97 protein-coding genes and 1 pseudogene (2 of these 98 cut by a window edge) are annotated in these 115343 nt (G+C 71.0%); 37 read left to right on the plus strand and 61 right to left on the minus strand.

The window, feature by feature from the left end; genetic code table 11:
- Positions 1-654, minus strand: the 5' portion of a protein-coding gene (locus OG574_RS07270) for an SCO0930 family lipoprotein (protein WP_326772423.1). It extends 300 nt beyond the left edge of the window; only the first 654 of its 954 coding nucleotides appear in the window; the start codon lies at positions 652-654; its stop codon lies beyond the left edge, outside the window.
- 261 nt (positions 655-915) lie between these two features.
- Here OG574_RS07270 and OG574_RS07275 point away from each other — a divergent pair, with 261 nt between their 5' ends.
- The 6 genes from OG574_RS07275 to OG574_RS07300 all read left to right on the plus strand — a co-directional run bounded on the left by OG574_RS07275 (position 916) and on the right by OG574_RS07300 (position 5681).
- Entirely contained in the window at positions 916-1422 is a 507-nt protein-coding gene (locus OG574_RS07275) for a hypothetical protein (RefSeq protein WP_326772424.1), read from the plus strand.
- A 16-nt stretch (positions 1423-1438) separates the two neighbouring features.
- A complete protein-coding gene (locus OG574_RS07280; protein WP_326772425.1) occupies positions 1439-2203 on the plus strand; it encodes a bestrophin-like domain in 765 nt (254 codons plus the stop codon).
- 77 nt (positions 2204-2280) lie between these two features.
- The gene (locus tag OG574_RS07285; RefSeq protein WP_100592985.1) at positions 2281-2535 is read left to right on the plus strand and encodes a hypothetical protein; all 255 of its coding nucleotides are present in this window, start codon (positions 2281-2283) and stop codon (positions 2533-2535) included.
- Between the two features lie 313 nt (positions 2536-2848).
- Positions 2849-3505: a class F sortase gene (locus OG574_RS07290; protein ID WP_326772426.1), complete on the plus strand. Its 657-nt coding sequence runs from the start codon at positions 2849-2851 to the stop codon at positions 3503-3505.
- Positions 3506-3649: 144 nt separating this feature from the next.
- Positions 3650-4111, plus strand: a complete 462-nt coding sequence (locus tag OG574_RS07295; RefSeq protein ID WP_100592983.1) for a universal stress protein — start codon at positions 3650-3652, stop codon at positions 4109-4111.
- Between the two features lie 130 nt (positions 4112-4241).
- On the plus strand, positions 4242-5681 hold the full coding sequence (locus OG574_RS07300; RefSeq protein WP_326772427.1) for an amino acid permease: 1440 nt from the start codon (positions 4242-4244) through the stop codon (positions 5679-5681).
- Positions 5682-5684: 3 nt separating this feature from the next.
- Here OG574_RS07300 and OG574_RS07305 read toward each other — a convergent pair whose 3' ends face one another.
- The gene (locus OG574_RS07305; protein WP_326772428.1) at positions 5685-6950 is read right to left on the minus strand and encodes a CapA family protein; all 1266 of its coding nucleotides are present in this window, start codon (positions 6948-6950) and stop codon (positions 5685-5687) included.
- 226 nt (positions 6951-7176) lie between these two features.
- Here OG574_RS07305 and OG574_RS07310 point away from each other — a divergent pair, with 226 nt between their 5' ends.
- Both OG574_RS07310 and OG574_RS07315 read left to right on the plus strand, forming a co-directional pair.
- On the plus strand, positions 7177-7731 hold the full coding sequence (locus tag OG574_RS07310; protein WP_100592980.1) for a sigma-70 family RNA polymerase sigma factor: 555 nt from the start codon (positions 7177-7179) through the stop codon (positions 7729-7731).
- Positions 7732-7876: 145 nt separating this feature from the next.
- Positions 7877-8395 carry a hypothetical protein gene (locus OG574_RS07315; RefSeq protein WP_326772429.1) on the plus strand — a complete coding sequence of 173 codons (519 nt, stop codon included), beginning with the start codon at positions 7877-7879 and terminating at the stop codon, positions 8393-8395.
- Between the two features lie 37 nt (positions 8396-8432).
- On the opposite strand, the gene OG574_RS07320 is transcribed toward OG574_RS07315, so the two are convergent.
- From OG574_RS07320 to OG574_RS07335, 4 genes are all read right to left on the minus strand, one after another.
- Complete coding sequence (locus OG574_RS07320) at positions 8433-9632, minus strand: sensor histidine kinase (RefSeq protein WP_326772430.1); 1200 nt, start codon at positions 9630-9632, stop codon at positions 8433-8435.
- Positions 9629-11164 carry a sodium/solute symporter gene (locus tag OG574_RS07325; RefSeq protein ID WP_326772431.1) on the minus strand — a complete coding sequence of 512 codons (1536 nt, stop codon included), beginning with the start codon at positions 11162-11164 and terminating at the stop codon, positions 9629-9631. Before OG574_RS07325 ends, OG574_RS07320 begins: the two co-directional genes overlap by 4 nt.
- Positions 11161-11508: a hypothetical protein gene (locus tag OG574_RS07330; RefSeq protein ID WP_100592976.1), complete on the minus strand. Its 348-nt coding sequence runs from the start codon at positions 11506-11508 to the stop codon at positions 11161-11163. Before OG574_RS07330 ends, OG574_RS07325 begins: the two co-directional genes overlap by 4 nt.
- Before the next feature lie 114 nt (positions 11509-11622).
- A complete protein-coding gene (locus OG574_RS07335) occupies positions 11623-12372 on the minus strand; it encodes a LytR/AlgR family response regulator transcription factor (protein WP_100592975.1) in 750 nt (249 codons plus the stop codon).
- A gap of 139 nt (positions 12373-12511) precedes the next feature.
- On the opposite strand from OG574_RS07335, the gene OG574_RS07340 reads away from it, so the two are divergent.
- A complete protein-coding gene (locus OG574_RS07340; protein WP_326772432.1) occupies positions 12512-13162 on the plus strand; it encodes a zf-HC2 domain-containing protein in 651 nt (216 codons plus the stop codon).
- A gap of 7 nt (positions 13163-13169) precedes the next feature.
- On the opposite strand, the pseudogene OG574_RS07345 reads toward OG574_RS07340, so the two are convergent.
- The 4 genes and pseudogenes from OG574_RS07345 to OG574_RS07360 form a co-directional block, all read right to left on the minus strand.
- Positions 13170-14816: pseudogene (locus tag OG574_RS07345) on the minus strand (IS200/IS605 family accessory protein TnpB-related protein).
- A 234-nt stretch (positions 14817-15050) separates the two neighbouring features.
- Positions 15051-15911: an Fpg/Nei family DNA glycosylase gene (locus tag OG574_RS07350; protein ID WP_326772434.1), complete on the minus strand. Its 861-nt coding sequence runs from the start codon at positions 15909-15911 to the stop codon at positions 15051-15053.
- A 58-nt stretch (positions 15912-15969) separates the two neighbouring features.
- The gene (locus tag OG574_RS07355; RefSeq protein WP_326772435.1) at positions 15970-18063 is read right to left on the minus strand and encodes a SpoIIE family protein phosphatase; all 2094 of its coding nucleotides are present in this window, start codon (positions 18061-18063) and stop codon (positions 15970-15972) included.
- A gap of 137 nt (positions 18064-18200) precedes the next feature.
- On the minus strand, positions 18201-19355 hold the full coding sequence (locus OG574_RS07360) for a DUF6777 domain-containing protein (protein ID WP_326772436.1): 1155 nt from the start codon (positions 19353-19355) through the stop codon (positions 18201-18203).
- Positions 19356-19474: 119 nt separating this feature from the next.
- Here OG574_RS07360 and OG574_RS07365 point away from each other — a divergent pair, with 119 nt between their 5' ends.
- Positions 19475-20905: a lipase maturation factor family protein gene (locus OG574_RS07365; protein ID WP_326772437.1), complete on the plus strand. Its 1431-nt coding sequence runs from the start codon at positions 19475-19477 to the stop codon at positions 20903-20905.
- A 13-nt stretch (positions 20906-20918) separates the two neighbouring features.
- Here OG574_RS07365 and OG574_RS07370 read toward each other — a convergent pair whose 3' ends face one another.
- Genes OG574_RS07370 through OG574_RS07405 form a run of 8 tightly spaced genes read right to left on the minus strand, consistent with a single transcriptional unit; the run spans position 20919 to position 28855 of the window.
- Positions 20919-21764, minus strand: coding sequence for an amidohydrolase family protein (locus OG574_RS07370; RefSeq protein WP_326772438.1), 846 nt, complete (start codon positions 21762-21764; stop codon positions 20919-20921).
- Positions 21764-22075: an L-rhamnose mutarotase gene (locus OG574_RS07375; protein ID WP_326772439.1), complete on the minus strand. Its 312-nt coding sequence runs from the start codon at positions 22073-22075 to the stop codon at positions 21764-21766. The genes OG574_RS07370 and OG574_RS07375 overlap by 1 nt, the downstream gene beginning before the upstream one ends.
- Positions 22072-23067 (minus strand): aldo/keto reductase, encoded by a 996-nt coding sequence (locus OG574_RS07380; RefSeq protein ID WP_326772440.1) that lies wholly within the window; start codon positions 23065-23067, stop codon positions 22072-22074. The genes OG574_RS07375 and OG574_RS07380 overlap by 4 nt, the downstream gene beginning before the upstream one ends.
- A gap of 5 nt (positions 23068-23072) precedes the next feature.
- Positions 23073-23828, minus strand: a complete 756-nt coding sequence (locus OG574_RS07385) for an SDR family NAD(P)-dependent oxidoreductase (protein ID WP_326778394.1) — start codon at positions 23826-23828, stop codon at positions 23073-23075.
- Between the two features lie 14 nt (positions 23829-23842).
- On the minus strand, positions 23843-25198 hold the full coding sequence (locus tag OG574_RS07390) for an L-fuconate dehydratase (protein WP_326772441.1): 1356 nt from the start codon (positions 25196-25198) through the stop codon (positions 23843-23845).
- A 27-nt stretch (positions 25199-25225) separates the two neighbouring features.
- A complete protein-coding gene (locus tag OG574_RS07395; protein WP_326772442.1) occupies positions 25226-26260 on the minus strand; it encodes an ABC transporter permease in 1035 nt (344 codons plus the stop codon).
- Complete coding sequence (locus tag OG574_RS07400) at positions 26253-27782, minus strand: sugar ABC transporter ATP-binding protein (protein WP_326772443.1); 1530 nt, start codon at positions 27780-27782, stop codon at positions 26253-26255. Before OG574_RS07400 ends, OG574_RS07395 begins: the two co-directional genes overlap by 8 nt.
- Positions 27779-28855 (minus strand): sugar ABC transporter substrate-binding protein, encoded by a 1077-nt coding sequence (locus OG574_RS07405; RefSeq protein WP_100592964.1) that lies wholly within the window; start codon positions 28853-28855, stop codon positions 27779-27781. The genes OG574_RS07400 and OG574_RS07405 overlap by 4 nt, the downstream gene beginning before the upstream one ends.
- A gap of 179 nt (positions 28856-29034) precedes the next feature.
- Between OG574_RS07405 and OG574_RS07410 the strand changes: the two genes are divergently transcribed.
- The gene (locus OG574_RS07410) at positions 29035-29745 is read left to right on the plus strand and encodes a FadR/GntR family transcriptional regulator (RefSeq protein ID WP_326772444.1); all 711 of its coding nucleotides are present in this window, start codon (positions 29035-29037) and stop codon (positions 29743-29745) included.
- Between the two features lie 22 nt (positions 29746-29767).
- Here the strand turns inward: OG574_RS07410 and OG574_RS07415 are convergent, their stop codons facing one another.
- Positions 29768-30460, minus strand: a complete 693-nt coding sequence (locus OG574_RS07415; RefSeq protein WP_326772445.1) for a TetR/AcrR family transcriptional regulator — start codon at positions 30458-30460, stop codon at positions 29768-29770.
- 119 nt (positions 30461-30579) lie between these two features.
- On the opposite strand from OG574_RS07415, the gene OG574_RS07420 reads away from it, so the two are divergent.
- Positions 30580-32058 (plus strand): APC family permease, encoded by a 1479-nt coding sequence (locus OG574_RS07420; RefSeq protein ID WP_326772446.1) that lies wholly within the window; start codon positions 30580-30582, stop codon positions 32056-32058.
- Positions 32059-32103: 45 nt separating this feature from the next.
- Positions 32104-33756, plus strand: coding sequence for an amidohydrolase (locus tag OG574_RS07425; protein ID WP_326772447.1), 1653 nt, complete (start codon positions 32104-32106; stop codon positions 33754-33756).
- A gap of 7 nt (positions 33757-33763) precedes the next feature.
- On the opposite strand, the gene OG574_RS07430 is transcribed toward OG574_RS07425, so the two are convergent.
- From OG574_RS07430 to crcB (OG574_RS07475), 10 genes are all read right to left on the minus strand, one after another.
- Positions 33764-34717 (minus strand): formylglycine-generating enzyme family protein, encoded by a 954-nt coding sequence (locus OG574_RS07430; protein ID WP_442816796.1) that lies wholly within the window; start codon positions 34715-34717, stop codon positions 33764-33766.
- A gap of 98 nt (positions 34718-34815) precedes the next feature.
- Complete coding sequence (locus OG574_RS07435; protein WP_326772448.1) at positions 34816-36381, minus strand: alpha-L-fucosidase; 1566 nt, start codon at positions 36379-36381, stop codon at positions 34816-34818.
- Positions 36382-36414: 33 nt separating this feature from the next.
- Positions 36415-38301, minus strand: a complete 1887-nt coding sequence (locus tag OG574_RS07440; RefSeq protein WP_326772449.1) for a family 20 glycosylhydrolase — start codon at positions 38299-38301, stop codon at positions 36415-36417.
- A 181-nt stretch (positions 38302-38482) separates the two neighbouring features.
- On the minus strand, positions 38483-40846 hold the full coding sequence (locus tag OG574_RS07445) for an alpha-L-fucosidase (protein WP_326772450.1): 2364 nt from the start codon (positions 40844-40846) through the stop codon (positions 38483-38485).
- Positions 40847-41093: 247 nt separating this feature from the next.
- Positions 41094-41573 (minus strand): GNAT family N-acetyltransferase, encoded by a 480-nt coding sequence (locus tag OG574_RS07450; protein WP_326772451.1) that lies wholly within the window; start codon positions 41571-41573, stop codon positions 41094-41096.
- Between the two features lie 53 nt (positions 41574-41626).
- Positions 41627-41800, minus strand: coding sequence for a hypothetical protein (locus OG574_RS07455; RefSeq protein WP_100592955.1), 174 nt, complete (start codon positions 41798-41800; stop codon positions 41627-41629).
- A gap of 320 nt (positions 41801-42120) precedes the next feature.
- Positions 42121-42897: a DUF4142 domain-containing protein gene (locus tag OG574_RS07460; RefSeq protein ID WP_100592954.1), complete on the minus strand. Its 777-nt coding sequence runs from the start codon at positions 42895-42897 to the stop codon at positions 42121-42123.
- A gap of 109 nt (positions 42898-43006) precedes the next feature.
- Positions 43007-43387 carry a fluoride efflux transporter CrcB gene (gene crcB / locus OG574_RS07465; RefSeq protein ID WP_326772452.1) on the minus strand — a complete coding sequence of 127 codons (381 nt, stop codon included), beginning with the start codon at positions 43385-43387 and terminating at the stop codon, positions 43007-43009.
- The gene (locus OG574_RS07470; RefSeq protein WP_326772453.1) at positions 43384-43740 is read right to left on the minus strand and encodes a DUF190 domain-containing protein; all 357 of its coding nucleotides are present in this window, start codon (positions 43738-43740) and stop codon (positions 43384-43386) included. The genes crcB (OG574_RS07465) and OG574_RS07470 overlap by 4 nt, the downstream gene beginning before the upstream one ends.
- Positions 43737-44222 (minus strand): fluoride efflux transporter CrcB, encoded by a 486-nt coding sequence (gene crcB / locus OG574_RS07475; RefSeq protein ID WP_326772454.1) that lies wholly within the window; start codon positions 44220-44222, stop codon positions 43737-43739. The genes OG574_RS07470 and crcB (OG574_RS07475) overlap by 4 nt, the downstream gene beginning before the upstream one ends.
- Positions 44223-44394: 172 nt before the next feature.
- On the opposite strand from crcB (OG574_RS07475), the gene OG574_RS07480 reads away from it, so the two are divergent.
- A complete protein-coding gene (locus OG574_RS07480; RefSeq protein ID WP_326772455.1) occupies positions 44395-44976 on the plus strand; it encodes an inositol oxygenase family protein in 582 nt (193 codons plus the stop codon).
- Positions 44977-45015: 39 nt separating this feature from the next.
- Positions 45016-45837: an SDR family oxidoreductase gene (locus tag OG574_RS07485; RefSeq protein ID WP_326772456.1), complete on the plus strand. Its 822-nt coding sequence runs from the start codon at positions 45016-45018 to the stop codon at positions 45835-45837.
- Positions 45838-45841: 4 nt separating this feature from the next.
- Here the strand turns inward: OG574_RS07485 and OG574_RS07490 are convergent, their stop codons facing one another.
- The 6 genes from OG574_RS07490 to OG574_RS07515 form a co-directional block, all read right to left on the minus strand.
- Positions 45842-47353, minus strand: a complete 1512-nt coding sequence (locus OG574_RS07490; protein WP_326772457.1) for an SDR family NAD(P)-dependent oxidoreductase — start codon at positions 47351-47353, stop codon at positions 45842-45844.
- A 218-nt stretch (positions 47354-47571) separates the two neighbouring features.
- Complete coding sequence (locus tag OG574_RS07495; RefSeq protein WP_326772458.1) at positions 47572-48978, minus strand: wax ester/triacylglycerol synthase family O-acyltransferase; 1407 nt, start codon at positions 48976-48978, stop codon at positions 47572-47574.
- A 158-nt stretch (positions 48979-49136) separates the two neighbouring features.
- Positions 49137-51479, minus strand: a complete 2343-nt coding sequence (locus OG574_RS07500; protein WP_326772459.1) for a GH92 family glycosyl hydrolase — start codon at positions 51477-51479, stop codon at positions 49137-49139.
- A 152-nt stretch (positions 51480-51631) separates the two neighbouring features.
- Positions 51632-52852: a glucose-1-phosphate adenylyltransferase gene (gene glgC, locus OG574_RS07505; RefSeq protein ID WP_100592945.1), complete on the minus strand. Its 1221-nt coding sequence runs from the start codon at positions 52850-52852 to the stop codon at positions 51632-51634.
- Between the two features lie 66 nt (positions 52853-52918).
- The gene (glgA, locus tag OG574_RS07510; protein WP_326772460.1) at positions 52919-54100 is read right to left on the minus strand and encodes a glycogen synthase; all 1182 of its coding nucleotides are present in this window, start codon (positions 54098-54100) and stop codon (positions 52919-52921) included.
- 47 nt (positions 54101-54147) lie between these two features.
- Complete coding sequence (locus OG574_RS07515; protein WP_398376636.1) at positions 54148-54882, minus strand: (2Fe-2S)-binding protein; 735 nt, start codon at positions 54880-54882, stop codon at positions 54148-54150.
- Between the two features lie 221 nt (positions 54883-55103).
- On the opposite strand from OG574_RS07515, the gene OG574_RS07520 reads away from it, so the two are divergent.
- Complete coding sequence (locus OG574_RS07520) at positions 55104-56138, plus strand: DMT family transporter (protein ID WP_326772461.1); 1035 nt, start codon at positions 55104-55106, stop codon at positions 56136-56138.
- On the opposite strand, the gene OG574_RS07525 is transcribed toward OG574_RS07520, so the two are convergent.
- Both OG574_RS07525 and OG574_RS07530 read right to left on the minus strand, forming a co-directional pair.
- Complete coding sequence (locus OG574_RS07525) at positions 56128-57339, minus strand: transglycosylase family protein (protein WP_326772462.1); 1212 nt, start codon at positions 57337-57339, stop codon at positions 56128-56130. The genes OG574_RS07520 and OG574_RS07525 overlap by 11 nt on opposite strands.
- A 131-nt stretch (positions 57340-57470) precedes the next feature.
- Positions 57471-58442: an acetylxylan esterase gene (locus tag OG574_RS07530; protein ID WP_326772463.1), complete on the minus strand. Its 972-nt coding sequence runs from the start codon at positions 58440-58442 to the stop codon at positions 57471-57473.
- 146 nt (positions 58443-58588) lie between these two features.
- On the opposite strand from OG574_RS07530, the gene gndA reads away from it, so the two are divergent.
- Entirely contained in the window at positions 58589-60028 is a 1440-nt protein-coding gene (gene gndA, locus OG574_RS07535) for an NADP-dependent phosphogluconate dehydrogenase (RefSeq protein ID WP_326772464.1), read from the plus strand.
- A gap of 687 nt (positions 60029-60715) precedes the next feature.
- Here gndA and OG574_RS07540 read toward each other — a convergent pair.
- From OG574_RS07540 to panD, 4 genes are read right to left on the minus strand one after another with little or no spacing between them, the layout of a single operon-like run.
- Positions 60716-61174, minus strand: a complete 459-nt coding sequence (locus tag OG574_RS07540) for a nitroreductase family deazaflavin-dependent oxidoreductase (protein ID WP_326772465.1) — start codon at positions 61172-61174, stop codon at positions 60716-60718.
- Positions 61175-61229: 55 nt separating this feature from the next.
- A complete protein-coding gene (locus tag OG574_RS07545; protein WP_326772466.1) occupies positions 61230-61865 on the minus strand; it encodes an aspartate/glutamate racemase family protein in 636 nt (211 codons plus the stop codon).
- Between the two features lie 4 nt (positions 61866-61869).
- Positions 61870-62226: a GNAT family N-acetyltransferase gene (locus OG574_RS07550; protein ID WP_326772467.1), complete on the minus strand. Its 357-nt coding sequence runs from the start codon at positions 62224-62226 to the stop codon at positions 61870-61872.
- A 30-nt stretch (positions 62227-62256) separates the two neighbouring features.
- Positions 62257-62685, minus strand: a complete 429-nt coding sequence (gene panD / locus OG574_RS07555; protein ID WP_116506146.1) for an aspartate 1-decarboxylase — start codon at positions 62683-62685, stop codon at positions 62257-62259.
- Positions 62686-63021: 336 nt separating this feature from the next.
- Between panD and OG574_RS07560 the strand changes: the two genes are divergently transcribed.
- The gene (locus OG574_RS07560; RefSeq protein WP_326772468.1) at positions 63022-66729 is read left to right on the plus strand and encodes a choice-of-anchor D domain-containing protein; all 3708 of its coding nucleotides are present in this window, start codon (positions 63022-63024) and stop codon (positions 66727-66729) included.
- Positions 66730-66864: 135 nt separating this feature from the next.
- Here the strand turns inward: OG574_RS07560 and OG574_RS07565 are convergent, their stop codons facing one another.
- From OG574_RS07565 to OG574_RS07600, 8 genes are all read right to left on the minus strand, one after another.
- The gene (locus OG574_RS07565; protein WP_326772469.1) at positions 66865-67278 is read right to left on the minus strand and encodes a hypothetical protein; all 414 of its coding nucleotides are present in this window, start codon (positions 67276-67278) and stop codon (positions 66865-66867) included.
- A gap of 46 nt (positions 67279-67324) precedes the next feature.
- Complete coding sequence (locus OG574_RS07570; RefSeq protein ID WP_326772470.1) at positions 67325-67867, minus strand: protease inhibitor I42 family protein; 543 nt, start codon at positions 67865-67867, stop codon at positions 67325-67327.
- On the minus strand, positions 67827-69410 hold the full coding sequence (locus OG574_RS07575) for a peptidoglycan-binding protein (protein ID WP_326772471.1): 1584 nt from the start codon (positions 69408-69410) through the stop codon (positions 67827-67829). Before OG574_RS07575 ends, OG574_RS07570 begins: the two co-directional genes overlap by 41 nt.
- Before the next feature lie 11 nt (positions 69411-69421).
- Positions 69422-69793, minus strand: a complete 372-nt coding sequence (locus OG574_RS07580) for a hypothetical protein (protein ID WP_100592931.1) — start codon at positions 69791-69793, stop codon at positions 69422-69424.
- A 237-nt stretch (positions 69794-70030) separates the two neighbouring features.
- On the minus strand, positions 70031-71254 hold the full coding sequence (locus OG574_RS07585; RefSeq protein WP_326772472.1) for a cytochrome P450: 1224 nt from the start codon (positions 71252-71254) through the stop codon (positions 70031-70033).
- Positions 71255-71343: 89 nt separating this feature from the next.
- Positions 71344-71646 (minus strand): ferredoxin, encoded by a 303-nt coding sequence (locus OG574_RS07590; protein ID WP_398376633.1) that lies wholly within the window; start codon positions 71644-71646, stop codon positions 71344-71346.
- Between the two features lie 342 nt (positions 71647-71988).
- Positions 71989-74379 carry an ATP-binding SpoIIE family protein phosphatase gene (locus OG574_RS07595; RefSeq protein ID WP_326772473.1) on the minus strand — a complete coding sequence of 797 codons (2391 nt, stop codon included), beginning with the start codon at positions 74377-74379 and terminating at the stop codon, positions 71989-71991.
- Positions 74380-74629: 250 nt separating this feature from the next.
- Positions 74630-75595: an antibiotic biosynthesis monooxygenase gene (locus tag OG574_RS07600; protein WP_326772474.1), complete on the minus strand. Its 966-nt coding sequence runs from the start codon at positions 75593-75595 to the stop codon at positions 74630-74632.
- Between the two features lie 120 nt (positions 75596-75715).
- Between OG574_RS07600 and OG574_RS07605 the strand changes: the two genes are divergently transcribed.
- Complete coding sequence (locus OG574_RS07605) at positions 75716-76543, plus strand: FAD binding domain-containing protein (RefSeq protein ID WP_326772475.1); 828 nt, start codon at positions 75716-75718, stop codon at positions 76541-76543.
- Positions 76540-79257, plus strand: coding sequence for a molybdopterin-dependent oxidoreductase (locus OG574_RS07610; RefSeq protein ID WP_326772476.1), 2718 nt, complete (start codon positions 76540-76542; stop codon positions 79255-79257). The genes OG574_RS07605 and OG574_RS07610 overlap by 4 nt, the downstream gene beginning before the upstream one ends.
- Before the next feature lie 59 nt (positions 79258-79316).
- Here OG574_RS07610 and OG574_RS07615 read toward each other — a convergent pair whose 3' ends face one another.
- Complete coding sequence (locus OG574_RS07615; protein WP_326778397.1) at positions 79317-80603, minus strand: MFS transporter; 1287 nt, start codon at positions 80601-80603, stop codon at positions 79317-79319.
- A gap of 332 nt (positions 80604-80935) precedes the next feature.
- Between OG574_RS07615 and OG574_RS07620 the strand changes: the two genes are divergently transcribed.
- Positions 80936-81541 (plus strand): dihydrofolate reductase family protein, encoded by a 606-nt coding sequence (locus OG574_RS07620; protein ID WP_326772477.1) that lies wholly within the window; start codon positions 80936-80938, stop codon positions 81539-81541.
- A gap of 79 nt (positions 81542-81620) precedes the next feature.
- Entirely contained in the window at positions 81621-83069 is a 1449-nt protein-coding gene (gene argG / locus OG574_RS07625; RefSeq protein ID WP_326772478.1) for an argininosuccinate synthase, read from the plus strand.
- Positions 83070-83152: 83 nt separating this feature from the next.
- Here the strand turns inward: argG and OG574_RS07630 are convergent, their stop codons facing one another.
- Positions 83153-85030, minus strand: coding sequence for an ABC transporter ATP-binding protein (locus OG574_RS07630; RefSeq protein WP_326778398.1), 1878 nt, complete (start codon positions 85028-85030; stop codon positions 83153-83155).
- A gap of 141 nt (positions 85031-85171) precedes the next feature.
- On the opposite strand from OG574_RS07630, the gene OG574_RS07635 reads away from it, so the two are divergent.
- Positions 85172-85936: a crotonase/enoyl-CoA hydratase family protein gene (locus OG574_RS07635; protein WP_326772479.1), complete on the plus strand. Its 765-nt coding sequence runs from the start codon at positions 85172-85174 to the stop codon at positions 85934-85936.
- A gap of 30 nt (positions 85937-85966) precedes the next feature.
- Here OG574_RS07635 and OG574_RS07640 read toward each other — a convergent pair whose 3' ends face one another.
- Together OG574_RS07640 and OG574_RS07645 are read right to left on the minus strand one after the other, a co-directional pair.
- Positions 85967-87022: a metallophosphoesterase family protein gene (locus OG574_RS07640; RefSeq protein WP_326772480.1), complete on the minus strand. Its 1056-nt coding sequence runs from the start codon at positions 87020-87022 to the stop codon at positions 85967-85969.
- Positions 87023-87190: 168 nt separating this feature from the next.
- Positions 87191-88111, minus strand: coding sequence for a GNAT family N-acetyltransferase (locus OG574_RS07645; protein WP_326778399.1), 921 nt, complete (start codon positions 88109-88111; stop codon positions 87191-87193).
- 153 nt (positions 88112-88264) lie between these two features.
- On the opposite strand from OG574_RS07645, the gene OG574_RS07650 reads away from it, so the two are divergent.
- The 3 genes from OG574_RS07650 (at position 88265) to OG574_RS07660 (ending at position 91104) form a co-directional block, all read left to right on the plus strand.
- Positions 88265-89077 carry an SAM-dependent methyltransferase gene (locus tag OG574_RS07650; RefSeq protein WP_326772481.1) on the plus strand — a complete coding sequence of 271 codons (813 nt, stop codon included), beginning with the start codon at positions 88265-88267 and terminating at the stop codon, positions 89075-89077.
- A gap of 120 nt (positions 89078-89197) precedes the next feature.
- Positions 89198-90208, plus strand: a complete 1011-nt coding sequence (locus tag OG574_RS07655; protein ID WP_326772482.1) for an SPFH domain-containing protein — start codon at positions 89198-89200, stop codon at positions 90206-90208.
- Positions 90205-91104 (plus strand): hypothetical protein, encoded by a 900-nt coding sequence (locus OG574_RS07660; protein WP_326772483.1) that lies wholly within the window; start codon positions 90205-90207, stop codon positions 91102-91104. The genes OG574_RS07655 and OG574_RS07660 overlap by 4 nt, the downstream gene beginning before the upstream one ends.
- Positions 91105-91120: 16 nt before the next feature.
- On the opposite strand, the gene OG574_RS07665 is transcribed toward OG574_RS07660, so the two are convergent.
- A complete protein-coding gene (locus OG574_RS07665) occupies positions 91121-92032 on the minus strand; it encodes a YceI family protein (RefSeq protein ID WP_100592915.1) in 912 nt (303 codons plus the stop codon).
- Positions 92033-92392: 360 nt separating this feature from the next.
- Between OG574_RS07665 and OG574_RS07670 the strand changes: the two genes are divergently transcribed.
- Positions 92393-93583: a hypothetical protein gene (locus tag OG574_RS07670; RefSeq protein WP_326772484.1), complete on the plus strand. Its 1191-nt coding sequence runs from the start codon at positions 92393-92395 to the stop codon at positions 93581-93583.
- Positions 93580-94941: a hypothetical protein gene (locus OG574_RS07675; protein WP_326772485.1), complete on the plus strand. Its 1362-nt coding sequence runs from the start codon at positions 93580-93582 to the stop codon at positions 94939-94941. Before OG574_RS07670 ends, OG574_RS07675 begins: the two co-directional genes overlap by 4 nt.
- Here OG574_RS07675 and OG574_RS07680 read toward each other — a convergent pair.
- Both OG574_RS07680 and OG574_RS07685 read right to left on the minus strand, forming a co-directional pair.
- Complete coding sequence (locus OG574_RS07680) at positions 94847-96322, minus strand: NAD-dependent succinate-semialdehyde dehydrogenase (RefSeq protein WP_326772486.1); 1476 nt, start codon at positions 96320-96322, stop codon at positions 94847-94849. The genes OG574_RS07675 and OG574_RS07680 overlap by 95 nt on opposite strands.
- Before the next feature lie 20 nt (positions 96323-96342).
- On the minus strand, positions 96343-97602 hold the full coding sequence (locus OG574_RS07685) for an aspartate aminotransferase family protein (protein ID WP_326772487.1): 1260 nt from the start codon (positions 97600-97602) through the stop codon (positions 96343-96345).
- A gap of 234 nt (positions 97603-97836) precedes the next feature.
- Here OG574_RS07685 and OG574_RS07690 point away from each other — a divergent pair, with 234 nt between their 5' ends.
- The 8 genes from OG574_RS07690 to OG574_RS07725 all read left to right on the plus strand — a co-directional run bounded on the left by OG574_RS07690 (position 97837) and on the right by OG574_RS07725 (position 106001).
- Positions 97837-98988 carry an ROK family transcriptional regulator gene (locus OG574_RS07690; RefSeq protein WP_326772488.1) on the plus strand — a complete coding sequence of 384 codons (1152 nt, stop codon included), beginning with the start codon at positions 97837-97839 and terminating at the stop codon, positions 98986-98988.
- 37 nt (positions 98989-99025) lie between these two features.
- Entirely contained in the window at positions 99026-100297 is a 1272-nt protein-coding gene (locus OG574_RS07695) for an ABC transporter substrate-binding protein (RefSeq protein ID WP_326772489.1), read from the plus strand.
- The gene (locus OG574_RS07700; RefSeq protein WP_326772490.1) at positions 100297-101265 is read left to right on the plus strand and encodes a carbohydrate ABC transporter permease; all 969 of its coding nucleotides are present in this window, start codon (positions 100297-100299) and stop codon (positions 101263-101265) included. Before OG574_RS07695 ends, OG574_RS07700 begins: the two co-directional genes overlap by 1 nt.
- On the plus strand, positions 101258-102091 hold the full coding sequence (locus OG574_RS07705; protein WP_100592908.1) for a carbohydrate ABC transporter permease: 834 nt from the start codon (positions 101258-101260) through the stop codon (positions 102089-102091). The genes OG574_RS07700 and OG574_RS07705 overlap by 8 nt, the downstream gene beginning before the upstream one ends.
- A 42-nt stretch (positions 102092-102133) precedes the next feature.
- Positions 102134-103150, plus strand: a complete 1017-nt coding sequence (locus OG574_RS07710) for a Gfo/Idh/MocA family protein (protein WP_326772491.1) — start codon at positions 102134-102136, stop codon at positions 103148-103150.
- Complete coding sequence (locus OG574_RS07715) at positions 103147-104157, plus strand: Gfo/Idh/MocA family protein (RefSeq protein ID WP_326772492.1); 1011 nt, start codon at positions 103147-103149, stop codon at positions 104155-104157. The genes OG574_RS07710 and OG574_RS07715 overlap by 4 nt, the downstream gene beginning before the upstream one ends.
- Positions 104158-104186: 29 nt before the next feature.
- Complete coding sequence (locus tag OG574_RS07720) at positions 104187-104702, plus strand: NUDIX hydrolase (protein ID WP_326772493.1); 516 nt, start codon at positions 104187-104189, stop codon at positions 104700-104702.
- Between the two features lie 225 nt (positions 104703-104927).
- Positions 104928-106001 (plus strand): mechanosensitive ion channel family protein, encoded by a 1074-nt coding sequence (locus OG574_RS07725; protein ID WP_100592905.1) that lies wholly within the window; start codon positions 104928-104930, stop codon positions 105999-106001.
- Between the two features lie 77 nt (positions 106002-106078).
- On the opposite strand, the gene OG574_RS07730 is transcribed toward OG574_RS07725, so the two are convergent.
- From OG574_RS07730 to OG574_RS07750, 5 genes are all read right to left on the minus strand, one after another.
- Positions 106079-108202 carry a PQQ-dependent sugar dehydrogenase gene (locus OG574_RS07730; RefSeq protein WP_326772494.1) on the minus strand — a complete coding sequence of 708 codons (2124 nt, stop codon included), beginning with the start codon at positions 108200-108202 and terminating at the stop codon, positions 106079-106081.
- A 53-nt stretch (positions 108203-108255) separates the two neighbouring features.
- Entirely contained in the window at positions 108256-109329 is a 1074-nt protein-coding gene (locus OG574_RS07735) for a LamG-like jellyroll fold domain-containing protein (protein ID WP_326772495.1), read from the minus strand.
- A 601-nt stretch (positions 109330-109930) separates the two neighbouring features.
- Positions 109931-111190 carry an NAD(P)/FAD-dependent oxidoreductase gene (locus OG574_RS07740; protein WP_326772496.1) on the minus strand — a complete coding sequence of 420 codons (1260 nt, stop codon included), beginning with the start codon at positions 111188-111190 and terminating at the stop codon, positions 109931-109933.
- Entirely contained in the window at positions 111187-112587 is a 1401-nt protein-coding gene (locus OG574_RS07745; protein WP_326778400.1) for an FAD-dependent oxidoreductase, read from the minus strand. The genes OG574_RS07740 and OG574_RS07745 overlap by 4 nt, the downstream gene beginning before the upstream one ends.
- 38 nt (positions 112588-112625) lie before the next feature.
- Positions 112626-114098 (minus strand): FGGY family carbohydrate kinase, encoded by a 1473-nt coding sequence (locus OG574_RS07750; protein ID WP_326772497.1) that lies wholly within the window; start codon positions 114096-114098, stop codon positions 112626-112628.
- Between the two features lie 132 nt (positions 114099-114230).
- Here OG574_RS07750 and OG574_RS07755 point away from each other — a divergent pair, with 132 nt between their 5' ends.
- Positions 114231-115343: the 5' portion of an amino acid permease gene (locus OG574_RS07755; protein ID WP_326772498.1), read on the plus strand. The gene runs 408 nt beyond the window's last position; the window shows 1113 of its 1521 coding nt (coding positions 1-1113); its start codon is at positions 114231-114233; the stop codon falls past the right edge of the window.

The following is a 115343-nucleotide window of genomic DNA, read 5'->3' on the forward strand; positions in this document are numbered from 1 at the left end:
TCCGTTCTTGTCGACGACGATCTCGCCGAGTTTCGGGTCCTTGCGCGTGGACAGACCGGCGAGGTCGGCGGGCTGCGCGGCGGCCGGGCTCGCCTTCTTGCCGTCGGGCCCGGCGGCGTACCAGACTCCTCCGACGCCCTGCCCCTTCGCGTCGCCCGGCTTGGTGTCCATCGCGTACCGGTACATGGGCCAGCCGTCGATCGTCAGCTGCTTGGTGCCGTCGGCCGCGGTGACCTCGCCGAGAAGCGACTGGTCGACGCCGGGCGCCGCCTTGGCGCCGTCCGCGGGCACTACGGGCCACGCCTTGAGGCAGGCGTCGTCACAGTTCGACTTGGGCGGCTGTGCGGTGTCCTTGTCGAAGCGGTACATCGTGAAGCCCTCGCTGTCCGTGAGGACCTGGCCGAGCTTCTTGCTGTCCCAGGTGGCGAGCTGTCCGGCCGGCTTCGCCTTGGCCGCTCCCGCGTCCTTCGCGTCTCCGTAGCCATCGCCACTGCCGTACGCGTCCCCGTTGCCGTAACCGCCCTGCGCCGGGGCGGCGTTGCCCACGGACTGGCCGTTGGGCGACTGGTCGCCCTGGTCCTGACCGCACGCCGTCGTCAGCGCCAGCAGGGCCGCAGCTGTCGCTACGAGTGAGGCGCTCCGCCAGGTGTTCATTGCCAACTCCCGCTGATTGCTTGGGTGTTGTGCGATCCCGGAAGGGGCCGCACATGGCCCTAGGTACGCGCGGCGACGGCGGATGTGTTCAACGGGGCCGGAAATTTCTTTTTGATGAGGGGGCGCGGGACACATCCGGGGCGGGCCACGCGTGCGCTCCGGTGGCCGTGGGCAAACCTGGCGCCCCCCATCTCCCCACCTTCGGACCAATCCTCGGCGGCCGGGGCGTGGCGACGCCTCCCGCCGCCCATGATCTCCGTCGTGTACGGATCCAGAGGGGCCAGGTCGACCCTGGTCACACGGGTGGTGGCGGTGCTCGCGCTGGCCTGGCTGCTGGGCTCGCCCGCGGCCGGCGCCACGGCGGCCGCGCTGACCCCGGCCGACAACTGCGCGTACGCCTCGATCGGCAAGGGCGGCGACGCAATAGCCCGAGCCGGTGACGGCGTCGTCTGCCGGGCGGGACCCGTCAAGCCACCGCCGCGGAAGCCCGCGCCGCCCCCGGCCCCAAAACCACCGCCACCGCCACCGCCGCCTCCCCCACCGCCACCTCCTCCACCGCCTCCTCCGCCGCCGCCCGTGAAGGCACCGCCGCCGCCCGCCCCGAAGCCGACGGTGCGCCCCAAGCCCTCGCCGACTCCGGTGAGTTACCCCGAATACCGCCCCGCGCCCCGCAAGGCGCCGCCGAGCGGCGGGCCTTCCCTGGTCTCGCTCACCCTGCTCATCACCGCGCCCGCGGTGCTCGCCGTAGCCGCGCTGCGACCGCGCTGACCGCCCGGAGGTCCTGATGTCGGAATGGCTTGTTCTCACCCTCGCGATGGTGGCCGCGTGCGCGGTCGTGCTCGTCGTGACCGTTCTTCAGCAGCGCAGGATCGGCGACGACGACGACCCGAGCGAGACCCCTGACGTCATCGAGTACATGACGATGATGATCGGCGTGGTGTACGCGATCGTCCTGGGCCTCGCCATCGCGGGCGTCTGGGAGGGCCGCAGCGCCGCCCAGGACCATGTACGCAACGAGGCGCAGGCGCTGCACGAGGTCCATGAACGCGTCCGCGTCTATCCGACGGAGGTCAGAACCCGTATCCGCTCGGATGTCGACACCTATGTCAGCCATGTCGTCACCACCGAGTGGCGCACGATGAAGAACAAGGGTCATCTCACCGCCGAGGGCACCCGGCTCCTCGACAAGGTGCGCCACGACGTCACCGACTACCAGCCGAAGACGGACTTCGAGGCGCAGGCCTACCAGCCGCTGCTCGACCAGATCACCGCCGCGGACGACGCCCGCAACGCGCGCGCGGACTCCACCGGTGCCACGATGCCGGGCGTGGTCTGGTTCGGCCTCATCGCGGGAGGCCTCGTCACGATCGGGATGGTCTTCGCACTCCAGATCCGCAGAACGGCACGCGAGCTGGTCCTCGCCGGGCTCTTCTCGGCACTGATCGCGTTCCTGCTCTTCCTGGTCTGGGACCTCGACGCGCCCTACAGCCGCGGGGTCGCGGCCACCGTGGAACCCTTCCTCATGCTGTTCCCGCACGCCGGGGGGTAAGACCGTCGGGCCGCGCTCATCTCCGGGTCGGCGCGGCCCGCCCTGCACCCTGCGCCCCGACGACGCACTCTGGTCCCATGACTGCCTGGCACGCCCCCATCGTCGTACACCCTCCTGCACCCGAAGGCGGGCGGCATGTCACCGTGCGGGGACGGGCCGTCGGGCTCGCGCACAGCGATCAGGACCTCATCCGGCTGCTGCGTTCGGCCGGGCTCGGGGAGTCCGACATGACGCTCGACGATCCCCATCTGGTCGAATGGCGCGGCGCGGGCGCGCACGTATGGCACACGACGGGTCCCGACGAGCCGTCCCCGCACCACCCTGTCGCCTGACCGGCGGACAGCGTCGCCCCGGTTGGCCATGTCGGTCGGGGGTGGCGCGTCGTCCGGAACGCGGGTGACGCGACGGTGCGGCGGCCTCTGGCAAGCGCTGCCGTCGACAGTCACGGCGATCCGGCCACTCCACGCGATGAGGCTGGGCCCGGCGACGATGTTGCTTTGTCGGCGATGCGGACTCGTATGGCACACCGCACGCCTGGCCGCCACCCATTCGCTCCTGGGCTGTCGCCCCCCGCGTGCGCCGCGCTTAGTTTTTCAGTAAGCGCAAGTGACGCGGACTCGCCGCCGCGTCGAGAGGGGTGAACGAATGTCTTCGTCCCAGCCGGCCGACGAGGAAGGTCAGCAGAAGAAGCGCGCGCCGTGGGGCGTGATGGCGCTGGTTCTGCTCACCGGACTCGCGCTGATCCGCAATGGATCGGGGGAATTCGACATCGGTCCCCCGCAGCCCGCGTCGGCGGCGGCAGCGGATCCCCGCTCCGCCTCCGGTGCGGCGGCGCCGAAGCCGCTGCCGTTCTCCGTGGCGGACCGGGTGCAGATCCCGGCGATCCACGTGGACGCCCCGGTCATGCCCGTAGGGGTCGCCGCGGACGGATGGGTGGACGCCCCGCCGCCGGAGGACCCGAATCTCGCGGGCTGGTTCACCGGTGGCGTGACTCCGGGCGAGAAGGGCACCGCTGTCGTCGTCGGCCATGTCGACAACCAGCAGGGGCCCGCGGTCTTCTACGGACTCGGCTCGCTCAAAAAGGGAAACCACGTCCAGGTCATGCGCAAGGACCGGAAGACCGCCGTGTTCGAGATCTACGGCATCGAGGTCTTCAGCAAGGCGAATTTCCCGGGGAAACGCGTCTACGGCAGCACCGGAGTGCCCGAACTGAGGGTGATCACGTGCGGTGGCGGCTTCTCCAAACAGAACGGCTACGACGGGAATGTCGTCGTCTTCGCCCGCCTGGTCGAGGTGCGTTGACCCGGCGGGCGGAAACCGGCTCGGACTCGCCGGCGCCTGGGCACCAGGATGCGGTAGCCCGAGTGCAGCGCCCGCGGCGGGCCCGTACGGCACGTGCCGCCCCCAGCACCTGTGGGACCTGGGGTTTCCGCTAGCCTCACCGCTGTGAACGCAGAGCAGCCACACCAGTTCGAACGCGGTACGGACGGCCCCAAGGTGATCGTGGTCGGGGTGGACGGCTCCGACTCGTCGCTGCGCGCCGCGTCCTACGCCGGAGGCCTCGCGCGGCGCCAGCGCGCCCTCCTCGCCGTCGTCTACGTCCAGCCCATCATGGCCACCGGCGCCGCGCTCGGCGTCCCCGTGGCCGACACCACGGACGAGATCGCCGAGGGTCTGATCACCGAGATCAGGGACGCGGCGGAGCGGGTGAAGGGCATATACGAGGTGCGCTGGGAGTTCCACACCTTCCGCGGCGACCCGTACAACGGCCTGGTCACCGCCGCCGACGAACTGAAGGCGGACGCCGTGGTCGTCGGCGCGTCCGAACAGGCGGGACACCGCATCGTCGGGTCGGTGGCGATCCGGCTGGTGAAGGCCGGGCGCTGGCCCGTCACCGTGGTCCCGTAACCACCGGAACCCGGAACCAACCCCATACGAACCCCCGTACCCCATAGAGCGTGCCTTCTTCCGTAGCCGCCGCGGCTGGGCCATCATGATCGCCCGTCAGCCGACTGCCGTCCGCGAAGAGGTGGAGCCCATGGCCGGTCTCAGAGGACTTCGGATGGGGCAGGGCGTACTGCGCCGCAAGCCCATCGAACAGATCGAGGAGACCGAGGGGGGCGGCGCGCAGCAGCTCACCCGCTCCCTCGGCCTGTGGCAGCTCACCGCGATCGGCGTCGGCGGCATCATCGGCGCCGGCATCTTCACCCTCGCGGGCACGGTCGCCAACGGCACGGCGGGGCCCGCGGTCCTGATCTCGTTCCTCATCGCGGGCGTCGCGAGCGCGTGCGCCGCGCTGTCGTACGCGGAGTTCGCCGGCCTCATCCCGAAGGCCGGGTCCGCCTACACGTACGGGTACGCGGTCCTCGGCGAGCTGGTCGGCTGGTTCATCGGCTGGGACCTGCTCCTGGAGTACACGGCGATCGTCGCGGTCGTCGCCATCGGTATCTCGGGCTACTTCAGCTTCCTGCTCGGCGAGATGGGGCTCGACCTGCCGCACTGGATGCTGGGCGCGCCGGGCACGGGCGACGGCCACAAGATCGACCTGTTCGCCGCGCTGCTGTGCCTGCTCATCGCGTACCTGCTGACGCTCGGTATCAAGAACGCGGCGCGCTTCGAGACCGTCGTGGTGGTACTGAAGGTCCTCGTGGTGCTGCTGGTCATCGGCGTGGGCTTCTTCCACATCGACACGGGCAACTACACGCCGTTCTTCCCGTTCGGCGTCAGTGGCGCGTTCACGGGCGCGGCCACCGTCTTCTTCGCGGTGTTCGGGTACGACGCCATGTCGACGGCGGCCGAGGAGTCCAAGGACGCGCAGCACCACATGCCGAAGGCGATCCTCTACTCGCTCGCGATCTCGATGGTCCTGTACGTGCTGGCGTGCCTGGTCCTGACCGGCATGCAGAACTACAAGGACATCGACCCGGAGAGCGGATTCTCGACGGCGTTCAAGTCGGTGGGCCTGAGCGGTCTCGCGAGTGTCATCGCGGTGGGCGCGATCATCGGCATCCTCACGGTGATGTTCACCTTCATGCTGGGCGTCACCCGTGTGTGGTTCGCGATGAGCCGTGACGGGCTGCTGCCCAAGTGGTTCGCGAAGACCCATCCGACCCGGCACGTGCCGACGCGCGTGACGTGGATCGTCGGGTGCGCGTCGGCCGTCATCGCCGGGTTCCTGCCGATCGGGGAGGCGGCCGAGCTGACCAACATCGGCATCCTGCTGGCGTTCGTCGTGGTGTGCATCGCGGTGATCGTGCTGCGCTACAAGCGGCCCGACCTGCCCCGCACGTTCCGCACGCCCGGTATGCCGGTGGTGCCCGCGCTCGGCGTCGTCTTCTCGATCTGGCTGATCACGTTCCTGCAGTGGCAGACATGGGTGCGGTTCGCGGTGTGGTTCGCCATCGGGCTCGTCATCTACTTCAGCTACTCGTACAAGAGGTCGGAGCTGGCGCAGACGGACCCGTTGGCGAAGTCCTGACCGCTATCTGCCCATGGTCAGGCCGTCCTCGGCCGCGCCGCGGCTGAGGACAGCCTGACTGATCCGGTCGCGGACGTCGTTGAGGCCGAGGCCGTCGTGGATGGCCTGGTTGACGTTGATGACGCGGCCCGAGCCGACGTTGAACCACTGGGGGAGGAACTCGGCCTTGCGCACCTCCCAGCGGCCGCCGTCCCGCTCCGGCGGCGCGAAGGTGAAGCGGCCGATGGTGCCCTCGTTGCCGCGCGGGTCCTGGGCGCCGTCGTAGTTGTACATCTCGCCGGCGATCTGGTCGCCCATGCCGTAGACCACCCAGGTGCCGTTGACCTTCTCGTACGCCTGCGGGACGTGCGCGTGCGTGCCGAGGATCAGGTCGATGTCGGGGCGGCCGTCCGTGCGGGACGCGGTGAGCTCGTCGCCGAGCCGCAGCTGGCTCTCGTCCGGCTCGTCCTGCCATTCGGTGCCCCAGTGCAGCGAGAGGACCACCACGTCCGCGCCCGCCTTCCGGGCCGCCCGCGCGTCTTCGACGATCCGCTGACTGTCGATCATATTCACGGCCCACGGCCGCCCCTTGGGCATCGAGGCGCCGTTCGTGTCGTACGTGTACGCGAGGTGGGCGACCTTGGCGTCACCGGCGCGCAGCCACGCGGGGCTGCCGGCCTCGGCGGCGGTTCGGGCCGAGCCCGTGTGGCGGATGCCCGCGCGGTCCATGGCATCGAGGGTGCGGTCGATGCCGGCGGCGCCGTCGTCGAGGGCGTGGTCCGAGGCCGTGGAGCAGGAGTCGTAGCCCGTGTCGCGCAGCCCTTTGGCGACCTCGGGCGGGGACTTGAATTTCGGGTCGCCGGTGTACTGGCCCGCGGTGCCGTAGACCGTCTCCATGTGACAGATCGCCAGATCCGCTTTGGAGACGGCCGGCTGCACGCCGGACAGCATCGGCGCGAAGTCGTACCCGTCGCCGCTCGAATCGGTTTTCGCCTTTTTGATGATCGAGGCGTGCGGCAGTACGTCACCGGAGGCGACGAGCGTGAAGCCGCGGTGCCCGCCGGTGGCGCCGCCGGCGGCCGACGGCGCCGGGTTGTCGCTGCCGTGGGGCGCCGGGGTGCCGCTCCCCTGGGACGCCGGACGATGTGTGCGGTCCGCGGGCGCGGAGCAGCCCGCGCCCGCCGCGATCAGCGCGGCGGCGAGGACCGCCGCGCCCTGCCGTGTGCGCCGTGCGTGTGGCGTGTGTCTGGTGCGTCCCGTGCGGCTTGTGGCCTGTGTGCGTTGCGTCATCGGCCAAGCTCCATGATTCGGTGGATAAGGTGATTTTTGACATACGCATAGACGTACGGCCATCGGGCCGAGTCAAGGCTCCATACCGCCGCAGTCCCCACAACGGCGTCACGTTCCGGCGCAGTCGGCCCCGTTCGCCGCACCGCTCGCCGACGGCATCGACCGCCCGTCGCAGACCGCTGCCCGTGCTCTGGGCGTGAGCGGCGAGCTGCGCTGCCATACGGCCATGACGACCGCCACGAAGACCGAAGGACCCGACCGCACGGCAGCACATGTGCTGGCCGAGCTCCAGCGCGAGCACGGCAGGCCGCTTCTCTCCTTCCTCCTGCGGCTGTGCGACGGCGACCGGCAGCGGGCGGAAGACCTGGTCCAGGAGACGTTCGTCCGCGCCTGGCAGCATCCGGAGGCGCTGCGCGCCGACTACGAGTCCGTGCGGCCCTGGCTGTTCACCGTCGGCCGCAGGCTCGCCATAGACGCCCGGCGCGCGCGGCTCGCCCGCCCCCCGGAGATCGGCGGCACGGTCCTGGAGAGCGCGCGGGTCTGCGCCGACCACGCGGAGCGCTCGGCGGCCGCGCTCGATGTGCGGGAGGCCGTGGCGACGCTCAGCCCGGAGCACCGGGCGGTGCTCCTCCAGGTGTACTTCCGTGGCGCCTCCGTGGCCGAGGCCGCCGCGGCGCTCGGCATCCCTCCCGGTACCGTGAAGTCCCGCGCGTACTACGCGCTGCGCGCACTGCGCAGGGTGCTCCCGGGCTATGAGGCGAACACGGTCGGCCCGCATTGAAACCGGACAACAGGTCAAGCCTCCGTAAAGCGCCTTGCCCGGTGCCCCGGTCCTCGATTGAGTAATCGGCTGTCCTCCCCCGCCCGGTCGGGCGCGAGGGCCCGGGGGCCGGCACAGCGCACGGACCGGAGGAAGGCAGGAAGGGATGTTGCACGGGAGCAAGGAAGGCACATCGGACGCCGGCGGCGGCGAACTGACGGTGCCGATGGCGTGGTTGTACGCCGAATACATCGCCGATGAGCTGCTGCGCACCGGTGATCTGATGCCGCCCACGTCCTTCGAGTTCCGAGCCGGGCGCGACGCACTCGCACTGACGATCTTCCTGTCGGACACGGACGGCGAGCTGTCCGGCATCCGGGTCGTGTCCCAGCTGGAGACCTGGCTGTCGCTGACGGCGTACGACCAGCCGTGGCAGTACTGGGTGCGGGAGCACATGGGGCGCCTTGCCGCGCAGGCGCTTCATGAGAACAGACCTTCGCCGGACCTCGAACTGGCCGAGGCGGCCTGGCGATGGCTGGAGGAGACGGAACTGCTCGCGCCGGACCTGGACTCCGTGCCGGGCCGCGGATCGCTGCCCGACGAGGAGGACGACGGGCCGAAGGTGTGGACACCGGCGTGGCAACTGGGGCTGCCGCTCGGCCATCTGGCGATCCATCTGTTCTGAACACCATCGGCCCCTTCGCCGGGCCCCTGCTGTCCTGCTATTCGACCTCGACGCCCGAAGAGTGCACGCCCGCGCGGTACTTGGGAATCCGCACGGTGATCTTCATGCCCGCGCCGGTGCCGGTCTCGATGACGAGGCCGTAGTCGTCGCCGAACACCTGCCTGAGCCGCTCGTCGACGTTCGAGAGGCCGATCCCGGTCGAGGTGCCGCCCTCGCCGCGCAGGATCGCGCGCAGCTCGCCCGGGTCCATGCCGACCCCGTCGTCCTCGATGACGACCTCCGCCTCCGCGCCCGCGTCCCGGGCGCCGATCGTGATGCGGCTGCCGGTGACGGCGCCCTCCAGGCCGTGCTTCACGGCGTTCTCGACGAGGGGCTGGAGGCACAGGAAGGGCAGCGCCACCGGCAGCACCTCGGGCGCGATCTGGAGCGTGACCGAGAGCCGGTCGCCGAACCGGGCCCGGACCAGGGCCAGATACTGGTCGATGGAGTGCAGTTCGTCGGCGAGCGTGGTGAAGTCGCCGTGGCGGCGGAACGAGTAACGGGTGAAGTCGGCAAATTCCAGAAGGAGTTCGCGTGCCCGCTCGGGGTCCGTGCGCACGAACGAGGCGATGGCGGCCAGTGAGTTGAAAATGAAGTGCGGCGAAATCTGCGCGCGCAGCGCCTTGATCTCGGCCTCGATGAGGCGGGTGCGGGAGCGATCGAGTTCGGCCAGCTCCAGCTGTACGGAGATCCAGCGGGCCACCTCGTCGGCAGCGCGGGCGAGGACGGCCGACTCGCGGGGCGCGTAGGCGACGAGGGCGCCGAGCACGCGCCCGTCGGTGACGATCGGGGCGGCCACGGCCCAGCGCAGCGGGCAGTCGACGGCCCCGCATCCGCAGCCGAACGCCGCGCTGCGCCCGGTGTCGAGCAGCCCTTCGAGATACCCCATGACCTGTTTGCCATGCTGGTCCCCCGCGCCGTCCCAGGCGAGGACGGCGGCGCGGTTGGTGAGGCAGAGCGCGTCGGTGCCGAGCAGCGTGCGCAACCTGCGGGCAGACCTGCGAGCCGACTCCTCGGTGAGCCCGGCCCGCAGCGGCGGCGCGGCGAGCGAGGCGGTGTGCAGCGTGTCGAAGGTGGCCCGCTCCACGGGCGTACCGACGTCGCTGCGGCCCCCGGGGTGCGCCGTGCGCCGGCCGAGGACGAAGCCGCCCGCGAGGAGGAGCGGGCACAGGGCGAGGAGTACGGCGGTGGCGGTCACGTGCGGGCTCCCTGCTCGCCGGCGGCGATCGTCCCGTCCGTGCTGAGCGACTCGGGCAGGTGCAGCCGCGTCATCGTGGCGCTGGTGTGCGGCGGTACGGAGTCCTGGGTGGCCAGCGATACGAGGATCATGGCCAGGAAGCCGACCGGGACCGACCACACGGCGGGCCAGGCGAGCAGTGTGTGCAGCCAGCCGCCCTGTGCGACGCCGGCGACGGTCAGGGTGACCGCGACGAGCGCGGAGCCGCCGCCGAGGAGCAGTCCGGCCCGCGCGCCGGGCGGGGTGAGCCGCCGCCACCAGATGCCGAGGACAAGCAGCGGGCAGAACGAGGACGCCGACACCGCGAACGCCATCCCCACGGCGTCCGCCACCGGCACCCCGCTGACCAGGAGCGCCCCGCCCAGCGGAACGGTCATCGCGAGGAGTGTCGCCAGGCGGAAGTGCCGTACGCCGCGGGCCGGCAAGACGTCCTGGCTGAGCACGCCGGCGACGGCCATCGTCAGACCCGAGGCGGTCGACAGGAACGCTGCGAAGGCGCCGCCGGCCACGAGCGCCCCGAGCAGGTCACCGCCGAGCCCGCCGATGGCCCGGCCCGGCAGGAGCAGGACGGCCGCGTCGGCGTCCTGGGTAGCGCTCAGTTCGGGCGCGTACAGACGGCCGAGCCAGCCGTAGATCGGCGGCAGGCAGTAGAAGAGCCCGATGAGGGCGAGCACGGCGACCGTGGTGCGGCGGGCCGCGCGGCCGTTCGGGCTGGTGTAGAAACGGACGACGACGTGCGGCAGGCCCATCGTGCCCAGGAACGTGGCGACGATGAGGCCGTACGTCGCGTACAGCGGGTGGTCCGCGCGGCTGGTGGCGAGTGGCTGCCCGGAGCCCGCGCCGGACCAGGGCGCGCCGTCTGCGGAGGGCGGGGTGCCGCCGTCGCCGTGCCAGGCGAGGACCAGGAAGAACGCGGGCACGAGCAGCGCGGTCAGCTTCAGCCAGTACTGGAAGGCCTGCACGAAGGTGATGGAGCGCATGCCGCCCGCGGCGACCGCGAGGACGACGACGGCGGCGACGAGCGCCCCGCCGAACCAGCGCGGCGCGCCCGTGAGGATCTGCAACGTGAGCCCGGCGCCCTGGAGTTGGGGCACGAGGTAGAGCCAGCCCGCGCCGACCACGAGCATGCTGACAACCCTGCGGACGCTGCGGGACTCCAGGCGGCCCTCGGCGAAGTCGGGCAGCGTGTACGCGCCGGAGCGGCGCAGCGGGGCCGCGACGAACACGAGCAGGACGAGGTATCCGGCGGTGTAGCCGACGGGGTACCAGAGCATGTCGGGGCCGTGCACGAGCAGCAGTCCGGCGACGCCGAGGAAGGAGGCAGCGGAGAGGTACTCCCCGCTGATCGCCGCGGCGTTGAGGCCGGGGCCCACCGTGCGCGAGGCGACGTAGAAGTCGGAGGTGGTGCGGGAGATGCGCAGGCCGAAGCCGCCGATGAGGACCGTGGCCAGGACGACCACGGCCACGGCGGGTATCGCGTACGCCTCGTTCACGGCGCCCCGTGACGTTCGCGGGCGGCGCGGCCGTGCACGAGGCGGGCGAAGTCGCGTTCGTTGCGCTCGGCCCGGCGCACGTACCACCAGGCGATGAGGACGAGGACCGGGTAGCAGCCGAAGCCGAGGACGATCCAGACGACGGTGGTGTTGCGCAGCGCGCCGAAGAAGAGCGGCAGGGTCACGACGGGCAGCGCGAGGACCGCGAACGCGGTGAGTCCGGTGCGGAGTTGACTGCGCATCAGCGAGCGGACGTAGGCCGCGCCCAGCGTCGTCTGTTCGTCGATCTCCCACTGGGTGGGGTGGCCGGGCAGCCGGCGAGCCGCGCGCGGCTCGCCGGTCACGACCTCGCGGCGGGGTGCGGGCTCAGCGCTGGCGGACACGGCCGGAGTGTAGGCGGGGGTGCGGGCCGAGCGGAAGAGGTCGACGGGTATCGGCCCAGGTCACGCGGTTTCCGGTCAGCCGCCCGCGCGCCGCATCAGGAGTTCGCGGACACGGCTCGCGTGGCGGCGGCTCACGGCGAGTTCGGCGTCGCCTATCCGCACGCTCATGCCGCCGCCGTCGAGACGGAGTTCGTCGATGCGGTGCAGGGCGACGAGATGGCTGCGGTGGATCCGGACGAACCCGTGCGGCTGCCAGCGCTCCTCCAGGGTGGTCAGCGGTATGCGCACGAGGTGGCTGGCGTCGGCGGTGTGCAGGCGCGCGTAGTCGCCCTGGGCCTCGGCGTACGTGATGTCGGCGACGGCCACGAGGCGGGTGACGCCGCCGAGTTCGACGGGGATCCGGTCGGCGGAGAGGTCCACGGCGGGCCGGGCGACGGCGGCCTGCTCGGCAACGCGCCGTACGGCCTCCGCGAGGCGTTCCCTGCGGACGGGCTTGAGGACGTAGTCGACGGCCTTCAGGTCGAAGGCCTGCACGGCGAAGTCCTCGTGGGCAGTGACGAAGACGATCAGCGGGGGCTTGGCGAACCCGGCGAGGAGCCGGGCCACGTCGAGGCCCGTGAGCCCGGCCATCTGGATGTCGAGGAAGAGCACGTCGATGGCGCCGGCGTCGTCGCCTCCCGCGTCCAGGGCGCGCCCGATGCGGCGCAGCGCCTCGTTCGCGTCGGTGGCGCCCTCGGCAGCGCGCACCCGCGGGTCGGCCCGCAACAGGTAGAGCAGCTCGGCGAGTGCGGGTTCCTCGTCGTCGACGGCCAGTACGCGCAGCATGCGGCTGGAGTGTAGGTGGTTGCCCCGTGGTGGCCAATCCTGGTGGGACTTGAGTGATTCGGCGGCCGGTTGCGTACGGAAGGGCGAGCGGCACACACGGTCCGGTCAGAGGTCAGACACGTACGACGCGAGGAACGGCATGAGGTCCCTGGATCGGCATCGCGACGCCGGCGCCTACGCGCTGGGCGTCCTCGACGAGGCGGACCGGTTCCGCTTCGAGGACCATCTCGGGCAGTGCCCCGGGTGCGTGGCGCGGGTCGGGGGGTTCGGGTCCACGACGGCGGCCCTGGCGCTGTACGCGCGGGCTACGCCGCCGGCCGTGGAGACCGTGGCCGAGGCGGGTCCCGTGCTCCTGGACGGGCTGGTCTCGCGGATGGAGCGGGTGCGACGGGCGGGCCGGAGGCGGTGGCTGTGCGCGATGGCGGCGGCGGTCGTGCTCGCCGTGGCGGGGCCGGGTGCTGTGGTCCTGGGCGGATCCGGCGACGGCGCCGTGCGCCTGGACGCACGGGACGCGGGGACCGGGGTGTCGGCGTCGGTGACGGCGTCCGGCCACGAGTGGGGCACCGGGGTGGGGCTCGAGGTCCACGACGCGCGCGGCCCACGGGTGTGCGAGCTGGTCGTCGTCGGCAAGGACGGTTCGCGGCAGACGGTGACGAGCTGGGCCGTGCGGGCCCACGACGCCGGGGCGACCACGACGCAGAGCGCGGTGGCGCTCCACCCTCAGGAGATCGCCCGCTTCGAGGTGCGGACCACTGACGGGGCACGCCTGGTGACCATCCCGATGCGGTGAACCGTTCCTAGAGACTGAGCGGGAGTGGGTCCTGTTGCCAGAACCCATGCTCAGCCGTGTGCCCCGAACGGTTTTGGGCACACTGGTCCCCCGCGTTCGCTCCGCGTCCGGGCGGCACGGATCGTGTCCGTGGTCCGGGCATGCGGGGGCGGGGTTCCTCGCCCCCAAGAGCACGCCGCTCGGCCTGGACGGTCCGATGCCCCACACGATCGCTCCGGTCGTGCGGGGGCGGTGCCGTCCGTCGCCGGATCGGGTGCCCTTGGGCGCGCCTGCCGATCGCGATGCTCGCGGCATCGTGACGGCTGGTCTTGCTGGTGAGGGGCTTCTGCCAGTGTTGCGCGCCCCATTTGGAGGTGTAGGCCGGGTCGACGGCGATGACCGCGATGCCCGTCTGGTCGGCCATGGAGGCAAGGCGGGCGCGGAGTTTGCCGGTGGGCATGCCGGAGATCACCTGACGGAAGCGGCGCTTGCGCCCGTGTTTCTCGCGGGACTTCTCCGTCGTGAAGTCCAGGTCTTCGACTGCGACGGCGGCGACGCCGCAGGACTTGGCCCAGTTCAACAGACGGGTGAGGGCGTGCCGGACCTGGGCGTCGCGGTGCTGGGCGGTGCCGGACAGGTCGTAGACGAAGCGACGGGGCCGGCCGATCGGATTGCCGTGGGTGTCGAGCCGCCAGGCGGCGAGGTGGTCGGCGTTGGTGTCCACGCCGATCACCCCGTGCGCCAGCGCAGCGTCCATGGGGATGGTCGGGGTGACGGGGAATGTCCACGCGGCGGTCAGGTACCAACGTGAACGGGCCACGTCCAGGTGAATGCGGTAGGCAACGGCCCGGTTTGCCTCCACGCGGTCTCGCCATTCCTGGCCGCGGTGCGGAAACCGCACCGTTGCGGCGAGCACATACCGGCCGTGCTTGCTGTTGGCGTACGAGGCCAGCGGGGCCGGGAGTTTGATGGACACCTCGCCATCGGGGCAGATGCGGATCGTCTCGTTCCCGTACCGCTTCCCGGACTCGCCGTCCGCTTGCAGGAACCAGCGCTCCGCCTCCCACCGCTGCCGCCACTCCTGCTCGCTGAGCTGGGCCGTGGCCAGGTGGTGGCGGTTGTTCATCAGACGCTTGCCGCCGCGTACCACCCGCACCCGCCCGGCCTCCCGGTCGGCGTGCACCGACGCGAGACGGTCCTCCAATGCTGCAAGGCGGCGGGATTTGGCGTGCCACTCCCTCCGGGACCGGTAACCACCCGGAGCCCGCTTGCCGCCCCTCTCCCCGATCGGCAACGACAGGCGGTGCGCGATGGTCTTGATTCCGGCTTCGAGGTTTTGAATGTGTGCCATCTGTGCGCGCCGGGACAGCGCCCACTGATCATGTGTGGCCTTCGTGAGCGCACCCGCCCACCTGGATGACGACCGCGGCGTCAGCTCCCGCTTCCTCGCCGCCCACGTCTGCGCCGAATGCTGCAGACCATCCCGGCAACGTGATGTGAGATCCCGTGAGGCGAGCGCGCTCAGGTGCGCGCCGACCAACGTGAGGACCTGCTCATCCGCGGCCGTGAGGTCCTTGAGGCGGTCACGTACCGCCACACCGGAAGGCCCTGGAGCGACGAATGGTCGGGCGGGCACACGCAGCCCCGAAACCGACCGCCCCGTCCACCCGCGCACCCCACCCACCCCGCTCCACCCTCTGACCCGCTTGTCATACCGGACAACGAACCACGCGAGGAAAGGTCACACATTCCCACCTCGAACATTCAGACAATTCATCTGGCGCAACCGACCAGATCGGGGCATGCTCGCTCATACAGCCCTATGTGCAGTGATACGCCGAAAACCAACGCCAGTTGAAGACCTCCTTTCCTGGCAAGTGACTTCGGGCAGTGCACGCCGGCACGGCCGTCACTTCAGAAGCTTCGACATCCTGCGGTCCGCGAGCGGCTTGCCGCCCGTCTGGCAGGTCGGGCAGTACTGGAGCGACGAGTCGTGGAAGGACACCTCACGGATGGTGTCGCCGCACACGGGGCACTTCTCCCCCGCCCTGCCGTGCACTCGCAGCCCGCTCTTCTTCTCGGCCTTGAGCCGCCCGGCCGCGACGCCGCGTGAGCGCTCGACGGCCTCGGTCAACGTGTCGCGCAGGGCCTTGTAGAGGACGGACACGTCGTCGGCGGTCAGGCTCGACGCGAGCTTGAACGGGGACATCTTCGCGGCGTGCAGGATCTCGTCGCTGTACGCGTTCCCGATGCCGGCGATGAGGCTCTGGTCGCGCAGCGCCCCCTTGATCTGCCGCCGCTCGCCGTCCAGGAGTGCGGCGAAGCGTGCCTCGTCGAAGCCGTCGGCGAGCGGGTCGGGGCCGAGTCTCGCGATGCCGGGGACATCGGCCGGGTCGTGGACGACGTACACGGCGAGGCTCTTCTGGGTGCCCGCCTCGGTGAGGTCGAAGCCCTCGCCGTCCTCCAGGGCGACGCGCAGGGCGAGCGGTCCTTTGCCGGGGCGGGGCGGGCCGTCGGGGAGCCGGTCCTTCCAGTGGAGCCAGCCCGCGCGGGCGAGGTGCGTGACGAGGTGAAGTCCGTCCGCGTCGAGGTCGAGGAACTTGCCGTGCCGCGTCACGCTCGTGACCGTGCGGCCCTCCAGGGCGGCGGGCGGCGGGTCGTACGTCTTGAGGACGCTCACGGCGACGGGCAGGACGCGGACGATCTCGTGCCCCACCAGATGCTCGGTGAGGAAGTCCGTCAGCGCTTCGACCTCGGGAAGTTCCGGCATAGGTCCAGAGTGCCACCGGGCACTGACACCGCCATGTGAGCCGTCGCCACGGCCCCGGTCAGTCGCGGGCCGGCACCACGAACTCGCACCACACGCACTTGCCGCTCCCCCGCGCCTCCACGCCCCACACGTCCGCGAGCCGGTCCACGAGGAGCAGGCCGCGCCCCGAGACGCCTTCCTCGCCCGCCTCGCGCCGGCGTGGCAGCGCGCTGGAGGTGTCCTCGACCTCCACGCGTAGCCTGCGGTCGGACGCGGTGATCACGCGGAGGGTGACGATCGCGGGGCCGTCGGTGTGCATCAGCGCGTTGGTGATCATCTCGTCGGCGACGAGCTCGATCTCGTCCGCGCGCCCGCCCGATCCCCAGGCCCGGACGGCGGCCCTGATCATGTGCCGGGCCTCTCTCAGGGCCTCGGGGTCGTTCGGCGCGACATGCTGCTGGAGTCGGCCGCCCGACTGGGGGGCGCCGATGCCGCGGCGGCGCAGCAGGAGCAGGGCGACATCGTCGTCACCGCCGCGTTCGTCGACGCTCTCGCACAACAGGTCGCCGAGGTCGCCGAGGTCGTGGGGGCCGGTGCCGACGAGGGCCGTGAGGGCCTGGAGTCCGTCGTCGAGGTCGGTGCCGGGCTGCTCGACGAGGCCGTCGGTGCACAGGATCAGAGTCTGGCCCGGGTCGAGTTCGACGGTCGCGACCGGGTATTCGAGCCGGCCGAACTCGGCGGAGAGGCCCAGCGGCAGGCCGCCGTCGACAGGCAGTCTGCGACAGGTCCCGTCGGTGAGGCGCAGCAGCGGGTCCAGATGCCCGGCGCGCACGAGCTGGACGACCCCGGTCGACAGGTCGGCCTCCGCGTACAGGCAGGTCGCGAACCGCTCGGTGTCGAGTTCGTGGAGGAAGACGGAGGCGCGGGCCATGACGGTGGCGGGCGTGTGCCCCTCGGCGGCGTACGCGCGCAGCACGATGCGCAGCTGTCCCATGACGGCGGCGGCGTGGGTGTCGTGTCCCTGGACGTCGCCGATGACGGCGCCGACGCGTCCGCCGGGCAGCGGGATCACGTCGTACCAGTCGCCTCCGATGTCGCGGCCGAGGGAGGCCGAGCGGTAACGGACGGCGATGTCGGCGCCGGACACGGCGGGGATGGTGCGGGGCAGCATGGCCTGCTGGAGGCCCTGGGCGAGGTCCTTCTCCTGCTCGTAGAACATCGCGCGCTGGAGGCTCTGGGCGATGCTGCTGCCGAGGGCGACGAGTACGTTGCGCTCCTCCTCGGTGAAGCCGCGTTTCTCGTTGTAGAGCAGGCCGAGCGCGCCGATGGGGCGGGCCTGGGCGATGAGCGGCAGGTAGGCCGCGGCCGTGATCTCGAGCTGGGTGATGTGCGGCCACAGCAGCGGGTAGGACTCGGCGAAGTCGTCGGGGGACTCGATGAAGCGGGGCGCGAGGGTGCGCACGACGTCGCCCATGGGGTACGGCTCGTCGATCCGCGTGACCTTGGTGCCGGGCACGAAGCTGCCCTCGGGGCCGTCGGCGACGAGGTGGATGCGGCCGGCTTTGACAAGGCCCATGACGAGGCTGGTGGCGCCGAGGTGCTGGAGGCCGTGGCTGTCCTTGAGCACGTCGATGACGTCCTGGACGGTGCGGGCGTGGGCGAGTGCGGCGGTGGTGCCCTGGACGACGCTGGTCTGGCGGCGGCGCAGGGCGTCCTGTTCACGCCGGGCCGTGCTGTCGCTGAGCTCCTGGGTGGCGTCGCGGACGAGGCCGACGATGCGGCGCGGGCGGCCGGTGTCGTCCCGTCGGATGTAGCCCTGGGTGTGGGTCCAGCGCATCCTGCCGTCGCGGCATTTGATGCGGAAGTAGGCGCCGTAGTTCTCGCTGCCGTCCTTCAGGGCCGTGGAGACGATGCCGTCGAGCCTGACGGCCTCGGTCGGGGGGACGCGGAGGTCGAGGGTCTCGGGGCGCCCGTCGTATTCCTCGGGGCGTATGTCGAAGATCTCGTGGGCCTTGGCGTCCATGTGCATCAGGCCGGCGTCGAGGTCCCAGTCGAAGCTGCCGATGCCCAGGTGGTCCCCGAACTCGGCGAGGAAGCAGCAGGCCGCACCGCCTGCCGCCCTGCCGCAGTGGGTGCAGTCGGTCGGCTCCCCTCCCCCCGTACCGGCTTCCATGGGGCCACGCTAGGCGCAGCGCGAATCACTCGCATGTGGGGCACCGTGTGCTCCGCATGGCCCTGCGCGCACCACTAGGCGCGCCGGGGGCCGTCGGTGCGGCGGCCCCCGGCGCGCCTTCGCCGGGCAAGGTTGCGTCAGATGTCGTGGACGTTCTCGGCGGACGGCTCGTCGGGGATGAGGCCGGTTCCGCCGGGCCGGTCGGGGCTGTCGGGGCTGTCGGGGACGGTGTCCGGGCCGAGGTCGCTGGAGCCGTCGCTGGGGGGCGAGTCCGGCGGGGTGTCTGTGTCGCCGGGCGCGCTGGTCGGCGGGCCGGCGGGCTCCGAGGCCGGTGCCGACTCGTCCGAGGAGGACGGTGCCGACTCGTCCGAGGAGGGCGGCTGCGACGACGGTGGGCTGGTGCTGCTGGAGGACTCCGACGGGCTGCTGCTGGAGCTGCTGCTCGAGCTCGGTGACGTGGACGACGGCGGGGGCGACTTGGAGCTGTCGGAGGGGTTGGGCTTCGGCATCGGGGGCGGCGGCACGCGCTTGTCGTGCTGTCCGTCGTCACCGACCTTCCGCTCGATCCACGTGTTGTTGGTGATGTTCACGATGACGATGTTCGTGATGACCTTCGGTGCCGGGGTGACGACCACGACCTGGGTGGGCCGGTAGCCGGACCACTCCTGTCCCTGGGTGTTCGGCGTCCCCGTGAACGCTACGGGCGGCGCCAGCGGGTTGCCGCACGCGCACCGCACGCGGGGCATCCCGCGTGCGTCGACGAGTACGGCGGTGCCGGCCTGGAGCACGGACTGGTAGCTCGTCGCCTCTCCGGAGCGGTAGCCGTGGTTGGTGACGCGGGTGTCGGCGCGCAGTACGACGGGGGTGAGGCCGCGCAGGAAGCTGGGGACGGTGGTCGCGGAGATGCCCGCGCCGTCGGCGAAGGCGCGTTCCTTGGTCGGGTCCGAGGTGAGGAAGGCGACCTGCTTCTCGACGTCGCAGCTTCCGACGGACTGCGTGCCGCCGTAGAGGCCGGGGGTCGCGCCGTCGACGGGACGCATGCCCTGCGTGGTCGCGGTTGCGGTGCCGCTCGGTGACGGCGGCTGCGGCGTTCGGGTGACGGGGGCAGGAGTCTCGGTGGTGGTGGCGGTGGAGTCGGTGAACGGGTCGTTGCCCACCTCCGCCACGGGCTGGAGGAACAGCTCCCCCTTGTCGGCCGACGCGTTGTTGCCGCTGTCCCCGGAACATCCGGCGACCAGGAGTGCGGCGGATATCGCAAAGGCAGTGACAAGGGTCCTGGTGGGTGAGCGCACCGTGTTCTCCCGCCTACATATGGGCACTTTGCCCCATTGTTTGCGACGGAATCGGGCATCTCGCAAGCGCAGTGCGATCCCGCACGCGCATCACCCTCACTCTCCGTCACACTGGAGAGGTGGAGTGGTTCAGCTCGCCCGGGTACTGGCTCGGCCGCCTGATCTTCCAGCGCGGTCTGGCGGCGCTGTATCTCGTGGCCTTCCTGGGGGCGGCGCTGCAGTTCCGGGCGCTGATCGGCGAGCGCGGGATGCTGCCGGTTCCGCGCTATCTGGAGCGGGTGCCATGGCGGCAGGCGCCGACGCTGTTCAGGGCGTACTACTCGGACCGGTTCTTCGCGGGCGTCGCCTGGGGCGGGGCCGCGCTGTCGGCCGCGCTCGCCGCGGGACTGGCCGACCGGGTGCCGCTGTGGGCAGCCATGGCCCTGTGGGTGGTGCCGTGGGTGCTCTATCTGTCGATCGTGAACGTCGGGCAGACCTGGTACGCGTTCGGCTGGGAGTCACTCCTGCTGGAGGTGGGCTTCCTCGCCGTCTTCCTCGGCAACGAACGGGTGGCGCCACCGCTGCTCGTACTGGTGCTCCTGCGCTGGGTCCTGTTCCGCGTCGAGTTCGGCGCGGGCCTGATCAAGATGCGCGGGGACGAGTGCTGGCGGAAGCTGACGTGCCTCTACTACCACCATGAGACACAGCCGATGCCGGGCCCGCTGAGCTGGTTCTTCCACCGGCTCCCGCGCCCCCTGCACCGCGTCGAGGCCGGTGCCAACCACGTGACCCAACTCGTCTTGCCCGTGCTCCTGTTCACCCCGCAGCCGATCGCGACGGGTGCGGCCTGCCTGATGATCCTCACCCAGCTGTGGCTGGTCCTGTCGGGCAACTTCTCCTGGCTGAACTGGCTGACGATCCTGCTCGCCGTGACGGCGGTGGACTTCTCCCTCCTGCGCGAGCCGCCGCACCCGGCCGCCGCCCCACTCTGGTACGAGTGCGTCGTCATCGCCGTCACCGCACTCGTCGTCGCGCTGAGCTACCACCCGGCGCTCAACCTGCTGTCGCGCCGCCAGTCCATGAACCGCTCCTACGACTCCCTGCACCTCGTCAACGCGTACGGCGCCTTCGGCAGCGTCGGGCGTATCCGGCACGAGATCGTCATCGAGGGCACGGCCGACGCGGTGCCACGTGAGGAATCCGCCTGGCTGGTCTACGAGTTCCGGGGCAAGCCGGGCGATCCGGGGCGCTGGCCACGCCAGTTCGCCCCCTACCATCTGCGGCTCGACTGGATGATGTGGTTCGCGGCGCTCTCTCCCCTGTACGCGGAGTCCTGGTTCGGAGGCCTGGTGGAGCGGCTTCTGACCGGCGACCGCGACACGTTGCGGCTCCTGCGCCGCTCCCCGTTCCCCGCCGACGCCCCGCCCACGTACGTCCGGGCCCGGCTCTACCGCTATCGCTTCACCACGTGGCGCGAGCTGCGGGCGACGGGTGCCTGCTGGGAGCGGACGTACGTACGCGAGTTCCTGAGGCCGACGCGGCTTGCCGTCTCCCGGAGCCAGAGCCGGTAGAAACCTCCCGGAGTCAGAGCCCGTAGACGCGGGTCGCCGTGCCGCCGAAGACCGCGTCGCGCTCAGGAGCGGTCAGCGATCCGGTCAACTCCTGTGCTGCGTCCATGACTTGCTCATAGGTTGCAGCCAGGTTGCACACCGGCCAGTCCGAGCCGAACATCACGCGGTCGGGCCCGAACGCCTCCAGGACCGCGTCGGCGTACGGCCGCAGCGCCCCCGGCGTCCAGGTCGCCCAGTCGGCCTCGGTGACCAGGCCGGAGAGTTTGCAGACCGCGTTGGGCAGGGCCGCCAGCGCGCGCAGCCCGTCGGCCCACGGCTCGGTCACGCCCGACGCGACGGGCGGCTTGCCGCAGTGGTCGAGGACGAAGGTGAGGCCGGGCAGAGCGGCGGCCGCCGCGGCGCAGGCGGGAAGCTGGTTCGGCAGGACCACCAGGTCGTAGACCAGACCGGCGTCGGCGACGGCCGCGAGGCCCCGGCGCACGTCGGGCCGCAGCAGCCACTCGGGGTCGGGTTCCGCCTGGACCTGGTGGCGGATGCCCTTCAGGTAACGCCCGCCGGGGAGTTCGGCGAGCCGGGCCAGGGTGTCGGCGATGTCGGGGCGTGTGAGGTCGGCCCAGCCGACCACTCCGGCCACGAGTTCGCCGGCGTGGGCCAGGGCGAGGAACTCCGGGGTCTCCTCCTCGACGGTGACGGTCTGCACGAGGACGGTGGCCGTGACACCGGACTTGTGCGCCAGGGGCGCGAGGTCGTCCAGCGTGAAGTCCCGCCGGATCGGGGCGAGTTGCTCGCCGGTGATCCAGGCCTGGTCGCGCACGGAGAGGTCCCAGACGTGGTGGTGCGCGTCGACGATCGCGGTCATCACAGCTCCCAGACGACGGGCAGGCCCGCGTCGGCGCCCTCGGCCGAGTAGTCGTGGACGACGTCGAGCAGTTCGGCCATCCGGGCCTGCCAGGCGATGTTCACCGGCAGCTTGTCCAGCTCGGCGAGCATGCGGGCGTAGTCCTCGCACTCCAGGACGTGGAACAGGTCGGTCCCGCTGCGCCAGATGGTCCACGACGTGGCACCGGCCGCGCGGATGGCCTTGCGCAGTTCGGCCGGGACCTCGCGGTGGGCGGCCTCGTACGCGTCGACACGGTCGGCGCGGACCTTGGTGTGCAGGGCGATTCTCACACGTGCTCCTCTCCGGGTACGGGGACGTCGTCGGGCAGCAGTCCGGCGGCGCGTACTTCCTTCCAGAACGCGGCCGGCACTGCCGCGGCGAACTGCTCGGCAGCGTCCTGGACTTCGTCCGGCGAACGGGTGCCCACCAGAATGCTCGCCACCGCCGGATGACCGAACGGGAAGGCGAGCGCGGCCGCCCGCAGGGTGATGCCGTGCCGCTGCGCCACGTCCTGCAACCGGTAGGCACGGTCCAGGACTTCGCGGGGTGCCGCCGCGTAGTCGTACGTCGCGCCGGGCCGCGGGTCGGCGAGGAGGCCGGAGTTGAACACGCCGCCGACGACGACCGACGTGCCGCGCGCCTGCGACTCGGGCAACAGCTCCGTCAGCGCCCCCTGGTCGAGGAGGGTGTAGCGGCCTGCGCACAGGACGGCGTCCACATCGGTGTCGCGGACGAACCGGGTGAGCATCGCGACCTGGTTCATACCGGCGCCGATCGCCCCGACGACACCCTCGGCACGCAGCCGCTCAAGAGCCGGGTAGGCCTCCCGGAACGCCTGCTCACCGTGGTCGTCCGGGTCGTGCAGATACACGACGTCGACGCGGTCGAGGCCGAGCCGCGTCAGGCTGTCCTCCAGAGAGCGGCGCACACCGTCCGCGCTGAAGTCCCAGACGCGGCGGTGCGTGGCAGGCACGGCGAACCCGTTCTCCAGGTCGTCGCCCCCGCTCTCCCCCACGGGCACGAGGAGGCGTCCCGCCTTTGTGGACACGGTGTACGCCGAGCGGTCCCGGGCCGCGAGGGCCTCGCCGAGGCGCAGCTCGGACAGGCCGATGCCGTAGTGCGGCGCCGTGTCGAAGTAACGGATGCCCGCGTCCCAGGCCGCGCCGACCGCGGTCCGGGCCTCCTCGTCGGTGACGGGCGTGTACAGGTTGCCGATACCGGCGGCGCCGAAGGACAGCTCGGTGACATCGACGCCGCTGCGGCCCAGGGTGCGGGTGCGCATGGCGGTCACTGGCCCGCGGGGCGCAGGCGCAGGCCCTGCATGCCGCCGTCGACGGCCAGGGCGGTGCCGGTGGTGGCGCCGGACAGTGGGCTCGCCAAGTACGCGACGGCGCCCGCGACTTCGGCGGCAGAGACGAGGCGGCCGGTGGGCTGACGGGACGCGAGGGCCGCGCGCTCGGCGGCCGGGTCGGGAGCGGCGGACAGCAGCCGGCCGACCCATGGAGTGTCCACGGTCCCCGGGTTGACGCAGTTGACGCGTACCCCTTCGCGGACGTGGTCGGCGGCCATGGCGAGCGTCAGGGAGTACACGGCGCCCTTCGACGCCGAGTACAGGGCGCGCTGCGGGAGGCCGGCCGTCGCGGCGATGGAGCAGGTGTTGACGATCGCCGCGTGCGACGACTCCCGAAGGTGGGGCAGGGCGGCGCGCGTCGTGCGGACGATGCCGAGGACGTTGACGTCGAGGACGCGGTGCCACTGGTCGTCGTCGTTGTCCTCGACGGTGCCCTGGGCGCCGATGCCCGCGTTGTTGACGAGGACGTCGAGGCCGCCGAGGTCCGCCACGGCGGCGACCACGGCGGCGCGCACGGAGGCGTCGTCGCTGACGTCGGCGGTGTAGCCGCGCAGCGGCTTGTCGACGCTGCCCGGGTCGAGGTCGAGCACGGCGACGCTCGCGCCGCGGGCGGCGAGGAGTTCGGCGGTGGCCCGGCCGATCCCGGACGCTCCGCCGGTGACGAGGGCCTTGAGCCCCGCGAGGTCCTGCACGTCGCTGGCGTCGGTCATGCCGCTGCACCCTTCTGGTCGGTGGCGCCCTGCCGGGCGAGGTCGGCGGCCCAGAAGGCGCCGTCGGGGTAGGTGTACTCCGCGATGGACTCGGGCCGCATCGCGGCGGAGAAGCCGGGCGCCGTGGGCGCCGTGTAGTGGCCGTCGCGGATCACGACGGGGTCGATGAAGTGGCCGTGCAGATGGTCGACGTACTCGATGACGCGGTCCTGCGTGGTGCCCGCGAGGGCGACGTAGTCGAACATCGAGAGGTGCTGGACGAGTTCGCACAGGCCGACACCGCCCGCGTGCGGGCACACGGGGACACCGAACTTGGCGGCGAGCAGCAGGATGGCGAGGTTCTCGTTGACGCCGCCGACGCGCGCCGCGTCGATCTGGAGGATGTCGATGGCGCCGGCCTGGAGGAGCTGCTTGAAGATGATGCGGTTCTGGACGTGCTCGCCGGTGGCGACCTTCACGGGCGCGACGGCCCTGCGGATCGCTGCGTGGCCGAGGACGTCGTCGGGGCTGGTCGGCTCCTCCACCCAGTACGGGTCGAACTCGGCGAGCGCCCTGGTCCACTCGATGGCCTCGCCGACGTTCCACCGCTGGTTGGCGTCGATCGCCATCCGGATGTCCGGGCCGATCACCGCGCGGGCGGCGCGGCAGCGCCGGATGTCGTCGGCGAGGTCGGCGCCGACCTTCAGCTTGATCTGCCGGAAGCCGTCGGCGACGGCCTGCCGGGCGAGTCGGCCGAGCTTCTCGTCGGAGTAGCCGAGCCAGCCGGGCGAGGTGGTGTAGCCGGGGAAGCCGCGCTCGCGCAGGGCGCTCTCGCGGTCCGCCGCGCCCACGCGGCCCGATCTGAGGAGCGCGAGGGCGTCGTCGGGGGTGAGCGCGTCGGCGATGTAGCGGAAGTCGATCTGCGAGACGAGCCACTCGGGCGTCGCGTCGGCCAGGAACTGCCACAGCGGCTTGCGGGCGCGCTTGGCCGCCAGGTCCCACACGGCGTTGACGACGGCACCGATCGCCATGTGCATCACGCCCTTCTCGGGGCCGAGCCAGCGGAGCTGGCTGTCACCGATCAGGTCGCGGTTCAACGTCCCAGGGTCGGCACACAGTTCGTCGACCCCCCGGCCGACGACATGGTGCCGCAGGGCGTCGATCGCGGCGACCTGGACATCGTTGCCACGACCGATGGTGAACGTGAATCCGTGCCCCTCGACTCCGTCGGCGGCGTCGGTGCGGAGCACGACGTAGGCGGCGGAGTAGTCGGGGTCCGGGTTCATGGCGTCGGATCCGTCCAGCTCCCTGGAAGTGGGGAACCGGATGTCGAAAGTGTCAACCGCGATGATTCGGGCGGCAGTTGGAGACACGGGTGGCCTTTCTTGCTGAGGCGGGGGTCAGTCCTGGGCGCGGCCGGTCGTCACCCGGGCGATCATCAGGGCGAGGAGGATGATGCCGCCGTAGATGGCCTGGATCCAGAACGACGGAACCTGGGCGAGGGTCAGCAGGTTCTGGACGACGCCGAGCAGCAGGACGCCGGTGAGAGCGCCGAACATGGTGCCCTTGCCGCCGTCGAGGCTGATGCCGCCGATGACCGCCGCCGCGAACACGGTGAAGATCATGTTGTTGCCCTGGTTGGCGCTGATCGCGCCGACGTAGCCGGTCTGCATGATCCCGCCGACCGAGGCGAGGACGCCCGCGATGACGAACACGCCGAGCATCACGCGCTCGACGCGGATTCCCGCCGCGCGGGCGGCGTCGGCGTTGCCGCCGATCGCGTACAGGGCGCGTCCGATCCGGTGGTACTTCAGGATGAGGCCCACCACGCCGAAGGCGATCGCGGCCAGCCACACCGACATCGGGATCCTCAGGAACGTCGTGGTCGCGAGGGAGAAGAACGCGTCGGGCATGCCGAACAGCGTCTTGCCCTTGGTCGCGCCGACGAGCAGTCCGCGCAGGACGATCAGCATCGCCAGCGTCACGATGAAGGCGTTGAGCTTGAACTTCACGACGAGGATGCCGTTGAAGGCCCCGATCGCCGCGCCCACGACCAGGATCGCGAGCAGCGCGAGCACGGTCGGGAACTCGGTGCCGAATCCGGACTGGGAGACCGGTAGGACGAGCAGGGCGCCGACGGCGGGCGCGATGCCGACCACCGACTCCAGGGAGAGGTCGAACTTGCCCGTGATCAGGACGAGCGATTCGGCGAGCACCACCATCGCGAGGGCCGCGGAGGCCCCGAGGATGGAGATGAGGTTGCGCTCGGTGAGGAACGAGTCGTTGACGACCGCTCCGAGCACCATGAGCAGCAACAGGGCCGGGACCAGGGCCAGTTCGCGAGCCCGACGCAGCAGTACGGCCTTGGCAGGCCCCTTTCCGGGCGCTCCGATCTTTGTCGTGGTCAAGGCCGACGGGGCCTTCGTGTCAGCCATGGTCCACTCCTTCGATGGAGGCGATCAGCTCGTGGTCGTTCCAGCCGGCCGCGTGCTCGGCGACGACCTTCCCGTGGAAGAGGACGAGGACCCGGTCGCAGCGGCGCAGGTCGTCGAGCTCGTCGGAGACGACGAGGACCGCCGTGCCGTCCTCGCGGGCGCTGTCCATGCGGGACAGCAGGGACTCCTTGGACTTCACATCGACGCCCGCGGTGGGGTTGATGAGGACGAGAAGGCGGGGGTCGGAGGCGAGGGCGCGGGCCATGACGACCTTCTGGGCGTTGCCGCCGGAGAGGTCGGACACGGGCTGGTCGGGGCCCTCCGCGTGGATGTCGAGGCGGTCGATCAGGTCGGCGGCGAAGCGGCGCTTGCGGTCGGTGCCGACGAAGCCGTAGCGGCCGAGGCGCCCGAGAACGCTCATCGTGGCGTTGTCGCCGATGGTCATGCCGGTGACGAGCCCCTGCTCGTGCCGGTCGCGCGGCACGCAGCCGACGCCCGCGGCGAGCGCTGCACTCACATCTCCGAACGGCAGCTTCTTGCCGTCCAGTTGGGCCGTTCCGGCGGTCGGCGAGTGCAGTCCGGCGAACGCCTCGGCGAGCTGGATCTTGCCGCTGCCGCTGGAGCCCGCGAGCCCGACGACCTCTCCGCTGCGGACGGTCAGGTCGACGTCGTGGTACGCCTCCGAGGTGAGCCCGCGCGCGTCGAGGAGGACGGTGGCGTCGGGCTCGTGCTCCACGGCGGCGCGGGCCGCCGCGCGCTCCTCTGCGATGACCTCGCCGGCCATCGCCTCCACCAGTGCGGCGCGCGGCAGTTCCGCGACGGGCGCCGTGGTGATCCAGCGGGCGTCGCGCAGCACGGTGACCGTCTGGCAGACCTCGTACACCTCCTGGAGGTGGTGCGAGATGAACAGGAAGGTGACGCCGGACTCCTGGAGCGCACGCATGCGCGTGAAGAGACGCTCGATCTCCCGGTTGTCGAGCTGCGCGGTGGGCTCGTCGAGGACGATGAAGCGGGCACCGCCGCTCAACGCCCTTGCGATCTCCACCATTTGGCGGTCCTCGACCTTGAGGTCGGCGGTGCGGGCGTCGGGGTCGACGTGGATGTCCCAGGTGTCGAGGACCTGCGCGGCCTCCTCCTGGAGCTTGCGCCAGGAGAAGAAGCCGCGGCGGCTGCCGGGCTGCCGGTTGATGAAGAGGTTCTCGGCGACCGTCAGTTCGGGCACGACGGTCGGCTTCTGGTAGACGCAGGCGACCTTGGCGCGCCAGGCGTCGCGGTCACTGAGCGGGGGCGCGGGCTCGCCGTCGAACAGGAGGGTGCCCGCGTCCGGTGCCTGGAGGCCGGTGAGGACCGTGACCAGGGTGGACTTGCCGGCGCCGTTGCGGCCCACGAGGGCGTGGGACTCGCCCTGCAGGACGGTCAGGCGACCGTCCTGCAGGGCGACCGTGGGACCGTACCGCTTGGCGATGCCCGACGCCTCGACCAGCGGCCTGACCGCCGGCGTGGTTGTCGTCGAGGTGCTCATTTGACCGTGTTTCCCCAGAGCTTCGGGTCGTCGACGTTGTCCTTGGTGACGAGCGGCGCGGGCAGCTGGTCCTCGAGGATGCCGCTGGGCAGTTTGACGATCTCCGAGTCGTGGTCGGTGGGACCGGGCTTGAACGTCTTCCCCTGCATCGCCGCCTTGATGTAGTACATGCCGTACTTGGCGTAGGCGTCGGCGGGCTGGGAGACGGTCGCGTCGATCTGGCCCTTGCGGATCGCGGCGAACTCCTGCGGGATGCCGTCGTTCGAGACGATCGTGATGTGGCCCTTCTCGCCGGTCTTCTTCAGCAGGCCCTTGGACTTGAGGGTCTGCAGGGTGGGCGCGAGGTAGACGCCGCCCGCCTGCATGTAGATGCCCTTGATGTCCGGGTTGGCGTTGAGGAGGGTGTCCAGCTTGGACGCGGCGGTGTCGGACTCCCACTTGGCGGGGATCTCCAGGACCTTGAGGTCCGGGTACTTCTTCTTGACGCAGTCGCGGAAGGCCTGCGAGCGCTCGCGGCCGTTCACGGAGGCGAGGTCACCCATGATCTGGACGACCTTGCCGGTCTTGACCTGCTGACCGAGGTACTCGCAGGCCTTCTCGCCGTACGCGACGTTGTTGGCGCGTACGACCATGGCGACCTTGCCCTTCTCGGGCGCGACGTCCACGGCGACGACGGGGACGCCCTTGCGTTCGGCCTGGTCGAGGCCGGCTGAGATCGCGGCGCTGTCGAGGGGCGCGACGACGAGGCCCTTGACGCCTTGGTTGAGCTGGTTGTTGATGTCCGTGATCTGCTGCGAGGGGTCACTGTTGGAGTTGACGGTCTTGAGCGCGTCCACGCTCTCGGACTTCGCCATCTTCGGCACGTAGTCGTTGTACGACTGCCAGAACGGCGAGGTGAGCAGCGGCAGGATGACCCCGACCTTGCCCTTTCCGTCGCCGCCGCCCTTGCCGCCGGAGGCGACGTCGTCCTTCGTGCTGCCGCACGCGGTGAGCACCAGGGCGGCGCAAGCGGCGACCGCCGCCGCGCCGACGATCCGCGACCTGTTCCGCTTGCGCACTGTTCTGCCGGCCATCTGACGGCTCCTCATCGAGCGAGATCGAGCGACTTCTGGTACCTGATGGCGGAAATATTTATCAGACCACTTGGCGGCCACAACACCCCTCGTCGCCAACTTTTCCGTGTTTCAAGCCGTAGTGGTCGGACCACATCTCTGGCTAGACTGCGGCGGACCCGGCATATTGAGGAGCGTCCGTGGAACAGACCGCCCCGCAGAAGGGCACCGTGACGCAGCGGGCCATCGAGCAGATCAAGGCGATGATCGGCGAGGGACTGCTCGAGCCGGGCCAGCGGCTGCCGACGGAGCGCGATCTGGCCACCCAGCTCGGCATCTCGCGCAGCTCGATGCGGGAGGCGATCAGGGCGCTCACGGTCCTCGGCGTCCTGGAGGCGCGGCACGGATCGGGTATCTACGTCACGCAGTTGAACGCCGGGGACCTCCTGGAGACGTTCGGCGTCGTCGCCGATCTCTCGCGCGGCGCCCGTCTCGTGGAGCTGATGGAGGTGCGCCGCGTGCTCGAGTCGACGGCGACGGCGCTGGCGGCCGCGCGCATCACGCCGGAGCAACTCGCCGAGGTGGAGCTGCACTTGGCGGCGATGGCGGCGACGGACGACCCCGAGGAGATCCTCTCCCACGACCTCGCGTTCCACCGGGTGATCGCCACGGCCGCGGGCAACGACACGATGGCCGCGATCCTGGAGGGGCTGTCGTCACGGACGTTCCGCGCCCGAGTGTGGCGCGGCTACCAGGAAGAGGGCGCCTTCGAGCGCACGGGCCGCGAGCACGCCCGTATCCACCGCGCGCTGGTCGCCCGCGATCCGGAGGCGGCGCGCGCCGCGGCGGCGGCCCATGTGGGCGAGGTCGAGGCCTGGATGCGCAGCCAGCTCGACGCCGAACCGTCCTGACCACGCCCCGCTCGAAGGAGGGTCAGCGTGGCGCCTGGGCCGCGAGCGCCGAGAGCAGCAGTTCCAGCGCCGTCCCGAAGGAGCTCTCCGCCATGAGGGGCAAGTGCTCGCGGACAGCGGCCAGTTGGGGGTGCGTGTCCGCCGGAAGTGACTGGTACGTGTCCGTCCAGGCGCTGTGGTCCTGGGCTCGCCGCTCGGGCGGCAGCGCCAGATGGGAGGCGTCCAGGGCCGCGTGCCCGAGCGCCGTGTCGACGAACGCGGCGTAGTACCGCACCGCTGTGGCGTCGTCGAAGCCCGCGCTCCGCAGCCGCCCGATACCCGTCTCCACGGCCCGGACCTCGTTGATCCGGCGGGTCACCCGGTACGCGGCCATCGCGGCGATCCGGGGGTGTTCGCTGTAGGCGCGGTGGATCCGGAGCCCCATGTTCCGCAGGTCCTCGACCCAGTCGTCGCCGGGCGCGAACCCGGCCATGCTCTCGCCGATGATCCGGTCGGCGACGGCAAGGAGCAGGTCGTCCGTGTTGTGGAAGTAGCGGTAGACCGCGCTCGGGTCGCAGCCGAGCGCGGCACCCAGCCTGCGCACGCTCAGCGCGTCGGGCCCGTGCTGCGCGACCAGGCGCAGGGCGCAGTCGACGATCAGGTCACCGGAGAGCAGCACCCCCGACTTGGTCGGCTTGCGGCGCCGCCGCTCCACCGGAATCCGCCCTTCGGTCATACCGAATCCCCTTCCGTCCGCGCCGCCCGTTCCCCTTATGTCAACACCATTGACGCAACATTGACAAGGCCTGTTTGATCGCACCCTCCCTCCCCTCCTCCGGTTTCAGGAGTGTCCGAATGAGCAGCGAACCCCCTGGCCTGCGCCGTTCCCTCGGTGTCGTCGACGGCGTCGCCATCGCCGCGTCCAGCACCGCCGCCACCACCAGCATCGGGATCGGCATGGGCGCGCTCGCCGCGACGGTGGGCCTCCAGGCCCCGGCGATCCTGCTCGTGGCGTTCCTGCCGATCCTCGGCATCGCCTCCGCGTACGCCCGCCTCAACCGCTCCGAGCCGAACATGGGCAGCGGCTATGTGTGGGTCGGCAAGACTCTGGGCCCGTGGCCCGGCTTCATCACGGGCTGGGTCACCCTGGTCGGCACGGTGATCTTCATGGCGTACACGAGCGCCGTCACCGGGTCGGTCTTCCTCCAGTTCGCGAACAAGGCCGGCTGGCACCGCGCCCTCGGCCTCACGCTCGACCCGAACTCGACCGCTCTGAGCACGGTGGTCGGCCTCGTGGTCCTGGCCGTCGTGACGTACACGGCGATCACCGGGGTCCGCAAGGCCACCCGGCTGCAGACGTGGCTGCTCGTCTTCGAGTACGCGGTCCTGCTCGCGTTCTGCGGCTGGGCCCTCATCTCGGGCGGCCACGCCTTCCAGTGGTCGTGGCTGAACCCCTTCGCGATCCACGACGGCACGGCGTTCGCGCAGGGCCTCGTCCTCGCGGTGTTCTTCTTCTGGGGCTGGGACGCCGCGTTCAGCGTCACCGAGGAGACGAAGAACGTGCGGGACGCCGGCCGGGGCGGCTTCATCGCGCTGTTCACGATGCTCGCGATGTTCCTCTACGGTGCCGTGGCCTTCCAGCGCGAGATGAGCCTGCCCGAGCTGATCGCCCAGGGCCCGCAGGGCCTCACGTATCTCGGCGCGAAGCTCGCCGACGAGCCGTGGGCGACGCTGCCGCTGCTCGCGCTGATGTTCTCCGCGGTGGCCTCGCTCCAGTCGAGCGTCATCCCGACGGCGCGCGGCCTCCTCGCCATGGGCCGCGACCGCACGATGGGCCAGGTGTGGACCCGCGTCAGCCCGCGTTACGGGTCCCCGGCCCTGGGCACCGTCCTCATCATGTCGATCTCCGCCGGCGTCTCCGTGCTCGCACTGGCCATCCCCAAGCTGAACGAGATGATCCTCGCCGCCGTCAACTCCATCGGCCTGGTCGTCGCCCTGTACTACGGCCTGACGGCGCTCGCCTGCGCGGTCCGCTTCCGCGCCGCCCTGCGCGGTCCGCTGTCCGGAGCCCTGCGCGCGGTCGTGGCGCCCACGGTCAGCGGCGTCGCGCTCCTCGGCATCGGCGCCTATCTCGCCCGCTCGTACGTGACGATGAGCGACCACTTCGAACTCAGCCCGGACAACGGGTGGTTCATGCTGTCGGTACCGCTCGCCATCGTCGCGTCCGGCCTGGTGATGGCCGCTTACGCCAAGTACGTGCGCCGCTCCCCGTACTTCGTCACGGGCGGCGGCACCGCGCCCGAGACGGCCCCCCTGACCCCCGAACATTCCTGACCAGCACCAACCGACCCGTCCCCGCACCCCAAGGAGTCACGTCCCATGCCCGACACCGCCCCCGCCGATCTCGTCTTCACCGGCGGCCCGGTCCACACCCTCTCCCCCGCCCGGTCGCGCGCGACCTCGGTGGCCGTCCGCGGCGAGCGGATCGTCGCCGTGGGCCACGACGAGGTATGCGAACTCATCGGCCCGGCCACCGAAGTGGTGGACCTGAAGGGCAAGTTGCTCATCCCCGGGTTCCAGGACGCGCACGCGCATCCGGTCGGCGGCGGCATGGAGCTCGGCCAGTGCGACCTGAGCGGCGCGACGACCCTCGACGAGTACCGGAGCCGTATCGCCGCATACGCGCGGGCGCACCCCGACATGGAGTGGATCACCGGCGGCGGCTGGTCGATGGAGGCGTTTCCCGGCGGCCTGCCCACGGCCGCCGAGCTCGACGCCCTCGTGCCCGACCGCCCGGCCTACCTCGTCAACCGCGACCACCACGGCGCCTGGGTCAACTCCCGTGCCCTTCAGGCCGCCGGGATCGACGCCCGCATGGCCGACCCGTCCGACGGCCGCATCGAGCGCGACGCCGGCGGGGCGCCGACCGGCATGCTCCAGGAGGGCGCGGCGAACCTGATCGGACGGCTGCTGCCGCCCGTCACCCTGGAGCAGAGGATCACGGGCCTGCTGCGGGCCCAGGAGCTGATGCACTCCCTCGGCGTCACCGCGTGGCAGGACGCCCTCCTCGGCGAGCACGCCAACCTCACCGACCCCACCGACGCGTATCTCACGACCGCCGGGGACGGGCGCCTCACCGCGCGGGTCGTCGGCTCGCTGTGGTGGGACCGCGCACGCGGCACCGAGCAGATCGACGAGCTGGTGGCGCGGCGCGCGGCCGGCACGCGCGGGCGGCTGCGCTGCACGACGGTGAAGATCATGCAGGACGGCGTGGCCGAGAACGGCACGGCGGCCCTCCTCGGCCCCTACCTGGACGGCTGCGGCTGCGCCTCCGACAACAGCGGCATCAGCTTCGTCCCGCCGCTCGACCTGCAGAAGTACGTGACCGAGCTGGACGCGCGCGGCTTCCAGGTGCACTTCCACGCCCTCGGCGACCGGGCCGTGCGCGAGGCGCTCGACGCGGTCGAGGCGGCGCGCCGCGCCAACGGGCGCACCGACACCCGCCCGCACCTCGCCCATCTCCAGGTGGTGCACCCCGACGACATCGGCCGGTTCAGGGAGCTGGGCGCGACGGCGAACATGCAGGCGCTGTGGGCGGCGCACGAGCCGCAGATGGACGAGCTGACGATCCCGTTCCTCGGTCCCGAGCGCAGCGCGTGGCAGTACCCGTTCGGTGATCTCCAGCGTGCGGGGGCGACGCTCGCGGCGGGCAGTGACTGGCCGGTGAGCAGCCCGGACCCGATCGAGGCCATCCATGTCGCGGTCAACCGCGTCCTGCCCGACGCGGCGCCCGGCACCCCGGTGTTCCTGCCGGAGCAGCGGATCGGCCTGGACGCGGCGCTCACGGCGTACACGGCGGGCAGCGCATACGTGAACCACCTGGACGACGTCACCGGCTCGATCACGCCGGGGCGCCTCGCCGACCTGGTGGTCCTCGACCGCGACCCGTTCGCGGCGCCCACTCAGGAGATCGGAGCGACGCGCGTCCTGGAGACGTTCGTCGGGGGCGAGCGGGTGTACGCCGCCGGGTGACGCGCCGCTACATGTCCGCCGCGCACCGGAATCCGCAGTTCCCGCTGCTGGAGTCCGGTGTGTTGGCGGTGCGCGCGGCCACGCGGTAGCGATTGCAGTACGAGTCGTGGCACATGTAGGAGCCGCCGCGCATCACGCGGGTGTCGCCCTCGGCGGGGCCTCGCGGATCAGTGAGCGGGGCCGCCGGGTGGTCGGTGGTGAAGCGGTCGGCGACCCACTCCCACACGTTGCCGACGGTGTTGTGGAGGCCGTACGCGTTGGGCCGGTAAGCGTCGACGGGGGCCGTGCCGGTGTGCCCGTCCTCGCCCGTGTTCACGACGGGGAACTCGCCCTGCCAGATGTTGCAGCGCCAGTGGCCGCGCGGGGTCAGCTCGTCGCCCCACGGGTAGCGGGCCTGGTCGAGGCCGCCGCGGGCCGCGTACTCCCACTCCGCCTCGGTGGGCAGCCGCTTCCCGGCCCAGGCGGCGTAGGCGCTCGCGTCGTCCCAGCTGACGTGGATCACGGGGTGCCGCGACCGGTCCCCGATCCCGGACCCGGGGCCCTCCGGAGCGCGCCAGGTCGCCCCCTCTACGCCCCGCCACCAGGGGGTGCCGGCGGGGGCGGGCGTCGCGCGGGCGAGGCGGGGGTCGAGGAACCCGGCGAAGACGTACGACCAGCCGAACTGCTCGGCGGCGGTGACGAAGCCGGTGTCCTTGACGAAGGTGGCGAACTGGGCGTTGGTGACGGCGTGTTCGTCGATCCGGAAGGCACCGACGGTGACCTCACGGACCGGTCCCTCGCCGTCGCCGGGGTTGGCGCGGTCGTCCTCGTTGCCCATGCGGAACGTGCCGCCGGGCAGGGTCGCCATGCCCTTTCCCGAGGCGCGACGGGCCGTCGGGGCGAGGCGCACGGGCTGCGACTCGCCGCCGCCTTCACGGCGCGCGGCGCAGCAGGCCTTCGGGGTCACGTCTTCCGCAGTCATGGTTCCGCCTCGTACACACACTGGACCGATTGCGGCCGATCCTCGCACGCGTGGGGTGGCCCGCGCCCGGCGGGCCACCCCACGCCCCGTCTCCCGGCTCAGACCCGGGAGCGGTAGAGCCCGAACCGTGCGATGTGCGGGCCGGTGCGGGTCTGCGTGATCCGCAGGCGCCACTCGCGGGCCGTCACCGGCGCCGGCAGGACCAGGACGCGGCTGGCGCCGATCGTGCCTGCCCGCGCCACCTCGGTCCAGGCGCCGCCGGACTTCGCCTCCACGACGAACTGCTCCACCTGCTGCCCGTGCCGGATGTCCTCGGCGAGCCGGATCCGGTCGACCTCCCTGGCCGTGCGCAGATCGACGGTACGGATGCCCTCGCCGTCGTCGCGCACGCGGGCGCCGTCCGCCAGGTCCTCGGGCAGTTCGCGGTCGATGCGCTCGCGGAACTCCTTGAGCCGTGCCACGTCCGCCGCGGGCAGCAGGCCGTCCGTGTCCGGCGGGATGTTGAGCAGGAGCACGGAGTTGCGGCCCACCGACCGGAACCAGATATCGGCCAACTGGTCGACGCTCTTGGGCTGTTGGTCCGCGTGGTAGAACCAGCCGGGCCTGATGGACACGTCGCACTCGGCGGGCCACCACTGGAGGTACTGGGCCACGGAGCGGGACTGCGCGAGCGCGTCACGGCTGCCCTGGTCCGGCGCGTCGTACCGCAGGGCGTAGTCGACGCTTCCGTTGCCCGAGTCCTTGACCGGGACGACGCTCCACTCGTCCTCGCGCGCCAGTCCGCCCTCGTTGCCCACCCAGCGCACGTCGGGTCCGCGCACGGCCATGGTGGCGCCGGGGGCGAGCGCGCGGATCACCGCGTACCAGCTGTCCCAGTCGTACGTCTCGACCTTCTCCGGCGGGATGCGGCCCTGCGCGCCGTCGAACCACACCTCGTCGACGGGCCCGTACTCGGTGAGCACCTCGTAGAGCTGGTTGAGCATGTGGGCGCCGTAGTCGGTCGCGTCGAGCGTGAACGTGCGCGGGCTGTCACCGGCCCGGTCGTCGCCGTCGACGAGTGTGGGGATGGTGCGGGCGGAACGCTTGCTGCCGTTGGCGTAGACGCCGTCGAGGTACTGGTTCTCGTCGGCGGGCGAGATGTAGACACCGACCTTGATCCCGTACTTGCGCATGGAGCCGGCGAAGGAGCGCAGCACGTCGCCCTGTCCTCCGCGCCAACTGCTCGACGCGACACTGTGTCTGGTGTAGCGGGACGGGTAGAGGACGAACCCGTCGTGGTGCTTGACCGTGAGGATGGCGAGCTTGAAGCCGCCGTCGCGCAGGGCGCGTGCCCACTGATCGGTGTCGAGCCCGGTCGGCTGGAAGACATTGGGGTCCTCGTCGCCGGTGCCCCATTCGAGGCCGGTGAAGGTGTTCACGCCGAAGTGCAGGAAGGCGGTCTTCTCCAGTCCCTGCCAGGCGATCTGACGCTTCGTCGGGCGGACCCGGGAGGCCTTGGCGACCAGTTCCTCCGGGGAGTCCGCGGAGCTGATGGGGATGCGGTAGTGGGGTTCTTCCGCCGTGGTGCGGGTCGCTGCCGGGGCGGCCAGGGCGAGGGAGTTGCTCGACGCGGCCACGGCCGTGGTCACGGCGGCGGCCATGAAGAGTCGTCTGCTGACGGTCATCTGCGGGTGGGATCCCTTCGGGACAGCGCCGGTTCAGCGCTGGGTCAGCGTCCAGATGGTCGGGGTCTGCTGGTCGGGCGGGTTCTGCACGAGACGTCCGTCGGACGTCGCGTCGAGCGTCATGCGCGTGACGGCGTTGGTGAGCACGTAGCCGCCGCCGGCGCGGGACACCTGCCAGCGCTGAAGGGTGCTCTTCGCGTCGCAGGTCTCCTGCGTGACCGCCGAACCGGGCTGCAGCGGCACGTTGAGGGTGAGCCTACCGCTGCGGGTCTCCAGGCAGCTCCCGGTCGCGGTGGACTTGAGGGTGAGATAGCCGTCCGGGGTGCGGGTGAGCTCGAAGCCGGCCGCCTGAGTGTGGTGGCGCGTGTCGGCGAGGGTGTACGTGCCGTCGGCGACGGGCGGCCGTGTCAGGTCGCGCTGTCCCGGTGCCCGGCCGACGGCCTCGGCCCGTGCGGTGAAGCCGGCGTACGTCGCGTCGGGGTGCGGGTCGCCCCATGTCGCCTGCGCGATGTGGCTCAGGGGCAGCCGGGCCGCACCGGCGACCTCGTTCTCCGTCTCGCCCCGCCCGTTGTCGGGCCACAGGCTGATCTTGGCGCCGGTGATGCCGTCGCGGGAGGCGAGCTTCTCGCCCTCGAAGCTGCGCGGATCCCACTGCTCGTCGTAGAGCTTCTGCGTGTCGGTGTGGAAGCCGCCGCGCACGAGGTAGAGGGCGTAGGCGGCGTTCATCACGGGGTAGCCCTGTGCGATCAGCTCGCTGGGCTTCACCTTGACGCCGAGCCAGTGCTCGATGGTCGTGCCGGCCGTCACCGGGACGGTGTTGGCGCCGGTCAGGCCGTCGTTCCAGATGCGCAGCCGCTTGCCCTTGCTCGCGGCGTACGCATCGACACGGTTGACGAAGTCGATGAACGCGTCCTGGGGCGTGGCGTTCTCGCCGTACTTCTTCTTCGCGTACGCGTCGATCTGCGGGTACTTGGCGAAGTCCGAACCGAGCATGTACTCGTCGGCGCCCATGTGCCACCACTTGGCGGGGAACACCTCGCCGTACTCGTCGATGAGGCTCTTGTAGTAGTCAAAGGCCGCGGGTGCGGTGATGTCGAGGCGGGACGGCTGCGGCTTGCCGTCGGAGTCGGTGAGCTGGAGGTCGGGGCGGTTCTCGATCCAAGGGTCCATGTGACCCGGGGAGTTGATCTCCGGAACGATGGTGACGTGGTACTTCTCGCCGAGCGCGACGAGGCGGCGGATCTCGCTCTTGGTGTAGTAACCCCAGGTGTTGGCCTCAGGGTGCCGGTCGCTCTTCACCTTCAGCTCGACGAGCAGCTGGTTGAGCTTGTGGTACGCCATGTCGCGCACCAGGTTCTCCATCCAGTCCGTGGAGATGTGCACGTAGCAGGCGCAGACGCCGACGCCGCGTTCCTTGTACCGGGGCACGTCGACGGTGCGTCCGGCCGGCACCTGGTCGCCCTGGGCGAGCAGCTGGAGGAGGGTGCGGGTGCCGTAGAAGGCTCCGGCCTCGGCCGCTCCGGTGATCTCGAGTCGCTGTGCGGCGCGGAGTTCGTAGCCCTCGGCGCCCAGGGATCCGCTCCGTGACGGCTCCACATCGACCACGATGTCGCCGGCACGGGACGGACCGCCGGTGACCGGCACGGTGCCCTTGCCCGCGGCGTGCAGATCATCGGCGAGGGTGGCGGCGACGCGGCGCGAGGCGGCGTCGTGCGCGACCAGGCGGGCGCCGGGACCGTAGGAGTAAGTACCTTGCCCTGGCGTCCAGTTGGTGAGGCTCGGCAGGGTCCGGGGCATAGGGTCCTGGGGTGCCGCCCGCGCCAGGGGGGCCGGTGCCGCAAGCAGGAGGAACGCCGCTACGGTGCCGATCAGTCGGTGTCTGCGCCGCCGGGGCGCGATCTTGGAGCTCGGATCCGTCATGAGGTCCGATGATTCAAGCCCTCCGGAGAGGGTGTCAATGGATCGTTCCCTGCAATCACTTGGACATCTCGCAAAACTCATCGGATGAATCAGAGGACTGAGCTACCGAACGCACGACGGGCGGCGGACGGACCCCCGACCCGCCCGCCGCCGCTCCTTCACGGGTTCACCCCGTCGCGTCTCAGCCCTTCCACTCCACCTTGAACACCCACACGTGCTCGCCCGCCGCGCGTGCCGCCGCCGGCACGTCCACGACGAACGACCCGCCCGTGGTACGCCAGTTCAGCGGACGGTCGTAGCCGAGCATCATGACCTTGTCCCCGGCCCTGACCGGCACCGCGGCCTCGACCGTGAGTGTCGCGCCCGGCTCGGCGAGCGAGTGGATGTAGAACGCCTTGTTCGGCCTGACCGTGAACCGCAGGTCCTCGCCGAGTTGCGCCATCCGCGACCAGTACGTGGTGTCGTAGATGGCCTCGCCGTTGATCTTGAGCCAGTGGCCCGTCTCGCGCAGCCGGGTCTGCATGATCTCCGGGATGGTGCCGTCGGCGCGCGGCCCGATGTCGAGGAGGAAGTTGCCGTTCTTCGACACGATGTCGACGAGGCTGTGCACGACCTCCTCGGTCGTCATGTAGCGGTCGTCGGGCGTCTCGGCGTTGTAGCCGTAGCTGTACGGGTCGAGGCCGCGGCTCGACTCCCACTTGGCGACGACGGTGTTGTCGTACGTCGTGTACTCGGGCGTCGTGAAGTCGTGGAAGCCGATCCCGGAGCGGTTGTTGACGGCGACCTCGTACGGCTTCGGGCGGTTCTTGCCGTGGTTGAAGAACTCGGCGAGGACGTTGTGCGAGTCGTTGACGCCGCCGATGTCGCACCACAGGAGCTGCGGGTCGTAGTCGTGGATCAGTTCCAGCATCTGCGGGGCCTGGAAGCCCTTCACGTAGTCCTTGCCGGACGTGTAGCCGGTGTAGGGGACGGGCTCCAGGGTGTACGGGTTGCGCGGGGCGTGCCCCATCCACGGGTTGTCCGGGTTGAACCACTCGGGCATCGAGAAGTACAGGCCGCGGTGCAGCTCGGGCGTGTAGCGGCGGGACGCGTCGAAGAGCTCCTTGATGATGTCCCGCTTGGGGCCCATCTTCACGGAGTTGCGGTCCGACAGCTTGGTGTCCCAGAGGGCGAAGCCCTCGTGGTGCTTGGACGTGAGGACGTGGTACTGGGCGCCCGCGTCCCGGAACAGCTCGACCCACGCGCGCGGGTCCCACTTCTTCGCGGTGAACATCGGGATGAAGTCGTCGTACGCGAAGTCCTCGCCGTACGTGGCCTTGTGGTGGGCGTACGTCGGGTTGTTCGGGTCCTGCATCTGGTCCCAGTACCACTCGGCGTACTGCTTGCCGACCGGCGCCCACGCGGGCACGGAGTAGACGCCCCAGTGGATGAAGATGCCGAACTTCGCGGAGTGGAACCAGTACGGGGCCTGGTGTCCGGAGAGCGACGCATCGGTCGGCTGGTAGTCGGGGACGCCGAGCGTGAGTTTCCTGGTGCTGGCGGCGGCCTGGTGTCCGCGCCCGGTGGCGACGACCTTGCCGTCCTGGACCGTGCCGGGCGCTGTGCCCGCGCGGTTGCGGATGCCGACGCGGACGCGGGCCTGCTCACCGGGGGCGAGGCGGGTGACGCGGGCGGGCTCGACGGTGCGCGCGCCGGGCACGTCGACGCTGACGGTGAGGGCGTCGGCGGTGACGATGCCGACGGTGCCCGCGTTCACGACGGTCGCCTCGACGCTCTGCGCGCCGGTGGACTCCAGGAGCGAGAACGTGGAGTGCGCGTCGCGCAGCGCCAGCGCCCGGCCCTGCGCGGCCGGCTGGAGCGAGAGCGCGAAGACGTGCAGTGCGGTCTTGTTCGCCTCGGCCGGGTTCAGCTTCGGCAGCGTGATCGCGACGGCCTCGCGCTGCGCGTCGAGGGGGATCTCGCTGGTACCTATGCCTACGCGGGCGGTGTCCTTCGTGCCGTCCGGCTTGTAGCGGTAGGCGGCGGAGAGCGGACCGCCTGCCGCGTACCAGTCGGCGCCGCCGAGTCCGGCGCTCGCGGTGGAGCCGTCGGCGTAGTGGACGGTGGCGCTGCCGGACGCGTTGCCGTAGCTGCCCGCGGTGAGGAACAGGGCGGACAGATAGCGGCCCTTGGGCAGCTCGACGCGCTGGCCCATGGCCACGACATTGTTCTTCGCGCCCGCCGCCGACGACGGGAAGACGTAGGCGATCCCGTCGACTTGGACAGGCCCCGCGGGGAGTTCCTCGCCGGGGAAGGTGTAGCCGCTGCCGTCGAAGTCGCCTCCGCGGGCGTCCGCGGTGTCGACACCGTCGTTGTCGAAGAGGGCGTCGAGCGGAACGGGCACCGGGTCGGGGACGGGCCCCCAGACGGCGTCCGCGGACGCGGTCCGGGCGGTGGCCGTCGCGTCGGACGCGGCGGCCGGTCCGGCGGCGGCGAGCGGTACCGCGGCCGCGGCTGCTACGGCCGCGGCCGTCCCGAGGACCTGGCGTCTTGGGTACGAACTCATACTCAGCACTCCCTGATGCGGCTCAAGGCTGGGCATTCATCGGAGGTCTGATGATGGTAGGGGTCCGTGGGCGCGTCAATGGGCCGCGCAGAGGCGGGAGTTGAGAGAGTGATCCGATGACCGCTCATCGACGTCGGGCCGTCAGCGGGCATCCGCATTGAATGTCCGAAAACGGCCGTCTGTCAGCGGGTGCGAAGAAGGCGCGAAGCCGGTCTCCGGGGACCTGGCGCCGTCGGGGGCCGGCGCGTCACAGCGCGCGGTACATGATGTGCAGCCCCACCCGGCCGTGCCGGGCGTGCTCGTACGCGTCCGGGACCGTGCCCAGGATCGTGAAACCGAGGGAGGTCCAGAGGCCGACGGCGGGGTTGGTCTCGACGACCGCGTTGAACACCATGGCACGGTAGCCGTCGGCCTTCGCGCGCTCCAGTACGTGCTCGGCGAGGGCGCGGCCGATGCCGCGGCCGCCCTGGGTGGGGTCGACCATGAAGCCCGCGTTCGCGATGCCGGCGGCGGGACCGCCGTAGTTCGGCGCGACGTAGGCCGAGCCGACGACAACGCCGTCCGCCTCGGCCACGTACACGCGCTTACCCGGACCCATCCACAGGGTCCGGGCCAGCGCCTCGGGGGTGTCCGGGTCCCAGGCGTACGTCTCGCGGGATCCGACGATCTGCCGCCAGAACGGCCAGATCTGCGCCCAGTCCTTGTCCTCTGCGTCCCTGATCAGCATGTACGTGAGTCTGGCACGCGGCCGGTCGGAGGCGGTTACGGGGCTGGGGCCGGTCAGTCCACGCTCGGCAGGATGTGGGGCTCCGCGAGGTCGTCCTCGTAGCCCGCGAGCCTGATCGGGGCCGAGCGGGCCCACACGTCGAGGCTGCCCAGCTTCTCGGGCCGCCGCCCCGCGCGCTCCGTGCGTTCTCGGGGGCGCTGCTCGCGATTCGTCTTCTCTGGTGTCACCGCGCACTCCTTGTGTGTCGGGTAACCCTGTCCGGCGCGCCCCGCCCGGCGTTCCCGTCGGGCGTCCGGCGCCCGGTCGGGCTGGTTTCGATACCGGTTCGGGCGCGGTGGCGCCGGTTTCCTGCTTGGGCGGCCCGGGATCGGGCCGTCCCGCGACGAACCACGGGTGCTGGTAGGACCACGTTGTGCTGTCCGTCGGCTAGAGACAGAGTACCCATATGAGCAGGACCCCGCTCGATGGGGCCGAAACCAGGGAGACGGCCGGGGGTCGCCGGGGATTCATTCGGCCACCGGCGACCTCACACCCGACTGGGTGACGACTACGTGGGGTCCGGCCGGTCCGTGTTGATCGATCGCCCCGGATCGTCGGTCGGCTCCGCCGACGGCTGGGACGTCACATACGGCGAACCGGAGGGCTCGGCGGGGGGCGGAGCGGGCGGCAGCACGCCTCCCGGGGGCGGCGGTCCGGTGGGGCTGGCGGTGGCGGTGCCCGCGGCCTCGTTCGCGATGGCGTCGAAGTCCACGTCGCCCGTGTTCTCCAGCATGGTGATGTGGTCGAGGACGGTCTGGTTGGCGTCGGTGGCGAGCTCGCGGACGAGGGTGTTGCGGGTGGTGTGGCGGACCTGGGCGATCAGCGCGAAGACCTTGCCGTGGGAGTCGCGCAGCAGGTTGGCGAACTTGTTCTCGTAGTCCTTGCCGCTCGCGGCGGTCAGCTGGTTGAGCCAGCCCTGCTGCTGCGGGTTGGGCTGGTTCGGCAGCTCGACGCCGAGCCGGCCCGCGACCGAGCGGACGCGCTTGTCGAGGTCGGTGTGGCCGACGACGAGGTGGTCGCCCGCCATCCTGATCGCCTGCGTCGGCGCCCGCTCCATGGCCTGCTGGCCGGCCGGTATCTCCCAGAGCCCGGCGAGCCGCACCTTGACCAGGAAGTCCCGGTCGGTGGCCGACAGGGGACCCCATTGGGTGGCCACGCTGCCCGCGTTCAGATTGGCCGCCCCGGTGCCCGAGCGGTCGGCGTACGACCAGATCGGAAAGGCGAGCGCGCCCAGGGTGGCGACCAGGGCGGCGAAGATGAGCGCGGTCCCGTTGATGCGTCGCAAGCAATCCTCCCGATACCGGCGTCAACTCGCCTCGGGGGCGAGCTACTTGTTGGTACGGGAGGGTACGGACGTGACAGGCGGGGCGTTCAGGGTTTCGCGCCCCATTTTTTTAGGCCTGCCCCCAGAGGGCGTCGGCGAGCGCGACTCCCGCGAAGGCGGCGCCAAGGCCGACGGCGAGACTCGCGACCACGTTGGCCACGGCGAAGAGCCGCGCCCCGTCCTCCCCGAGCCGGAGCGTCTCGTACGAGAACGTCGAGTACGTCGTCAGGGCCCCGCACAGGCCCGTGCCGATGAGCAGCTGCACCTGCGACGAGGCGGCGCCCGCGGCGACGGCGCCGGTCAGCAGGCCGAGCACGAGGCTGCCGCAGGCGTTCACCGTGAACGTCCCCCACGGGAAGACGCTGTCGTGGCGGGTCTGCACGGCCCGGTCGGTGAGATAGCGCAGCGGTGCGCCGACCATCGCGCCGGCGATCACGAGGAGCCAGTTCACGCCCGCGTTCCGCCGTTCTCCAGGCCCACGTACCGGATGACCTCGCAGTCGTCGAGGACGACCAGGCCCTGTGACACCAGCTCGTCCAGCTCCGGCAGGAACGCCCTGACCCGTTCCTCGGTGTCGACGATCACGACGGCCATGGGCAGGTCCTCGCTGAGCGAGAGCAGCCGCGAGGTGTGGATCAGGGACGACGCCCCGAACCCCTCGATGCCGCGGAAGACGCTCGCCCCCGCGAGGCCCGCCTTGTGCGCCCGGTGCACGATCTCGCTGTACAGAGGCTTGCGGCGCCAGGTGTGGTTCTCACCGACGAAGACCGTCAGTCGCAGGGCACGGCCGGTCAGTCGCGTCATCGCTTCCTCCACACCAGTACGCGGCGCGTCAGCGCCACCCCGAGCCCGACCGCGGCGAGCGCCGCCAGGAGCGTCGCCGCGAGATAGACCAGGCCCGTACGGACCCGGCCGGCGTCCACCAGCTGCTGGATGTCCACCGCGTACGTGGAGAACGTGGTGAAGCCGCCCAGGACGCCGGTGCCGAAGAACGGCCGCACCAGGCGGTGCGCCGCCCACACATCGCTGATGATCACCATGAACACGCCGATCACGAAACAGCCGAGCGCGTTCACCCACATCGTCGTCCACGGGAAGGCGCCGGGCGAGGTGGGCCACAGGAGCGCGGCGCCGTAGCGGGCGCAGGCACCCACGGCGCCGCCGAGCGAGACGACCGCCACGATCGGGCCCTGTACCCGCAGGGCCGCGCGCCGCCGGGCCGGCACGCGCGGGCCGAGGTCCGGATCACTAGGTTCGTCCGCCGCCGGGGACTGCCCGCCTGTCATCCGTGCCCGTCTCCTCCTCGGCCCAGTGCCGCGCGCCGGCAGTGAAGATCACCGTCCGCGGTCAGCTTATAGCCGGTCCGGACGCGCCGTTAATGTCCTGTTGTCCCCGGCGAAAGATGGCCATGGTGTCCTGCCGGAACACCGGCTTACGGGTCCCAGGGAGGAGTCACACATGACACGGGTCGAGCTGCGCAGCGTCGACGAGCTGATGGATCTTCTGCACGCCTGCCGCGGCGCGTGGGACACCCCCGACCGCAGCGGCGACCCCGTCGACCTGCACGACCACGCGCTGCAGACCGCCGCGCTCCTGCGCCGCGGCCACCCCAGCGACAAGGAGCTCCAGCTCGCGGGGCTCGTCCACGACATAGGCCACCTGCTGCGCCCGGGCGACGACGCGGGCCACGCCGACACGGCGGCGGCCGCCGTGCGGGGGCTGCTCGGGGAGCGGGTCGCCCGTCTTGTGCAGCTGCACGTCCCGGCCAAGCGCTACCTGGCGACATCGGATCCGGCGCGCGGCCTCTCGCCGCAGAGCGCGCTGACGCTGGAGACGCAGGGCGGGCCGATGTCGCCCGAGGAGGCGGCGGTGTTCGCCCATGACCCGCTGGCCGACGATGCGGTGACGCTGCGTCAGGCGGACGACGCGGGCAAGGTCGTGGGCCTCGACGCGGGGGTCATGGAGGACTGGCGGCCCGTGGTGGAGCTGGTCGCGCAGGGGTTCCATTCCACCAACTTCACACCATCGCTACGTAGTTGACATGTCGGACTGACGCCCCGTCATGAGACCGTACGCCCCATGACTTCGGAGCTCTCGCTGGAAGGCAGGGTGGCCGTCGTGACCGGGGGGTCGCGGGGCATCGGCCGGGCCGTCGCCGTGGCGCTCGCGGCGGCCGGGGCGCGGGTGTGTGTGACGGCGCGCGATCCGGACGGGGTCCGTGAGACCGTCGCCGCGCTGACGGAGAGCGGCGCCGAAGCCACGGGACTGGCGGGGTCCGTCGCCGACCCCGCGCATCTGTGGGAACTGACGGAGCGGGCCCTCGACGCGTTCGGCCGGCTCGACATCCTGGTGAACAACGCCGCGACCAATGAACCGTACGGACCGCTGATGGAGGCGGATCCGGAGGTCTGGCGCGAGGCGTTCACAGTCAACGTGGAGGCGCCGCTGCGGCTCGTGCAGTGCGCCTGGCGGGCCTGGATGTCGGAGCACGGCGGGGCCGTGGTGAACATCTGCACCGAGGGCGCCGGACACGTCGGCCCGCGCGTGGGCGCCTACGGGACGAGCAAGGCGGCGCTGCTGCATCTGACGCAGCAACTCGCGGGCGAACTGGCTCCGTTGGTGCGGGTCAACTCCGTATCGCCCGGGCTCGTGCGCACGGAGATGGCGCGCTTCGTGTGGGAGCACGCCGAGGAGTCCGTGGCGGCGGGGCTGCCGCTGGGCCGGATCGGGGAGCCGCAGGACGTGGCCCGGGCGGTGCGCTGGCTGGTGTCGGACGAGGCGGCCTGGGTGACGGGCGCCGACCTCCTGGTGGACGGCGGAACCCGGGTCAGGGCCGCGTCGCCGGACCTGACCGATTCCGTCCACCAGCAGCTCCGCCACCGGCTGCCGGACACTCGCTAGGGCACTACCACTTGCCGGGCGCGTAGTCCTTCATGAAGACGCCGTACAGGTCTTCGCCGGCCTCGCCCCGGACGACCGGGTCGTAGACGCGGGCCGCGCCGTCGATCAGGTCGAGGGGGGCGTGGAAGCCCTCGTCGGCGAGGCGCAGCTTGTCGTAGTGCGGGCGCTCGTCGGTGATCCAGCCCGTGTCGACCGAGGTCATGAGGATGCCGTCGGTCTGGAACATCTCCTGGGCGCTGGTCCGCGTCACCATGTTCATGGCGGCCTTCGCGGCGTTCGTGTTCGGGTGCCCCGCGCCCTTGTAGCCGCGGCCGAAGACGCCCTCCATCGCCGAGACGTTCACGACGTACGCGCGTCCGCTGGACGCCTTCTTCGCGGCGTCGGCCATCGCCGGGCGCAGCGCGCTGATCAGGATGAACGGCGCCGTGTAGTTGCACAGCTGGGTCTCGAGGAGCTCCACCGGGGAGATCTGCTCGATCGTCTGCACCCACGTGTTGCTGTCGACGACGTCGGGGACGAGGCCGCCCGCGTCGATGGCGCTGCCGTCGCGATGCCGGGCGACGCTTGCGTTGCCGGCGACCAGGGCGAGATCGGCCACCTTCTGGGCGTCCAGGCCGGAGATACCGGCGGGCAGCGCGGTCAGACCGTCGACCGCGCCGGAGTTGAACGCGCCGATGACGTGGTGGGCGGGGAGCTCACCGGCCGGCAGCGGGGCGCTCTCGCCCTCGACGAGGGCCGCGTACGCGGAGGGCAGCCGGCGTACGGTCTGCGTCGCGTTGTTGATGAGGATGTCCAGCGGGCCCTGCTCGGCGACCTGCTCGGCAAGCGCCACGGCCTGGGCCGGGTCCCGCAGGTCGATGCCGACGACCTCCAGGCGGTCCATCCAGTCCGCCGAGTCGTCCATCGCCTTGAAGCGGCGGATGGCGTCCTTGGGGAAGCGCGTCGTGATCGTCGTGTGCGCGCCGTCACGCAGCAGGCGCAGCGCGATGTACATGCCGATCTTGGCGCGGCCGCCGGTGAGCAGGGCGCGCTTGCCGGAGAGGTCGGCGCGGATGTCGCGCTTGGCGCGGTTCACGGCGGCGCACTCGGGACAGAGCTGGTGGTAGAAGTAGTCGACTTCCACGTACCGGGCCTTGCAGGTGTAGCAGGAGCGGGGACGCTGGAGTATCCCCGCCAGCTTGCCCTCCTCGACCTGCGAGGACGGCAGAAGGCCCTCGGTCTCGTCGTCGATGCGCTCGGCGGAGCCGGTCGCGGTCGCCTCGGTGACGGCCTTGTCGTGGGCGGTCTTCGCGGCGCGGCGCTCCTGGCGGCGGCGCTGCTTCACGGTCCGGTAGACACCGGCCGTGGCGCGCCTGACCTGGATCGCGTCGGGGTGGTCCACATCCAGCTTGTCGAGTTCGTCGAGCACGCTCAGGCAGACGGCAAGCCGCTCGGGGTCGATCCCGGGGCCGAACGACTCCTGCGACACCACCATGGCTTCGGTGGCGCCCGTCGGGCTGTCCTCTGTCATCGTCATCGCCGCTGCGTTCCTCGCGTCACTCGGACCGCGGCGTGCTGTGAGTGACCGCGGATACTCCCAAAAGGCGGAACCTTACAACCTGCTGTCGACATTCCGCCAAGTGGGCAGTTTATCCCGCTCCCGGGCCCTCCCGGGAACGCCGGTCCTTGACCTTGATCCCGTACGGCCGTAGGGCGCGGCCCGCCCCCTCCCCCGTCAGGACGGACCGCCCCCCGTCAGGCCGTCCCCCGCACCGTCTCGCACACGCGCACCAGGGCCGCGAGTTCCTCGCGGATGCCGGTCGCGAGTACGTCCAGGTCGGGGACCGCGGCCGCGTCGGCGACCAGGCCGTAGTGGACACGCCCCCGGTACGTGGACACCGCGACCGCGAGGGACTGTCCCTGGGCCAGTGGCGCGAGGGGGTAGACCTCGGTGAGCGGGCAGCCGCCGAGCCGCAGGCCGAGGCTCGGCAGCGGCACGCTCGTGACGAGGATGTCGAACAGGAGCCGGGCCGCCTGGGCGACGACGGGCCCGCCGATCATGTGACCGAGCGGCGGCACATGGTCCGCGAGCAGGGCCACGGCGCCGGCGCCGCGCTGCGGGCCCGCGTCCTTGTTGTGGTCCATGGCCGTACGGACCGCGCGCAGCCGGGCGAGCGGGTCCCGCTCGTCGACCGGCAGCTTCACCAGGTAGCCGGAGAGCCGGTTGCCCTGGGGGTGGGCCGTGCGAGGGCGGCGCCGCGAGACGGGGATCAGGGCCCGCGGACGTACCCCTTCGCTGCCGTTGCCGCGCTCGTCGAGCCAGCGCCGCAGGGCCCCGGCGACGACGGCGATGAGGACGTCGTTGACGGTGCCGCCGACCGTCTTGCGGACCCGGTGCACATCGTCGAGTTCGAGGACGACGCCCTCGGTGCTGCGGGTGCCCGTGGCGTTCGAGGAGAAGGCGGGCGAGGTGTGCACGTCCCAGGTGGCGCGGACGACGGAGGTGCCGATGTCGAGCGCCGTGACGGCACTGGAGGCGCCCTCCCGGAGGAGGCCGGGCAGCTTGCGCGGGTCGAGGTCGCCGAGCCGCAGGTCGCGCATGCCGGGGAACGGCAGCCGGAACCCGCGGGGCGCCGCGACGGCGGGCGCCGTCCGCGAGACGGGCAGGTCCATCGGGTCCATCACCCCGGCGGCGAGCGTCAGCGCCCGCAGCCCGTCGGCCAGCGCGTGGTGGAACTTGAACAGGACGGCGAACGAGGTACCGTCCGCGCCCGGCAGGACATGTGCCTCCCACGGGGGCCTCGCCCGGTCGAGCGGCCGCTCCATCAGGGCGCCGGCCGCGGCGTGGAAGTCCGCGGTGGGCTCGCCCAGCCGTACGTGGTCGAGCGGGTCGAAGTCGGATACGGGCACGCGTGCCGCGCCGCCGACGGGGATCCGTACCCCCTGGATGCGCATGCGCAGGCCGGGGACCGCGGGGGCGCGGGCGGCGAGCAGCTCCACCGCGTGCTGGACGTCGCCCGGCGAGCCCGCGGCGAACACCCCCAACGCGCCCAGGTGCATCGGGTGTTCGGCGGACTCGATGTTCCAGAAGGCCAGGTCGAGTGGCGCGAGGAGGTCCGGGCTCGGCGCGGGCCGAGAGTGCTGGGACTGCTGAGAGTTCACGGAGGCCGCTCTCGCGTCGACGTCGGGGGAAAGCAGTCAACCGCTCTCCAGTGATTACGGTCAAGTACGATCAAGCTACACACAGTAAACAACAGATTAAGACCCGCCCCCTCGATGAAGGGGCGGGTCTCGTGGTGCTGGTGGGGCGTGCGGTGCCGTTACTTCAGCGCCGGCGGCGCCGCTTCGGCGGAGGTTCCCCAGGTGGAGGGCTTGCCGCCGACCGTGAAGGACAGCTCCCGCAGCCCGCGGATGTCGTCCGTCGTCAGATACGTCTTCCTCAAAGCGGTCCCGTCGGTCTGCGCCGACTGGATGTACCGCGCCGAGTCAGACGTCCCCGGTGCCTTCACCGTGAGGCGGCCCTTCGGGTAGTAGCGCCGGTCGAGGGTCACGTCCACCCGCTCGAAGACCGGGGTCGACAGGCCCCAGGTGTCCGTGCCGGGCTGGACCGGGAAGATTCCGATCGACGACAGGACGTTCCAGGCGGACATCGTCCCGAGGTCGTCGTTTCCGGTCATGCCGGTCGGGGCGTCCGTGAAGAGCGTGAGCGCGGCGTGCACGACGTCGGTCGTCTTCCAGGGCTGACCGGTCGAGAGGTACGTGTAGGGCGCGATCAGGTCGGGCTCGTTCTGCGGGTTGTACTTGTCCGCGTTGTAGTAGTCGTACGGACCGTTCACCCACACCTCGCGGGCGGTCTTCGCGGGGTCCTGCACCAGCTGGTCGTACGCGAAGAACGAGTCGAGGCGGTCGTTGGCCGGCTTGGTGCCGCCGATCAGGCCGACCATCCCGGGCAGGTCCTGCGGGACGAGCCACTGGTACTGCCAGGACGTGCCCTCGTGGAAGCCCTCGCTCTTGGCGGGGTCGGCCGGGCCCGTGAAGGTGCCCGCCGCGTCCCGCGCCCGGAAGAAGCCGGTCGAACTGTCGAAGATCTTCCGGTAGTTCTGCGCCCGCTGTGTGTACCGCGCCGCGTCGTCCTTGTGGCCCAGGTCCTTCGCCATCTGCCCGAGCATCGCGTCGGACAGCGCGTACTCCAGGGTCGCGGAGGCGCCGTGGTCGTAGTCGGAGTCGCCCGGCTTCACATGCGCGCGGTCCTTGATGTACGGCGCGAAGCCGTCCGCGATGTACTCCTTGTTGGCCTCGCGGCCGACCGGCGCGGAGTCGGCGGGCGGAACCCCGTCGGCGTTCTTCTTCAGCGCGCGGTACGCCTGCTCCTCATACCCCTTGAGCAGACCCTGCTGATAGGCGTTCGTCAGGAACGGAGTGACCGGGTCACCCGTCATGATGTTCGTCTCGACCGTGCCGTAGCCCCACTTGGGCAGCCAGCCGCTCTCCTCGTCGATCTTGATGACGGAGATCGCCATGTCGCGGGACTCGCGCGGCGCGAGCAGTGACAGGAGCTGCGCCTGCGTGCGGTAGGTGTCCCAGAGGGACCAGTTCTGGTAGTACGTGTAGCCCTTGGCGCGGTGGATCTTCTGGTCCCAGCCGGTGTAGCGGCCGTCGACATCGCTGCCGACGTTCGGCGCGAGGAACGAACGGTACAGGGAGGAGTAGAAGGTGCGGCGGAGCGTGTCGCTGCCGCCCTGCGCCTTGACGTCGTCGAGCCGGTCCTCCCACGCGGCCTGCGCGGCGTGCTCGACACGGTCGTACGAACGGCCGCCCTCGGAACGGAGGTTGAGCGCCGCGCCCTTCGCGTCGACGTACGAGATCGCCGTGGTCGCCTCGACGCTGCGGTCCTTGGAGGTGTCGAAGCGCACGAACGCGCCGCTGCGTTCGCCGCCGGCCGTCGACTCCTTGGAGCCCTCGGTGACCGCGTCGCCCTTCCAGGTGCCCGACGTCGTGAACGGCCGGTCGAAGCGGGTGATCGTGTACACCGTGTACGGCTTCGTGTCCTGGCAGAAGCCGCTGCCGGTGATGGCCGTGCGGACGGTGCGGTTGTCGAGGATCTCGACCTTGGTGTTCAGGGTCTTGTGCAGCGACTGGCCTGCGTTGATGAGGACGTTGGCCTTGTCGGTGGCGGGGAAGGTGTAGCGCTGGACGCCGGTCCGCTTGGTCGCGGTCAGCTCGGCCTCGATGCCCGTGTTCAGACCGACCTTGTACGAGCCGGGGCTGGCCTTCTCGTTGTCGTGACTGAACTCGGCCGCGTACTTGGCGTAGTCGGTCGACGTGATGTCGCCGGTCGTGGGCAGCACGGGCAGATCGCCGCCGAGGCCGCAGCCGACCCCGGACAGATGCACGGTGGAGAAGCCCCGGATGTGGTTCTCGGAGTAGTCGTAACCCGTGTTGTGGCCCGTGTCGGGCGAGAACTGCACCATGCCGAAGGGCACAGCGGCGCCCGGGTAGGTGTTGCCCTCGTTCTCGGTGCCGATGAACGGGTTGACCAGATCGGTGAGCCGGCCCTCGTCGGACACGGCCGCCTGGGCCGACGGCACGGCGAGCGCCCCGCCCAGGAGCGCGGCCGCCGCCACCGCCGTCCCCGCTCCGCGCAGCCGTTGGGTCCATCTCATGGCGAGACCGCCTCCTCGAGTACTAGACAACGTTGTCAATTCGCAGCGCGGTCATTCTTCTGGCGCGTGCGTGTACTCGTCAAGGGACACGGCAGCGGGAGCCTGCGGACGAGACACGGCACAGGGCACCCGCCGACGAGGGGCAGGAACGGTCAGACCACGACCTGTCGGCCCTTCCCCAGTGCGATCACCCCGCCCTTCGACACCGTGTACAGCTCGGCGTCCCGCTCCGGGTTGACGCCGATGGTCGCCCCCGGCGGGACGTCCACGTTCTTGTCGAGCACGGCTCCGCGCACCACGGCGCCCCTGCCGATCCGGACGTTGTCGTGCAGGACCGAGCCCTGGACGACGGCGCCCTCCTCGACGGTGACACCCGGAGAGAGGACGGAGCGGGTGACCTGGCCGCGGATGACGCAGCCCGGGCTGACGATCGACTGGCCCGCGATGCCGCCCGCGCAGAACTTGGCGGGCGGCAGCTGCCCGGGGTGCGTGTAGATGGGCCAGCGCCGGTTGTCGAGGTTGAAGGCGGGCTTGTCCGAGAGCAGGTCGAGGTGGGCCTCGTAGTACGCGTCGAGGGTGCCGACGTCGCGCCAGTAGCCGTGCTCGTGGGGCGTCTCGCCGGGGACGTGGTTGCCGTCGAAGTCGTAGAGCTGGGCGACGCCGCGTTCGGTGAGCATCGGCAGGATCGAACCGCCCATGTCATGAACGGAGTTGGGCATCTCGGAGTCCTGCTGCAACGCGTCGATGAGGGTCTTCGTGGTGAAGACGTAGTTGCCCATGGAGGCGAAGACCTGGTGCGGGGAGCCGGGGATGCCGGGCGGGTCGGCCGGCTTCTCGAGGAAGCGGTCCACGCGCGTCCCGTCACCGGCCGGCGTGATGATCCCGAACGCCGAGGCGTCCGCGCGGGGTACGCGGATGCCGGCGACCGTGACGCCCGCGCCGCTCTCGATGTGCTGCTGGAGCATCTGGCGCGGGTCCATGCGGTAGACGTGGTCGGCGCCGAACACCGCTATGTAGTCGGGCTGTTCGTCGTGGACCAGGTTCAGGGACTGGAGGATGGCGTCCGCGCTGCCGAGGTACCAGCGCGGGCCGAGGCGCTGCTGGGCCGGGACGGGCGTGACGTAGTTGCCGAGCAGGCTCGACATGCGCCAGGTCGTCGTGACGTGCCGGTCGAGCGAGTGCGACTTGTACTGGGTCAGGACGCAGATACGCAGGATGTCCGCGTTGACCAGGTTGGACAGGACGAAGTCGACGAGGCGGTACGTGCCGCCGAAGGTGACCGCCGGTTTCGCCCGGTCGGCGGTGAGTGGCAGCAGGCGCTTGCCCTCCCCGCCCGCCAGTACGATCCCGAGCACCGAAGGTCCACCGCGCATCCCAGCCCCCAGCTTCACCTTGAGGATCTATATCGCTTCGAGGAACTGCCCCGTCTTGCCCGTCTGTTACGCCATCTTGACCGGCTGCGTCGTGTTGAGGATCTCGTCGTACACGTCGGCCGTGCGGCGGGCCACGGTGTCCCAACCGAACTCGCGCTCCGAGCGCTCCCGGCCGGCGGCGCCCATGCGGGCCGCCTCGTCGGGGTCACCCACCAGCCGGTTCAGGGCCTGCGCGAGCCCGCTCTCGAACGCCTGCGGGTCGCGCTCCTCGTAGGGCACGAGGAGCCCGGTCGTCCCGTCGGCGACGACCTCGGGGATGCCTCCGACGGCGGAGGCCACGACGGCGGTTCCGCACGCCATCGCCTCCAGGTTCACGATGCCGAGGGGTTCGTACACCGACGGGCAGACGAACGCCCGTGCGTGGGTGAGAAGTTGGACCACATCGGTACGGGGCAGCATCTGCGGAATCCAGTGGACGCCGTCCCGCAGCGCACGCAACTCGTCCACGAGGGTGCGGAATTCACGCCCGATGGCCGGGGTGTCGGGCGCTCCGGCGCACAGGATCAGCTGCGCCGACGGGTCCAACTCCTTCGCCGCCCTGAGGAGATGGGGCACGCCCTTCTGCCGTGTGATGCGTCCGACGAAGACCACGTACGGGCGGTTCTGGTCGATGCCGATGCGGGCGAGGACGTCCGTGGCGGGGTCGGGACGGTAGAGGGCGGAGTCGATGCCGTTGTGGACGACGCGGACCTTCGCCGGGTCGATCGCCGGATAGCAGGCGAGGATGTCGTCGCGCATGGCTCCCGAAACCGCGATGACCGCGTCGGCCGCCTCGACGGCGGTGCGCTCGGCCCAGCCCGACAGGGCGTATCCGCCGCCGAGTTGCTCGGCCTTCCAGGGGCGCAGGGGCTCGAGCGAGTGCGCGGTCACGATGTGCGGGATGCCGTGGAGCAACTTGCCTATGTGACCCGCCAGATTGGCGTACCAGGTGTGGGAGTGGACGAGTTCGCGGCCTTCGAGCGCGGCGGCGATGGACAGGTCCACGGAGAAGGTGCGCAGGGCGTCGTTCGCCCCGTCGAGGGCCTGCCACGCGCGGTGGCGCCGCAGCCCCTCGGAACCGCCCTCGCCCCACGTGTGGACGTCGAGGTCGACGAGGGGGCGTAACTCCCTTGCGAGGAACTCGACATGGACGCCCGCGCCGCCATAGACGTCCGGCGGGTACTCCCGGGTCAGCAGCCCCACTCTCATGCAGAACCCCCGTCGTCCGTAGCGTGCCCGGCCGCGCACCTTCATGGTCACCCAGAAGCGGCCGGTGGGGAAGAGTGCTGCGGCGGCCGCTCGAAGCAGCAGTCGCCGCAGAGACCGCCGCCGGGGGCACGGTAGATGAGGCAGCAGCTCGTGCGGCGGAAAGCGGTGCCGGTGCGGGTGCCGGTCGCGGCGAGGCGGGGGTCCGCGAAGAGTTCCGTGGTCAGGAGGCGGGCGCGGGCGGCGACGTCGGGGCGCCCGGCGCGGCGCGCCCAGCGGCTGATCTCGCGGGCGGCACCGGCGAGCGCGGACCCCGCGTTGCCGCGCAGCAGCGGGGCCGAGACACGGTAGCGGGCACGCAGGGCGGCCGACAGCGGCTCCAGGTGGCGATCCAGCACGAGCTCCGCGAGGTGCGCGCTGTCGGCGGGGAGCTGCCCCGTACCGGCGAGGAACAGGTCGTCCGGCGCACTGGCGTCGGGGTTCCAGTGCAGCAGCGCGGGGTCGAGGTCCGGGACGCGCCCGAAGAGGGCCGCACTGCCGAGCGTCACCGACCAAAGGCGCGCCGCGAGGCCGAGTTGGGCGACGGACACCGCGACGCGCGGTTCGGGCACGGAGAGTGCCCGCGCGACCTTCTCGACGCGGTACGTGAGAGGGTCGCGGACCGGTGCGTCGCTCTGATAGACGCGCCCCAGCGCCGGTGGGTCACCCTCCGCGTCCTTGGTGTCGCACAGAGCGAAGAATCCGCCGAGGGAACCGAGTTCGCGCAGGTCGATGTGGACTGTCACGGCCTCAGTACAGCAAGTAGGCGTCCGCAGGTCACGGGTGGGGTGCACCCCGTGTCCCCCACCGGGTGGAGGCCCCGGGGCGGGTCGTACTCCATCGGCAGTAGGACCCAATGCGTGCTCAGGTACGACGACGCGAGCACCGGAAAGAGAGATCGTAGAGGCATGGAAACCGACCGTTCGCCGCACCACGGGATGCGCCGCCGCACAGTGAGGAGCGGCCGATGAGTGCACTCACGCTGGCTGTGCTGCTCTCCCTCGTCTCCGCGGTGGCGTACGCGGGCGGCGCGATCCTCCAGGAACGCGTCGCGGTGTCCACGCCCGAGCACGCTTACGCGCCGCTGCGCCGCCCGGTGTGGTGGTGCGCGGTCGCGCTCAACGGTCTGGGAGCACTCCTGCACGTGGCCGCCCTGGCGTACGGGCCGCTCAGCCTCGTGCAGCCCCTCGGCGCCCTGACGATCGTGTTCGCGCTGCCGATGGCGGCTCTCTTCGTGCACCGCAAGGCCGGGGCCACCGCCTGGCGGGGCGCGATCATGGCCGCGGTGGGTCTCGCCGGTCTGCTCTCCCTCACGGGGTCGGCGTCCGAGCAGTCCCTCGAAGGCACGGAGCGGCTGATGGTCGCCCTCGCGACGGCCGGCACGGTCCTCGCCCTGATGACCCTCGCGCACGCCGTGCACCGCCACCCCGTGGTGCGCAGCGTCCTGCTCGCGGGCGCGGCGGGTGTCGCGTTCGGCATCGCGTCCGTGTTCACGAAGTCCGTGGCGGTCGAGTGGACGGAGGACGGGACGTTCGCCCAGTTCTCGAGCTTCCTGGTGATAGCGGCGCTCGCCACGTCCGGCATGCTCCTGTCCCAGGCCTCGTACCGCGGCGCGGGCCTCGCGGCTCCGCTCGCCACAGTGACCGTCGTGAACCCGGTGGTCGCGGCGGCAGTTGGCCTCACGCTCTTCGGCGAAACGTTCCGATACGGCACGACGGGCACCGCCCTCGCCCTCGCGAGCGGTGTCGTCGCCGCGGGCGGCCTGATCCTGCTGACGACGGAGCGGATCAGCGGGGCGCGCAGGACGGCCACCGAGCCGGTCGTCGCGGCGTTGCCCGCCCAGTCCGTGACCGAGTCACCGCGCGCGATCACCGACGGCGAGCCGCTGGTGCGGCGCGTCGAGGCGCCCGCGCGGGATGCCGATGCGCATGGCCGCACCAAGGGCAAGGACCGCCGCTACGACGAGTGGCACAGCCCCCGCGACGAGCGCATCAAATCCTGACGCCGTGCGCCCGCAGATACGCCAGCGGGTCGACGTCCGAACCGAAGCCGGGCCCCGTCCGCACCTCGAAGTGCAGATGCGGGCCCGTGCTGTTGCCCGTGGAACCGGAGCGGGCGATGCGCTGACCGCCCACGACCCGCTGCCCGGCCTTCACGCTGAGCGCCGAGAGATGGCCGTACTGGCTGTACTTGCCGTCGGCGTGCCGGATCACGACCTCGTACCCGTACGAGCCGCCCCAGCCCGCGGAGACGACATGGCCGGAGGCGATGGCCTTGACGGTCGTGCCGGTGGACACGGCGAAGTCGACGCCCGTGTGGTAGCCCTTCGACCAGGAAGAACCCGCCGCGCGGTACGGGGTGCTGAGACTCGCGGAGACGGGAGCGGTGACGTCGTGTGACGCGGCGGGCTTCTCGGTCCGGGGCCGGGTGGCGGTGGCCGTGCCGGTCTTCTTGGCGGGGGCCGCCGTCTCCCGTTTCTGGTCGCTCTTGTCGTGCTTCTGGGCCGACTTCTGGGCCGGCCGTTCGCGCTTCTGCGGGGCGGCCGGGTCGCGCGGCTTGGTCGACGGGTGCAGGGCGATGCGCTGCCCGGGCAGGATGAAGTCGGGGTCCGAGCCGATGGTGCGGCGGTTCGCCTCGTACAACTTCCGCCAGCCGCCGGGCACTTCGCGGGCGTCGGCGATGCCGGAGAGGGTGTCGCCGCCGACCACCGTGTACATCTGGGCCGTGCCCGCCGTCGACTGGGGCGTGACCTCGGGCTTGACGTCCTTGACGGTGCGCTGGGGCTTCTGCTTGACGGTTTCGGTGTGCGGTCCCGGAGTGTCGCCGCCGCGGGTGAGGCCCGCGCGGGCCGAGCAGACCGGCCAGGCGCCGGGCCCCTGCCCGTCGAGGACCTTCTCGGCGACGGCGATCTGCTGGCTCCTGGTGGCGCGGTCGGCGCGCGCGGCGTAGGCGGTGCCGCCGTAGGCCTCCCAGGTGGACTGCGTGAACTGGAGCCCGCCGAAGTAGCCGTTGCCGGAGTTGACGCTCCAGTTGCCGCTCGACTCGCAGGCCGCGACCTTGTTCCAGGTGTTCGCGTCGGCCGCGTGCGCCACACCCGCCCCGATGAGAGGGATCGCCATACCCGCGCTGCCCGCGGTGACGGTGAGCGACGCCCGGTTGATCCGGTTCGGCTGATACCGGCGATGCCGACCGCGTACGGCCATGGAAGCCCCCTCAGACACAGGTCAGAAGCGGCAAGTTAGCCGCTCCGACACACTCATGACAAGACCCGCACAGGGGTGACACGAGCGGTCAAGAGGGACCAAGGGGGCTTCCTCCAGGCGTAGTTCGCGTTTCAGCCCCGCAACCGCACCGGCAACCAGTCGAGTTGGGCGGCCTGATGGAAGGGCCCCCCGCCCTCGTGGTCGTTGAAGGTGTACACCTTGATCGTCTTGTCCTGCCCGGCATAGGAGTTGAACGCCGCGAAGACCGTGGAGGGCGGGCAGGTCTGGTCCTCGAGCGCCACCGAGAAGAGGGCGGGCGCGGTGCCGCGGGCCGCGAAGTGCACGCCGTCGAAGTACGACAGCGTGCGGAAGACCTGCTCGTCGGCGCCGATGTGCGCCTTCAGATACAGGGCTATCTCGCGGTACGGGTGGCGTTCGGTGAGGGTGGCCGCGCGGGGGAACTGGCACAGGAACGGCACGTCGGGCGCGATGGCGACGAGGTCGGGCACCAGGCCGCCGACCGCGATCGTGATGCCGCCGCCCTGGCTGCCGCCGAGCGCGGCGACGCGCGACGCGTCGACGAGGGGGTGCGAACGGGCCGCCTCGACCGCGCGCACGGCGTCGGTGAAGACGCGCCGGTAGAAGTACTCGTGCGGGTCCTCGATGCCGCGCGTCATGAAGCCGGAGTGCGCGGGTCCGCTGCCGACCGGGTCGGGGGTGTCGCCCACCCTGCCCCCGGAGCCCTGGCCGCGCGTGTCCATGACGAAGTGCGCGAAGCCGGCCGCGGCCCACAGCAGGTTCGTGTGCGGCAGACCGCGCCCGCCTCCGTAGCCGATGTACTCGACGACGGCAGGCAGCGGCGCCGTCGTCCCCGCGGGCAGGACGAGCCAGCCCTTGACCGGATGCCCGCCGAACCCGGCGTACGTAACATCGAAGACGTCGACCGCGGACAGCGGCACGTCGACCGGTACGAAGCGCGCGTCGAGGTCGTGCTCACGCGCCTCTGCCAGGGTCTTCTCCCAGAACGCGTCGAAGTCCTCGGGCCGCGTCAACGTGGGCCGGTAGGACTGAAGTTCGTCGAGCGGCAAATCGAAGTGAGGCACGGGCGGCTCCTTGTTCGTAGAGAGTTCCGTAGAGACCTCCGCAGCGAGTCCTGAGGGCTCGACGAGAGCGTCGCAGCGTCACGGTACGCCTCACCGCGCTACAAATGAACAAGAACGATCACCTCCCTACTTCAGGAGCGACAGGCATGAGCAAGTCAGCCCAGATCGGTGTCACGGGGCTCGCTGTCATGGGGCGCAACCTCGCGCGGAACTTCGCCAGGAACGGCTACACGGTCGCCCTGCACAACCGCACCGCGTCCCGCACGCACGACCTCGTGGCGGAGTTCGGCGGCGAGGGCGAGTTCGTCCCCACCGAGACCGCGGAGGAGTTCGTGGCCGCGCTGGAGAGGCCGCGCCGCCTGGTGATCATGGTCAAGGCCGGTGACCCCACGGACGCGGTGATCCAGGAGTTCGCGCCCCTCCTGGAGCCCGGCGACATGATCGTCGACGGCGGCAACGCGCACTTCGCGGACACCCGCCGCCGCGAGCGTGAACTGCGCGAGCGCGGCATCCACTTCGTCGGCACGGGCGTCTCCGGCGGCGAGGAGGGCGCCCTGAACGGGCCGAGCATCATGCCGGGCGGCAGCCAGGAGTCGTACGCGGCGCTCGGCCCGATGCTGGAGAAGATCTCCGCGAAGGCCAAGGACGGCTCCCCGTGCGTGACGCACGTCGGCCCGGACGGCGCCGGCCACTTCGTGAAGATGGTCCACAACGGCATCGAGTACGCCGACATGCAGCTCATCGGCGAGGCCTACCAGCTCCTGCGCGACGTGGCGGGCTACGCCCCCGCGCAGATCGCCGACATCTTCCGCAGGTGGAACACCGGCCGGCTCGACTCGTATCTGATCGAGATCACGGCCGAGGTCCTGTCGCACGTGGACGCGGCGACGGGCAAGCCCTTCGTGGACGTCGTCGTCGACGAGGCGGAGCAGAAGGGCACGGGGCGCTGGACCGTGCAGATCGCGCTCGACCTGGGCGTCCCGGTGTCGGGCATCGCCGAGGCCGTCTTCGCGCGCTCGCTGTCCGGCCACGCGGACCTGCGCGCGGCCTCGAAGGACCTGGCGGGCCCGACGCCGACCGCGCTGAGCGAGCCGGAGGCCGCGGCGTTCGCCGACCGGGTCGAGCAGGCCCTGTACGCGTCGAAGATCGTGTCGTACACGCAGGGCTTCCACGAGATCACGGCGGGCAGCGAGGCGTACGGCTGGGACATCGACCTGGGCGCCGTCGCCTCGATCTGGCGCGGCGGCTGCATCATCCGGGCCGCGTTCCTCGACCGGATCACCGCCGCGTACGACGCCCGGCCCGACCTGCCGAGCCTCCTCGCGGACAAGACGTTCGCGCAGGAGATCGGCGCGGCGCAGGACGACTGGCGTGCCGTCCTGGTCGCCGCGACGGTCGAGGGCGTCCCGGCGCCGGGCTTCGCGGCCGCGCTCGCGTACTACGACGCGCTGCGCGCCGACCGCCTCCCGGCCGCGCTCACGCAGGGCCAGCGGGACTTCTTCGGCGCCCACACGTACCGCCGCACGGACCGCGACGGCGCGTTCCACACACTGTGGGGCGGCGACCGGTCCGAGGTGTCGGCGTAGGGGGCGCACTCCGACGGGGGGCGCGTGTGCGTACGCCGCTACAGCGGCGACCGGTCCCAGCTCTCGGCATGGGAGGCTTGCCCCTGCCGCTACCGGACACTTGCCCAGTGCTCCACCCTTCGGGGTGGAGGTGCAGGGCATCTGGCCCGTAGCGGCCCGAAGGGCCGCAGCGCCGCAACCGAATCGCCTTGCCCAACAACGTAGTTGTCGGACCTATCGCCGGGCGGGCGGAAACTCAGGCCTGTGGAGGCCCCATAAGGCGGACCCTCACCGGTCGGCAGAGGCCCGTGCAGCAGGAACCCGTGGTGGCACTGCGGAGCAGCACCGACCGGAATCGTCCGCGTTCACGCGGGCGAGGGCGTCAAATGGGTGAAGGCTCCGGCTCGGGCGGCGCCGGCTCCGGGTCGGGGTTCGGCGGGCCCGGGGACGGCGGGGGCGGCGGGGGCTGCGGCGTGGGGCCGGGGCCGGGCGACGGGGGCGGCGGGATCGGGGACGGGAACGGCCCGGGATCGGGGACGTCGGGCCCCGGGGTCGGCGGGGTGACGGGATCGGGGATGGGATGCGTCATCGATTCCTCCAGGGGGTCGGAGGCCGGCCGCGCTCCGGGTGGGGCACAGCCGGTCCCTGCCACTGTCTCCCGGCACGCGTTCCCACGCCCGCCGGGTCCACACACCGCCCGGCCGGCTCTCAGCCCTTGATACGGGTGAGGCGTACGACGGGAATGTCCCGCTCGGTCTTCTTCTGGTAGTCCGCGTACGGGGCGAAGATCTCCACGAGGTGGGGCCACACCCTGGCCTTTTCCTCCGAGGAGAGGGTCTCGGCGCGGGCGGCGAACCGCTCGGTCTCGACGCGCAGCCGCACGTCCGGGTTGGCCTCCAGGTTCAGGTACCACTCGGGGTGCTGGTCGGCGCCGCCCTTCGAGGCGACGATCAGGTAGTCGTCGCCGTCGCGGTCGTAGATCAGCACCGTGCGGCGCCACTTACCGGAGTGACGCCCCTGGTAGTCGAGCAGCAGACAGGGCGCGCTCATCGGGCCGGGGATCGTGGTGCCCTCGGTGCCGCCGGACTCCTCGTACAGGCGGGCCTGCTCGGCGACCCAGCCCGTGGGGCTGATCACGACGTCGGTGCCGGTCTCGTCCTGGGCCATCTGGCTCTCCTCGTGCAGCTCAAGCCGGTGTCACTCGGTACGAACTCGGCTCAGCCTAGGCCGTGTTGTCCGCCGCCGCGCGCAGGCCGGGGCGGGGGCTGGAGAGGACGGGGACCGTCGCGGTGGTCCGGTCGGCGGCGGGTGCCATGGAGGCCTGGGCGAGCACGACGACGTCGACATCGGTGAGGGCGTCCACGGCGGCGGCCACGAGGTCCCGGTAGCCGTCCCGGTCACCGGCCTCGAATCGCTCCCAGGCCCCTGCCACCAGCACCGTGCGTACGTCGACGGGGCGGCCGGCGCGGGCGGCCTCCTCCTCGACGAGGGCGACGGTCGGCGCGAGGGTGCTCTCCAGTGCTGCGACCACGGCGACGGCACGTCCGGCTTCGACCGCGGCGGCGGCCATCGGCCGGTCCACGCGCAGGACAGGGACGCCGACGGCGGCGGACTGGGCCTCGGCGACGCCGCCGATGGTCGAGCAGGTGCAGAGCACGGCGGCCGCCCCCTCGGCCACGGCGGCTTCGAGCAGCGCGCGCACGTCGTCCGCGACGGCGTCGGGCCCGGCGGTCCTGGCGCGTTCGAGCAGGCTCTCGTCCACGACGTGGCGCAGGGCGAGACCGGGGTGGTGGGTGTCGCGCAGGGCGTCGAAGACCGGGACGTGGACCGGGGAGGTGTGCAGGAGAGCGAGGGTCACGCGGTCACCACTTGGCCGAGTCGTCGGCGAGCGCGCGCTGCGCGGCGTCCATCAGCTCCGGCGGGGCGGCGGGGGCCTCCCCGGGGTGGCGCGCTGCCCACTGCACGACGAACGGGCACAGGGGCGCGACGGCGATGCTCTCGCGGGCGGCGATGGCGTACAGCTCGCGGGCCAGCGATCCTGCGATGCCGCGGCCCTCGTGCTGGGGCTCGACGACGGTGTGCACGGGCACGAGGGCCCTCTCGGGCGCGTCGAGGACGAAGTACTGGATGTACCCGAAGGTGGAGCCTTGGGGGTCGCCCGCCGCGCGGGCCGCGAGGAGGCCCCTGTCCCGTTCGTCGTGGATCTCGATGTCGCTCATGGGGGTCTCCTCGCGTCTGCTGCGCGACGGTCAGCCGCTGGTGGCCGCCACCGCCTGGGGGCTGCGCTCCGTGTCACCGCCGGGAACCGGCTCGGACGGGTCGGCGCCCAGGGCCACGATCCGGTTCTCCCGGTCCACGTGCACGACTTGGGGCCGCAGCGCACGCGCCTCGGCGTCGTCGACCTGAGCGTAACTGATGATGATCACGAGGTCCCCGGGATGCACGAGATGGGCCGCGGCCCCGTTGATCCCGATGACACCACTCCCCCGCTCGCCCTCGATGACGTACGTCTCCAGGCGGGCGCCGTTGTCGATGTCGACGATGTGGACGAGCTCACCGGGCAGCAGATCGGCGGCGTCGAGGAGGTCACGGTCGATGGTGACGGACCCGACGTAGTGCAGGTCGGCCTGGGTGACGGTGGCGCGGTGGATCTTGGACTTGAACATGGTGCGCAGCATGAAGAAGCTCCTGATCTGTCTGCTCCCTGCCTGCTTTATGCAGGTCAAGGGCCGTTGCCACACCTTACAACCAGGCGCTTGTCCGGGCGTTCTCCCCATGTTTTTCAGGATCCGCACTGACCGAATGCTGAGCTTTCTCACGGCGCATCAGGCCGCTCCACAGCGAGGGGCTGCTCCACGAACGAGTCGGCCGCACGCGGGCTTGGCCTATCGGAGTGAACCGCGCTGCACGTGCGCACCGCCTGCGTACGAATGTCCGGTCGTGCCTCCGACGATGACCGTCGGCGGAGACCGGCCGGTCTCCGCCGTCGTGTACACACGCACCGAGGTGGAGAGATGCCCAGCATGCGGGGACAGCGCAGCAGGCACCGCTTGCTCGCGTTGATTTCGGGCTGTCTGCTGTTGGCGACAGGTGGCGCACTGCCGTCACAAGCGGCCCCGCCTCGCCGGGCCGATGTGTCGACGGTCTCGTTCGACAACCTCCGTACCGGCTGGGACCGGAACGAGCCGGGCCTGGCGCCGTCGCAGGTGTCCAGCTCCGACTTCGGGCAGCAGTTCTCGACCGCCGTGGACGGCCAGGTCTACGCCCAGCCGCTGGTGGCGGGCAAGACGGTCGTCGCGGCCACCGAGAACGCCAAGGTGTACGGCCTCGACTCGGCGACCGGGAAAGTCAACTGGACGAAGGACGTGGGCCCCTTCTGGCCCGCCTCGGCGATCGGCTGCGGTGACCTCACGCCGAACTACGGGGTCACCTCGACCCCCGTGTACGACGCCGCCACCCAGACCGTCTACCTCACCGCGAAGGTCAATGACGGGCCCGACACCAGCCACCCCAGCTGGTACGTCCACGCGCTGGACGCCTCGACCGGAACCGAGCGCAGCGGCTGGCCGGTGAAGGTGCAGGGCGCCCCGGTCAACGACCCGAGCCACCCCTTCAACGCGTTCACCGCCGCCCAGCGCCCCGGCCTCCTCCTGATGGACGGAACGATCTACGCGGGCTTCGCCTCGCACTGCGACATCGGCCCGTACGTCGGCTATGTGCTGGGGGTCAACACCACCACCCGCAAGACGACGCTGTGGGCCGCGGAGGACTCCGCCGCCAACGGCATGGCCGGCATCTGGTTGAGCGGCGGCGGTCTGGTCTCCGACGGGCCGGGACGGATCTTCTTCACCACCGGGAACGGAGTCTCCCCGGCGCCCGGCCCCGGTTCGAATCCGCCGGGCCAGCTCGCCGAGTCGGTGGTCCGGCTCGGAGTCAACAGCGACGGCACGATGTCCGCGCAGGACTTCTTCAGCCCCAGCAACGCCCCGATCCTCGACCAGAACGACACCGATCTGGGTTCCGGAGGCCCGACTGCGCTCCCCGGTCCGGTGTTCGGGACGAGCGCGCACCCCCATCTCATGGTGCAGATCGGTAAGGACGGCCGGCTCTTCCTCCTCGACCGGGACAACCTCGGTGGCCGCAGCCAGGGCGCCGGTGGAAGCGACGGGGTGCTCTCCGTCTTCGGCCCGTACGAGGGCGTCTGGGGGCACCCGGCCGCGTACGGCGCCGAGGGCGGCTATGTGTACACGATCGGCAGCGAAGGGCCGCTGCGGGCGTTCGCGTACGGAGTCAACGGTGCGGGCCAGCCCGCGCTGACCAACACCGGCACCAGCACCGGCAAGTTCGGCTACACCTCCGGCTCGCCCGTGGTGACCTCCACCGGCACCACCCCGGGCTCCGCCCTTGTCTGGACGATCTACTCGCGGGGCTCCAACGGGGCGGGCGGCGAACTCCGCGCGTACGACGCCGTCCCCGTCAACGGCACCCTCAACCTGCGCTACTCCGTCCCGATCGGCACCGCGTCCAAGTTCTCCGTGCCCGCCACCGACGGCGGGCGGGTCTACGTAGGCACTCGCGACGGCCATGTGCTCGCCTTCGGCCGGCCGGCCGCCACCGCGCTGAGCGGCAGCCCGGTCGACTTCGGCCAGGTCGCCGTGGGCGCCACCGGCCGCGCCACGGCCAAGGTGACCGCCACCCGGGACGTGACCGTCTCCGCGGTGAGCACCCCGTCGGGCAGTCGGTTCTCCGCCGCGCCCACCGGACTGCCGGTCACCCTGCATTCCGGTGACACCTACTCGGTGCCGGTGTCGTTCGCGCCGACCGCACCCGGCGCGGACACCTCGGTACTGACGTTCACCACCAACCTCGGCGACATCGGGTTCGGCCTGACCGGTTACGGCACCCAGTCCCGGCTCACCGCTTCCCCCTCCCAGCTGGCCTTCGGCACCGTGGCCACCGGCACGACCAAGACCCTGGGCGTGACCTTCACCAACACCGGCACCTCGGCCGAGACGGTCTCGGCGAGCAGCCCACCGAGCAGCCCGTTCAGCGCCGTGGGCCTGCCCGCGAACGGCGCCGTCGTCCAGCCCCAGCAGTCCGTCACCGTCCAGGTGAAGTACGCCCCGACGACCGCCGGTGACAGCACGGGATCCCTCTCCGTCACCTCGACGAGCGGCACCACCACCGTGCAGCTCAACGGCACCGCGGTGACCGGTCAGGCACATCTGACGGTCACTCCGGCCTCCACCGACTTCGGCAGTGTCGCGGTCGGGAAGTCGGTCACCAAGACCTTCGACATCAGCAACACGGGCAACATCCCCCTCACCGTCACCAAGGCGGCCCCGCCCACGGCACCCTTCCAAGTGACGAACCCGCTGAGCGAAGGCCAGGTCATCGGCCCGGAGGACGTGATCCACCAGGCCGTCACCTTCTCCCCGACCGCCGTCGGCGCGGCGTCCGGCGTCTACCAGCTCACCTCCGACGACGGCCGAGGCCCGCAGAACGAAGCGCTCACCGGCATGGGAACCGCGGCCGGCGGGGTCACCGTCCCGGCACCCGGAGCGGGCGGCTGGAAGCTCAACGGCTCCGCGAAGCTCTCCGGCAACGACCTGCAACTCACCCAGGCCAGCACGTACCAGGCGGGCTCGGGCGTCTTCCCCGTGCCGGTGACCACCGACGGCCTCAAGGCGGCGTTCACCACCGTCATCGGCGGCGGCACCGGCGCCGACGGCCTCACCTTCGGCCTGCTCGACCCGGCCAAGAACACATCCAGCGCGCTCGGCACGGACGGCGGCGGCCTCGGCTGGGGCGGTAAGGCGGGCGTGGCGATCACCTTCGACACGTACCGCAGCTCGGGTGACCCGTCGGCGAACTTCGTCGGCATCACCACGTCCAGGGCCAACGGCGTCTTCACCTACGCGGCGACCAACATCAACGCGCCGAACCTCCGCTCGGGCCCGCACGCCGTCGCCGTGTCCATCACCGGCAAGACCCTCACCGTCTCCATGGACGGCACCCAGCTGCTGAACACGACGGTGCCCTCACTGCCCCCGACGGCCCTGCTCGCCTTCACCGGCGGCACCGGCGGGCAGACCGACATCCACACGGTCCGGGACGCGGCCATCACCGCGAGCTCGTACGCCCCCGGACCCAGCGGCTGGACACTCAACGGCGCCGCCGCGGCGTCCGGCACCGACTTCGTGCTCACCCAGGCCGTGCAGAACACCGAGGGGAGCGCCGTTCAGAACGCCCCCACGGCGTCGGCGGGGCTGAAAGTGAGCTTCACGTCGACGATCGGCGGCGGCACCGGCGCCGACGGACTCGCCCTGATGCTGCTCGACCCGTCCAAGACCACACCGACCGCGCTGGGCTTCGGCGGTAGCGGTCTCGGCTACGCGGGGCTGCCGGGCATCGCGGTCACCCTGGACACCTACCGCAACACCGGTGATCCCTCGGCCAACTTCGTCGGGGTGGCCACCGGCGGGAACGGTGCGCCCTTCCAGTACGCCGCCACCTCGACCGCCGTGCCCGCCCTGCGCACGGGTACGCACACCGTCGACGTGAGCGTGACGACCGCCGGTCACCTCCTGGTGAAGGTGGACGGCACCCAGGTCATCGACACCGCGGTGACGCTGCCGCCGAACGTGCTGGTCGGGTTCGCCGGGGCCACCGGCGGCCTTACGGACAAGCACACGGTCGGCGGCGTCAGCATCACTCACTGAGGGCCCCGGCACGAGAACGGGAAGCACCTGCCGCGGGCGGGTCGGGGTGCGGGGCGGGTCTTCTCCGTGAAGCCCACGGTGGGCAGCCGCCCGGTGGCCCCATACCCGCCGCCGTACTCGGATCGGCTCCTCAGATCACGTACTCCGGCCCCGCGCCCGGGTCAGCTGCTTCAGTTCGATGATGGTCGCGACGGCGCGCAGCCAATTGGCCGCGGTGTCGTCGGCGGCGATCCCGCCCACGAGTTCGGTGCCGGCCCGCAGCCACTCCCGTACGAGGTCGGCCGCCTCCCGGCGGGGCAGGGGCTCGGGCAGCTCAGCGGCGCGGTCGAGGCCGCCGGCGCGCACGGTGTCGGCGAGGAAGGCGACCGAGCGCGGCTCGGTGCCGAGGCGGTCGAGGATGACTGCTGCGGCCGCGGCGCCGTCGCCGAACAGGGCGGTGCGCCGGGTGCCGGGCGCGGCGGTGAGGCCGTAACGCAGCAGGACGGTGATGTCGAGCCGGGCCAGCTCGTCGTCCGTGCGGTCCGGCGGGTACGGGGCGTCGTCGTTCATTGCGGGGCCTCGGGTGTCTCGTCTCATCTGACTGGTCCGCTGCGGCTCAGTCGACGGTGACGGTGTAGGTGATGCGCTCGGGGGCCGGGGAGGGGGTGGCCGCTCCCGTGGTCGGGGTGGCGGAGGGTCCGGTCGTCTCGGGAGGCCGGCTGGAGGTGTTGCCCTGGCAGGTGGTGAACGTGCAGTGCAGCAGCGTGAACCGCGTGGTCCCCTTGCCCTTGGCCTCGAAGGTGAAGGTGAGCCGGCCGCCGGCACCGGGCACCGGGGTGTCGCCGGAGTCCGACGCGTAGTCCTGGCCGCGGCTGACGAGCACCGCAGTGTCGGGCTCGGGGCCGACCAGGTACCAGTACTCGCGGGTGGAGGCGTTCTGGTCGACGGTGAGCGTGAAGCGCTCGCCCGGCTCGGCGGTGATGCTGGTGTCCTTCACCGGGTGGCTCGTCGGGCGGCCCACGGCGCTCGTGGAGCCGCCGGCCGGTTCGTCGGTGCCCGAGCCGCAGCCCGTGGCGAGAGCGAGGAGCGCGGCCGCCGCGATCGCGGCACCGCCCCTGCTACCGCGGAAGATAGACGCTGTACGCGTTGGGGAGATCACTGCTGGAAGCCTTGCCCATGTGGCCGTTGATGAAGTCGTCCTCGCTGACCCAGGTCGTCGAGCCCCAGGGGTTGTACACCTGAAGCTTGTCACCTTCCTGGGCGATGATGGTCATCGCGTGGGCGCCCTCCTTGCCCGAGACGTCGACAGGCACCGGCCGTCCCTCCGCCACCGATTTCTCGACTTCGGTGAGGACCGCCCTGCGGTCGTCGGCGCTGTTCAGGTCCTGGCGCTGGTAGTCGTTGCCGGTGGCACTGCCGACGGCGGTGTCGTTGATCCGTTCCTGCCCCTCCTGCCCCATGCCGCCCCAGTTCTTGCCGCCGTCGCCTTCGGTGTGCAGCCGGTGCTGTTCGGCCACCAGGCGCTGCTTGAAGGCCTCGGGGTCGTCCTGCTGCCCGTCGGGGCCGCCGGTGAGGTCGAGCGCGTACATCGGGTCGACCATGGCGCGGGAGGTGACGGTGGAGGAGGCCACGCAGGTGCCCTCGGAGCCGTCGCCGCCCTGGATCCACAGCTGGCCGTCGAACGTGGCGTAGTCCTTGTTGTTGTTCGACCCGTCCGACGCCAGGCCCTCGTCGTCCATGCTGTCCGTGGCGGTGACCACCGGAGTGAGGTGCCGGCGCATCCAGTCGGCGTCCTTGCCGTGGATCTTGTTCTGGAACGTCTCGATCTCGGCGACGCTGTGGCCGGCGGCCAGGGCCTTCATCAGGTAGGCCCGCTCCTGCGGGTTGTCCGACTTGGCCAGCATCCGCTCCATGGCCGTCTCGTCGTCGAGACTCAGCAGGTCCATACGCGTCGACGCGCGCGCCAGGTCGCCGGGCGTGAGGATCTCGTTCAGCTCGGTGTCGGCGCCCGCGACGCCGGTGTCGGCGAGCATCAGCTTGTCGACGGCGGTGAGTTCGCTGGTCTCCATCTTGCCGGCCCGTGCCTCGGCGGCCCACTTGTTCAGGTCCCGGGCGGCGACGCGGGTGGCCTCCTGCGCGTCGGAGACGGCGGCGTGCATCAGGTCGACCGCGTAGGAGCCGAAGTGGGCGGCGTTCTTGCGGTCCCACTCCTCCTCGTCGTTCTCGTGCAGGTCGTCGAAGAAACCGTCCTTGCCGCCGAGCGTCTTCTTCTGCTCCAGCAGCTGACCGCGGCCCTGCTCGTCCTTGCGCTGCGCGGCGCCGATCGCGTCGGCCAGCGTCAGCAACACGGTCGCGCAGCCCTGGAACGCCTCGCTCATCTGGGTCGCGGACCGCCCGGCGGCGTTCACCACGTCGGAGGCGAGGACGCTCGTGTCACCGACCCACACCTCCGGAAGACCCTTGCGGCCCACCCGGTCGACCTGGTCGAAGACGCTGCCGACCGGGTCGACCTGGCCGCGGTAGAGACTCGCCAGGCCCTCCAGCACGCCCTGGTCGCCGCCCGGTTCGGGCACCGAGAGGGCGTCGTCGATCAGATCGAGGAGCTCGTTCTTGCTTCCGGCACCGAGCACCTTCTTGGACAGCCCGGCGAGCCACGCGAGGCGGAAGGAAGGGGAGTTGAGGGGAGAGGAGAAGAACGACATCGGCCCGCTCCTCAGTAGCTCGACAGGGCCGAGGTGCGCCCGCCCTGCGTCGATGTGTCGGTGAGGCTGCTCGTGCCGCCGACGGGGACGCTGTCCGCGTGCGTCTTCACCAGGCCGTCGGTGCCGTGGTAGGTCTTCTTGGCCAACTGCACCTTGCCACCGAGCTCGTGCAATGCCGACGCCAGTGTCTTGGCCTCCGCCTCCCACGCCTTGACGAACGCGTTCAGCGCCGACGCGGCGTCATCGCCGCCGACATCGCTGTACGAGTAACTCGTGCGGGACTTGACGGCCGAGCTGACGCCGTCCATGTCCGTGCCGGCGTCGTCGAGTTGCTGGGCCTGGCCGGTCATACCTGCCTTGACCTGGTAGCCGTCCGAGCCCACCGCGCCTCCCCCGTATGCATTCGATCGCGACCGCGGGCAGGCTAACACGCACTGTTTATATGAAGGATCACACGTCGTCCGCCACACACACCTCCTCCACATCACCCGCCCCACGGCAGGCCCGGGCGCTCACCCCGGCCCAGGCGATCGGTTGCAACTCGCCGTAGCGTGCAGCACGTACGAGGGACGGGGCGACCACCCTCTCGCGGACGTACTCCGGCGCCTGGACTCCCGTCGTCAGGTGGTGAGGCCGTCGATCGCCAGCCGAAGGTGGCGGGGGCCGCGCAGGACGGGGTTGACGCGGTAGGGCGGCGGGTCCGCCAGCAGCCGTGGGTTTCTGATCCGGCGGAAGAGCTCGGGCAGGGCGAGCTGCGCCTCCATCCGGGCCAGCGGCGCGCCGAAGCAGTAGTGGATGCCGGTGTAGAACCCGAGGTGCTCGTTGTCCTCACGGTCGGGATCGAACCGGTCGGGGTCCTCGAAGCGCTTCGGGTCGCGGTTGGCCGACGCCAGCATCAGCTGGACCGCCGAACCCTTGGGGATGGTGGTGCCGGCGATGTCGATGTCGGCCAGGGCGGTGGTCCACGGTATGAACTGGACCGGCGGCTCGTATCGCAGCACCTCCTCAATGAGCGGATTGACCAGGTCCGGTTCCGTCCGGAACCGTTCGAGGACGTCGGGGTGGCGCAGCAGTGTGAGCGTCGCGTTGCTGATCAGGTTGACCGTTGTCTCATGGCCTGCGATCAGGAGCAGTATCGAGGTGGCCACCAGCTCCGGGGTCGACATGCTGCCGCCGTGGCCCGTTTCGCGGGCGAGGGGGCCGAGGATCCCGCTGCCCTGGTCGTGGCGCTTGCTCTCGATCAGGTCGGACAAGTAGGCGCCCAACTCGCCGCGTGCCTTGTGTGCCTTTTCCAGGCCGCTTTCCCCGCCGCTGGGATCGATCCCCGACGCCACGGTGTCGGCCCAGCCGTGGAAGCGTGCTTCGTCCTCGCGCGGCACGCCAAGCACCTTGCAGATGGCCGTGACGGGAAGGGGGTAGGCGAAGTCGTCGACGACGTCGATCTCGTCCTTGCCTTCGAGCGCGTCGACCAGGTCGGCGACGACCCCGGCCAGCTCTCCGCGCATGTCGTGGAGGAACCTGGGGCTGTGCGGGGGTCCGAACGGCCGCATCGCCGCATTGCGCAGCCGGTCGTGTTCGGGCGGGTCCAGAAGCAGGAAGCTGGGCGGCAGATTGAGGTCCTCCTTGGTCACGGCGGGGACGTCGGCGCCGGGGGTGCGCTTGCGCGGGTCGTTGCTGAGCCGCGGGTCGTTGGCCAGGCTCCGCACCTCGTAATAGGTGCTGACCAAGTACGATCCGTCGTCCTGACGGGTGACCGGCGACCCGCGCAGCGCGGCGTAGAGCGGGTACGGATCGGCGCGGTTCGCATAGTCGGTGATCTGCGCGAGCATGGTGTCCAGAGTCATGGTGTCTCCTGAGGGGCCGACGGTCGGGGGCGATGGTCAGACACGTGCCGCGACGAACTGGACACGCTGCCCGGTCGGTGAGTGGCCGGTCAGGGTGACGGTCGGCCCGCGGGTGGGCGGATTCGGACCCGGGAACGCCGGATCGACCGGCTGCAGAGCGTCGGCACGACCGTCCACCTCGGGGTGGTCGTCGGTTCGTCGGAGACGTCGACGAGCATGGTCCGGACCGGACGCGCGGCCGCAGCCTGTTCCACCTGCTCACGAAGTGCCTCGTCGTCGAAACGGGAGGTGAAGAGCAGCGCCTCCCCGGCGTGCAGAGCGAAGACGTCCGGGGCGAGAAAGGCGCACTGTGCGAAGCCCTGACACCGGTTGGGATCGACGACGAGCCTCATCTGGAACCTCGCCCCTTGCTCGGTTAGCGGTGACCGCCGGCCCCGCAACCCCTGTGGGCTCGGTTCACTCGAATATTTGATCGAATGGCTGATATCCCTTCTCTCCAGGATCAGCTCGGCGGGAGGGCCCCGCAACGTGAGAGCCGTGCAGTGGCGGCCCTCCGGACGTCCGCCCCGACTCGGGTTCGAAGATGGCAACGGCAGCGGCGTGAGACGTCGTCCTTGCGCTGCACGACGCCCACGGCCGGGGCGCCCAGCGGGATGGTCGGGCTCACCGAACAGGCGTTGGGCCTGCACCACGTATGGGGCTGCAGACTCCTGGCGCCGGGCCAGGGTCCGAACTCACGGCTGCAGAAGCAGGTCCAGTGGCACTTCCTGCCCCAGCCCGATCTCGGCCCAGATCGTCTTGCCCTGGCGCTCGTAACGAGTGCCCCACATGTCGGTGAGCTGGGCCACCAGGAAGAGGCCCCTGCCTCCTTCGTCCTCGTCGCCGGCGTTGCGGAGATGCGGAGAGGTGTGACCCCCGTCCGACACCTCGCATATGAGTGTGCGGTCGATGTCACGGAGCAGGCGCAGGGAGACAGGCGGGCGGCCGTATCGGATGGCGTTGGTGACGAGTTCACTCACGACCAGTTCGGAGACGAACGCCGCCTCGTCCAGCCCCCAGTCCTCCAGCTTCTCCCGGACGAATGCACGGACGCCGGCCACCTCGGCCGGGTCGGAGGCGAACTGCCAGGACGCCGTGCTGTCTTCGGGGAAGGCGTGGACGCGCACCAGCAGCAGTGCGGCATCGTCCTCGGCGGATCCCGGGGCACACAGGGAGACGACCTCGTCGCACGCTTTCTCCAGGGACCCGGCCGAGGCGTCCAGAGCGCCGCACACGTCCGCCACTCCCTCGTCCACGTCCCGGCCGCGCGCCTTGACGATTCCGTCGGTGAACAGGGCGAGCACAGTGCCCTCGGCGAACTCGAATTCCACGCTCTCGAAAGGCAGTCCACCGATGCCCAGCGGGGGACCTGTGGGCAGGTCGAGCGGTTCAGCCTGCCGGGTGCCAGTCCCACGGCCGGTGGCGACCGGCGGGAGGTGGCCCGCACTGGCCATGGCGCAGGTGCGGGAGGCGGGGTCGTACACGGCGTACAGGCAGGTCGCCCCGAGCGCCCTGTCCGTCCCCGCGTCGCCCGGCGTTCCGTGTATTCCGACTCGTGTCTGTCCGACCAAGTCGTCGAGCCGGGTGAGGAGTTCGTCCGGCGGCAGGTCCAGGGCGGCCAGTGCTCTCACGCTCGTGCGCAACCGTCCCATGGTGGCCGCGGCGTCCACCCCGTGCCCCACCACGTCACCGACCACCAACCCGACGCGGGCGCCCGACAGCGGAATCACGTCGTACCAGTCGCCCCCGACTCCAAGGGGACCGGTGGTGGGGATGTAGCGGTGCGCGAGCTCGATGCCACTCGGTTGCGGTAGTCCTCGCGGGAGGAGGTCACGCTGCAGTTTCAGCGCCGTGGTGTGCTCGCGGACGTAGCGGCGAGCGTTGTCCACGCACACCGCGGTGCGCGATGCCAGTTCTTCGGCGAGGGCGCGGTCCCCCTCGGTGAACGGTGCACGGGCCGGCTGCCGCAGGAGGGTGATCGTGCCGAGCGTGGTGCCGCCCAGTAGCAGGGGCACGGCCAGCAGGCGTTGGTGCGCGGTCACCGGCCGGCTGCCGATGACACCCAGCAGCGCATCACTTTGCGCAACGGGCGGAGCACTCCCGGTGCGCTCTGCCATGAGCCGTAGCCCCGTCGGTGCACCGGAGGCCGCGGAAGGGGGCTCTTCTCCGGCCAGGACCGACTCCATGACCTCGATGCGTACGGAGTCGGCGAGATCCGGGACCACGAGCCCCGCGACTTCCTCCGCCGTCTTCCCGACGTCGAGCGTGGTACCGATCCCGCTGGCTCGGCTCAGCAGCGCCAGGCGAGCCTGTGCCTCGTAGCCATCGGTGATATCGACGGACGCCTCGCAGACGCCCAAGGGCTGGCCCGCGTCGTCCTGCAGGCGGAAGTACGAGCACGAGTAGACCCGGTGGCACTCGCAGGCGGCGGGGGTGGGCCCGCGCCAATGGACGTCGAGCACGGCTTCGCCGGTGCGCAACACTTCCTCCAGCACCTCCTCCGTCTCGTGGTACTCCGGAGGGGACAGGATGGTGCCGTGCGGATAGAGCACCCTGTTGGCCTGGCCCTCCCATTCACCGGCGCGCCAGCCCATGACCTGCTGCACGACATCGTTGGCCCAATTGAGGTGGGCGTCAGGGCCGTAGACGCTGAGCCCCACGGGAGCCTGCGTGAAGAGCCCGGACAGCATCGACTGGTCGGTCACCCACTCCTGGTAGCGGTCGCTTGCCGCCGCCATCACGACCCAGGCGGGCCTCCCCCGGCCCTGCTCCACCGGAAAGATGCGCAGGACCGTCTCCACCAGCGCCCCGTCCGGGCGTCGAACGGTACGTCTCTCGGTCCGGGCGTCCTCGGGTGCCCCCGCTGCCCCGAAGCCCTGCAGCGTGTCACCCCGGGCGCGAACATCCCGCAGAACCTCGCTCGCCGAGCGACCGAGCACGTCTCGGATGTCGGCCCCGTAGAGATTGCGGGCTGCAGGACTCCAGCCAGTCACTCTCCCCTGCGCATCCAGCACGATCATCGCTGCTGTGGTCGTGTCGAAAGGGTTCCGATGACCGGTCTCGCATGATGCGTGCATCGTGGCCATGCGACCTGCCCAGTACTGGAATCTCTGAGTTCAAGGCTACGCCTGGGGCTTCGCTCGCGAGCTCAGCGCGGACGGTACGCCCGCCGGGGTCTGTCGAGGTGATCTGCCGCGACAGCAAGATCGGCGAGATCTGGGGGGAAACAGCGAGATCCAGAAGTGGATCATTGCCCGGAACAGCTTCGGCAAGGAAACCACCGGATGAGCGTGGCAGGCCGCACCTTGCCCCTGTCCGCGGGAAACAACACGGGCGTCAGCCCGTCGTCAGGGCGAAGACGAGGACGGTCAGGGCCCAGCACAGGGCCACGAGCGCCGCGCCCGCCACGTCGACGCGGACGGTGCGGGTCCGGCCGGGGCGGAGCCAGAAGGCCAGGAAGCGGTTCACCAGGGGCATGAGCAGCCAGGTCAGAATGCTGACGCTCAGCATGTTGCCGAAGAACAGGCCGAGGTATCCGGGGACGCCCAGGACGTCGAATTCATGACCCACGGTCAGATTCAGGACCATGACGGTGGGATAGAGCGCCAGCACGACGGTCATGGCCTGTTTCCAGTTGGACGGGACCTGCTCCTCCTCGGCCGAGCCGAACCTGAACCAGCCGCCGAACGCCGTCCCCACCTTGCGGACGTCGTAGGACGCGAAGTAGTTCCGCCCTTCCTTGAGGAGGTGCTCCCTGCTGCTGGAGTCCAGCCAGGCATCGAGATGTTCATGGGTGTCGTACCGGAAAACGACCACCCAACGGTCCTGGATCCCGTCGACGGGCCGGAAGAATTCGGTCCCCATGAAGCCCGGATATTTCTCCTGCTCTCTCAGAATCTTCTCCTGCCAGCGCTCGAAGTCCTCTTCCCGGCCCGGCCGTACGTCGTGCGAGACAACTGCCGTGACACCCTCCACCCGGTCGGGTACCTCGATGTGGCCACCGGCAAGGACTTCCTGGGTCGGGGTTCCGTCCAGCAGCCCACGGCCTTCGGCGAGCAGCTCCCGGCGGGCGGTCGATTCCAGCCACGCGGTGAGCTCGTCCGCGCCGGCGAAGCGGAACACCACGACCCATTCGCGTTCCTCGCCGGATCCGGGGGGATAGGTCTCCGTGGCCTCGAATCCGTCGAAGTCCCGGACGACCCGGTTCACCTTCCCCTGCCAGCGGTCGTACTCCTCGTCGAGCCCTTCCCGCACCTTCTGGGAGGTCACCACGGTCGCACTGCCGCTTGCACGGATACCCATACGGCGTAGTCTAGTTCACAGGGAATTCTGACGACATTCGAATTCACCGGGAATTCGGGGAACATCCGTCGCACGAATTATCGCGCGCGAGAACCAGCCTCCCGCGAGAGATCAGTCTCCATGGACCTCAACACCGTCACGGAAGTCGTCCGGCGTCCGCTCGATCCGCCCGGCGCGGACTGGCGCGAAGGTGATGCGTGGCTTGCGGGTGGTACGTGGCTGTTCTCCGTGGAGCAGCCGAGCTTGCGGCGCCTGGTCGACCTGACGGCGCTGCGCTGGGAAGCCCTCGTCCCGGACCGCGCGGGACTCGAAATCGGCGCCACGTGCACGATTCGCGATCTCCATTCCTTTGCCTTTCCGGGCGATTGGATCGCGGGCACCCTTCTGGCGAAAAGCTGCGATGCCTTCCTGTCCTCGTTCAAGGTATGGAATTCAGCGACCGTCGGCGGAAATATCTGTCTGTCCCTGCCCGCCGGACCCATGATCACACTGACGGTCGCGCTGGAAGGACGGTACGAGCTGTGGGCCTCCGACGGGTCCACGCGCACCGTCGATGCCCTCGACTTCGTGACCGGCGACCATCAGAACGTTCTCGGCCCCGGGGAAGTCCTGCGGCGCATCGACATTCCGGCCCGTGCCCTGCGGAAACGCGCCGCGCACCGCCGCTTCTCGCTGACCCGCCTCGGCCGCTCGACGGTCTTCCTCGTCGGCACTCGAACGCCGGGCACGAGCGACCTGTTGCTCACCGTCACCGCCGGGACCACACGCCCCGTACGCATTGCTTTCGACACCATGCCCGATGCCTCGGCCCTGCGGCGGAGCATCGACGCCGTCCCCACCGGCCTCTGGTTCTCGGATGCCAATGGGACCCCGGATCACCGTCGCCATCTGACGAAGCACTTCGCCGAAGAGATTCGCCGCGAACTGTCGGCCGGTGACCTGCCATGACGTACGTCGTGAACGGCAGGAGTTTCGACGAGGAGCCCGGCCCCGGCCAGTGCCTGCGGACCTTCCTGCGGTCGCTCGGGCACCACGGCGTCAAGAAGGGGTGCGACGCGGGCGATTGCGGCGCGTGCACGGTGTGGCTCGACGGCGATCCGGTGCACAGCTGCATCACCCCCGCGTTCCGCGCGGAGGGCCATGAGGTGACCACGGTCGAAGGGCTCGGATCTCCCGGCCGACTGCACCCGATGCAGCGGCAGTTCCGTGATGCGCCGGGGTTCCAGTGCGGCTTCTGCACCGCAGGGATGATCATGACCTCGGCGACCTTCACCGAGGCCCAGAAGGCGGACCTGCCTCGCGCCCTGAAGGGCAACCTCTGCCGCTGCACCGGCTACCGGGCGATCGAGGACGCCGTGAAGGGCGTCGTCGGCGTCGAGACCGCCGCGCCGGGAAAGGCCGTCGGGACGAGCGTCGGCGCCCCGGCGGGCGACGAAGTGGTGACCGGACGCGCCGAGTTCACGATGGACACCGATGTCGAAGGCCTGCTCCACCTCAAGGTGCTGCACTCCCCGCACGCGCACGCCCGGATCGTGTCGGTCGACAAGACCGCCGCGCTCGCGGTGCCGGGCGTGCATCGCGTCTACACCTGGGAGGACGTGCCGCGCAGACGGTTCTCCACGGCGATCCACACCGACCACCTCGCCGATCCGGACGACACGTACATCCTCGACGACACGGTCCGCTTCGTCGGCCAGCGCGTCGCCGCGGTCGTGGCCGACACGGTCGGCGCGGCGGAGGAGGGCTGCCGAAGGGTCGAGGTGGAGTACGAGGAGCTGCCGGCGGTGTTCGATCCTGAGGCCGCGATGGCCGAAGGGGCTCCCCAACTGCACAGGACGGACGACCCGTTCGTCCGCGATGCCGTCCACAACATCCTGCTGGAGATCCATTCGCACATCGGCGATGTCGACGCGGGGTTCGCCGAGGCGGATGTGATCCATGAAGGAACGTACTCGTCCCCCCGGGTGCAGCACGCGCATCTCGAGACCCACGGATCCATCGCCTGGGTCGAGAACGGCCGGTTGAACGTGCGGACCAGTTCGCAGTCGCCGTCGATCGCGAAGATCAAGCTCGCGCATCTCTTCGCGCTGCGCCCGGACCAGCTCCGCGTGTTCTGCAAGCGGGTCGGTGGCGGCTTCGGCGGCAAGCAGGAGGTCATCTCGGAGGATCTGGCCGCGCTCGCCGCCCTGGACACCGGGCGGCCCGTCTGCTTCGAGTACACCCGCGAGGAGGAGTTCACGACGGCCTCGCCGCGGCACCCGATGACGCTGACGGTCAGGCTCGGCGCGAAGGCGGACGGCACGCTGACGGCATTTCAGGTCCGTAATGTGTCGAACACGGGCGCCTATGGCAATCACGGCGGCGAGACCATGTACGCAGGCGGCGCGGCCGTCATGATCTACCGCTGTCCCAACAAAAAGTACGACGGGTTCTCCGTCTACACGAACACCGTTCCGAGCGGGGCGCTGCGCGGCTACGGCATGACGCAGCCGGCGTACGCCGTCGAATCCGCGATGGACGAACTGGCCCGCGCCCTGCACCTCGACCCGCTCGCACTGCGACGGCGCAACATCGTGCGGCCGGGCGATCCGCTCGTCGCCATGCACGACGGCCCCGACGACGTGATGTTCAACGAGAACGGGCTCGGCAAGTGCATCGATCTCGTGGATCACGCCATGGCTCGCGCCGTCAACGAGCCGCCGCCCGGACCGGGTTGGCTGGTGGGGTCCGGGGTCGCGAGTTCCCTGCACGAGACCGCGCCCCCGACCGAGCACCTCTCCGAGGCCTGGGTCACGCTCGGCGACGACCTCGTGTACGAACTGGCCGTCGGTACGGTCGAGTTCGGCGAGGGCACGTCGACAGCGCACGTCCAGATCGCGGCCAACCAGCTGGGTACGACGCCTTCACGCATTCGCCTGGTGCAGTCGGACACGGACCGCACGGGATTCGACACCGGCGCCTTCGCGAGCGCGGGCCTCTTCGTGGCGGGCAACGCCGTGCTCCGGGCGGCCAATGCCGTGCGCGACCGCATCCTCGAATTCGCCGCCGTGCACACGGGCGTCCACGTGGTCATGTGCTCGCTGGGCGACGGGGAAGTCGTCTGCGGGGACCAGCGCGTGCCGCTGGCCGAACTCGTCTCGCTGGCCCGAGCGCGCGGAATCCGGTTCACCGCCGCACGCAAGGCCTACGGCTCGCCACGAAGCGTCGTATCCAACACGCAGGGATTCAAGATCGCGGTCCATCAGGTGACGGGCGAGATCCGCATCCTCTACAGCGTGCACGCCACGGACGCGGCCGTCGTCATCAACCCCGCGCAGGTCCGGGGTCAGGTGGAAGGCGGTGTCGCCCAGGGCATCGGCTTCACACTGACCGAGAACTACCAGGTCGACGCGGGCGGAGCCATGGCCAACCCGAACCTGCGCAACTACCGCATCCCCACCTACGCCGACGTCCCCCGCACCGAACTGCTTCTGGTGAAGTCGGCGGACTCCTTCGGGCCCATGGGGTCGAAGGGCATGGCGGAATGCTGCATCAACCCGGTGGCCCCCGCGCTGGCGAACGCGCTCCACGACGCCACGGGCGTCCGCTGTCGCGCACTGCCCCTGACGCCGGAACGCATCTACAGCCGGCTCAAGGAGAACCGGTCGATACGGACGGCCTGAGCCCCGCCCTCATCCAGGAGTCGGGTCAGCGTCCCGCCCATGGAAACCTGGCGGCAGCATCAGTCCACAAGAAGCCGGTGGGCCGGAAGCGTCCGTCCCAGGCGGGTCAGTGGGGACAGCGCCATCAGCAGCGGGGACAGCAGCATCCCTGCCGCCGTCACCGCAAGGCTGAGGCGCAGCCCCCACCCGTCCGCGAGGAATCCGCCGAGCAGCGAGCCGAGCGGGGTCAGGCCCATGCCGACGAACGTGATGGTCGCCGCCGCGCGGCCTTGCATCCCGTCCGGGGTCAGGGCCTGCCGGACGCCCATCACCGTGACGTTCACCAGCTGGCCGAAGGTCCCGAACACGAGACTGACCGCGACGAGGGCGAGAACCGTTCCCGTGGAGGAGCCGTGCAGCGCGGGCACGAACAGGAACGCGCCGTCACCGAGGGCCGCCGCGGACACGAGCACCACGCCGTGCCCGAACCGGCCCGGCAGTCGCGCGGCCAGCAGTGAGCCGAGGAGCGCGCCCGGCCCCGTGGCCGCGAGCGCGAGACCGATCTCCGTGCCGGACAGGTGCAGTTCCCGCGGCAGGAAGAGCAGGTAGACGGTCATCATGGCCGCCAGCGAGAACTGGAAGGCGGCCGAGGCGAGGCACACGGCCCGCAGCGAGGTGTCGCCGACGACGAAGCGGAGGCCCTCGCCGATCCGCCGCCAGACCCGCGGGGGACGCCGCCGGGGCTCTTGCGTGGGCTGCGGAAGACGCTGCGAGCGCTCTTGCGTGGGCTCGGGGATCGGCTCACTGCGGCGGATCCGGCGGATCGACAGGAACGACATCGCGAAGAGGAGAGCACCGGACGCGGCAGCGACCGGTGCTGCCAGGACTGAGACCAGCGCCCCGCCGAGTGCGGGGCCTGCGATCTGGGCGGCGGAGCGGCTGCCCTCCAGTGCGCTGTTGCCCGGCACCAGCTGATCGCGGTTCACCAGCCGTGCGAGAGACGTCTGGTAGGCCACGTCGAAGAACACGGAGAGGGCGCCGACGGCGAAGGCGGCCACGAGCAGCGCGGGCAGGCCCAGCGCGCCGAAGAGCCCTGCCACGGCGGTCGCCCCCAGGGCCAGCGCCCGGCCCGCGTCCGCCAGCACCATCACCGTGCGCGTGCGCCACCTGTCCACCCACGCGCCGGCCGGAAGCGAGAGCAACAGGATCGGCGCCTGCCCCACCGCGCGCAGGGCGCCCAGCTCACCGGCGCCGGCGCCGAGCGTCAGGACGGCACAGAGCGGCAGAACGACCAGAGTTGTGTGTTCACCGAGTTGGGAGACCGTCTGGCCCACCCAGAGTCGGCGGAAGTCGCGGTCGCGCCACAGGCTTGGGGAAGCAGGCCGGCCGGAAGCGGATCCGGCGGAGGAAGCAGAGAGATCGGAGGGATAGGAGGGATCAGCGGAATCAGACGAAGCAGAGGACGCGGAGGGCACAGGGATCCCTTGCAGTACGGACGACGAGGCCCGCCACCGGACGCGCAGAGGGCGCACCGCCGGTTCGGGCAGGAGAGGGCTCGCTGTGCCACAGAACAAGGGCAGCACGCGATGACGGGCCGATCAGGGCCTACAGCGTCACAGCGTGCTCGTACGACCGGGCATCTCTCACTCCTCGCAGTTCACTCGCCGCCCGACCCTAGCCCGTACCGAAGGAGACCGACATGGGAAAAATCGTCATCAGCGAGAACGTCTCGCTCGACGGCGTCGTCCAGGACCCGACCGGTGAGGAGGGGTTCCGGCACGGGGGCTGGTTCGGCCGGATGGCGGACAAGGACCGGCTGGAGTGGACCAAGGTCGAGTTCGACGAGGCGCTCGGCACGGAGGCGCTGCTGCTCGGGCGGCGGAGCTACGAGTGGTTCGCGGCCCGGTGGCCGTCCCGGAGCGGCGCGTGGGCGGAGCGGCTGAACACCCTGCCCAAGTACGTCGTGTCCTCGACCCTCGTCGACCCCGAGTGGAACAACTCGACGGTCCTCGACGGCGAGGTGGTCCCCGAGGTCTCGAAGCTGAAGCAGGAGGTGGACGGGGACATCGTCGTCTACGCCAGCCGCCGGCTCGTGCGCACGCTGCTTGCGCACGGCCTGGCCGACGAGCTGCGGCTGATCGTCCACCCGGTCGTGCTCGGGGCCGGCGAGCGCCTCTTCGGCGAGACCGGCGACGGTCTGTCCCTGCGCCTCCTCGAGACCCGCACCGTCGGCGACGGCCTCGCGGCGCTCACCTACGGGATCGTCCGGGACGCCCAGGGACAGGCACCGTCACTGGACCCATGAGCACCTGCGCGCTGAAGCACCTGAGCACTGAACACCCTCCCCCTTTGCATAATCATTCTCTAGGATGCATACTCTTCCTATGTCTAAGGTTCTCACCTCCCTTCCCGCCGGCGAGCGCGTCGGCATCGCCTTCTCGGGCGGCCTCGACACCTCCGTCGCGGTCGCGTGGATGCGCGACAAGGGTGCCGTCCCGTGCACCTACACCGCCGACATCGGCCAGTACGACGAGCCCGACATCGCGTCGGTGCCCGGCCGTGCCAAGACCTACGGTGCCGAGATCGCGCGTCTGGTCGACTGCCGTGCGGCGCTGGTAGAGGAGGGCCTGGCCGCGCTCGCTTGCGGCGCGTTCCACATCCGCTCGGGTGGCCGTGCCTACTTCAACACGACGCCGCTCGGCCGTGCCGTCACCGGCACGCTGCTGGTGCGGGCGATGCTCGAGGACAACGTCCAGATCTGGGGCGACGGCTCGACGTTCAAGGGCAACGACATCGAGCGGTTCTACCGTTACGGCCTGCTGGCCAACCCGCACCTGCGCATCTACAAGCCGTGGCTCGACGCCGACTTCGTGACGGAGCTGGGCGGCCGCAAGGAGATGTCGGAGTGGCTGGTCTCCCACGACCTGCCGTACCGCGACAGCACCGAGAAGGCGTACTCGACCGACGCCAACATCTGGGGCGCCACTCACGAGGCCAAGACTCTGGAGCACCTCGACACCGGTGTGGAGACCGTTCAGCCGATCATGGGCGTGCGGTTCTGGGACCCGTCGGTGGAGATCGCCGCCGAGGACGTGACGATCGGCTTCGAGCAGGGCCGCCCGGTGACGATCAACGGCAAGGCGTTCTCCTCCGCCGTCGACCTGGTCATGGAGGCGAACGCGATCGGCGGCCGCCACGGCATGGGCATGTCCGACCAGATCGAGAACCGGATCATCGAGGCGAAGAGCCGCGGCATCTACGAGGCCCCGGGCATGTCGCTGCTGCACGCCGCGTACGAGCGTCTCGTGAACGCGATCCACAACGAGGACACTCTCGCGCAGTACCACAACGAGGGCCGGCGCCTCGGGCGGCTGATGTACGAGGGCCGCTGGCTGGACCCGCAGGCGCTGATGGTCCGCGAGTCGCTGCAGCGCTGGGTCGGCTCGGCGGTCGCCGGCGAGGTGACGCTGCGGCTGCGGCGCGGTGAGGACTACTCGATCCTCAACACCACCGGCCCGGCGTTCAGCTACCACCCGGACAAGCTGTCGATGGAGCGCACCGAGGACTCGGCGTTCGGCCCCGTCGACCGGATCGGCCAGCTCACCATGCGCAACCTTGACATCGCCGACTCGCGCGCCCGGCTCGAGCAGTACGCGGGCCTCGGCATCGTCGGCACGACGCACCCCGAGCTGATCGGCGCCGCGCAGGCGGCGGCGACCGGCTTGATCGGCGCGATGCCGGAGGGTGGCGCCGAGGTCATCGCCTCCCGTGGCGAGGTCTCCGAGGACGACGAGCTCCTGGACCGCGCCGCGATGGAGTCCGGAACCGACTGAACCGACTGACACCGTCGGGCGGGACGAGGAGGAGGGGGTGGCCGCTGCGGCCACCCCCTCCTCCTCGCTCTTTTCCCGGGCGACTACGCGGCTTCCACCACGTCCGTCGGGTTCGCGAACTGCGTGCGGTACAGCTCCGCGTACCGTCCGTCCTCGGCGAGGAGCGTCTCGTGAGTGCCGCGCTCCACGATGTGGCCGTCCTCGACCACGAGGATCTGGTCGGCGGACCTGATCGTGGACAGGCGGTGGGCGATCACGACGGCGGTACGGCCTTCGAGTGCCTCCGCGAGCGCTTCCTGCACGGCCGCCTCGGACGTGTTGTCCAGGTGTGCGGTCGCCTCGTCGAGGATGACGACGCGCTGCCGGGCGAGGAGGAGGCGGGCGATGGTCATGCGCTGGCGTTCGCCGCCGGAGAGGCGGTAGCCGCGCTCGCCGACGACGGTGTCGAGGCCGTCGGGCAGGGAGTGGACCAGGTCCTCCAGGCGGGAGCGGCGCAGGACGTCCCACAGGTCCTCGTCGCTCGCTCCGGGCCTGGCCAGGAGGAGGTTGGCGCGGACGGAGTCGTGGAAGAGGTGGCCGTCCTGGGTGACCATGCCGAGGGTCTCGCGCAGGGATACGGCGGTCAGGTCGCGGACGTCGACCCCTCCGATGCGTACGGCGCCCTCGTCGGTGTCGTACAGGCGGGGCATGAGCTGGGCGACGGTCGACTTGCCCGCGCCGGAGGTGCCGACGAGGGCGACGGTCTGGCCGGGTTCGGCGCGGAACGAGATGCCGTGCAGGACTTCGGCTCCCCCGCGGGTGTCGAGCGAGGCGACCTCTTCGAGGGAGGCGAGGGAGACCTTGTCGGCGGACGGGTAGCCGAAGCGGACGTCGTCGAACTCCACGGCGACCGGGCCCTCGGGCACCTCACGGGCGTCCGGCTTCTCGTCGATCAGCGGCTTGAGGTCGAGCACCTCGAAGACGCGCTCGAAGCTGACGAGGGCGCTCATGACCTCGACGCGGGCCCCGGCCAGGGAGGTCAGCGGCGCGTAGAGGCGGGTGAGGAGCAGGGCGAGGGTGACGACGGTGCCCGCTTCGAGGGTGCCCTCGATCGCGTAGTAGCCGCCCAGACCGTAGACGAGCGCGAGGGCGAGGGCCGAGACGAGGGTGAGTGCGGTGATGAACGCGGACTGCGCCATGGCTGTGCGGACACCGATGTCCCGTACGCGGCTGGCGCGGGCGGCGAACTCGGCGGACTCGTCGCCGGGCCGGCCGAAGAGCTTGATCAGCGTGGCGCCGGGCGCCGAGAATCGCTCGGTCATCCGGGTGCCCATGGCCGCGTTGTGCGCGGCGGCCTCGCGCTGGAGCCGGGCCATCCGCGTACCCATGCGCCGCGCGGGCACCACGAACACCGGCAGGAGCACCAGGGCGAGGAGCGTGATCTGCCAGGAGAGCGTGAGCATGACGACGAGGGTCAGAAGCAGGGTCACGACGTTGCCGACCACGCCGGAGAGCGTGTTGCTGAACGCTCTCTGCGCGCCGATCACATCGTTGTTGAGCCGGCTGACGAGGGCGCCGGTGCGGGTCCGCGTGAAGAAGGCGACGGGCATGCGCTGCACGTGGTCGAAGACCGCGGTGCGCAGGTCGAGGATCAGGCCTTCGCCGAGGTTGGCCGAGAGCCAGCGGGCGACGATGCCGAGGCCCGCCTCCGCGACGGCGATCACGGCGATGAGGAGGGCGAGGCGGATGACGGTGCCCTCGTCCTTGCCCGCGACGATGGCGTCGACGACGTGTCCCGCGAGGACGGGGGTCGCCACGGCGGTCAGCGCGGTGACCACGCTCAGGACGACGAACTGGGCGATCCGGCGCCGGTGCGGACGCGCGAAGGCGGCGATGCGGCGCAGGGTGGCGGGGGCGAAAGGTCGGGTGTCCTGCTGGGCGTTCATGACGCTGTGCAGCTGCGTCCACGCCGTGGTCTCCATGCTCATGGAGTAGACGGTAAGACCTCAAGCAACGTTGAGGTCAACACAAGGCTTCAATTCGAGGCGGGGGGCGCCTGGGAGCGGCGCGGGCGACGTGCCACGCTGAACGTCACTCAGTGACGATCACTTAGGAGAGTCCGGATGCCGGTCCGCGTCGAGCGCCGAGGGCATGTCACCACGGTCGTACTGTCTCGCCCCGAGGTCCGCAACGCGGTCGACGGGCCCACGGCCGCCGAACTGGCCGCCGCCTTCAAGGAGTTCGACGCCGACGAATCCGCCCGCGTCGCGGTGCTCTGGGGTGAGGGCGGCACGTTCTGCGCGGGCGCCGACCTCAAGGCCATCGGCACGGAGCGCGGCAACCAGGTCGCCGAGGAGGGCGACGGACCGATGGGCCCGACCCGGCTGCGGCTGTCCAAGCCGGTGATCGCAGCCGTGAGCGGGCACGCGGTGGCCGGCGGTCTCGAACTGGCGCTCTGGTGCGATCTGCGGGTCGCCGAGGAGGACGCCGTGTTCGGGGTGTTCTGCCGGCGCTGGGGCGTGCCCCTCATCGACGGAGGCACGGTGCGCCTGCCCCGGCTCATCGGCGAGAGCCGCGCCATGGACCTGATCCTCACGGGCCGTCCGGTGCCCGCCCCTGAGGCGTACGCGATGGGGCTGGCCAATCGCCTTGTGCCGCCCGGCCGGGCGCGCGCCGAGGCGGAGGAGCTCGCGGAGCAGATCGCGGCCTTCCCGCAGGCCTGCATGCGCGGCGACCGCGCCTCCGTTCTGGACCAGGCGGGGCAGGGCGAGGAAGCGGCCATGGAGGGTGAACTGCGGTACGGAAAAGCCGTGTTGGAGGAGAGCCTGAAGGGGGCCGCGCGGTTCGCGTCGGGGGCGGGACGGCACGGGTCGTTCACCGACATGTGAGCCGGCGCCGCGCCCGCCCCCGGCGAACGGTCAGTCGGAGGTGTGTAGCGGCACCGTGATCTGCTTGATCCAGGTGCCGGTGGTGAAGTCGCGCGCCTTGATGACGACCGAGCGGGGGCCCACCTCTACCTGGAGGCCCTGGTTGAATGCGCCGCCGAGCGAGACCTCGCCGCCCTTGCCGTCGTCCATCCAACCGACCTGCACGGCGGCGGTGTTGACGACGGTGAACCCTTCGGGGTTTGCGGTGCCGGGGACGACGCGGCGCACCACCCAGTCGGACAGGTTGAGGTCCCAGTGGGTGTGCCCGGAGAACAGGAACACGTCCTTGTGGCGGCCCAGGATCGACAGGAGCCGGTCGGGCTGGAGGTAGTCGCTCATGTACAGCTTGTTGTGCGTGCCCGACACGGTGTTGGGCAGCGGGTGGTGGGTCAGGACCATGACAGGACGGCGGCGGCGCGCCCAGTGGGCGAGCCGGTCCTCGAGCCACGCGAACTGCTCGTCGCTGATCCACACCTCGTCCCACAGCTTCGCGTCGTGGTAGTGGGAGTAGCGCTCGGTGCCGAGGCTGAGGACGGGCACGCCGCCGAACGAGGTCTCCGAGTAGACCTTGCCCCGCTCCGCGAAGTTGTAGAAGCTGCGGAAGAGGGAGTCCTCGGTGGTGCCGTTGGGCCAGGTCGCCTGGGCGAGGGTGTTCGGGTCGCTGTACTTCGGCACGTAGAACTCGTGGTTGCCGATGGCCCACGCCACGCTCTTGGGGTGCGGGTGCTTGTCCAGGGCCTGGCGGACGGCCGCGTACTCGAAGTCGTAGCCGCGCGGGGTGATGTCGCCGGCTATGCCGAGGCCCGCGCTGCGGGGGTTGACCGAGTGCAGGTCGTCGAGCGCCTTGCCGAAGTCGGTCAGGTCGCCCTGGATGTCGCTGATGATGTTGAACCGCACGGTCCCGCCGTCGCCGTGGCGCTGTGCCGCGGGCTCGGCGGCGGGCGCCGCGTCGGCCGCGGGCGCGGAGACCAGGGAGCCGGTCGCGGCGAGCGCGCCGCCCGCGAGCGTCGCGCGCCCCGTCGTGGCCATGAACGATCTGCGATCCATCGGTGTTTCCTCCAAAGCGACTGCCCCCGTGTACGGGTGGTTGGTCGCCCTGAGCGTTACGGATCGCGATGGCCTGACGACGTACCGGAGGTGACCGGAACCTTAAAGCTGGTCTAGCCCAGTTACCTTTTCGATATATCGCCGCTGTCCATGCACCCCGGTGAGCCTTCAGCCCAGTTCGAGGGTGGTGATACCGAAGATCCTTTCCTGGGCGAACGGCCGGACGGGGCCGGTGTACATGCGGGCCGTGGCGAACCCGGGGGTCAGGCCGTACGCCTCGGCGAGTGCCACCGCGGCCGGGTTCGACTCGGGGACGTCCACGGCGACCAGGGCCCCGCCGACCGCCGCGATGAGAGCGTCGAACAGCGCACGGGCGTCCTGCGGGGTGTCGGCGAACAGCGGGCCGACGCGGAACGTGTCGAGGGCCGGGCGGATGACGCCGTAGCCGGTGACACGGCCGTCGACGACGCGGGCGAGCGCGCGATGCCCGTCACCGGCGAGCCAGGAGGCGAGGAAGCGGGGCCGGTCCGCGGGGTAGCAGGCGCTGTCGTACAGGGCGATGGACTTGAGGCCGCCCGCCTCGGCGACGGGGATGACGGTGCCGGGTGCCCGATCGCCTTCGGCCGGGCGCGGGGCCTGCGGGACGCCCGCGTAGCGGACGGTCGTGTGGGCCGGCTCGAAGCCGGACTTGCGGTAGTTGTCCTGCTGGGCCGGGACGCCGTCGAGGCCGACGGTCCTGCCGCCCGCGTGCGTGAGGGCCGCCTTCCAGGTGGCGATGCCGTAGCCGCGGCCGCGCAGGTCGGGCCGCACGAGGTAGAAGCCGAGGAACGCGTAGTCGTCGCCGTAGTTGACCACGGAGATCGCGGAGACGGGCTCGCCGTCGACCCGGCCGATGAAGAAGCCGTCGGGGTCCTGGGCGAAGAAGCTGCGGGCGTCGGCGAGGCCCGGGTTCCAGCCCTCTTCCGCCGCCCAGCCGCTGATGACGGACCAGTCGTCGAGCGTGGCCCGGGTGATGTCGAGCCGCTCGGGCACCTCGGGGGTGCCGGCGGTCCGGTGGTTGCCGGAGGTGTGGGGGTCCGGTCGCGTCATCGTCGCCTCTCCGTTCTGCGCGGCGCGCCCCAGGCCCGCCGCCTTGATCCATGCCGGGCCCATCCTTCCCGATCACCTCCCTCCGCCGCGACCACTGAGGCACGATGATCGGACACCTGACCGAACTGAGCCTCTTCACAAGGGAGTTGCCGCATGGGGGAGATCACGCCGCCGCCCATCGACCGGATCGACACCAGCAAGCCGCATCCCGCGCGGGTCTACGACTGGTTCCTGGGCGGCAAGGACAACTATCCGGTCGACGAGGAGCTCGGCCGGCAGATCGTGGCGCTCGAACCGCAGTCCAAGTACGCGGCCCAGCACAACCGTTGGTTCATGCAGCGCGCCACACGGCATCTCGCCGGAGCCGCCGGGGCGCGCCAGTTCCTGGACATCGGCAGCGGCATCCCCACCGAGCCCAACCTCCACCGCATCGCCCAGGGCGCCGCGCCCGACGCCCGTGTCGTGTACGTGGACAACGACCCGATCGTGCTCGCCCACGCGGGGGCGCTCCTGAGCGGCACCCCTCAGGGCCGCACCGAGTACCTCTCGGCGGACGTGCGGGAACCGGAGAAGATCCTTGAACTCGCGGCGAACATCCTGGAGTTCGACCGCCCGGTGACGCTGTCGCTCATCGCACTGCTCCACTTCATCCCGGACTCGGACGGCGCCCACGGCCTCGTACGCACCCTGGTGGACGCGCTGCCGCCGGGGAGCCATCTGGTCCTGTCGCAGCTCGCCGGCGACTTCGATCCGGAGCGGACGCGGGAAGCCGTGGCGATGTACGCGGCGGGCGGGGTGACGCTCGTGCCGCGCACGCGCGAGGAGATGGGCCGCTTCTTCGACGGGCTCGACCTGCTGGAACCCGGGATCGTGTGGCTGCCGGACTGGCACCCGGAGCTCGGCGTCGACGAGATCAGGAACGAGTCGCCGGTGCCGCTGTACGCAGGGGTGGCGCGCAAGCCGTGACCCTCAGACGCACCCCCTGAAAACCCTCATACGCACCTCTCGAATCTTTATGGTCACCTTGACTATATTCAAGGCGCGCCATATCGTCGCCATGACGAAAACGACTAGGGGGCTCCTGTCATGGCTGACATCAAGCGACGCTTCGGACTGCACCACTTGCGCTCCGCGCCCACCACCCACATCCGTCACCACAAGCGCGGAGCGCTCGCCCACGACGGCACGGGCCTGAGCTTCTGGTTCCGGGCGCTGAGCGCGGCACTGTCCGAAGTGCCCGTGGACGACCGGGAGTTGGCGGTCACGTTCCATGCCCGGACCGCCGACTTCCAGGACGTCGCCGTGCAGGCCTCGGTGACGTACCGGATCAGCGACCCCGCGCTCGCCGCCGCCCGGCTCGACTTCTCGCTCGACCCGGACACCGGCGCCTGGCGCGGCACTCCCCTGGAACAGCTGTCCGCCCTGCTCACGGAGACGGCGCAGCAGCACGCGCTGGATGTTCTGGCGCGCACCCCGCTCGCGGAGGTCCTCGCGGACGGTGTGACGGCGGTGCGCGAACGGGTTGCGGCGGGTCTCGCCGCGGAGCCCCGGCTGCCCGCGACCGGCGTGGAGGTCGTCACCGTGCGCGTCGTGGCGCTGCGCCCCGAGCCCGAGGTGGAGCGGGCGCTGCGCACGCCGGCCAGGGAGCGGATCCAGCAGGAGGCCGACCGGGCGACGTACGAGCGGCGCGCGGTGGCGGTCGAGCGGGAACGCGCCATCGCCGAGAACGAGCTCGGCAGCCGCATCGAACTGGCCCGGCAGGAAGAGCAGTTGGTGGCGCAGCGCGGCACGAACGCACGCCGCGAGGCCGAGGAGAACGCGGCGGCGGACGCGGTACGCGCCGAGGCCGAGGCGGCGCGGGCGGTGCGCCTGGCGGGCGGCGAGGCGGAGGCGGCACGTGCGGTCGGCGAGGCGCGGGCGCACGCGCAGGAGGCGTGGCTGCGGGTCCACTCCGAGGTGGACGCCGCGACCCTGCACGCCCTCGCCGCCACGCAGCTGGCACAGAACGTGCCGCGGATCGAGAACCTGACCCTCTCCCCCGACGTGCTCACAGGTCTGCTCGCCCGGCTCGGCCACGACCGCGGTGAGCGGTCGTGACGCTCGCACCGCGCGCGGTGCTCGTCCACCGGACCACGGAGTACGAGGAGTTGCTGGCCCGGCACGGCACGCACGGCCAGGCCGCCTTCTTCCTCTCCTCGCGCGGGCGCTCCGTCGAGGAGGTGGCCGAGCGCCATCACCGTACGGCGCGCGCCCTCGCGGAGGTCGCGGCGGCCGTGCCGCTGTCGTGGCGCAGGACCCGTCTCGAGCGCGCGGATCTGGACCGGTTCCTGTTCGGCCCGGAGGACGTGGTGATCGTCGTGGGGCAGGACGGTCTGGTCGCGAACGCGGCCAAGTACCTTTCGGGCCAGCCGGTCGTCGGCATCGACGCGGAACCGGGACGCAATCCCGGGGTGTTGGTGCGGCACCGCGTGGCCGACGCCGCGAAGCTGCTTCCGGCGGCCGTCTCGGGCCGTGCCGCCGCCGACGAACTCACCATGGTGGAGGCGGTCGCCGACGACACACAGCGGCTGCTCGCGCTCAACGAGATCTACCTCGGCCCGCCGTCGCACCAGACGGCGCGCTACCGGATCGGCCCCGACGACGACACGCACGCACCCGAGGCCCAGGCGTCCTCGGGTGTCCTGGTCGGCACCGGGACCGGCGCCACCGGCTGGCTGCGTTCGCTGTGGCAGCAGCACGCGAGCACACTCCCGCTGCCGGCCCCGGCGGAGGCCCGGCTGCTCTGGTTCGTGCGGGAGGCCTGGCCTTCACCCGCCACCGGCACGTCCCAGGTGGAGGGCTCCCTCGGCCCCGGCGACCGTCTGCGCGTCACGGTCGAGTCCGACCGCCTGGTGGCCTTCGGCGACGGCGTGGAGAGCGACGCCCTGGAACTGACCTGGGGTCAGACGGTGCGAGTGGGAAGAGCGAAGGAGCAGCTGCGGCTGGTGACGTGAACCCCCAGCACCGTGGCTACTCAGGCGGCGTGGGTGTGTCGTGGCTGTGGTACATCGCCTGGATGTCGAGCTCCAGCTTCACGGTGGGTCCGACCACCGCGATACCGCGGGCCAGCATGCTCCGCCAGTCCAGCGTGTAGTCCTCGCGGTGGAGTTCGGCCGTGGCGAGGGCCGCGCAGCGCAGCTCCTCCGCGTAACCGCCGTTGACCATGCCGAGATAGCCGGTGTCCAGCTCCACCGTGCGGCTCACGCCGTGCATGGTGAGGGCGCCCTGGATCGTCCACTTGGTGCCGCCGCGGTACAGGAAGCGGTCGGAGGAGAAGTGGATGTACGGATAGCGCTCGACATCGAGGAAGTCGGCCGAACGCAGGTGGTTGTCCCGGGTCTTGTTGCCCGTCGTGATGCTCGCCGCGTCGATCTGCACCTCGACCCGCGAGTCAGCCATGTCGTTCGCGACCTGGATGCCGCCGTCGAAGCGGGTGAACCGGCCGTGGACGTGGGCCATGCCGACGTGCTTGGCGATGAACCGGATCGCGGTGTGCGGCGGGTCGAAGAGCCAGGTGCCGGGCTGCGGCAGCTCCGGCGGGCGCCCCATGTGCAGCTGCACCGAGGTCAGCGGGAGCGTTTCACCGGCGACGACGTCGAGGGTCTGCTGGTGGGGCTGGAGGCCGTCGGCCGCGATCATGACGCCGTACCGGCCGGGCGGCAGCGTGAGGAAGACGAGGCCGTACGGGTCGCTGGTCACCTTCGCCACGACGCGGCCGTTGGCGACCCGCGTCACGGTGACGTCCGCCCCCGACATCGGCTGCCCCATGGGGTCGGCCACCTCGCAGTGGAAGGCGCCGGCGCCGTGCGGCACGGGGTGCACCAGTCCCGCCCCGCGCGGGTCCCGTCCGGACCGGCTCCTCCTGAACAGCGCGAGGGGCATGCAGATCACCTTTCAGACTCGGCCGCAGAACCTCCGCAGCGGGCTCGCACATACGATCCCATGTCTGCGATCTCCGCCGATCAAGGGCGCTAAGGGTTACCGGCGGCAACTGCGTGGTGAATACATGGGAATCCGACATTCCGCCGCCGGGGCGTGTCAGATTCCACAGTCCCCTCACCTTTCACCCACCGCTTGACCATGCGCGCGCTCCTCCCGTTGGGGGTCCCGGTGCGGTGCCGAACGGGCCAGGACGGGGCGGGTCGGACCCCTGTGACGCAGCGCCACTTCCGCGCCATATGTCTGCCGATTCCGGGTCAACCGTTGACTCGCTCGATCGCGCTCTGACAGATTCTCGACGCCATGAATGCGACAGAGCCCGACCTCTCCGCCAGGTGGAAACGGTTCGCCGAAGCGCACTGGGGCAGGGAGCCCGCCGCGGTCCCGTTCGCCACGGGCCTCGGGCCGGAGCAGGTGTACGGGGCCGTCGCCGCCTCCTGCGCACCGCCCGCCGAGGACGCGGCCGGCGTCCGCTTCGCCACCGCGTCGCAAGGCCGAATACGTGACGCGGGCGCACTCCTGCCCGGCCCGGACGACCCCGGCCCGGACGCATACCGGGACCGGCTCGCTCGTGACCTCGCCGGATCCGGCTGGCTGTTGAGCGTGCACCAGCCGCTGTGGCGCGACTTCGGACTCTGGGCGCGTGTACGCGAACTCGTCTCCGGACTGTGGCGGGCGGTGGGCTGGCCCACTCTGCCGGTGACGGCCGAACTCGCCCTCGGAGAGCACTGCACCGGCCCCGACGCACCCGCCCCGCGCCCCGGCTCGTTCGCGCTCACGTGGGTACTCGCCGGGACCATGACGGTCAGGCTCTGGCCCGAGCACACCGGCACCGAGTACCAACTCGCCGCTGGAACAGGTGACTTGGTGTACTGGCCCGCCGGCTGCCGTCACCTCGATCACTACCTCGACCGCTGCACCACGTTACGGATCGTCGTCCCCGCGCGCCGCGCCGCCGCCCTCACCCACGTACGGGGACTCCTCGCGGACCGGATGCAGGAGGACCGCGTCTACGCGGGCGCCCCCGGCGTCCTGCCGTTCCCTCCCCCGACGGACCCCGACGGCGGGATCGGCGCGGCGGAACCGGTCGCCGCCGCCGCGCGGCTGTTCGCCGGGCTCGCCGCCGGCCCGGGAACGGCCAGGGAGTTGCGCGTGGCGTGGGCGGCCCGCAGATCGGCGGCGGGGCTCGAACCGGCGCCTTTGCCGCGGCCCGCCGTACCCCTGGCTCCTGGCCTGCGCGTACGGGCCTCGGCCGAGCTCTTCCGGACACCGAACGGGCCCGGACGCGCCGTGTGGGCCGCGAACGGACACACCCTGGCGGTCGAAGAGCCCGGAGCCGAACGCGTCAGGAACCGGTTGTGGTCCGAAAGGGCTTTCACCATAAGAGAGTTGGGGCGCGGGTCGCGGATGGCCGCGGAGAAACTGATCCCGCTCCTGTCCGACCTGCATCACATTCGCGCCATCGAACTGGTGGACGGAGACGGGGCGGAATGAGGGAGGATCCCCGCGCCGCCGGGCCCGCAAGCGGCGCTGCCGCCGATGTCGAGCAGGGGCAGCAGGGTCAGCTCGACCGACTCGCCCGGCTCGACTGGCAGGTCTTCGGCGAGCGGTTCTGGGACCGGCAGCCCGTACTCATCGAGTCGGTCGCCCCCGCCCCCTTCGACGCCCACGAGGCGTTCGAGACCGCCGTCGCCACGGCGCACCGCGGCGGGCCGTTCGGCGTGACGCCCTACGCGGGGTTCGCGGTCGGCGGCGCACCCCAGACCGACCCCGGCGACTTCCTGCCGCAGCCTAGGGACGGCTCGTATCCGGGCTACCACCAGCGGCTCGTCCGGCAGCTCTCCGGCGAGCCGTACTCCCTGTCCCTTCAGGCGTTTCACGCGTTCCACCATCCGCTGTGGGCGCGCGAGCGCGCCTTCTTCGCCGGGCTGTGGGCGCGGGTGGGGCAGCCCGTGCCGAGCGCCTTCACGACGCTGGTCCACGGCACGTACGAGCAGCCGCTAGCCGAGGCGCTTCCCCGGCAGCGTGTCGCGACGTTCCTGTTCGTGCTGGGCGGGCGGCAGCGCATGCGGTTCGGTGCGGCGGACCGGGGCGCGTCGTTCACCGTCGAGGCCGATCCGGGCGACCTGCTGTACTGGCCGTCGCACCTCTCCCCCGTCGCCGAGCCCTACGCCGGCTGGGCGTCGACCGGCGTGCGGGTGAGCGTCGTACGGGAGGGGCGGCAGGCGGCGTCCGAGCTCTACGACCTGCTGCACGACGTCACGCCTGAGACGCTCCTCAGGCCGGACCCGGATCCCGCGGGCGCCGCTCCGCCCGGCGAGGAGGGTCTGCTCGTGCCCGACGCCGAGGCCGGGACGGAGTTGCCCGCACCCTTGGAGCGCGCGCTTGCGCACTTCCGTGCGGCGGGCGCGCGCGGGCCGCTGGAGGAGCGCGTCGCCCGGCAGTCCCTGCGGCACTGGACAGCCGGGGGTTTCCGGCCCGTGCCGCTGCCGGCGCCGCGCGGCAGGTTCGGCGACGACGACGTCGTGCGCGCCACGGAGCGCGTGTTGTGGACCGAGGCAGCCGGCCGGCGCCTGTTCTCCGCATGCGGCCACGTGGCGGCCACGGAGCTGCCGGCCGCCGACCTGTCCGCCGTACTGCGGGTCCTCAACTCCGGACGACCGCTGCCCGTCCGTGAACTCACGCCCGCAGCAAGGGGGTTGCTGGCGGAGCTGACGGCGTTCCGCGCACTGGAACGTCTGAGGACCCGCCGGTCCCTCACTGCCCCGGCGCCGGGATCGCCAGGTACTTGTACTCCAGGAACTCGTCGATGCCGACCCGGCCTCCCTCACGTCCGATGCCGGACTGCTTGACGCCGCCGAAGGGCGCGGCCGGGTTGGAGACGAGGCCGGTGTTGAGGCCCACCATGCCGGTCTCCAGGCGTTCCCCGACGCGCAGCGCACGGTCGAGGTCGCGGGTGAAGAGGTAGCTGACGAGGCCCCATTCGGTGTCGTTGGCGGCGCGCACCACCTCGTCCTCGTCGTCGAACGTGAACAGGGCGGCGACAGGTCCGAAGATCTCGGTCCCGGTGAGACCGGCGTCGCGCGGCACCCTCACGAGGACGGTCGGCGGGTAGAAGTAGCCTTCTCCGTCCGGGAGTTCGCCTCCGGTGAGGACCTTCGCGCCGCGGTCCACCGCGTCCCGTACGAGCCGGTCGACCTTGTCGCGGCCCGCGGCGTCGATGAGCGGCCCGACGTTCGTCCCGGGTTGGGTGCCGGGGCCGACGGTGAGGGCGCTCATGCGGGCGGCCAGCCGGGAGGCGAAGTCGTCGGCGACGGAGCTGTGCACGAAGATGCGGTTCGCGGCCGTGCACGCCTCTCCCATGTTGCGCATCTTCGCCACCATGGCGCCCTCGACGGCCGTGTCGAGGTCCGCGTCGTCGAAGACGATGAGCGGCGCGTTCCCGCCGAGTTCCATCGAGGTGCGGACGACGGTGTCGGCGCACTGGGCCAGGAGGACCCGGCCGACCTGGGTCGACCCCGTGAAGGACAGCTTGCGGATGAGTCCGCCGCGCAGCAGCGGTTCGACGAGGGCGCCGGCGTCCGTGGTGGTGACGACGTTCAGGACGCCGTCGGGCAGGCCCGCCTCGGTGAGGATCCCGGCCAGGGCCAGGGTGCACAGGGGTGTCTGCGGGGCGGGCTTGAGGACCATGGTGCAGCCCGCGGCGACGGCCGGGCCGATCTTGCGGGTGCCCATGGCGAGCGGGAAGTTCCAGGGGGTGACGAGCAGACAGGGGCCGACGGGCCTGCGCATGATCAGGTGGCGGCTGCGTCCGTCGGGCGAGGGCGCGAATCCCCCCTCGATCCGCACGGCCTCCTCGGAGAACCAGCGGAAGAACTCGGCTGCGTACGTGACCTCGCCGCGCGCCTCGGCGAGGGGCTTGCCCATCTCCAGGGTCATGAGGAGGGCGAGTTCGTCGGTGCGGGCGATGATGATCTCGTAGGCGCGGCGCAGGATCTCGCTGCGGGCGCGGGGCGCGGTGGCGGCCCACGACTCCTGTGCGGCCGTGGCGGCCTCGGCGGCGCGCCGGCCGTCGTCGGGCCCGGCATCGGCGACCTCGCACAGGCTCTGGCCGGTGGCCGGGTTGTCGACGGAGAAGGTGCGGCCCCCGGCCGCGTCCTGGAGACGGCCGCCGATGAGGAGCTGCTTGGGGACGTCCTCGACGACTTGGGGCGTGGGGTGGGTCGTGGTCATGCCTGTTCCTCCGTCCCTGGTCAGCGGGTTGCCGTCGCGGTCTCCACGGCCGCGGCCCAGGCCCGCAGGCCGTCGTCGATCTGCCCCTCGTCGACGATGAGCGCGGGGATCATCCGCACGACGTTGCCCCAGGGGCCGCAGAGCAGGAGCAGCAGCCCCTCGTCGGCGGCGGCCTGCTGGACGCGTACGGCCGTGGCCGCGTCGGGTTCGCCGTCGGGAGTGGTGAACTCGCTGGCGAGCATCAGGCCGAGGCCCCGTACGTCGCCGATCGCCTCGGTCTTCGCGGCGATGTCCTCCAGGCCGGAGCGCAGGCGGGCGCCCATGGCGGCCGCGTTGGCGACAAGGCCTTCCTCCTCGACGACCTCCAGGGTGGCGACCGCGGCGGCGCAGGCGACGGCGTTGCCGCCGTAGGTGCCGCCCTGCGAGCCGGGCCGCGCCTTGTGCATCAGCGCCTCGGGGGCGGCGATCCCGGAGAGCGGGAAGCCGCTCGCGAGGCCCTTGGCGGTGATGAGGATGTCGGGGCGTACGCCGAAGTGGTCGTGGCCCCAGAAGCGTCCGGTGCGGCCGACGCCGGTCTGCACCTCGTCGAGGATGAGCAGGATGCCGTGGCGGTCGGCGCGCTCCCGGAGCCCTTGCAGGAAGGCGGAGTTGGCGGGCACGTAGCCGCCTTCGCCGAGGACGGGTTCGACCAGGATCGCCGCGGTGTCGTCCGGGTCGGAGACGGTCTGGAGGAGGTGGTCGAACTCGCGCAGCGCGAACCGCGTCGCGGTCTCCTCGTCCCAGCCGTAGTGGTAGGCGTTCGGGAAGGGCGTGATGGCGACGCCCGCCATCAGCGGTCCGAAGCCGGTACGGATCTTCGTGCCGGACGTGGTGAGGGAGGCGGCGGCGACGGTGCGGCCGTGGAAGCCGCCGTGCGCGACGACGATGTTGGGCCGGCCGGTGGCCTGCCGGGCGAGCCGCATGGCCGCTTCGACGGCCTCGCTGCCGGAGTTGGCGAAGAAGAGGCTGTCGAGGCCTTCGGGCAGCACGGATCCCAGCTTCTCGACGAGGCGCTGAAGGGGCCGGTGCAGGACGGTCGTGTACTGGCCGTGGATGAGGGTGGCCACCTGTTCCTGGGCGGCGGCGACCACGCGCGGATGACAGTGGCCGGTGCTGGTGACGCCGATCCCGGCGGTGAAGTCCAGATAGCGGCGGCCGTCGGTGCCGTAGAGATGGACGCCTTCCCCGCGTTCGGCGACGACGGGGGTGGCCTGGCGCAGATGCTCGGACAGTCGCGTCATGCCTCCACCCTCAACGCTGAGCCGAAAGGACGTCAATGGGCCCTCTGTGACGATCCGCCCCCTGGGGGCACGGGTCGCCCGGGTGGCCTCGACGACCCTCGACTCCGTCACCCGTCGCAGGCCCGCTCGCCCAATTCGCAAGAGTTCTGCGTAACCGGCTCAACCGGCAGGGTTCCCAAGGGAGTCGGGTTATGCAACAGTCCTGCGCAACCCGATGTGAGGGAGCGGTTCGGCATGACTGGGGCACGGGGGCATGACCTTGCGGCGTTGCGCGGGCTCAACACGGGCGTTGTCCTGCGGGCGCTGCGCAGGGAGAGTCCGCAGACCGTCAGCCAGCTGACGGGTGCGACCGGCCTGTCGCGGCCGACGGTCGAGGCGCTGGTCGACGAGCTCGTCTCGCAGGGCTGGATCGCCGAGACCGATGCTCCGCCCGCCGGGCGCACCCCCGGCCGTCCGGCCCGTCGGCTGCGCTTCCGGTCCGAGGCCGGGCACGTCGTCGGCGTCGACATCGGACTGCGCAAGATCGTGCTGGTGCTCGCCCGGCTCGACGGTGAGGTCGTCGCGTGTGAACGGGAGGACTTCGCCGAGGAGTTGAGCGGCACGGAGCGCATCGAGCTGCTGCGCGGGCGGCTGCGGCGCTTCCTCGTCGAGCAGAGTCTGCGGGCCGAGGCCGTCTGGGCCATCGGCATCGGCGTGCCGGGCATGGTCGACGACACGGGCCGGATCCGGTCGGTGATCGTCCCGGAGTGGACCGACCTGGATCTCGCGCGCCGGCTCGCCGACGACTTCCCGTGCCGGATCCTCGTCGAGAACGACGTGAATCTGGCGGTGCTGGCCGAGCACTGGCAGGGCGCGGCGACGCTGGCGGACGACGTGGCGTGCGTCCTGGTCGGGCGGCGCATCTCCTGCGGCCTGATGATCAACGGCAGGCTGCACCGCGGGCGCCGGGGCGGCGCGGGCGAGTTGGGCATCCTGCCCCAACTCGGCCTGGACGCTGCGGAGAAATGGCTGGCGTGGGACGGCGAGCGGCTCCCGGGCGAGTCCGAGACGGACGCCCTCGCGCGGGCCGTGCGGGACGGGGACGCCGGGGCGCGCGCCGTGCTCGACGGCTATCTCGCCGGGGTCGCTCCGGGCATCGCCGCACTCGTCCTCGCTCTGGACCCCGAGCTCCTCGTCCTCTCCGGCGCGCTCGCCCCGGTCGGTGAGCCGCTCGGGCCCCTGCTCACGGAGCATCTGCGGCCACTGACGCTGCACGTGCCGCGCATCGCGGTCAGCGCGCTCGGCCGTGAGGGCGTGGCACTCGGTGCGGTACGCCGCGCGCTGGACGCTCTCGACTCCCATCTCCCTTACGGAACAGGACCGTTGCGCCCCACTCCCGCCCTCTGACCTCGCCATCATCCCCCCTCACCCTCCGGAGGCGCGTATGCGCAGGAGAACGCTTCTCGCCGGTGCGCTCGCGGCCACGCCCCTCGTGGCCGCGTGCGACAGCGGCGGCGGGGCTTCCGGTTCCACCTCGTCGGGCGGCGGCGGCCGCACCACCATCTCGTACGGCATCTGGGACCCGGCCCAGCTCGCGGGCATGCAGCAGATCGTGAAGGCGTTCGAGGCCAAGAACCCCGACGTCTCCGTGGACATCCAGGTCACGCCCTGGTCCTCGTACTGGACGACGCTCAGGACGTCGATGCGCGGCGGGACCGCGCCCGATGTGTTCTGGATGAACGCCGTGAACATCCAGCTGTACGCGGCGAACGGCGTCCTGGAGCCGCTCGGCCCGTACGCGGCCCGCGACCGAACCCCGCTCGGCCGGCACCCCGAGGCGCTCGTCGAGCTGTACGCGTACGACGGCAAGCAGTACGGGATTCCGAAGGACTTCGACACGGTCGGGCTCTGGTACAACAAGGCGCTGTTCGACAAAGCCGGTGTCGGCTACCCGGACGCCTCCTGGACCTGGGACGACCTGCGGGACGCGGCACGCGAGCTGACGAACCCGCGGACGCGGGTGTACGGGATCGCCGCCGAGATGGACCGGCAGAAGAACTTCTACCCGTCGATCTTCGGCGCGGGCGGATACGTCCTGCGCGAGGGGCGCTCCGGCTTCGGCGACGAGCGCTCCGTCGAAGGGCTGCGCTTGTGGACCGATCTCGTCGACCGCGGCTGGTCGCCGCCGCAGAGCGCGATGGCGGACGTGAAGGGCCGCAATCTGTTCCTGTCCGAGCAGGTCGCCATGAACTACGACCTGTCGGCCATGGCGTCCTTCATGCACGCCACGCCCGCGATCAAGGACCACGGCGGTGTCGCCGTGCTCCCCAAGGGCCGGGAGCGGGCCACCGTCATCCACGGTCTCGCGAACGTGGTGAGCGCCAAGTCCCGTAAGAAACAGGCTGCTTGGAAGTTCGTGGACTTCCTGGCGCGGCGCGAGGCGGCCGAGATCCAGTCGAAGGGCGGCGTCACCATCTCCTCGTACACGGGGACACAGGACGCCTGGCTCAGGTCGATGCCCGAGTTCGACCTCAAGGTCTTCATCGACATGCTCGACTACGCGGTCCCGTACCCGAGTTCCAGGAACACGGCCGTATGGGAGGACCTCGAATATCTGCTGCTCGGCGCGCCGTTCAGCGGCAAGGGCAGCATCGAGTCGGCCGCGCGGACGCTCGGCCGGCAGATGGACCGGGCGCTCGACGAGGAGGACAAGTGATGGCCGTTTTCCCGTCGACCGCCGCCGCCGAGGCGGAGGGCCGGATCAGGAAGCCGCGCACAAAGGCGGGCCGCGACGGCACCGCGCGGGGCCCCAACTCCCGTACACAGAAAGCGGCGTACGCGTTCATCGCGCCGATCGCCGTCGGGTTCCTCGTCTTCTACATCTGGCCGATGATCCAGACCTTCGGCTACAGCTTCACGTCCTTCGGGCCCTTCGGCGGCAACTCCTGGCTGGGCGGCGACAATTACGCGCGCGTCGTCCGTGATGTGACGGTATGGCGGGCGCTCGGCAACACGCTCCTGTACGGGGTCATCGGCCTCGTCACGCTGCCGGTCTCGATCACCGTCGCCGCCCTCCTCAACCGGCGCGGACTGCGGGGTGTCGGCGTCTACCGCGCCCTGTACTTCATCCCGTTCGTCACGCTGCCCGTGGCCGTGGGCCTGGTCTGGAACTGGCTGTACAACGGCAACTTCGGCCTCCTGAACGAGATGTTGTCGTGGTTCGGCGTCTCGCGGCACTTCTGGGCGTCCGACCCGTCGTCCGCACTGTGGGCGATCGGGCTCGTCCTCGTGTGGCAGAGCATCGGCTACTACTTGATCATCTTCATCGCGGGGATCAAGGCCATCCCGCAGGACTACTACGAGGCCGCGGAGCTGGACGGGGCGGGCCCGGTGCGCCGCTTCTTCCGGATCACGCTGCCGCTCCTGAGCCCCAGCATCTTCTTCGCCGCGGTCATCTGCGTGATCAACTCACTGCAGCTCTTCGACCTCATCTACGTGATGATGAGCCCCACGAACCCGGCACTCGGCTCCACGCAGTCCGTGGTGAGCCTCTTCTACCAGTGGGCCTTCCAGCAGAACAACCAGGGCGCGGCGGCCGCCCTCGCGTTCGTCCTGATGCTGCTCACGGCGGCGCTGACCTACGTCCAGTTCCGGCTCCAGAAGAAGTGGGTGCACTATGCCTGAGCGCTCCCGGGTCCGCCCCGGTTCCGTCGCCACGCACGCACTGCTGTCGCTGGGCGCCCTGGTGATGGTCTTCCCGTTCCTGTGGCAGCTGCTCACGGCGCTGAAGACCCTGCCGGAGGCGGTGCACGTCCCGACGACCTTCTTCCCCGAGCACATCAACTGGGCTTCCTTCAAAGAGGTCTTCACAGCCATGCCGTACGGCGAGATGCTCGGCAACAGCGTCGTCAACACCGTGGCCCGTACGGCGGGACAGCTCGTCTTCTGCTCGCTCGCCGCGTACGCCTTCGCCCGCATGCGGTTCCGCGGCAAGAACGTCCTCTTCGCGCTGTTCCTGTCGGTGCTGCTCGTACCGTCGTCGCTGCTGATCCTGCCGCAGTACGACATCATCCAGCGGCTCGGCCTGCTCAACACGACGCCGGCGCTGTTCCTGCCCGGCATGTTCAGCGCCTTCGGGACCTTCCTCCTGCGGCAGTTCTTCATGGCGCTGCCGAGGGAGCTGGAGGAGGCGGCCCGCATCGACGGTGCCGGGCCCTTCCGGATCTTCTGGTCGATCATGCTGCCGCTGATCCGCCCGGCGCTCGCCGCCCTCGCGGTCATCACGGCGATGTGGTCGTGGAACGACCTCCTGTGGCCGCTGGTCGTGAACACCGATCCGGCGAAGATGCCGATCAGCGCGGGCCTGACGTCCCTGGAGGGCCAGTTCGAGACCAACTACCCCGTGATGATGGCGGGTTCGCTCATCGCGAGCCTGCCCATGATCGTCCTCTACCTCTTCCTCCAGCGGCACTTCGTGCAGGGCATCGCCCAGAGCGGCACGAAGGGCTGAGTCGCAGGCAGGGCTGAACCCCCGTCTCCAGAAGGGAACAACATGACACGCCTCGATGTGGGTCTGATCGGCGCGGGCGGCATCGCCCGGGCCCATCTGCCCGCGTGGATCGAGCTGGGCGCACGCGTCACCATCCTGTCCACGGACGGGAACGCGGAGAAGCTCGCCGCGAAATACGCCGAGTCCGGCGTGACCGCCACGCACAGCCTGGCCGGTCTCCTGGACCGCTCCACCGTCGTCGACATCTGTACACCCACGTTCACACACCGGGAACTCGCCCTCGACGCGATCGCCGCCGGCAAGCACGTCATCTGTGAGAAGCCCCTCGCGCTCACCGCGTCCGAGGCCGCCGAGATGGCGGACGCGGCCGAGGCGGCGGGCGTCCTGCTGTTCCCGGCGCACGTGGTCCGATATTTTCCCGCATACGCGGCGATGGCCGGGTCCGTCGCCGCCGGTGCCATCGGGACCCCGGCCGTACTGCGCTTCACCCGCTCGGGCGCCTATCCGGTGTGGGCGCCCTGGTTCTCCGACCCGGCGCTGTCCGGCGGCATCCTGATGGACCAGATGATCCACGACCTCGACTTCGCGCGCATGCTCGCCGGCGACGTCGTACGGGTCCACGCCCGGCTGCGCGGGCGCCAGGAGCCGGGCGCGAAGCCCGGCGACGTCGCGGTCGGCACGGCGGTGCTGACCCACGCGTCGGGCGCGATCAGCCATGTGCTCGGCGGGTGGGGCCTGCCGGACCTCCAGTTCCGTACGACGTTCCGCGTCGCGGGGCCCGACGGGATCCTGGAGCACGACTCGACGGCGCTGCCCGGGTTCCGCATCCTCGCCCAGGGCACGCGCCCGCCCGGCGAGGGCATTCCCAGCAGCCCGATGACGGAGAGCCCGTACCTCACCGAGCTGCGCGAGTTCGCCGGTGCCGTGGAGGGCGGGCCCGCTCCCCGCGTGACGGCCCTCGACGGCGTCGAGGCGGTACGGATCGCGGAAGCGGCGGCGGCCTCGGCCCGTACCGGCGAGCCCGTGGAACTCAAGATCTCCGAGGAGGCGGCCCGATGAAGGTCGGAGTGCTGTCGTTCGCGCATGTCCACGCGGGCGGGTTCGCCCGCCTGCTCGATGAGATGGAAAGCGTCGAGGTCCTCGCGGCCGACCCGGACACGGATCTGGCGGCGCCCGGCGAGGTCCGCGGCCGGGAGTTCGCCGACCGGCTGGGGGTGGCCTATGCGGACTCGTACGAGGAGCTGTTCGCCTGGGGTCCCGACAAGGTCGTCGTCTGCTCGGAGAACGTCCGCCACCGGCCCCTCGTCGAGCTGGCGGCGGCGCACGGCGTGGACGTGCTGTGCGAGAAGCCCCTCGCGACGACGGAGGAGGACGGCGCGGCGATGGTCGAGGCGTGCCGCGCGGCGGGCGTGCGGCTCGCGGTGGCGCACCCCGTCCGTTTCAGCCCGGCCTACACGGCGGTCCGCGCCGCCGTGCGGTCGGGGACGGCGGGCGGTGTCCTCGCGGTGTCGGGCGCCAACAACGGCTATCTGCCGGCGGCCCGGCGCCGCTGGTTCGCCGACCCCCGACTCGCGGGCGGCGGAGCCCTGATGGATCACACCGTGCACATCGCGGACCTCCTGGACGACCTCTTCGAGGCGTCCCCGGCGACCACGGTGTATGCACAGGTCAACAACGTGCTCCACGAGGGACAGGTGGACGCGGACACCGCGGGGCTCATCACGGTCGAGTACGCGAACGGCGCGGTCGCGACGATCGACTGCAGCTGGAGCCAGCCCCAACACCACCCGGCCTGGGGCGGGTTGCAGATGCAGGTCATCGGTGACCGGGCGACCCTGGAGATGGATGCCTTCGACCAGAAGGTCCACGGCTTCAGCGAGTCGTCCCGCGCGCCCTTCGAACTGCCCTACGGCGTCAACCTGGACGCCCTGATGCTCCACTCGTTCCTCTACGGGAGCGACGGCGGGACGAGCGTGACGGACGGCGAATCCGGGCTGCGTTCCCTGCGGATCGTCACCGCGGCGTACCGGTCCGCGGCCGAGGGGAGGACAGTGCCGGTGCGGTGACGTCCGGCCGCGTCTGCCATCGTGGCCGCATGAGCGAACTGGTGGACCGCGTGGACGAACAGGACCGCGTACTCGGCACGGTGGACCGGGGTGCAGCCATCCGCGAGGGGTGGCTGCACCGAGTGGCGACGGTCGTGTGCCGCGACCCGGCGGGGCGGATCCTCGTGCATCGCCGGGCGCCGCACGTCTCACGGTTCCCCGGGCGGTACAACTGGCTGATCGGCGGGGGTGTCGACGCGGGCGAGTCGTACGAGAGCGCGGCGGCCCGCGAGCTGTCGGAGGAACTCGGGGTCACGGCGCCGGTCCGCTTTGTCTTCAAGTACCTGTGCCGCGGGGAGATCAGCCCGTACTGGCTCGGGGTGCACGAGGTCACTGTCGACGGGCCGGTCGCGCCGCTCCCCTCCGAGATCGTCTGGCACGACTGGCTCACCGAGACCGGCCTGACGAACGCGATGCGCCAGTACCCGTTCGTGTCGGACTCCCTTGAAGCGCACGCGCGGTACGTCGCGCTGGGCCGCGAGAACGGGCCGGGGACGGCGCGCTGACGAGTGCCGGCCCGCGGCCCTGGGCCGGGCGTATGCCCCGTTGACGCAGGTGGGCGTCATCCCCCGCGCGCGTGCACCTCGACGCGTGCGGCAGGATGTCCCGGCGCGTCGGTGCAGGCGCGGCAGCACCACTTACGGACAAGCAGGTAGCAAGGTGACGACTCATCACATACGGCCGCTCCCGGCGGCGTACGACGACCTCGGTCACGGCGCGGGAGGCCGCCGGTGAACCGCGCGATGACGCCCGACGATCTGATCGTGGCCGGGATCGCGATCGCCGCGGGGCTCGCGGCCGGGCTGCTCCTGCGCATGATGCTGCGCTGGCTGGGCGTGCGGGCCGACCGGACGCGCTGGGGCGGCGACGACGTCATCGTGGACGCGCTGCGCTCCCTCGTGCCGTGGGCGGCGGTCGCCGCCGGTGCCGCTGTGGCCGCCTCCGCGCTGCCGCTGACCACCCGGACCCGGCACAACGTCACCGTGACGCTGACGGCGCTGCTGATCCTCGTCGCCACGTTCACCGCGGGCCGGGTGATCTCCGGGCTCGTACGGTCGGTGGCGCAGTCGCGGTCCGCGGTCGCCGGGTCGGCCACCATCTTCGTGAACATCACGCGGGTCGTGGTGCTCGCGGTGGGCTTCCTCGTGGTCCTGCAGACCCTGGGCATCTCCATCGCCCCGCTCCTGACCGCTCTCGGCGTCGGCGGTCTCGCGGTGGCGCTCGCGCTCCAGGACACGCTCGCGAACCTCTTCGCGGGCGTGCACATCCTGGCCTCCAAGACCGTGCAGCCCGGCGACTACATCCGGCTCAGCAGTGCCGAGGAGGGTTACGTCGTCGACATCAACTGGCGCAACACGGTGGTGCGTCAGCTCTCCAACAACCTGGTCATCATCCCGAACGCCAAGCTCGCCTCCACCAACATGACGAACTACAGCCGCCCGGAGCAGGAGATGACGCTGCTCGTCCAGGTCGGCGTCGGCTACGACAGCGATCTGGAGCACGTCGAGCGGGTCACGGCCGAGGTTGTCGAGAGCGTCATGGTCGACATCACCGGCGCCGTCCCCGACCATGAACCGGCCATCCGCTTCCACACGTTCGGGGACTCCCGGATCAGTTTCACGGTGATCCTGGGCGTCGGCGAGTTCAGCGACCAGTACCGGATCAAGCACGAGTTCATCAAGCGCCTCCACGCCCGGTACCGGGACGAGGGCATCCGGATCCCGGCGCCCACGCGGACGGTGGCCCTCCAGCAGGGGGCGGTGGCCATTCCTCATCAGCGCGAGGCCGCACCTCCGATTCCGTAACGACGGCGTGGTCAGGGGGAGCCGGTCCGTCCGGACAGCGGACCGGCTCCCCCACACGTGCCTTTGACCCCGCTGGGTCAGTCGCGTGCCACCGTCCCCGTGACCTTCAGGTCGCGGATCCGGCCGTTGTTGTCGAACGAGCCGAAGCCCACGCGGCCCGAGGAGAACACCGGGTCCGTGCCCGTGATCAGCGGCGTGCGGCTGCCGTCCATGTAGACGGCCGTCTCGCCGGTGTCCGCGCAGTGCGTGAGACGGACCTTGTGCCAGGCGGCGTCCTTGATGGCCGGGGGCGCGCCGTAGGTTCCGTTCCACTGGTCGTCGATGCGGAGCCGGTCCGCATTGTCGACGGTGAACAGGCCGTTGTGCGGGTAGATGCTGTTGTCGCTGGACAGGTGCGCGTACTGGAACTGGGTGTCCGAGTTGTAGTCCCAGACGACGATGACGTCCCGGTTGGTGATGTCGACCGGGGTGTCGATACGTACCTCGGCCTCGATCGTCACGTTCGAGTAGCGCGGGCCCGCGGTGAGGACGGCGTACTCGAAGGGGCGGCGCGGGCCGGGGCGGGAGACGCCCGGCTCGGTGAGGACCGTCTCACGCCGGGTGAACTCCCACTTGGCGGGAGTGACCGGCGCCCAGTTGTCCGCGCCGGTGGTGTGCGTGGTGGGGGTGTGGCCCACCTTGCAGTCGGCGAAGGTGCGGGTGCCGGTGACCTTCCAGACCTTGCCGTTCGCCTTGGAGACGATGTACAGGTCACCGGCCAGGTCCGTGCCGAAGCGCAGGTCGACGCGCTGGTCCCCGGCGAGGTCGCGCATGGTGACCTTCTTGCCGGTGGCCTGGTCGAACAGCATCAGCGACTTGAGGGGCGCGAGACCGGCGCCGCGGCGCATGTCGTGCGTGTCGGCGGCCAGGATCCGCCCGTCGACGAGGTCCCCGAAGATGTACGTGCCGCGCAGCTCGGGCGCGTCCTTGCCGCGGTACACGAAGCCTCCGGCGATCGCGCGGCCCACGTCGGAGCGGCAGTCCCAGTCGGCTCCGGGGTCGTGGTCGTACGCGGCGACGGGGTACGTGTAGCCGTACTTGGCGTCGTCGGCGGGCAGCGGCGCGATGCGGGCACACGGGTCGGTGGTCTTCTTGTCGAAGAGGAACGGGCCCTCGCGCTCGCTCCAGCCGAAGTTGTCGCCGGCCTTGACCTCGTACACCGACTCGATGGCGTGCTCGCCGATGTGGCCGAGGTACATGCGGTGGCTGCCGCCGGTGTCCCAGCTGAAGCGGTGCGGGTCGCGCATGCCGACGGCGTAGATCTCGCCGAGGGCGCCCGGTGTGGACACGAACGGGTTGGCGGCCGGGATGCCGTACTTGCCGTTCGCGCTGTTGCGGCCCGCCGGGTCGATGCGCAGGAGCTTGCCGTGCGGGAGCGCCATGTTCTGCGGTTCGCTGTTGCCCACGCCCTGGCCGCCGTCGCCGACGGCGAGGTAGAGCAGCCCGTAGTCCTTGTCGTGGGGCTTGGCGGTCGGGTTGAAGTCGATCTGCTGGATGCCGTGCACCTGACCGGTGAAGCCGATGCGCAGGACCTCGCGGTGGGTGCCGTGGAAGACGGCGGCCTTCGGGTCATCGGCGGTCCACTCGGTGATGACGCCGTGGTACGTGGTGGTGCCCGCCTGCTTGAAGTCGGGGGCCTGGGTGACCTGCGAGGCGAGCTCGGTGTGGATGGTGTAGAAGCGGCCGTTCTTCGCGAACTGCGGGTGGAACGCGGCGTATCCGAAGCCCTGGCCGAGGCCGCGGCCCGAGAAGAAGTTCGGGAAGGTGCCCTTCACGTCGAGGTACGGGTGCGGGGTGCCGCCGGTGTCCTTGCCGGCGGTGCCCGGGTCGGTGAGGTAGAGCGTCCCGTTGAGGTCCGGGGTCGCCATCCGGCCCGAACCGTCGGGGAGTTCGTTGATGGTGTTGATCCTGGCGTGGCGCATCAGACGTGGGTCCGTGGGGGCCGGGACCGGCTCCGACTTGGGGAACTGGGCGTACTCCGTGAGGACCAGGCCGGTCCTGGACTGGGCGGGCTTCTCCGGGATCGGGTCGGTGAGGCCCGCGGTCGCTGCGGTGGGAGCGGGCTCGTCGGCGTGCGAGGGCGCGGCGAACCCGCCGAGCGCCAGGGTGGCGGTGACGGCGAAGGCCGCCCAGAGTCTTGGATTCTTGCGTCGTGCTGCCATGCGGGTCCCTTCGGATGGCGAGTACGGCTGGGAAGAAGCGGGGGTACGAGGCGTCAGTGGCCCCTCGTCATACGGCGGTACTCGGCACTGACCTGACCTGCCGTCACCTCGCGGTCCAGGAAGAGGAGATCGTCCATGCGGCAGTCGCAGGCGTTGTTCTCGCGTGTGTTCTGCGGGAAGCTGCCGCCGATCTTGATGCCACGCGGGTCGGTCGGCGAGGCGCGGTGCGGCGCCGGTGTGGTGGTGAGCTCCCAGGGGTCGCCCGGCGTGACGTAGAAGCCGTCGAGAGGCTTGCCGTCGCGGTACAGGGCCATCGTGCCGTCGCGGAAGTCGAAGGTGGCGGCCAGATGGACCCACTCGCCGCGGGGCAGGAGCTGCTGCCAGTCGGCGGAGGCGGCGAAGGTCTGGGAGGCACCGCTGTCGAGGCGGCGGCCGAGCGCGACGAGCTTCAACTCGCCATTGACCTGGATGAGTTCGAGCAGCGCGCGCACGGCGTGCCCGTCGCTGGTGCCGGACAGCACCCCGGCGAGTCCGATCGCTCCGTAGCGGTCGGTGGGGTTGGCGGTGTTGGAGTTGAGGGTGGGGTTGTCGCCCGTCATCTTGAACCAGCCCATGACGGTGGCGGCCTTGGCGCGGTTGAAGGCGCCGAGGGAGCCGACCCCGGCCTCGTTCCAAGTACCCGCTTTCCAGTCGTCGTTGCCGGCCGTGGCCGGGTTCTGCTGGCGAACCTGGAGGGCGGGCGAGCTGCCCGGGTAGGCCTCGTCGGCGACGCGCATCGCGGAGCCGCCGTTGATGAGCGTGAGCGGGGTGCGGGAGCGTCCGATGTCCCGCTCCTTCGAGGGATCGGCGGGATCGGGGTGCCCGAAGTCGTAGGCGGCCACCGCGTGGGAGCGCAACGAGCCATGTTCTGCATGGCCGTTGGCCTGCGCGGGGACCTTGGCGGCGGGTCCGCTCGCCTGCGCGGGAAGCGCTGCGGCGGCGAGGACGGCGACCGAGGCGAGGGCGACGGCGGCGAGGGCGGTACGTCGAGTGCGACGGGGTGATCGGGTGTGCCGGACGCGTGGTTCGGGCGGGGCGCCGACGGCGGTTCGGGCCATGGCGGTGCGTCTGGTGCGGGGCAGTCTCATACGGCCTCCGAGCGGCAACGAAGGGGGCTGCCGACCGGGGTCCCCCGACCGACAGAAAGCGCTTTCGTCACGTGCGGGCACCATGTAACTCCCTCACCGCAACCCTGACAATGGGCGTGTCCGCGCCATTTTTCGAAGGTCGGTCCGAGCGGGTTCTTCGCGAAGTGCGCTTCGGGGCGGGTGGTGACCGGGGACATGGCGCTCAAGCGCGCGGCCTCGAGGCGGTGCCGACGCCCGAGCCGCGGCACCCTGGCGAGGCGGCAACCCGAAGCAAGCCCGACGCCCAAGCCCTCAGCCCGCCGACGCGACGCTCCGAAGCGGCCCCGGCACCCAAGCCGCCACCAAGCCGCGCGAACCCCGAATCAGGCCCAACACCCAAATCGGCGGCCCGCTGACGCGACATCCGAAGCCACCCCGGCGCCCTAGCCGTCACCCCGCTGACGCGACATCCGAAGCCCCACCCCGGTGCCCGAGCCGGTACCCCAGCCCCCGTACGTCATGAACCGACGCACATCATGCCGAAGACACCCCGGCCCGATGTCCCCCCGAGCCCACCACGAGCCGGTACCCCCAACACCCGTACGTCATGAACCGACGCACATCACGCCGAAGACGCCCCGGACTGATGTCCCCTGAGCCCGCCCACCGTGATCCGGACCGGTCCGCCCATCGCATCGACCTTTCCCGTCCATGCGCCCGCCAAGTGCAGGGTGCGATTGGGGAGCGCGCCGCGCGGTACGTACTGGCGGTGCAGTCTGCGGCCGTCCTGCGTGACCACCAGGACGGGCCGCACCAGCACCTCCGCCGTCCGCAGGACGAAGCCGTCCACCGGCACCTGCGGGGCCACCCGGTTCGGCGCCACCCAGCGCAGGGGCGCCGCGACCTCGATCGCGGGTCCGCCCGGCGCCGGGCCCGCACCCTCCAGGAACTCGCGTACGGCGTCGGCCGCGAGAGCGCCCTCGCGGGCCGCCCACAGCGCCGGCTCCACCGCGTGCAGCACGTTCCCCGCGGCGAAGACGCCCGTAACGCCGGTGCGGAACGCGCCGTCGACAGCGGGCCCCCGCGTCCCCGCGTCGAGTGCCACTCCCCCGCGCCGCGCCAGCTCGTGGTCCGGCACGAAGTCCCCGGTGAACACCACGGTGTCGCAGCCGACGGTCGTCAGCCGACCGTCACAGCGCCGCAGCCGGACCCCCGATACCCGCCCCTTTCCCAGGAGTTCGGCCACGGTCGCGCCGGTGAGTACGGGGACGCCGTGACCGATACGGGCCGCTGCCGCCCGCGCCAGGCCCAACTGGTGGCGCGGCTCCCCGGTGGTGAGCGCGGCGACGGTGACATCGGCGCGGCGCAGGGCGGCCAGAGCCGCGTAACTGACCGGTTCGGCGCCGACGACGACCGCTCGGCTGCCGACCGGCTGTCCGTGCAGGTGGACGGCCTGCTGGAGCTCGCCGGTGGTGAGCACTCCGGCGGGCCGTGTGCCGGGTACGAGGCGTGCGCTGCGCGGGCGTTCGCGCGCACCGGTGGCGAGGACGACGGCGCGTGCGGTGATGCGTTCGAGCCCGTGCGGGCCGGTGGTGTCCAGGGTGAGCGGCCCCGCCCACCCGGTGGCGGTGACGCCGGCCCGCACGCGTGCGCCGGAGCCGAGCGCGGCCTCGACGGTCCTGGCCGCATACTGCGGCCCGGTCACGCCCCACCGACCGAAACCGCGGTGGTGGCAGTGCCGCGGTACGCCGCCCGCCACCGCCTCCCGCTCCAGAATCTCGACCACCCCAACGCCGCCCTCGGCAAGACTCCGGGCGACAGCGAGCCCAGCGGGCCCCGCGCCGACGACGACCACGTCGACGCTCCGCTGCCGCCGCGTCATTCCGGCCCCCACTCGCCCCGCCCCTCATGAAGTGCACGCACGGCCGCCCCGCAGTAGAACCCCTGACACCGTCCGCCACGCGCCCGGGTCCTGCGGCGCAGGCCCTCCAGGGACGCGGGCGGGACCGTGCTGATCAGGGCGTCCCTGATCTCGCCCCGGGTCACGCGCTCGCAGTGGCACACGATGGTGCCGTACGCGGGGTCGGTCGCGATGAGGTCGGCGCGCTGGTAGGGGCGGGGGAAGGCCTCGCCCAGGTTGGGCATGTGGACGGGCGTCAGGTCGACCGGCTGCTTGAGGCCGAGGCCGGGGCCGGCCTCGGCGATCAGGCCCGCGACATGCGCCGCGATCGCCATCGACGCGGTGAGCCCGGTCGAGCGGATGCCGCCCACGGTGACGTAGCGCCGCTCCTCGTGGCAGCGGATGCGGTAGTCGTCGTGCTCGGTGGCGGCGCGCAGGCCCGCGTAGGCGGCGGTGACCTCCTCGTCGACCAGGGCCGGCAGGATGCGGCGCCCCTTCGCGAGGAGCCCGTCGAGTCCGTCCGCCGTCGTGCCGGTGGCCGCCTTGTCGTCGAGGTCCTCTGCGGTCGGGCCGAGGAGTACGTTGCCGTGGACGGTCGGCGCCACGAGGACGCCCTTGCCCAGCACGGTCGGCACCGGAAGCAGGATGTGCCGGACCAGGTCACGGGCGAGTTTGTCGAAGACGATGAGCTGGCCGCGGCGCGGGGTGACGGTGAAGTCGCCACTCCCGAGGACGAGCCGGTCGAGCACGTCGGCGTTCAGCCCCGCGGCGTTGACGAGGAACCGCGCCCGGAGCTCGCCGCGCGACGTGGACAGAATATGATCACCGCCGTCCGAACCGACCGCTCCCACCCGCGAGTTGAGGTGCAGGTCGACACCGGAGCGCACCGCTTGGGTGGCGTACGCGAGCGTGGTGGTCCAGGGGCAGATGATGCTCTCGCCCGGGACGTCGAGAGCGCCGAGGACTCCGGGGCCGAGCTGCGGTTCGCGGGCCCTGGTCTCGTCGGCGCCGATGATCCGCGCTGCGTCGTATCCATTGCGCCCGGCCTTCTCCAACAAGCCTGGTAATGCGGCCAGTTGGTCGTCGTCCCAGGCGACGAGCAGGGCGCCGACGGGCTCCACGGGGATGCCGGACTCGGCCGCGTAGGCGGAGAGGAGGCGCTGGCCCTCCCTGACGAGGCGGGACTCCAGGGAGCCGGGCACGGCGTCGAAACCGGTGTGCAGGATCGCCGTGTTGGCTTTGGAGGTGCCGTCGCCGACATCGCCGGACGCCTCCACCAGGGCAAGGCGCAGGTGTGGGTGGCGGGCCAGTTCACGGGCGATGGCGGTACCGACGACGCCGGCGCCGACGACGGCCACGTCGTAGGGCCGGGACGACATCTGCCCTTTGGGGGACAGCGGCCCCTTCGTGGTGACGGTCACGGGGACCCCGTCGGCGTGCGGTCGAGGAGCGCGGCCACCGCCGAGCGGAACCCGTCGAGGCGTTCGGCGGCGTGCGCGGCGTCGATGCGCGGCTCGTACACGGCGGCGGGCCGCCCGCGCGGGACCGCGTCCCGCACGGTGAGCGCGGGATCGAGCCCGAGCCGCGCGACGACACCCACGCCGAGCGCGGTCGCATCGGGCAACTCGGCGACTTCCAGTGGCAGTTGGAGAAGGTCCGCCTGGGTCTGCATCAGCAGGGCCGACCGGGTCAGGCCGCCGTCGACGCGCAGGGTGCGCAGCGGCTCGCCCAGGTCGGCGGCGACGGCGTCCGCGAGCGAGACGACCTGCGCGGCGATCCCCTCGCACAGGGCGCGGACCAGGTGCCCGGAGGTCGTGTCCAGACCGAGGCCCGTCAGAGAGCCGCGCAGGTCGCCGCGCCACCAGGGCGCCGCAAGACCGGCGAGGGCGGGCACGAAGGTGACACCGCCCGTGTCGGGCACGGCCGATCCGACCGGGTCGATGTCCTCGGCCCCCGCGATCACCCCGAGATCGGTGAGCCAGCGGACGGCGGAGGCGGCGGTGTAGACCTGCCCGTCGAGGCAGTAACTGCTCCGCCCGGCCAGTCGCCAGGCGACACAGCTGACCAGTCCCGAGCCGCCGCGGCGCGGACGGTCGCCGGTCGGGGCGAGCAGGAACGCCCCTGTTCCATAAGTGCACTTGGCGGTACCCCGCTCGGTCACGTCCTGGGCGAGCAGCGCGGCCTGCTGGTCCACGAGGAGCCCGGTGAGGGGAAGTTCGGGCCCGAACGCCTTGGTCGTGCCGACGGGCCCCGCGGCGTCGACGACGTCCGGCAGCCGCTCGCCGCCGAGGCCGAAGATGTCCAGGGCGCGGGGCGACCACGCAACAGTGTCCAGGTCGAGGAGCTGCGTGCGTCCCGCGGTGGCGGCGTCGGTGACGAACGCGCCGGTCAGCCGGTGGACGAGCCAGGCGTCGCTGGTGGTGACGACGCCGTCCCGGGTGAGGTGGCGCCGGATCCAGGCCATCTTCGGGGCGGCGAAGTAGGGGTCGAGCGGCAGCCCCGTAAGATCCCTCAACTCAGCGCCGTGAGGGGCCAGTTCCGCACACAGCGCTGCCGCCCGCCGGTCCTGCCAGACGATCGCGTCCGTCAGCGGTGTGCCGGACGCGGGGTCCCAGGCGAGGACCGTCTCGCCCTGGTTGGCGAGGCCGACCGCGTCGACGGGCTCGCCCGCGGCGGCCAGCGCGCTGCGCCCCGCGTCGACGACGGAGGCAAGCAGCGCGGCCGGATCGACCTCGACGACGCCGCCCGGGAGGTAGCGCGGACGTACGGGCGCGCCGCCCGAGCCGATCACGCCGCGGCGCGGGCAGACGACGAGGGCCTTCGTCCCCGACGTGCCCTGGTCGATGGCGAGGACGGTCCCCTCGCGCGGCCCACTGCCATTGGTGATCACCGCGGAAGCCTGCAACAGCCTCCGCAAGAGCGTCAAGGGCGCCCTCTTCACTCCGACCCCTAGACTGATCACCCGTCAATCTCCGTATGTTGTCTGTGACTTCACGCCTCTCTCTCCCCACAAGAGGAGCTCATGTCCACACCGGAAACAGGCACCACCTCGTCAGGCCCCGTCGAGTCCCGGCCGGCCGGGCGGCCGGCGGACGAGGAGGCCAGACTCAGGGAGCTGGGCTACCAGCCGGTCCTGGCCCGCCGCATGGGCGGCTTCGGCAACTTCGCCATCAGCTTCTCCGTGATCTCCATCCTGTCCGGCTGCATGACGCTCTACGGATTCGGCCTCGGCACGGGCGGCCCGGCCGTGATGATGTGGGGCTGGGCGGGTGTCGGCCTCTTCGTCCTCCTCGTCGCCCTGGCGCTCGCCGAGGTCACCAGCGCGTACCCGACGTCCGGCGCCCTCTACTACATGGCCGACCGGCTCGCCGGCCGCCGCTGGGGCTGGTACACGGGCTGGCTCAACCTCCTGGGCCTGCTCGGCGCGATCGCCGGAATCGACTACGGCGCGGCCCTGTTCACCGGCGCGCTCCTCAACCTCCGGTTCGGCTTCGACCCGGCCCCGGGATCGACCTTCCTGATCTTCCTCGCCATCCTCTTCGTGCACGCCGTCCTGAACCTCTTCGACGTCCGCCTGGTCAGCGTGCTCAACTCGATCAGCGTGTGGTGGCACCTGGCCGGCGTGGCCGTGATCGTCGGCGTCCTCGCGATCGTGCCCGACCACCACCAGTCGCCGTCGTTCGTGTTCACCGAGTTCGTCAACGACACCGGCTGGCACAACCCGCTGTACGTGGCCGCGATCGGCCTGCTCCTCGCGCAGTACACGTTCTCCGGTTACGACGCGTCCGCGCATCTCTCGGAGGAGACGTCGAACGCCTCCGTGTCCGCCGCGCGCGGAATCGTACGGGCCGTGTGGGTCTCGTGGATCGCCGGGTTCGTGCTGCTCGCGGGGCTGACGTTCGCGATCCAGGACTACGCGGGCGCGCAGGACAGCGCCACCGGGGTGCCGCCGGCGCAGATCATGATCGACGCCCTCGGCACGTCCGGCGCCACGGCGCTGCTCCTGATCGTGATCGTGGCCCAGCTGTTCTGCGGCAACGCCGAGGTGGCGGCGACCAGCCGCATGGTGTTCGCGTTCAGCCGGGACAACGCGCTGCCGGGCTCGGCGCTGTGGCGCAAGGTGAACGCCCGCACC

The organism is Streptomyces sp. NBC_01445, from assembly GCF_035918235.1.
GTDB lineage: Bacteria > Actinomycetota > Actinomycetes > Streptomycetales > Streptomycetaceae > Streptomyces.

Coding starts and splice junctions, on each gene's coding strand:
- OG574_RS07340 (WP_326772432.1), top strand. CDS start 12,512: ATGAGGTCCCTGGATCGGCATCGCGACGCCGGCGCCTACGCGCTGGGC.
- crcB (WP_326772454.1), bottom strand. CDS start 44,222: ATGACAGGCGGGCAGTCCCCGGCGGCGGACGAACCTAGTGATCCGGAC.
- OG574_RS07710 (WP_326772491.1), top strand. CDS start 102,134: ATGACACGCCTCGATGTGGGTCTGATCGGCGCGGGCGGCATCGCCCGG.
- OG574_RS07550 (WP_326772467.1), bottom strand. CDS start 62,226: ATGAGCGACATCGAGATCCACGACGAACGGGACAGGGGCCTCCTCGCG.
- OG574_RS07415 (WP_326772445.1), bottom strand. CDS start 30,460: ATGACCGAAGGGCGGATTCCGGTGGAGCGGCGGCGCCGCAAGCCGACC.
- glgC (WP_100592945.1), bottom strand. CDS start 52,852: ATGCGCGGTGGACCTTCGGTGCTCGGGATCGTACTGGCGGGCGGGGAG.
- panD (WP_116506146.1), bottom strand. CDS start 62,685: ATGCTGCGCACCATGTTCAAGTCCAAGATCCACCGCGCCACCGTCACC.
- OG574_RS07645 (WP_326778399.1), bottom strand. CDS start 88,111: ATGACGCGACCGGACCCCCACACCTCCGGCAACCACCGGACCGCCGGC.
- OG574_RS07680 (WP_326772486.1), bottom strand. CDS start 96,322: ATGACCACGACCCACCCCACGCCCCAAGTCGTCGAGGACGTCCCCAAG.
- OG574_RS07675 (WP_326772485.1), top strand. CDS start 93,580: ATGAGGGAGGATCCCCGCGCCGCCGGGCCCGCAAGCGGCGCTGCCGCC.
- OG574_RS07610 (WP_326772476.1), top strand. CDS start 76,540: ATGACGTACGTCGTGAACGGCAGGAGTTTCGACGAGGAGCCCGGCCCC.
- OG574_RS07440 (WP_326772449.1), bottom strand. CDS start 38,301: ATGACGGATCCGAGCTCCAAGATCGCGCCCCGGCGGCGCAGACACCGA.
- OG574_RS07405 (WP_100592964.1), bottom strand. CDS start 28,855: ATGGCCGGCAGAACAGTGCGCAAGCGGAACAGGTCGCGGATCGTCGGC.
- OG574_RS07445 (WP_326772450.1), bottom strand. CDS start 40,846: ATGAGTTCGTACCCAAGACGCCAGGTCCTCGGGACGGCCGCGGCCGTA.
- OG574_RS07425 (WP_326772447.1), top strand. CDS start 32,104: ATGCCCGACACCGCCCCCGCCGATCTCGTCTTCACCGGCGGCCCGGTC.
- OG574_RS07290 (WP_326772426.1), top strand. CDS start 2,849: ATGTCTTCGTCCCAGCCGGCCGACGAGGAAGGTCAGCAGAAGAAGCGC.
- OG574_RS07480 (WP_326772455.1), top strand. CDS start 44,395: ATGACACGGGTCGAGCTGCGCAGCGTCGACGAGCTGATGGATCTTCTG.
- OG574_RS07400 (WP_326772443.1), bottom strand. CDS start 27,782: ATGAGCACCTCGACGACAACCACGCCGGCGGTCAGGCCGCTGGTCGAG.
- OG574_RS07665 (WP_100592915.1), bottom strand. CDS start 92,032: ATGCCCCTCGCGCTGTTCAGGAGGAGCCGGTCCGGACGGGACCCGCGC.
- OG574_RS07280 (WP_326772425.1), top strand. CDS start 1,439: ATGTCGGAATGGCTTGTTCTCACCCTCGCGATGGTGGCCGCGTGCGCG.
- OG574_RS07685 (WP_326772487.1), bottom strand. CDS start 97,602: ATGACGCGACTGTCCGAGCATCTGCGCCAGGCCACCCCCGTCGTCGCC.
- OG574_RS07430 (WP_442816796.1), bottom strand. CDS start 34,717: ATGACTGCGGAAGACGTGACCCCGAAGGCCTGCTGCGCCGCGCGCCGT.
- glgA (WP_326772460.1), bottom strand. CDS start 54,100: ATGAGAGTGGGGCTGCTGACCCGGGAGTACCCGCCGGACGTCTATGGC.
- OG574_RS07635 (WP_326772479.1), top strand. CDS start 85,172: ATGCCGGTCCGCGTCGAGCGCCGAGGGCATGTCACCACGGTCGTACTG.
- OG574_RS07700 (WP_326772490.1), top strand. CDS start 100,297: ATGGCCGTTTTCCCGTCGACCGCCGCCGCCGAGGCGGAGGGCCGGATC.
- OG574_RS07650 (WP_326772481.1), top strand. CDS start 88,265: ATGGGGGAGATCACGCCGCCGCCCATCGACCGGATCGACACCAGCAAG.
- OG574_RS07690 (WP_326772488.1), top strand. CDS start 97,837: ATGACTGGGGCACGGGGGCATGACCTTGCGGCGTTGCGCGGGCTCAAC.
- OG574_RS07420 (WP_326772446.1), top strand. CDS start 30,580: ATGAGCAGCGAACCCCCTGGCCTGCGCCGTTCCCTCGGTGTCGTCGAC.
- OG574_RS07655 (WP_326772482.1), top strand. CDS start 89,198: ATGGCTGACATCAAGCGACGCTTCGGACTGCACCACTTGCGCTCCGCG.
- OG574_RS07745 (WP_326778400.1), bottom strand. CDS start 112,587: ATGTCGTCCCGGCCCTACGACGTGGCCGTCGTCGGCGCCGGCGTCGTC.
- OG574_RS07620 (WP_326772477.1), top strand. CDS start 80,936: ATGGGAAAAATCGTCATCAGCGAGAACGTCTCGCTCGACGGCGTCGTC.
- OG574_RS07640 (WP_326772480.1), bottom strand. CDS start 87,022: ATGGATCGCAGATCGTTCATGGCCACGACGGGGCGCGCGACGCTCGCG.
- OG574_RS07450 (WP_326772451.1), bottom strand. CDS start 41,573: ATGCTGATCAGGGACGCAGAGGACAAGGACTGGGCGCAGATCTGGCCG.
- OG574_RS07470 (WP_326772453.1), bottom strand. CDS start 43,740: ATGACGCGACTGACCGGCCGTGCCCTGCGACTGACGGTCTTCGTCGGT.
- OG574_RS07730 (WP_326772494.1), bottom strand. CDS start 108,202: ATGGCAGCACGACGCAAGAATCCAAGACTCTGGGCGGCCTTCGCCGTC.
- OG574_RS07500 (WP_326772459.1), bottom strand. CDS start 51,479: ATGAGATGGACCCAACGGCTGCGCGGAGCGGGGACGGCGGTGGCGGCG.
- OG574_RS07520 (WP_326772461.1), top strand. CDS start 55,104: ATGAGTGCACTCACGCTGGCTGTGCTGCTCTCCCTCGTCTCCGCGGTG.
- OG574_RS07490 (WP_326772457.1), bottom strand. CDS start 47,353: ATGACGATGACAGAGGACAGCCCGACGGGCGCCACCGAAGCCATGGTG.
- OG574_RS07565 (WP_326772469.1), bottom strand. CDS start 67,278: ATGAACGACGACGCCCCGTACCCGCCGGACCGCACGGACGACGAGCTG.
- OG574_RS07720 (WP_326772493.1), top strand. CDS start 104,187: ATGAGCGAACTGGTGGACCGCGTGGACGAACAGGACCGCGTACTCGGC.
- OG574_RS07305 (WP_326772428.1), bottom strand. CDS start 6,950: ATGACGCAACGCACACAGGCCACAAGCCGCACGGGACGCACCAGACAC.
- argG (WP_326772478.1), top strand. CDS start 81,621: ATGTCTAAGGTTCTCACCTCCCTTCCCGCCGGCGAGCGCGTCGGCATC.
- OG574_RS07585 (WP_326772472.1), bottom strand. CDS start 71,254: ATGACTCTGGACACCATGCTCGCGCAGATCACCGACTATGCGAACCGC.
- OG574_RS07300 (WP_326772427.1), top strand. CDS start 4,242: ATGGCCGGTCTCAGAGGACTTCGGATGGGGCAGGGCGTACTGCGCCGC.
- OG574_RS07630 (WP_326778398.1), bottom strand. CDS start 85,030: ATGGAGACCACGGCGTGGACGCAGCTGCACAGCGTCATGAACGCCCAG.
- OG574_RS07355 (WP_326772435.1), bottom strand. CDS start 18,063: ATGGAAGCCGGTACGGGGGGAGGGGAGCCGACCGACTGCACCCACTGC.
- OG574_RS07525 (WP_326772462.1), bottom strand. CDS start 57,339: ATGGCCGTACGCGGTCGGCATCGCCGGTATCAGCCGAACCGGATCAAC.
- OG574_RS07560 (WP_326772468.1), top strand. CDS start 63,022: ATGCCCAGCATGCGGGGACAGCGCAGCAGGCACCGCTTGCTCGCGTTG.
- OG574_RS07315 (WP_326772429.1), top strand. CDS start 7,877: ATGTTGCACGGGAGCAAGGAAGGCACATCGGACGCCGGCGGCGGCGAA.
- OG574_RS07600 (WP_326772474.1), bottom strand. CDS start 75,595: ATGGGTATCCGTGCAAGCGGCAGTGCGACCGTGGTGACCTCCCAGAAG.
- OG574_RS07590 (WP_398376633.1), bottom strand. CDS start 71,646: ATGAGGCTCGTCGTCGATCCCAACCGGTGTCAGGGCTTCGCACAGTGC.
- OG574_RS07695 (WP_326772489.1), top strand. CDS start 99,026: ATGCGCAGGAGAACGCTTCTCGCCGGTGCGCTCGCGGCCACGCCCCTC.
- OG574_RS07335 (WP_100592975.1), bottom strand. CDS start 12,372: ATGCTGCGCGTACTGGCCGTCGACGACGAGGAACCCGCACTCGCCGAG.
- OG574_RS07705 (WP_100592908.1), top strand. CDS start 101,258: ATGCCTGAGCGCTCCCGGGTCCGCCCCGGTTCCGTCGCCACGCACGCA.
- gndA (WP_326772464.1), top strand. CDS start 58,589: ATGAGCAAGTCAGCCCAGATCGGTGTCACGGGGCTCGCTGTCATGGGG.
- OG574_RS07380 (WP_326772440.1), bottom strand. CDS start 23,067: ATGCGCACCCGCACCCTGGGCCGCAGCGGCGTCGATGTCACCGAGCTG.
- OG574_RS07740 (WP_326772496.1), bottom strand. CDS start 111,190: ATGACGCGGCGGCAGCGGAGCGTCGACGTGGTCGTCGTCGGCGCGGGG.
- OG574_RS07715 (WP_326772492.1), top strand. CDS start 103,147: ATGAAGGTCGGAGTGCTGTCGTTCGCGCATGTCCACGCGGGCGGGTTC.
- OG574_RS07370 (WP_326772438.1), bottom strand. CDS start 21,764: ATGACCGCGATCGTCGACGCGCACCACCACGTCTGGGACCTCTCCGTG.
- OG574_RS07285 (WP_100592985.1), top strand. CDS start 2,281: ATGACTGCCTGGCACGCCCCCATCGTCGTACACCCTCCTGCACCCGAA.
- OG574_RS07540 (WP_326772465.1), bottom strand. CDS start 61,174: ATGGCCCAGGACGAGACCGGCACCGACGTCGTGATCAGCCCCACGGGC.
- OG574_RS07310 (WP_100592980.1), top strand. CDS start 7,177: ATGACGACCGCCACGAAGACCGAAGGACCCGACCGCACGGCAGCACAT.
- OG574_RS07605 (WP_326772475.1), top strand. CDS start 75,716: ATGGACCTCAACACCGTCACGGAAGTCGTCCGGCGTCCGCTCGATCCG.
- OG574_RS07575 (WP_326772471.1), bottom strand. CDS start 69,410: ATGTCGTTCTTCTCCTCTCCCCTCAACTCCCCTTCCTTCCGCCTCGCG.
- OG574_RS07735 (WP_326772495.1), bottom strand. CDS start 109,329: ATGAGACTGCCCCGCACCAGACGCACCGCCATGGCCCGAACCGCCGTC.
- OG574_RS07435 (WP_326772448.1), bottom strand. CDS start 36,381: ATGACCGTCAGCAGACGACTCTTCATGGCCGCCGCCGTGACCACGGCC.
- OG574_RS07395 (WP_326772442.1), bottom strand. CDS start 26,260: ATGGCTGACACGAAGGCCCCGTCGGCCTTGACCACGACAAAGATCGGA.
- OG574_RS07485 (WP_326772456.1), top strand. CDS start 45,016: ATGACTTCGGAGCTCTCGCTGGAAGGCAGGGTGGCCGTCGTGACCGGG.
- OG574_RS07670 (WP_326772484.1), top strand. CDS start 92,393: ATGAATGCGACAGAGCCCGACCTCTCCGCCAGGTGGAAACGGTTCGCC.
- OG574_RS07595 (WP_326772473.1), bottom strand. CDS start 74,379: ATGGCCACGATGCACGCATCATGCGAGACCGGTCATCGGAACCCTTTC.
- OG574_RS07350 (WP_326772434.1), bottom strand. CDS start 15,911: ATGCCGGAACTTCCCGAGGTCGAAGCGCTGACGGACTTCCTCACCGAG.